The sequence below is a fragment of the Amycolatopsis sp. NPDC051903 genome, assembly GCF_044452505.1.
In the GTDB taxonomy this organism is placed as follows: domain Bacteria; phylum Actinomycetota; class Actinomycetes; order Mycobacteriales; family Pseudonocardiaceae; genus Amycolatopsis.
In genome coordinates this window covers 394,502-480,604 of record NZ_JBITBT010000005.1, presented here as the reverse complement: position 1 = coordinate 480,604, position 86,103 = coordinate 394,502, and the positions used below count along the sequence as shown (strand labels likewise).

Annotated in this window: 82 protein-coding genes, 1 tRNA gene, 1 pseudogene and 1 riboswitch (1 of these 85 running past the window's edge); of the genes and pseudogenes, 30 read left to right on the top strand and 54 right to left on the bottom strand. The window is 70.9% G+C overall.

The features are described 5' to 3' along the window. Window positions 1-432: 432 nt before the first annotated feature. From ACIA77_RS16260 to ACIA77_RS16225, 8 genes are all read right to left on the bottom strand, one after another. Window positions 433-2,124: a S8 family serine peptidase gene (locus ACIA77_RS16260; protein ID WP_395886652.1), complete on the bottom strand. Its 1,692-nt coding sequence runs from the start codon at window positions 2,122-2,124 to the stop codon at window positions 433-435. A gap of 87 nt (window positions 2,125-2,211) precedes the next feature. Then, a complete protein-coding gene (locus ACIA77_RS16255; protein ID WP_395886651.1) occupies window positions 2,212-3,210 on the bottom strand; it encodes an ABC transporter ATP-binding protein in 999 nt (332 codons plus the stop codon). Beyond that, complete coding sequence (locus ACIA77_RS16250) at window positions 3,203-4,204, bottom strand: ABC transporter ATP-binding protein (protein ID WP_395886650.1); 1,002 nt, start codon at window positions 4,202-4,204, stop codon at window positions 3,203-3,205. The genes ACIA77_RS16255 and ACIA77_RS16250 overlap by 8 nt, the downstream gene beginning before the upstream one ends. Window positions 4,205-4,210: 6 nt before the next feature. After that, a complete protein-coding gene (locus ACIA77_RS16245; RefSeq protein ID WP_395886649.1) occupies window positions 4,211-5,164 on the bottom strand; it encodes an ABC transporter permease in 954 nt (317 codons plus the stop codon). After that, window positions 5,157-6,083: an ABC transporter permease gene (locus tag ACIA77_RS16240; protein WP_395886648.1), complete on the bottom strand. Its 927-nt coding sequence runs from the start codon at window positions 6,081-6,083 to the stop codon at window positions 5,157-5,159. The genes ACIA77_RS16245 and ACIA77_RS16240 overlap by 8 nt, the downstream gene beginning before the upstream one ends. 95 nt (window positions 6,084-6,178) lie before the next feature. After that, window positions 6,179-7,801, bottom strand: coding sequence for an ABC transporter substrate-binding protein (locus ACIA77_RS16235; protein ID WP_395886647.1), 1,623 nt, complete (start codon window positions 7,799-7,801; stop codon window positions 6,179-6,181). Between the two features lie 163 nt (window positions 7,802-7,964). After that, window positions 7,965-8,918: an exopolyphosphatase gene (locus ACIA77_RS16230; RefSeq protein ID WP_395886646.1), complete on the bottom strand. Its 954-nt coding sequence runs from the start codon at window positions 8,916-8,918 to the stop codon at window positions 7,965-7,967. 485 nt (window positions 8,919-9,403) lie between these two features. Further along, window positions 9,404-10,585, bottom strand: a complete 1,182-nt coding sequence (locus tag ACIA77_RS16225; RefSeq protein WP_395886645.1) for a lytic transglycosylase domain-containing protein — start codon at window positions 10,583-10,585, stop codon at window positions 9,404-9,406. Between the two features lie 78 nt (window positions 10,586-10,663). On the opposite strand from ACIA77_RS16225, the gene ACIA77_RS16220 reads away from it, so the two are divergent. Further along, the gene (locus ACIA77_RS16220; RefSeq protein WP_395886644.1) at window positions 10,664-11,740 is read left to right on the top strand and encodes a hypothetical protein; all 1,077 of its coding nucleotides are present in this window, start codon (window positions 10,664-10,666) and stop codon (window positions 11,738-11,740) included. Between the two features lie 99 nt (window positions 11,741-11,839). Here ACIA77_RS16220 and ACIA77_RS16215 read toward each other — a convergent pair whose 3' ends face one another. From ACIA77_RS16215 to ACIA77_RS16200, 4 genes are all read right to left on the bottom strand, one after another. Next, window positions 11,840-12,364, bottom strand: coding sequence for a DUF501 domain-containing protein (locus ACIA77_RS16215; RefSeq protein WP_395886683.1), 525 nt, complete (start codon window positions 12,362-12,364; stop codon window positions 11,840-11,842). 559 nt (window positions 12,365-12,923) lie between these two features. Next, window positions 12,924-13,514 carry a septum formation initiator family protein gene (locus ACIA77_RS16210; RefSeq protein WP_395886643.1) on the bottom strand — a complete coding sequence of 197 codons (591 nt, stop codon included), beginning with the start codon at window positions 13,512-13,514 and terminating at the stop codon, window positions 12,924-12,926. A 7-nt stretch (window positions 13,515-13,521) separates the two neighbouring features. Further along, the gene (eno, locus tag ACIA77_RS16205) at window positions 13,522-14,808 is read right to left on the bottom strand and encodes a phosphopyruvate hydratase (protein ID WP_395886642.1); all 1,287 of its coding nucleotides are present in this window, start codon (window positions 14,806-14,808) and stop codon (window positions 13,522-13,524) included. Between the two features lie 89 nt (window positions 14,809-14,897). Then, window positions 14,898-15,368, bottom strand: coding sequence for a VOC family protein (locus ACIA77_RS16200; RefSeq protein ID WP_395886641.1), 471 nt, complete (start codon window positions 15,366-15,368; stop codon window positions 14,898-14,900). A gap of 72 nt (window positions 15,369-15,440) precedes the next feature. On the opposite strand from ACIA77_RS16200, the gene ACIA77_RS16195 reads away from it, so the two are divergent. From ACIA77_RS16195 to ACIA77_RS16185, 3 genes and pseudogenes are all read left to right on the top strand, one after another. Further along, entirely contained in the window at window positions 15,441-15,839 is a 399-nt protein-coding gene (locus ACIA77_RS16195) for a tetratricopeptide repeat protein (RefSeq protein WP_395886640.1), read from the top strand. A gap of 163 nt (window positions 15,840-16,002) precedes the next feature. Continuing rightward, window positions 16,003-16,185 carry a hypothetical protein gene (locus tag ACIA77_RS16190; protein WP_395886639.1) on the top strand — a complete coding sequence of 61 codons (183 nt, stop codon included), beginning with the start codon at window positions 16,003-16,005 and terminating at the stop codon, window positions 16,183-16,185. Between the two features lie 779 nt (window positions 16,186-16,964). Continuing rightward, window positions 16,965-18,120, top strand: a pseudogene (locus ACIA77_RS16185) (IS110 family transposase). Between the two features lie 107 nt (window positions 18,121-18,227). Here ACIA77_RS16185 and ACIA77_RS16180 read toward each other — a convergent pair. Next, a complete protein-coding gene (locus ACIA77_RS16180) occupies window positions 18,228-19,370 on the bottom strand; it encodes an ROK family transcriptional regulator (protein ID WP_395886638.1) in 1,143 nt (380 codons plus the stop codon). Window positions 19,371-19,428: 58 nt separating this feature from the next. On the opposite strand from ACIA77_RS16180, the gene ACIA77_RS16175 reads away from it, so the two are divergent. Together ACIA77_RS16175 and ACIA77_RS16170 are read left to right on the top strand one after the other, a co-directional pair. Beyond that, window positions 19,429-20,703, top strand: coding sequence for an MFS transporter (locus ACIA77_RS16175; RefSeq protein WP_395886637.1), 1,275 nt, complete (start codon window positions 19,429-19,431; stop codon window positions 20,701-20,703). Beyond that, window positions 20,700-21,968, top strand: a complete 1,269-nt coding sequence (locus ACIA77_RS16170) for a sulfatase-like hydrolase/transferase (protein ID WP_395886636.1) — start codon at window positions 20,700-20,702, stop codon at window positions 21,966-21,968. Before ACIA77_RS16175 ends, ACIA77_RS16170 begins: the two co-directional genes overlap by 4 nt. On the opposite strand, the gene ACIA77_RS16165 is transcribed toward ACIA77_RS16170, so the two are convergent. Continuing rightward, window positions 21,965-22,747 (bottom strand): murein transglycosylase, encoded by a 783-nt coding sequence (locus ACIA77_RS16165; RefSeq protein WP_395886635.1) that lies wholly within the window; start codon window positions 22,745-22,747, stop codon window positions 21,965-21,967. The genes ACIA77_RS16170 and ACIA77_RS16165 overlap by 4 nt on opposite strands. Before the next feature lie 333 nt (window positions 22,748-23,080). Here ACIA77_RS16165 and efeU point away from each other — a divergent pair, with 333 nt between their 5' ends. Genes efeU through ACIA77_RS16145 form a run of 4 tightly spaced genes read left to right on the top strand, consistent with a single transcriptional unit; the run spans window position 23,081 to window position 26,781 of the window. Next, the gene (efeU, locus tag ACIA77_RS16160; protein WP_395886634.1) at window positions 23,081-23,929 is read left to right on the top strand and encodes an iron uptake transporter permease EfeU; all 849 of its coding nucleotides are present in this window, start codon (window positions 23,081-23,083) and stop codon (window positions 23,927-23,929) included. Next, entirely contained in the window at window positions 23,926-25,077 is a 1,152-nt protein-coding gene (gene efeO / locus ACIA77_RS16155) for an iron uptake system protein EfeO (RefSeq protein WP_395886633.1), read from the top strand. The genes efeU and efeO overlap by 4 nt, the downstream gene beginning before the upstream one ends. Beyond that, a complete protein-coding gene (gene efeB / locus ACIA77_RS16150; protein WP_395886632.1) occupies window positions 25,074-26,330 on the top strand; it encodes an iron uptake transporter deferrochelatase/peroxidase subunit in 1,257 nt (418 codons plus the stop codon). The genes efeO and efeB overlap by 4 nt, the downstream gene beginning before the upstream one ends. A gap of 34 nt (window positions 26,331-26,364) precedes the next feature. Then, window positions 26,365-26,781 (top strand): PPOX class F420-dependent oxidoreductase, encoded by a 417-nt coding sequence (locus ACIA77_RS16145; RefSeq protein WP_395886631.1) that lies wholly within the window; start codon window positions 26,365-26,367, stop codon window positions 26,779-26,781. Here ACIA77_RS16145 and ACIA77_RS16140 read toward each other — a convergent pair. The 7 genes from ACIA77_RS16140 to ACIA77_RS16110 form a co-directional block, all read right to left on the bottom strand. Further along, window positions 26,778-27,074, bottom strand: coding sequence for a hypothetical protein (locus ACIA77_RS16140; RefSeq protein ID WP_395886630.1), 297 nt, complete (start codon window positions 27,072-27,074; stop codon window positions 26,778-26,780). The genes ACIA77_RS16145 and ACIA77_RS16140 overlap by 4 nt on opposite strands. A 222-nt stretch (window positions 27,075-27,296) precedes the next feature. Continuing rightward, complete coding sequence (locus ACIA77_RS16135; protein WP_395886629.1) at window positions 27,297-27,854, bottom strand: hypothetical protein; 558 nt, start codon at window positions 27,852-27,854, stop codon at window positions 27,297-27,299. Then, window positions 27,851-29,182, bottom strand: coding sequence for a hypothetical protein (locus tag ACIA77_RS16130; RefSeq protein WP_395886628.1), 1,332 nt, complete (start codon window positions 29,180-29,182; stop codon window positions 27,851-27,853). Before ACIA77_RS16130 ends, ACIA77_RS16135 begins: the two co-directional genes overlap by 4 nt. After that, window positions 29,176-29,979 (bottom strand): ABC transporter ATP-binding protein, encoded by an 804-nt coding sequence (locus tag ACIA77_RS16125; RefSeq protein ID WP_395886682.1) that lies wholly within the window; start codon window positions 29,977-29,979, stop codon window positions 29,176-29,178. The genes ACIA77_RS16130 and ACIA77_RS16125 overlap by 7 nt, the downstream gene beginning before the upstream one ends. Before the next feature lie 21 nt (window positions 29,980-30,000). Beyond that, window positions 30,001-30,783 (bottom strand): zf-HC2 domain-containing protein, encoded by a 783-nt coding sequence (locus tag ACIA77_RS16120; RefSeq protein ID WP_395886627.1) that lies wholly within the window; start codon window positions 30,781-30,783, stop codon window positions 30,001-30,003. After that, on the bottom strand, window positions 30,780-31,325 hold the full coding sequence (locus tag ACIA77_RS16115) for an RNA polymerase sigma factor (protein ID WP_395886681.1): 546 nt from the start codon (window positions 31,323-31,325) through the stop codon (window positions 30,780-30,782). The genes ACIA77_RS16120 and ACIA77_RS16115 overlap by 4 nt, the downstream gene beginning before the upstream one ends. 60 nt (window positions 31,326-31,385) lie before the next feature. Continuing rightward, complete coding sequence (locus ACIA77_RS16110; RefSeq protein WP_395886626.1) at window positions 31,386-32,018, bottom strand: TetR/AcrR family transcriptional regulator; 633 nt, start codon at window positions 32,016-32,018, stop codon at window positions 31,386-31,388. A 49-nt stretch (window positions 32,019-32,067) separates the two neighbouring features. Between ACIA77_RS16110 and ACIA77_RS16105 the strand changes: the two genes are divergently transcribed. Further along, entirely contained in the window at window positions 32,068-33,042 is a 975-nt protein-coding gene (locus ACIA77_RS16105) for a zinc-dependent alcohol dehydrogenase family protein (protein ID WP_395886625.1), read from the top strand. A gap of 7 nt (window positions 33,043-33,049) precedes the next feature. Here the strand turns inward: ACIA77_RS16105 and trpC are convergent, their stop codons facing one another. The 3 genes from trpC to ACIA77_RS16090 form a co-directional block, all read right to left on the bottom strand. Further along, window positions 33,050-33,835, bottom strand: coding sequence for an indole-3-glycerol phosphate synthase TrpC (gene trpC / locus ACIA77_RS16100; RefSeq protein ID WP_395886680.1), 786 nt, complete (start codon window positions 33,833-33,835; stop codon window positions 33,050-33,052). 141 nt (window positions 33,836-33,976) lie between these two features. Then, window positions 33,977-34,900 carry a MazG family protein gene (locus tag ACIA77_RS16095; RefSeq protein WP_395886624.1) on the bottom strand — a complete coding sequence of 308 codons (924 nt, stop codon included), beginning with the start codon at window positions 34,898-34,900 and terminating at the stop codon, window positions 33,977-33,979. Then, on the bottom strand, window positions 34,897-35,901 hold the full coding sequence (locus ACIA77_RS16090; RefSeq protein WP_395886623.1) for a hypothetical protein: 1,005 nt from the start codon (window positions 35,899-35,901) through the stop codon (window positions 34,897-34,899). The genes ACIA77_RS16095 and ACIA77_RS16090 overlap by 4 nt, the downstream gene beginning before the upstream one ends. A 100-nt stretch (window positions 35,902-36,001) precedes the next feature. On the opposite strand from ACIA77_RS16090, the gene ACIA77_RS16085 reads away from it, so the two are divergent. After that, window positions 36,002-36,415, top strand: a complete 414-nt coding sequence (locus ACIA77_RS16085) for a hypothetical protein (RefSeq protein WP_395886622.1) — start codon at window positions 36,002-36,004, stop codon at window positions 36,413-36,415. On the opposite strand, the gene ACIA77_RS16080 is transcribed toward ACIA77_RS16085, so the two are convergent. The 7 genes from ACIA77_RS16080 to ACIA77_RS16050 form a co-directional block, all read right to left on the bottom strand. Continuing rightward, window positions 36,399-36,614 carry a DUF397 domain-containing protein gene (locus ACIA77_RS16080; protein ID WP_395886621.1) on the bottom strand — a complete coding sequence of 72 codons (216 nt, stop codon included), beginning with the start codon at window positions 36,612-36,614 and terminating at the stop codon, window positions 36,399-36,401. The two genes, ACIA77_RS16085 and ACIA77_RS16080, sit on opposite strands and share 17 nt — an antisense overlap. Further along, window positions 36,595-37,482, bottom strand: coding sequence for a helix-turn-helix domain-containing protein (locus ACIA77_RS16075; protein ID WP_395886620.1), 888 nt, complete (start codon window positions 37,480-37,482; stop codon window positions 36,595-36,597). The genes ACIA77_RS16080 and ACIA77_RS16075 overlap by 20 nt, the downstream gene beginning before the upstream one ends. Before the next feature lie 98 nt (window positions 37,483-37,580). After that, a complete protein-coding gene (gene mfd / locus ACIA77_RS16070; protein WP_395886679.1) occupies window positions 37,581-41,144 on the bottom strand; it encodes a transcription-repair coupling factor in 3,564 nt (1,187 codons plus the stop codon). 24 nt (window positions 41,145-41,168) lie between these two features. After that, on the bottom strand, window positions 41,169-42,068 hold the full coding sequence (locus ACIA77_RS16065; protein ID WP_395886678.1) for an FAD-dependent monooxygenase: 900 nt from the start codon (window positions 42,066-42,068) through the stop codon (window positions 41,169-41,171). 97 nt (window positions 42,069-42,165) lie between these two features. After that, window positions 42,166-42,684, bottom strand: coding sequence for a hypothetical protein (locus ACIA77_RS16060; RefSeq protein WP_395886619.1), 519 nt, complete (start codon window positions 42,682-42,684; stop codon window positions 42,166-42,168). A gap of 180 nt (window positions 42,685-42,864) precedes the next feature. Next, window positions 42,865-43,713, bottom strand: a complete 849-nt coding sequence (locus ACIA77_RS16055) for a heme-binding protein (RefSeq protein WP_395886618.1) — start codon at window positions 43,711-43,713, stop codon at window positions 42,865-42,867. A gap of 255 nt (window positions 43,714-43,968) precedes the next feature. Further along, the gene (locus tag ACIA77_RS16050; protein WP_395886617.1) at window positions 43,969-44,868 is read right to left on the bottom strand and encodes an LLM class flavin-dependent oxidoreductase; all 900 of its coding nucleotides are present in this window, start codon (window positions 44,866-44,868) and stop codon (window positions 43,969-43,971) included. A 92-nt stretch (window positions 44,869-44,960) separates the two neighbouring features. Here ACIA77_RS16050 and ACIA77_RS16045 point away from each other — a divergent pair, with 92 nt between their 5' ends. Beyond that, window positions 44,961-45,713, top strand: a complete 753-nt coding sequence (locus ACIA77_RS16045) for a helix-turn-helix domain-containing protein (protein ID WP_395886677.1) — start codon at window positions 44,961-44,963, stop codon at window positions 45,711-45,713. On the opposite strand, the gene ACIA77_RS16040 is transcribed toward ACIA77_RS16045, so the two are convergent. From ACIA77_RS16040 to ACIA77_RS16030, 3 genes are read right to left on the bottom strand one after another with little or no spacing between them, the layout of a single operon-like run. Next, window positions 45,700-46,878 carry a PQQ-dependent sugar dehydrogenase gene (locus ACIA77_RS16040; protein ID WP_395886616.1) on the bottom strand — a complete coding sequence of 393 codons (1,179 nt, stop codon included), beginning with the start codon at window positions 46,876-46,878 and terminating at the stop codon, window positions 45,700-45,702. The genes ACIA77_RS16045 and ACIA77_RS16040 overlap by 14 nt on opposite strands. Window positions 46,879-46,915: 37 nt before the next feature. Continuing rightward, window positions 46,916-47,563, bottom strand: a complete 648-nt coding sequence (locus ACIA77_RS16035; protein ID WP_395886615.1) for a response regulator — start codon at window positions 47,561-47,563, stop codon at window positions 46,916-46,918. Further along, window positions 47,560-48,690, bottom strand: a complete 1,131-nt coding sequence (locus ACIA77_RS16030; protein WP_395886676.1) for a sensor histidine kinase — start codon at window positions 48,688-48,690, stop codon at window positions 47,560-47,562. Before ACIA77_RS16030 ends, ACIA77_RS16035 begins: the two co-directional genes overlap by 4 nt. A 146-nt stretch (window positions 48,691-48,836) precedes the next feature. Here ACIA77_RS16030 and ACIA77_RS16025 point away from each other — a divergent pair, with 146 nt between their 5' ends. Together ACIA77_RS16025 and ACIA77_RS16020 are read left to right on the top strand one after the other, a co-directional pair. Next, complete coding sequence (locus tag ACIA77_RS16025) at window positions 48,837-49,442, top strand: class I SAM-dependent methyltransferase (RefSeq protein ID WP_395886614.1); 606 nt, start codon at window positions 48,837-48,839, stop codon at window positions 49,440-49,442. Continuing rightward, the gene (locus tag ACIA77_RS16020; protein WP_395886613.1) at window positions 49,414-49,923 is read left to right on the top strand and encodes a DedA family protein; all 510 of its coding nucleotides are present in this window, start codon (window positions 49,414-49,416) and stop codon (window positions 49,921-49,923) included. The genes ACIA77_RS16025 and ACIA77_RS16020 overlap by 29 nt, the downstream gene beginning before the upstream one ends. A 1-nt stretch (window position 49,924) precedes the next feature. Here the strand turns inward: ACIA77_RS16020 and ACIA77_RS16015 are convergent, their stop codons facing one another. Next, entirely contained in the window at window positions 49,925-50,644 is a 720-nt protein-coding gene (locus ACIA77_RS16015) for an SDR family NAD(P)-dependent oxidoreductase (protein WP_395886612.1), read from the bottom strand. A gap of 79 nt (window positions 50,645-50,723) precedes the next feature. On the opposite strand from ACIA77_RS16015, the gene ACIA77_RS16010 reads away from it, so the two are divergent. Both ACIA77_RS16010 and ACIA77_RS16005 read left to right on the top strand, forming a co-directional pair. Then, complete coding sequence (locus tag ACIA77_RS16010; protein ID WP_395886611.1) at window positions 50,724-51,233, top strand: isochorismatase family protein; 510 nt, start codon at window positions 50,724-50,726, stop codon at window positions 51,231-51,233. Beyond that, on the top strand, window positions 51,230-51,622 hold the full coding sequence (locus tag ACIA77_RS16005; RefSeq protein ID WP_395886610.1) for an NUDIX domain-containing protein: 393 nt from the start codon (window positions 51,230-51,232) through the stop codon (window positions 51,620-51,622). The genes ACIA77_RS16010 and ACIA77_RS16005 overlap by 4 nt, the downstream gene beginning before the upstream one ends. Here the strand turns inward: ACIA77_RS16005 and ACIA77_RS16000 are convergent. The 3 genes from ACIA77_RS16000 to ACIA77_RS15990 form a co-directional block, all read right to left on the bottom strand. Next, entirely contained in the window at window positions 51,615-51,974 is a 360-nt protein-coding gene (locus ACIA77_RS16000; RefSeq protein WP_395886609.1) for a nuclear transport factor 2 family protein, read from the bottom strand. The genes ACIA77_RS16005 and ACIA77_RS16000 overlap by 8 nt on opposite strands. Before the next feature lie 77 nt (window positions 51,975-52,051). Further along, a complete protein-coding gene (locus ACIA77_RS15995; RefSeq protein ID WP_395886608.1) occupies window positions 52,052-52,714 on the bottom strand; it encodes a response regulator in 663 nt (220 codons plus the stop codon). Next, window positions 52,707-53,789: a sensor histidine kinase gene (locus ACIA77_RS15990; protein WP_395886607.1), complete on the bottom strand. Its 1,083-nt coding sequence runs from the start codon at window positions 53,787-53,789 to the stop codon at window positions 52,707-52,709. The genes ACIA77_RS15995 and ACIA77_RS15990 overlap by 8 nt, the downstream gene beginning before the upstream one ends. A gap of 132 nt (window positions 53,790-53,921) precedes the next feature. Here ACIA77_RS15990 and ACIA77_RS15985 point away from each other — a divergent pair, with 132 nt between their 5' ends. Continuing rightward, the gene (locus ACIA77_RS15985) at window positions 53,922-54,623 is read left to right on the top strand and encodes a hypothetical protein (protein ID WP_395886606.1); all 702 of its coding nucleotides are present in this window, start codon (window positions 53,922-53,924) and stop codon (window positions 54,621-54,623) included. 8 nt (window positions 54,624-54,631) lie between these two features. Here ACIA77_RS15985 and ACIA77_RS15980 read toward each other — a convergent pair whose 3' ends face one another. Both ACIA77_RS15980 and ACIA77_RS15975 read right to left on the bottom strand, forming a co-directional pair. Beyond that, a complete protein-coding gene (locus ACIA77_RS15980; protein ID WP_204096834.1) occupies window positions 54,632-55,222 on the bottom strand; it encodes a TetR/AcrR family transcriptional regulator in 591 nt (196 codons plus the stop codon). Window positions 55,223-55,321: 99 nt separating this feature from the next. Next, window positions 55,322-56,152 carry an oxidoreductase gene (locus tag ACIA77_RS15975; protein WP_395886605.1) on the bottom strand — a complete coding sequence of 277 codons (831 nt, stop codon included), beginning with the start codon at window positions 56,150-56,152 and terminating at the stop codon, window positions 55,322-55,324. A gap of 77 nt (window positions 56,153-56,229) precedes the next feature. On the opposite strand from ACIA77_RS15975, the gene ACIA77_RS15970 reads away from it, so the two are divergent. Further along, on the top strand, window positions 56,230-57,138 hold the full coding sequence (locus ACIA77_RS15970) for a LysR family transcriptional regulator (RefSeq protein WP_395886604.1): 909 nt from the start codon (window positions 56,230-56,232) through the stop codon (window positions 57,136-57,138). Here the strand turns inward: ACIA77_RS15970 and ACIA77_RS15965 are convergent. Continuing rightward, window positions 57,122-58,171 carry an alcohol dehydrogenase catalytic domain-containing protein gene (locus ACIA77_RS15965; RefSeq protein ID WP_395886603.1) on the bottom strand — a complete coding sequence of 350 codons (1,050 nt, stop codon included), beginning with the start codon at window positions 58,169-58,171 and terminating at the stop codon, window positions 57,122-57,124. The genes ACIA77_RS15970 and ACIA77_RS15965 overlap by 17 nt on opposite strands. A 325-nt stretch (window positions 58,172-58,496) precedes the next feature. Beyond that, window positions 58,497-59,456, bottom strand: a complete 960-nt coding sequence (locus ACIA77_RS15960; RefSeq protein WP_395886602.1) for an acyl-CoA desaturase — start codon at window positions 59,454-59,456, stop codon at window positions 58,497-58,499. 206 nt (window positions 59,457-59,662) lie between these two features. On the opposite strand from ACIA77_RS15960, the gene ACIA77_RS15955 reads away from it, so the two are divergent. The 5 genes from ACIA77_RS15955 (at window position 59,663) to ACIA77_RS15935 (ending at window position 65,309) form a co-directional block, all read left to right on the top strand. Then, window positions 59,663-59,734: transfer RNA gene (locus tag ACIA77_RS15955), tRNA-Gln, on the top strand. Between the two features lie 96 nt (window positions 59,735-59,830). Next, a complete protein-coding gene (locus ACIA77_RS15950; protein ID WP_395886601.1) occupies window positions 59,831-61,525 on the top strand; it encodes a diguanylate cyclase domain-containing protein in 1,695 nt (564 codons plus the stop codon). Window positions 61,526-61,571: 46 nt separating this feature from the next. Next, complete coding sequence (gene glmU / locus ACIA77_RS15945) at window positions 61,572-63,065, top strand: bifunctional UDP-N-acetylglucosamine diphosphorylase/glucosamine-1-phosphate N-acetyltransferase GlmU (protein WP_395886600.1); 1,494 nt, start codon at window positions 61,572-61,574, stop codon at window positions 63,063-63,065. Then, window positions 63,062-64,042: a ribose-phosphate diphosphokinase gene (locus ACIA77_RS15940; protein ID WP_204093314.1), complete on the top strand. Its 981-nt coding sequence runs from the start codon at window positions 63,062-63,064 to the stop codon at window positions 64,040-64,042. Before glmU ends, ACIA77_RS15940 begins: the two co-directional genes overlap by 4 nt. Before the next feature lie 415 nt (window positions 64,043-64,457). Next, a complete protein-coding gene (locus tag ACIA77_RS15935; RefSeq protein ID WP_395886599.1) occupies window positions 64,458-65,309 on the top strand; it encodes a TIGR03621 family F420-dependent LLM class oxidoreductase in 852 nt (283 codons plus the stop codon). Here ACIA77_RS15935 and ACIA77_RS15930 read toward each other — a convergent pair. After that, window positions 65,291-65,941 carry a TetR family transcriptional regulator gene (locus tag ACIA77_RS15930; RefSeq protein ID WP_395886598.1) on the bottom strand — a complete coding sequence of 217 codons (651 nt, stop codon included), beginning with the start codon at window positions 65,939-65,941 and terminating at the stop codon, window positions 65,291-65,293. The genes ACIA77_RS15935 and ACIA77_RS15930 overlap by 19 nt on opposite strands. A 217-nt stretch (window positions 65,942-66,158) precedes the next feature. On the opposite strand from ACIA77_RS15930, the gene ACIA77_RS15925 reads away from it, so the two are divergent. Next, window positions 66,159-67,025 (top strand): esterase/lipase family protein, encoded by an 867-nt coding sequence (locus ACIA77_RS15925; protein ID WP_395886597.1) that lies wholly within the window; start codon window positions 66,159-66,161, stop codon window positions 67,023-67,025. A gap of 42 nt (window positions 67,026-67,067) precedes the next feature. On the opposite strand, the gene ACIA77_RS15920 is transcribed toward ACIA77_RS15925, so the two are convergent. Beyond that, the gene (locus ACIA77_RS15920; protein WP_395886596.1) at window positions 67,068-67,712 is read right to left on the bottom strand and encodes an NAD(P)-dependent oxidoreductase; all 645 of its coding nucleotides are present in this window, start codon (window positions 67,710-67,712) and stop codon (window positions 67,068-67,070) included. Between the two features lie 101 nt (window positions 67,713-67,813). Then, the gene (locus ACIA77_RS15915) at window positions 67,814-68,941 is read right to left on the bottom strand and encodes a hypothetical protein (protein ID WP_395886595.1); all 1,128 of its coding nucleotides are present in this window, start codon (window positions 68,939-68,941) and stop codon (window positions 67,814-67,816) included. Between the two features lie 350 nt (window positions 68,942-69,291). Here ACIA77_RS15915 and ACIA77_RS15910 point away from each other — a divergent pair, with 350 nt between their 5' ends. The 3 genes from ACIA77_RS15910 (at window position 69,292) to ACIA77_RS15900 (ending at window position 71,101) form a co-directional block, all read left to right on the top strand. Beyond that, entirely contained in the window at window positions 69,292-69,897 is a 606-nt protein-coding gene (locus ACIA77_RS15910; RefSeq protein WP_395886594.1) for a 50S ribosomal protein L25/general stress protein Ctc, read from the top strand. Between the two features lie 9 nt (window positions 69,898-69,906). After that, window positions 69,907-70,500, top strand: a complete 594-nt coding sequence (gene pth / locus ACIA77_RS15905) for an aminoacyl-tRNA hydrolase (protein WP_395886593.1) — start codon at window positions 69,907-69,909, stop codon at window positions 70,498-70,500. Between the two features lie 181 nt (window positions 70,501-70,681). After that, a complete protein-coding gene (locus tag ACIA77_RS15900) occupies window positions 70,682-71,101 on the top strand; it encodes a DivIVA domain-containing protein (RefSeq protein ID WP_395886592.1) in 420 nt (139 codons plus the stop codon). A gap of 1,015 nt (window positions 71,102-72,116) precedes the next feature. Here ACIA77_RS15900 and ACIA77_RS15895 read toward each other — a convergent pair. After that, the gene (locus tag ACIA77_RS15895; RefSeq protein WP_395886591.1) at window positions 72,117-72,974 is read right to left on the bottom strand and encodes a LysR family transcriptional regulator; all 858 of its coding nucleotides are present in this window, start codon (window positions 72,972-72,974) and stop codon (window positions 72,117-72,119) included. A 71-nt stretch (window positions 72,975-73,045) separates the two neighbouring features. On the opposite strand from ACIA77_RS15895, the gene ACIA77_RS15890 reads away from it, so the two are divergent. Then, entirely contained in the window at window positions 73,046-73,939 is an 894-nt protein-coding gene (locus ACIA77_RS15890) for a dihydrodipicolinate synthase family protein (RefSeq protein WP_395886590.1), read from the top strand. Here ACIA77_RS15890 and ACIA77_RS15885 read toward each other — a convergent pair. The 4 genes from ACIA77_RS15885 to ACIA77_RS15870 form a co-directional block, all read right to left on the bottom strand. Next, window positions 73,878-75,566, bottom strand: a complete 1,689-nt coding sequence (locus ACIA77_RS15885; protein WP_395886589.1) for a fatty acyl-AMP ligase — start codon at window positions 75,564-75,566, stop codon at window positions 73,878-73,880. The two genes, ACIA77_RS15890 and ACIA77_RS15885, sit on opposite strands and share 62 nt — an antisense overlap. A gap of 69 nt (window positions 75,567-75,635) precedes the next feature. Next, window positions 75,636-77,408 carry an ATP-binding cassette domain-containing protein gene (locus ACIA77_RS15880; RefSeq protein ID WP_395886588.1) on the bottom strand — a complete coding sequence of 591 codons (1,773 nt, stop codon included), beginning with the start codon at window positions 77,406-77,408 and terminating at the stop codon, window positions 75,636-75,638. Window positions 77,409-77,445: 37 nt separating this feature from the next. Further along, window positions 77,446-78,414, bottom strand: a complete 969-nt coding sequence (locus ACIA77_RS15875; protein WP_395886587.1) for a 4-(cytidine 5'-diphospho)-2-C-methyl-D-erythritol kinase — start codon at window positions 78,412-78,414, stop codon at window positions 77,446-77,448. Between the two features lie 173 nt (window positions 78,415-78,587). Then, a complete protein-coding gene (locus ACIA77_RS15870; protein WP_395886586.1) occupies window positions 78,588-79,592 on the bottom strand; it encodes a methionine ABC transporter ATP-binding protein in 1,005 nt (334 codons plus the stop codon). A gap of 196 nt (window positions 79,593-79,788) precedes the next feature. Next, window positions 79,789-79,896: riboswitch (SAM riboswitch) on the bottom strand. A gap of 371 nt (window positions 79,897-80,267) precedes the next feature. Between ACIA77_RS15870 and ACIA77_RS15865 the strand changes: the two genes are divergently transcribed. Beyond that, complete coding sequence (locus tag ACIA77_RS15865; protein ID WP_395886585.1) at window positions 80,268-80,852, top strand: TetR/AcrR family transcriptional regulator; 585 nt, start codon at window positions 80,268-80,270, stop codon at window positions 80,850-80,852. Here the strand turns inward: ACIA77_RS15865 and rsmA are convergent. The 4 genes from rsmA to metG form a co-directional block, all read right to left on the bottom strand. Continuing rightward, window positions 80,843-81,685, bottom strand: coding sequence for a 16S rRNA (adenine(1518)-N(6)/adenine(1519)-N(6))-dimethyltransferase RsmA (gene rsmA / locus ACIA77_RS15860; RefSeq protein ID WP_395886584.1), 843 nt, complete (start codon window positions 81,683-81,685; stop codon window positions 80,843-80,845). The two genes, ACIA77_RS15865 and rsmA, sit on opposite strands and share 10 nt — an antisense overlap. Before the next feature lie 38 nt (window positions 81,686-81,723). After that, the gene (locus ACIA77_RS15855) at window positions 81,724-83,109 is read right to left on the bottom strand and encodes a transglycosylase family protein (RefSeq protein WP_395886675.1); all 1,386 of its coding nucleotides are present in this window, start codon (window positions 83,107-83,109) and stop codon (window positions 81,724-81,726) included. Between the two features lie 422 nt (window positions 83,110-83,531). After that, on the bottom strand, window positions 83,532-84,359 hold the full coding sequence (locus tag ACIA77_RS15850) for a TatD family hydrolase (RefSeq protein ID WP_395886583.1): 828 nt from the start codon (window positions 84,357-84,359) through the stop codon (window positions 83,532-83,534). Window positions 84,360-84,469: 110 nt separating this feature from the next. Further along, window positions 84,470-86,103: the 3' portion of a methionine--tRNA ligase gene (metG, locus tag ACIA77_RS15845; RefSeq protein WP_395886582.1), read on the bottom strand. 160 nt of this gene lie beyond the right edge of the window; the window shows 1,634 of its 1,794 coding nt (coding positions 161-1,794); its start codon lies beyond the right edge, outside the window — the gene reads right to left on this strand; it ends in the stop codon at window positions 84,470-84,472.

The window sequence follows — 86,103 nt, the reverse complement described above, 5'->3', positions numbered from 1 at the left end:
TCAAGGCGGGAAAGCGTGCCTTGACACGGGGTCGGCGGCCGTGTGGAAGCTTCGGATCGAGGTGCCGGGCAGGGACTGGGCGCATCCTCAGTGGGTCTGTTGGCGGCGGATTCGTACGCGTGATCCGTCGCCGATCGAGGTGGCTGGCAGAGGCTCGTTTCTTCAGACGCACGGTGCGAGCCCGGCGACCACCCCTCAAGGCGACGGACTCCGATCTACCCAACCGCCACCCGACAACGCAACAACACCCGCACCCAGCCCCCCGCCCGGCACCTCGATCCGAAGCCCCCACGCGGTCTGGATCACCTTGTCAAGGCACGCTTTCCAGCCTTGACAAGGTGATCCAGACCGTCGTTACCATCATCGGCTTCGGGGTGCACTCCCACGTGACACGCCCCTGCGAAGGACCGCGTCCCGTACGAGGACCAACCGTCACTTCAAATAAGACCGCCCCTGCGTCACAGCCGCATACGCATCAACAGCCCCGTGTCCGTAGAACCCGTTGAACGCCGCATCCCCCGCGCAAGTCGCGGTGAACGAGTCGTCGCGGCCTTCGTCGAGGTAGTCCACCGTGCGCGGCACGGGGCACGCGATGGGCGAGGCCGTGCCCTCGAGAACCCGCTGCACCGCATCCGGGTCCATCCCGAACGCCGCCCCGCCGCCCTTGCCGTACTGGGAAACGATCAGCGCCGCCACGCCGGTCGCGTGCGGGGTCGCCATCGAGGTTCCTTGCAGCCATTGGTAATACCCGACGCGGCCGTCAGCGGCGACTGCCTTCTGCACGCCCAGGGCGACTCCGGCCGGCGTCACGTTGCCGGCGGCGTCGATGTTCCCCTCGGCCACGCCGACGTTGTGCGGATAGGCCGAAAGGATCTCGTTCTCCACCGTCCGGTACCACGGTGTCCCGAACCCGTCCCGGAAATATCCGCCGGGCGCGGAAACGGAGATCTGCTCGGTGCCGTAGTTCGAGTAGTCCGCCTTCGCCTGCGACGGGCCGAAGGCGCCCACGCCGATCGTGTGCGGTCCCTCCGTCGGCATCGTCAGGCACGACGTGTTGTCGATCGGGCGCGGGTGCGCGGCGCTGCTCGGGTAGTCGGGGCTCGTCGCGTCGTCCTGCGGTGCGCCGAGGTCGGTGTGCTCGTTGCCCAGCGCGACGACCATCGTCACGCCCTTGCGGTGCGCGTAGTTCAGCGCGCGCGTCGCGGCCTCGATGATCGTCCGCTGCTCCGCCTGCTCGGCGGGCGAATCGGCTGGGTTGGCGCGGCAGTTGTACAGCCACGGGTCCACGTAGAACGACATGTTCACCACGTCGATCCCCGCGTCGCCGGCGTACGTCAGCGCGTCCACCATCGGCTGCAGGAAGAAGAAGCCCGCGTCCTGGCCGGCGCGCAGGTTGACCAGCGACACGCCGGGCGCGACACCCGACACGCCGAAGCCGTTCGCCGCCGCGCCGATCGTGCCGGCGACGTGCGTGCCGTGGCCGTTGTCGTCGTGGTCGACCGGGTCGACGCAGCCGCGGTACTCGCACGGGCCGTCCACCACGGTGCCGTTGACGTCCGCGACGATGTCGCGCGTGAAGTTGCGCGAGTCGGCGCGGTCGAAGTTCGGCGCGATGTCCGGGTGGCTGCCGTCGACGCCGGTGTCGATGATGCCGACCTTCACGCGCTTGCTGCCGGGCTGCACGGTCCGCGCGAGGTCGGACCGCGTCGACTTCAGGCCCCAGAGCTCGTCGTCCAGCGGATCCGTGCCCGAGCGAGCGCGCTTCGAAGAAACGGCCCCGCGGCCCTCCTTCTCCACCACGTTCGGTTTGACCTTCTTGCCGCCCCGCGGCGCCGACCCGATGGCCTGCGAGCGCGCCGCACCGAACACCGCCTGGTCAGCGGAAACCCGCGAAGCGAACCCCGAAGCCGGGGCCGTCGCGGTGATCAAGCCGACGGCCCGGTTGGTCTCCACCACGGTGCCGCCCGCGGCGCGCACCGCCCGTTCGGCGGCGCCGACGTCCGAGCGCGCCAGCACCGTGAACTCCGTGACGGGGCCCGCCGGCTGGGCCGACGCCACCGGGACGAGGGCGCCGGACACCAAGCCGATCAGGGGTACCGCGAGCAGCAGTCTGGGTCTTTTCACTGGTCCTCCTCAGGGAAAAACCGACACTGCAACGTACATACCGGACACGCGCCGCAGCAATCGGCAAAAGGAGGAACCCGACTAAAGTCAGGGCACCACCGACTGGGCCTCGGCGAAGTGGCAAGCCGAGAGGTGCCCGTCGGTGCGCGGTTCGAGCTCCGGCACCTCCGTGGCGCAGATGTCCTGCGCCTTCCAGCACCGCGTGCGGAACCGGCAGCCCGACGGCGGGTCGAGCGGGCTCGGCACGTCGCCCTCCAGCCGGATGACCTGCCGCTGCCCGCGCACCTGGGGGTCGGCCACGGGCACGGCCGAGAGCAGCGCCTGCGTGTACGGGTGCGAGGGCCGCTCGTAGATCTCGTCCTCGGTGCCGATCTCCACGATCTTGCCCAGGTACATCACCGCCACGCGCGTGGACAGGTGCCGGACCACGGACAGGTCGTGGGCGATGAACACGTACGACAGCCCGAACTCGGTCTGCAGCTCGCCCAGCAGGTTCATCACCTGCGCCTGGATCGAGACGTCCAAAGCGGACACCGGCTCGTCGCAGATGATCACCTTCGGCCGCAGCGCGAGCGCCCGCGCGATGCCGATGCGCTGGCGCTGCCCGCCGGAGAACTGGTGCGGGTAGCGGTTGACGTGCTCGGGGTTGAGGCCGACGACCTCCAGCAGCTCCTGCACCTTCTTCGCGCGCGAGCCCTTCGGCGCCACCTCGGTGTGGATCTCGAACGGCTCGCCGACGATGTCCCCGACCGTCATGCGCGGGTTCAGCGACGTGTACGGGTCCTGCAGCACGATCTGGATCTCACGCCGCAGCCGGCGCAGCTCGCTGCCGCCCAGCTTGAAGATGTCGCGGCCCTCGAACGTCGCCGTGCCCGAGGTCGGCTCCTCCAGGCGCATCAGCACCTGCGCGAGCGTCGACTTGCCGCAGCCGGATTCGCCGACGACGCCGAGCGTTTCGCCGGCGTGCAGGTCGAACGTGACGCCGTCGACGGCCTTGACCTGTCCGATGGTGCGCTTGAACAGCACGCCCTGGCGCACCGGGAAGTGCTTGACCAGGTTCTGCACGCTCAGGATCGGGTCACGCACGGGCTTCCACCACCTCTTCGGCGAAGTGACACGCACTCACCCGGCCGAAACCGAGGCTGTGCAAGGGCGGCCGTTCCTCCGAACAGCGTTGTTCCGCCCGCTTGCAGCGCGGGTGGAACGGGCAGCCGGACGGGATGTCGAGCAGGCTCGGCGGCAGCCCCTTGATGGTCTCGAGCGTCTGTCCTTTGAGGTCCAGGCGCGGCAGCGAGTCCATCAGCGCCGCCGTGTACGGGTGGCCCGGCGACCTGAACAGCTCGTGCACGTCGGCCTGCTCCACGATCCGGCCCGCGTACATCACGGCGATCCGGTCGGCGACCTCGGCCACGACGCCGAGGTCGTGGGTGATGAGGACGAGGCCCATACGCCGTTCGCGCTGGATTTCGCCCAGCAGGTCCATGATCTGAGCCTGCACCGTCACGTCGAGCGCCGTGGTGGGTTCGTCGGCGATCAGCAGGTCCGGGTCGAGCGCCAGTGACATCGCGATCATCGCGCGCTGGCGCATGCCGCCGGAGAACTGGTGCGGGTAGTCCTTGATCCGCCGCTCGGCGGCCGGGATACGCACCAGGTCCAGCAGTTCGATCGCCCGGCGGCGAGCGTCCTTCCTGGACAGTCCCTGGCGGACGCGCAGCTGCTCCTCGATCTGGAACCCCACGGTGAACACCGGGTTCAGGGCGGAGAGCGCGTCCTGGAAGATCATCGCGATCTCGTTGCCGCGCAGGTCGCGGCGCCGTTCGGGCGTGGCCGCGAGCAGGTCCTCGCCGCGGTAGCGGATCGACCCGCCGGTGATCACACCGGGCGGCACGTCGAGGATGCCCATCACGGTCTGCGCGGTCACGCTCTTGCCGGAGCCGGATTCGCCCAGCACCGCCAGCGTTTCGCCGGCGTGCACGGAGTAGCTCACGCCGTTGAGCACGTTCGCGACGCCGTCGGACGTGCGGAACTCCACGTGCAGGTCGTCGACCTCGAGCAGCAGCTCGTTCTCGGTGTCGGTCATCGGCTGCTACCTCGACTTCGGGTCGAGCGCGTCGCGGATCCCGTCACCGAGCATCACGAACGCGAGCACGGTGATGGTGACGAACGCGCCGGGGAACAGGAGCATGTGCGGGTCGGCCCGGAAGTAGTCACGCGAATCGCTGATCATCACACCCCACGAGATCACCGGCGGCCGCACGCCGATGCCGAGGTACGCGAGCGTCGCCTCGGCGCCGATCGCCGCGCCGAGCGCGATGGTGGCGTAGACCAGCACCGGCGCGAGCGTGTTGGGCAGCAGGTGCCGGAACACGATGCGCGGGGTGCTCGCGCCGAGCGCGCGGGCGGCCTTCACGTAGTCGAGCTGTTTCGCCACAAGCGTCGCCGAGCGCATGATGCGCATCGCGACCGGCCACGTCAGCACCGCGATGGAGCAGACCACCTGCACGACGATCGTCACCTGGCCCGGGTTCGAGCCCGGCGCGTTGAACGTGGTCAGGATGACGATCGCGCCGAGCACGAACGGCAGGCCGGCGAAGATGTCGCCCAGGCGCGAGAGCAGGCTGTCGATCAGGCGGCCGTAGTAGCCCGCGAGGATGCCGACCAGCGATCCGAAGAGGACGGTCAGGATCGTCGCGAACACGCCGACCAGCAGCGACGCGCGGGCGCCGTAGATCGTGCGGGCGTAGACGTCGTAACCCTGGTTGTCGTAGCCGAACCAGGCGTCGGCCGACGGGCGCTGGTTGGCCTTCGTCAGGTCGCCGACCCCGGGGTCGACGTGCGTGAACAGGCCCGGCGCGACCGCGATGAGCACGATGAACAGGATGATCACCGCGGAGATCACGAAGGCGGGCTTGCGCCGCAGCTGGCGCCAGGCGTCGCCCCACAGGCTCCGGGGCTTCTTCGTCGCGGTGGCGGAGTCGTCGATGCGCGACAGCTCCGCCGCGTCGACGCCGCCGCCCCCGACGAGGTTGGGGTCAGTCATAGCGGATCCTCGGGTCGAGAACGGCGTAGAGCAGGTCCACGATCAAGCTCATCAGCAGGTACACCACCACGAGCAGCACCACGACGCCCACGACGGTGGCGCTCTCGCGGTTCTGGATGCCGCGGAAGATGAGCCCGCCCAGGCCGTTGATGTTGAACACGCCCTCGGTCACGATCGCGCCACCCATCAGGGCGCCCAGGTCGGTGCCGAGGAACGTCAGCACCGGGATCACCGAGTTGCGCAGCAGGTGGATGCCGACCACGCGCTTGTGCGGCTGGCCCTTCGCGATGGCCGTGCGGATGTAGTCGGCGTGGCGGTTCTCCGCGATCGACGTTCTCGTGAGCCTCGCGACGTAGGCCATCGACAGGCTGCCCAGCGCGATGCCGGGCACGATCAGCTCCCCGAACGACGGGTCGTCCGACACGCTCGCGTCGATGATGCCGAGCTCGGTGCCGAGCACGAGCTGCAGCACGATCGCGGTGACGAACACCGGGAGCGAGATCAGGAACGTGGTGGAGACCAGCACCAGGTTGTCGAGGAAACCCTTGCCGCGCAAGCCGGTCAGGACGCCGGCGGTCAAGCCGATCACGGCCTCGATGATCACCGCGACGATCGCCAGGCGCAGTGTGATCGGGTAGGAGTTGGCGATGAGCTCGCCAACGGAGTTGCCGTTGAAGGTCTCGCCCCAGTCACCGGTGAACAGGCTGCCGAGGTACTTGAAGTACTGGACGATCAGGTTGTCGTTCAGGTGGAACTTCTCGGTCATGAGGTCGATGTAGGCCTGCGGGCAGGCCGTCTGACCGCACTTGCCGGAGAAGGGATCACCCGGGACGGCCCACACCAGCGCGTAGATCAGGAAGGTCGTTCCGAAGAACACCGGGATCAGCTGGAGCAGGCGTCGCAGGACGTAGCGAATCATGCGTCAGTTCCTAGGAGTGCGCGCCGGGCGAGCCGCGGACCGTCCGATCGCGACGGTCCGCGGCTGCCCTGGTGGTGGGACGTCGGTTCAGCGCGTCACTTGGTGACTTCGACGGACGAGTAGTCGGCACGGCGGCGGAAGTCGAGCGTCACGGTCTTGACGTGCTTGGACTTCGCGGCCACCCCCTTCTCGTCCCACACCGGGATCGACGGCAGGTCCTTGGCGATGGCGTCCTCGGCCTGCTGGTACAGCTTGATCGCGGCGTCCTTGTCCGGCGTCGAGTCGGCCTGCTCGAGGAGCTGGTCGACGGCCGGGTTGGAGTACACCGAGTCGTTGGACGAGGCGCCCGTGCGGTAGATCGGGTTCAGGAAGTCCTCGATCGACGGGTAGTCCGCGGACCAGTCGGAACGGCCCATGCCGGTGAGCTTGTGGCCGGTCACGATGCTGCGCCACTGGCCGAAGTCGGTGGCGGGCACGAAGTCGCACTCGACACCGAGCACGTTCTTGATGCTGTTGCACGCCGCCACCAGCGGCTCCTTGCGGCCACCGTCGGCGTTGGACGCGATGGTGAGCTTGCCCTTGAAACCGGACTTCGCGAACGCCGCCTTCGCCGCGGCCGGGTCGAACTTGCAGAACTGGCAGACGCCGGGGCGGTAGCCCGGGATGCCCTGCGAGAGGTAGCCGTCGGCGGGCACGTAGGTGTCGTTCATGACGGTCTTGGTGATCTGCGTGCGGTCGATCGCCATCGAGACGGCCTTGCGCAGGTCGAGGTTGTCGTAACCCGGCACGTAGTACGGGAGCGCGATGGTGCTGATGCCGAGCAGGTGGCCGGTGACCAGGTTGTCCTTCAGGTCGGTCTTGTACTTGCTGCCGGCCAGCGCCGAGGGCGGGAGCGCCTCGATGAAGTCGAGCTGGTTGCTCAGCAGGTCCTGGTAAGCGGTTTCCTGGGACGCGTAGATCTTGATGTCCAGGTCCTTGAACTTGACCTTGTCCTGGCCCTTGTAGTCGTCGAAGCGGGTCAGCTTGATGCTCACGTTGGGCGTGCGGCTGACGAACTTCATCGGGCCGTTGCCGATCGGGTGCGCGGCGAAAGCCTTGGGGTCCTTGAAGAACGAGTCGGGCAGGGGCGCGAAGGCCGTGTAGCCGATCTTGGTGGTGAACACCGAGAAGGGCGCTTTGAGCGTCACCTGGAACTCGTAGTCGCCCTTCACGGCCAGGCCGGACATCTTGTCGGTGGTCGGCTTGGCGTTCTCGTCGGCCGGGTGGACGTCGTCGTAGCCCTGGATGTTCTCGAAGAACGTGCTGTTGATCTGGCCGTTGGGCGCGTAGGCGCCGTAGTTCCAGGCGTCGACGAAGTTCTTGGCCTTGACCTCGGTGCCGTCGTGGAACTTCCAGCCCTGCTTGATCTTGATGTCGAAGACCTTGGAGTCGGTCGTGGTGATCGACTCGGCCATCTGGTTGTAGGGCTGGGCGCTGTCACCCTTGAAGGCGACGAGTTCGGCGAACATCGCGTCGACGGCCTTGCCACCGCCGAGCTCGTTGGTGTTCGTGGGGATCAGCGTGTTCTGCGGCTCGGTGCCGTAGACGGTGAAGGTCCCGTTGGGATCCACCTCACCGGACGACCCGCTGCTGCCGGAGCCACCGCCGCACGCGGTGAGCACCAGTGACAAGGTTGTCACCACCGCAGCGGCTCCCCAGAACCTGCGTGAACGCCGCATGTTCCCTCCATCTCGTGATCTTAAAAAGTGAGAGGGACGTTAGCGGCAGATGGTGCTCAGTAACCAGGTCACTCGATTGCAAAAGAGTGACAACCTTTGCGTTCACCCTGCCAGAGCACAACCAAAGTATTACTGATCACCGACGGTGCCCGGGTTGCTCCACTCAAGCGAGCGACAGGGCGATTCCGTCGAGGATGTCGTGCTCGCTGACGATCAGCTGGTCCGGACCACCGCGCCGGGCGAGCTGCTCCGCGAGCACCTGGACGATGACCGCGCCGCCGCCGATCACGTCGACGCGGCCCGGGTGGATCACCGGGTTGGCCGCGCGGGCGGCGCGATCTTCGGCCAGCAGCTTCGTGGCGAGGCGGTCGATTTCGGCGTGGGAGAGCTTCGACAGGTGCGTGCGCTCGGAGTCGTACTCGGGCAGCTCCTGCGACACGGCCGACAACGTGGTCACGGTGCCGGCGACGCCGATCCAGGTCTTGGCCTTGGCGACGTCGACGACGTCGAAGGCCTCCTTGAGGATGGTCTCGGCCAGCGCCTTGGCCTCGGTGATCTCGTCCGGGGTGGGCGGGTCCTGGGTCAAGGCGCGCTCGGTGATGCGCACGCAGCCGATGTCCACGGACTTCGCCGCGAGCACCTCGGCGCGGCGCCCGTCCCACGTGCCGAGCACGAGTTCGGTGGACCCGCCGCCGACGTCGACGACCACGAACGGCCCGTCGTCCGGGTCCTGCTCCCCGACGGCGCCGGTGAACGACAGCCGCGCTTCCTCGTCGCCGCTGATCACCTCGGCCTCGACGCCGAGCGTCTCGCGGGTCATGGCGAAGAACTCGTCGCGGTTGCTCGCGTCACGCGTGGCGGACGTCGCGACCATCCGCACCTTCTCCACGCCCTTCCGCCGCGCCGCGACCGTGTAATCCGCCAGGGCGACGCGCGTGCGCTCCAGCGCTTCGGGCGCGAGCCGGCCGGTGGCGTCCACCCCCTGCCCGAGCCGCACGATGCGCATCTCGCGGTGCAGGTCGCGCAAATCCACCGTCCCGTCGTGACGCGGCGTCAACTCGGCGACGAGCAGGCGGATTGAGTTGGTCCCACAGTCGATCGCGGCAACACGAGGCATGGCGTCGACCTTACTGGGTGGCGGCCGGGGCTCTGGTGTGCTGCCGATCGGTGCGGGTCACGGCGCCGGGGCTGTTCCCGATTGTGGCGCGCCAGGGCGCCGAGGAGTTGCCGGTTGGTGGTCAGGGCTCCAGTGCGATGCCGACCGGATCGCACGACACCCGGCACCCTGCCGGCCGGGGCAAGTCAGGTGCCGAGGAGTTGCCGATCCGCGACCCCACAGCGCGAGCACGCGGCCGACCGGAGCCCACGACACCGGGCACACTGCCGGCCGGGGCGAGTCAGGTGCCGAGGAGTTGCCGATCCGCCACGCCACAGCGCGAGCACGCGGCCGACCGGAGCGCGTCACGACGCCAGCGCGCTGCCGGCCGGCGAAAGTCACGGCGCCAGTGACCGGCCGGGTCGCGTCGATCAGGGACCGACGCTGCCGATCCGTGCGGGTCGAGGCGTGGGGAGTTGCCGGGCCGGTCGGCTAAGGGAGGCGGGTCACGGCTGCGGGGAGTTGCCGGTTGGGGCAGGACTCGAGCTGTCGCCCGGCGGTGGTGATGACGGGCTCGGCTGGCCGCACGGGGGCAGAGTCGGGGTTGTCGGGCTGGTGCTGCTGCTCGACGGCGGCGGCGTCGTTTCGGGGGTGCTCGTGTCGCTGACACAGGTCGGTGTGGTGGTGGTCGTCGAGGTGCCGGTCGTTTCGCTCGACGGCGGGATGGACGTGCCGCCGCTGCCGCCCGGCGGCAAGGTCGTCTGCGTCGGTGGGGTCGGCGTGATCGGCGTCGTGGTCGGCACCGGGGGCGGGGGCACGGCCGGCGGGGCCGGGACCGCCGCTGCGTTCGGCGCGCCCAGGGGGATCTGGCTGTCGGGCAGCGGGGCGACGCCGTTGCGGTACGCCTCGGCCCAGAGGATGACCGTGTTCACGTAGACGTCGGAGTTGTTGTAGCGGTAGATGGCCGTGCGGAGCTGGTCCGGGTTCGCCAGGTCCAGGCCACCGGAGCAGAGGTAACGGGCGGTCGCGAGCGAGGCGTCGAAGAGGTTCTCGGGGTCGGCTTTGCCGTCGCCGTTGCCGTCGGACGCGTAGCCGCGCCACGTCGCGGGGATGAACTGCGCCGGCCCCACCGCGCGGTCCCAGACGGTGTCGTGGTCGAGCGTGCCGCCGTCGGTGTCGGGGATGGCCGCGTAAGGCCCGGTGCCGTTCAGCTCCGGCCCGAGGATCGGTTCGAGCGCCGTGCCCGCCGCGTCCACGTACCCCCCGCGCGCGTGGTTCGACTCGATCCGCCCGATGCTCGCGACCAGTGCCCAGTCGATGTGGCAACCCGGCTGCTCGTGGGCGAGGATGTTCGCCGCGTTGTGGTACGCGGCCAGCGCCGTCGTCGGGATCCCCAACGGCCCGTTCGGCAACTCGTACGCCGGCAACGGCAACGGCAACGGCACCGGCGACTGCGGCAGGCTCCCGTCCACCGCGACCTTCTCGACCTGCGGATTCTGCGGGTCGTACCCCTGCTCGAGCGCGACGTCCCGGGTGTGGCTCGTGGGGAGCGCTCCCGCCCACGCCGCCACCGCCGTCGCCCCCGCCACCGCCGGCACCACGGCCAGAATCCCCGCCGCGACGGCCACGACGGTCCGGTGCCGCGACGTCAGTCTTCGTCCGCGGTAGCGCGCTTTCCTCGCGGCCACCTTGACCCGCCGGGGGTTGCGGCGCGGTGGCCGGGTCGGCCTGGGTCTTTGCTCTGGTTCGGGGCTTTCGGGTGCGGCTTGATCTTCGGGTTCGGCCGGCTCACCGGTGCTGTCCGGGGTGGCTTCACCCTCCGCACCTTCGACGGCTGCCGCTTCGGTCTCCTCGGCTTCGCCCTCCGAAGCGGTCTCCGCGGCTTCGCCCTCTGCAGCGTCGCCTTCTGCGGCTTCGCCCGACGCGGCAGTCTCTACGGCTTCAGTCTCCGCGGCTTCAGTCTCCGCGGCTTCGGTCTCCGCGGCTTCGCCCGGCGTAGCGGCTTCCCCGGCGTGGCACTCTGCAGCATCGTCCTCCGCTGCATCAGTCTCCCCGGCTTCAGCCGGCGCGGCGGACTCCCCGGCGTCACCCTCGATAGCTTCGCCCTCTGCGGCTTCAGCCCCTGCGGATTCGCCCAGCGCGACGGTCTCCGCGACTTCACCCCAAGCGACTTCGCCCTCTGCAGCGTTGCCCTCTGCGGCTTCAGCCCCTGCGGATTCGCCCAGCGCGACGGTCTCCGCGACTTCACCCCAAGCGACTTCGCCCTCTGCAGCGTTGCCCTCTGCGGCTTCAGCCCCTGCGGATTCGCCCAGCGCGACGGTCTCCGCGACTTCACCCCCGGCGACTTCGCCCTCTGCAGCGTCGTCCTCTGCGGCTTCAGCCTCCCCAGCGTCGCCCTCAGCCGCGTCGCCCTCTGTGGCTTCGGTCGGCGTGGCTTCGGTCGGCGTGGCGTCGGTCGGCGTGGCGTCGGTCGGCGTGGCTTCGTCCTCGACGGCGTCAGTTTCGACGCCGTGGGTCTCTACCACGCCACCGGCGCCTGCAACCTCGCCCGAGCCCCCAGACTCGGCGCCTTCAGCTGCGTCGCGGGGTTCGCTTGCGTCATCGACAATTTCGGCTTCGGGCAGGCCCAACCCTTCGGCGTCCGGAGCCTCGACCTCGCCGTCCGGACCGTCGGGTTTCGGTGCGTCGCCGTCGGCCGGGTTCTGCGGCGGCGTGGCGTCGCCTTCGGGGGTGGCGGCGCGGCGCTTGCGGGCGAAGTGCCCGAGTCCGCGTGGCGCCCGCATGCTCCGAACCCTCCTCGGGGTCGCCCGGTGGTGGCCCCGATCGTTGCCTACGTCGTGTGAAGATGCCGTACTCAGCTTGGCGGCGGGTCACCCGTACGGGAACCCACAGAAGTAGTAACTGCCCGCCTGTGCGGACTATCTGCGCACGGGACCGTCGCGTTACCCGGCCGCGCAGTCGCCCGACGGCCAGCCTTGGGTGCGGATCCATTCGAGGGTTTCGTCGCCGAAGGGGTTGACGCCCGGGCCGGCCGCGAGGGTGTGGGCGAGGTGGACGTGGAGGCACTTCACGCGCCCCGGCATGCCGCCCGCGGTGACCTGCGTGCCGAGGGACTCGATGGCGTCGCGCTCGGCCAGGTAGGTCTCGTGCGTGCGCTGGTACGCCGCGGCGAGCTCGGGGTCCGTCTCGAGCCGCGCGGTCATCTCCTTCATGATCCCGGACGCCTCGAGCGTGCCGACGAGCGACGTCAGCCGCGGGCACGTCAGGTAGTAGAGCGTGGGGAACGGGGTGCCGTTCTCGAGGCGCGGACTCGTCTGCACCACCGACGGGTGCCCGCTCGGACACCGCGCCGCCACGGCCCGCAATGCGCGCGGCGGCCGGCCGAGCTGCTCCGCGATGATCTCCCGGTCGGCCTCGCTGACCGGCTCGAAGCGGGTACTGCTGTTGCTGCTGTTCACGACGTCCAGGCTAATGCCGCCGACCGGCGGGCCTTGCTCACCCTCCGCCTGCACCCCCGACTTGTCCACAACTCGGCTCCCCTGTGGACAACTCCCGCGCCGAAGCCTCCGCGCGACCCCGCGCCGGTAGACTGGGACGGGGACGCCCCCCGTGGAGGGCGGGGGACTGTTTCGGGGCCGGAGGGGGCTGGCAGCTGGGGAAATGGGCTGTGGCGAGCGGAAAAGTGACAGGCCTGATTCGGGCCGATTCAGGCGGATCCCGGGCTGACGGTTTCCAGGCTGACACCGGGCGCGAGAGGCCTAAGGGTGCGCGGAGTTCGGGTGTGCGAAACGGCCGCGCGTCGGGGCGGCACAGCCGTCCGCGCCGCCGAGGAAGAGACCGACCGCTGCGATTCAGGGCACTCAACCCCGGCAGCCATGCCGAGCGCCCAATCCGGGTGAAACGCCAGACAGCTACCTGAAGGCGCGGCCCCGGCCGGCCCGCACGCCCAAACTCCGATGCAGCGGTCAACCCCGGCGAAACGGCGAAGCACTCACCCGAGCACCCCACCGTCCAGAACCAACGAACTCACCCGCCGGAAACCTGGTCCCACAGCTTGTCGTACCAAGACCCCTGCGGAACCGAAGCCGGTCCAGCGGCAGGCGGCGGCGAGGCGGGCTGGTCCTCCGGCAGCTGCACGATGTACGGCGACTCACCGGGCTTCACGTACCGCAGCCGGCGGCGGGCCTCCGCCTCGATCTCCGCCGGGTCGCTGAGCTTGGCCTTCTTGGCGCGCAGCTCGTCGACCTGGGCCTGGAGCTGGGCTTGCTGCGCTTCCTGTTCGCGGACCTCCGAGCGCTGGCTCAGGTAAGTCCGCAGCGGAACCGCGACGGTGAACGCCAGCGCGCACACGACGATCGCCACCACGGCAGCGCGCCGGGTGGTCGACATGCCGAGGACCTTGGCCGCGCCGGAGGCGCGCTTGGCCGCGAGCCCGCGGCGCAGGCGGGTCCGCGTCGTCTCCCCGCCGGCGGCCGCGGCGGCAGCTGAACGACGGCGCGCCGATGCCGGGCGGCGGGTGCGCGTGGCCCCGCCGCCCTCCGAGCCGGAGCGCCGGGTCCGCGCGGACCCCGCGCCGGTGCCGCCGCGGCGGCTGCGCGCCCTCCCCCGGTCGGCCATCAAACCCTCAGGCCTCCGCGGTGAACCGCGGGAACGCGAGGTCGCCGGCGTAGCGCGCGGCGTCCGCGAGGGTCTCTTCGATGCGCAGCAGCTGGTTGTACTTCGCGATGCGCTCGCCGCGCGCCGGGGCGCCCGTCTTGATCTGGCCGACGCCCGTGGCGACCGCCAGGTCGGCGATGAACGTGTCCTCCGTCTCACCGGAGCGGTGGCTCATCATCGACTTGTAGCCGTACGACGTGGCCAGCGACACCGCGTCCAGCGTCTCCGACAGCGTGCCGATCTGGTTGACCTTCACCAGCAGCGCGTTGGCGGCGCGGCGGGTGATGCCTTCCTCGAGCCGGTCGGGGTTGGTGACGAACAGGTCGTCGCCGACGAGCTGGACCTTGTCGCCGACCTCGGCGGTCAGCTGGACCCAGCCGTCCCAGTCGTCCTCGCTCAGCGGGTCTTCGATGGACACGAGCGGGTAGTCGCGCAGCAGTTCGCCGTAGTAGGCGGACATCTGCTCGGCGCTGCGCTTGCTGCCCTCGAACGTGTAGGCCCCGTCGGCGAAGAACTCGGTGGCGGCGACGTCCAGCGCGAGCGCGACGTCGCGGCCCGGCGCGTAGCCGGCCTTCTCGATGGCCTGCAGGATCAGGTCCAGCGCCTCGCGGTTGTTGCCCAGGCTCGGCGCGAACCCGCCCTCGTCGCCGAGGCCGGTGGCCAGGCCGCGGCCCTTCAGCACGCCCTTCAGCGCGTGGTACACCTCGGTGCCCCAGCGCAGCGCCTCGCGGAACGACTCCGCGCCGATCGGCGCGATCATGAACTCCTGGATGTCCACGTCGGTGTCGGCGTGCGCGCCACCGTTGAGGATGTTGAGCATCGGCACCGGCAGCACGTGCGCGTTCGGCCCGCCCAGGTAGCGGAAGAGCTCCAGCTCGGCCGACTCGGCGGCGGCCTTCGCGACGGCCAGCGAAACGCCGAGGATCGCGTTCGCACCCAGGCGCGACTTCGCCGGCGTGCCGTCGAGGTCCACGAGCTTCTGGTCGACGATCCGCTGGTCCACGGCGTCGACGCCCACCAGGTCGGGCCCGATCTCGTCGAGCACCGCGGCGACCGCGCGCTCCACGCCCTTGCCGTTGTACCGGCCGGTGTCCCCGTCACGCAGCTCGACCGCTTCGTGTTCGCCGGTGGACGCACCCGACGGGACGGCGGCCCGCGCCAGCGTGCCGTCGTCGAGAGCCACCTCCACCTCGACGGTCGGGTTGCCGCGCGAGTCCAGAATTTCGCGCGCGCCTACCTGCTCGATGAGAGCCACGCCATGCTCCTCAGTGGGTCGTGCCTGCGGTGACGCCGCCCAGAGTAGCTGTCCGCGTCTTTCACCCGTTGGAGGCTCGGCCGTTCAGCTCAGTGCTCCCGGACCTCACCCGAACGCACCTCACGCCACCCCGACGGCAGCTCGACGGTCTGCGACGTCTGCTCCCAGAACGTCCAGCTGTTGCCACCCGGATCCGCGACGGTGAACACGCGCGCGCCGTACGGCTGGTCCTGCGGCGGTTCCGGCACGGCGTCGTCGCCCAGCGCGGTGCGCACGCGCTCGTACTGCGCGTCGACGTCGGTCACGTAGATGATGTTGAGCTGCCCGACCGGTCCCTCCACGCCCTTGGCCGTCCAGTATTCGGGACCGACGCCCGCCAGCTGGACCCGTCCGGCGCCCGCGCAGAGCGTCGCCTGGAAGACCTCGCCGGACGCGTCTTCGAACCGCACTTCCTCCGTGAAGCCGAAAACCCTGGTCAACCACTCGACGGCCGCGGTGGCGTCGGAGTAGTAGAGGTAGGGCGCGAGGCCGAGGTAGCCGGGTTCCTGCTCGCTGCTCATGGCAGGACAGTCCACCACGACCCGTCCGCCGCCTCGTGCTACCCCCTCGACAGCGGTATCGTCAGAGTGACCATGACGGACGCCGCAGCAGCACCAGAGCCCACCGGCGAAGACCGTTTTCGTGCCTTCCGCCAGGGCGAGGATCTGGTCGAACGCCACCGCCCACTCGACGCGCTCAAGGCCCTCCAACCCCTGCTCGACGACGACAAACCCAGCGTGCAGCTCCTGCTCGGGCGCGCCTACTTCCACTCCGCGCAGCTCCGCCGCGCCGAACGCGCGTTCACCCGGGTCCTCGAGCTGGATCCGACGGACCACTACGCGCGTTTCGTCCTCGGACGGACCCTCCAGCGCCTCGGCCGGTTGGCCGAGGCGCTGGCGCAGCTGCGCATGGCGTCGGCCATGAACCCCGTGCCGGAATACCTGGAGGCGATCAGCGAGGTCAGGGCACGGATCACCTTGCGGGACAACTGAGTTCTCGGTTCCCGGCCTGGGGTTTCGGTGGGCTGGGGGGGGTGGCTCGGTGTGCTGTTGGGTGTGGCCATCCGGCGGCTGCGGCCGGCCGGTCGGCTGATCCTCGGGAGTCCCCGCGCGAGCGAAGCTTGAGTCATCGCAGAGATCGACTCGAGGAGCAGAGATGACCGTGCTGACCGTGATCGGAACCGTGGCCGGACTGCTGGTGCTGGTGCTCGGCGCGCTGGCTCCGGTGATCGTGGAGCTCAACGACCGCTTCCCCCGGAAACCCCAGACCGCCGCGCGACTGGAGCCGGCTCGCAAGCCTTCGCCGGCTTGGGGCCGGAGCGCACTGCCGACCCACTGACCGGGTATGGCGCTCTTCGTGAGCTGGTACTGGGCGCCGAGACTGCTCACTGACGGTCATCGGGATGGGCCGGAGCTCGTCGCCTGTCTGCTGAGTGCGCCACCGGCTTCTGGTGAGTTTGTGCCGTGCGCCGAGACCCCTCGCCGGCGCACATCCGATCAGGGCCCGGGCCCTCCGTCTGTGGACTGATCGCGCATCGACGTTCGCGAGTGGGCGCCGCGCACCCGCGACCGCTCGTGGGCGCTCATCGATTCGGCCCCACAGCTCGCTGCCGACCTGATGACCGCCTTAGCGCTTTTCGTCATCGCGTGCCGCCGCATCGCCCGTTCCATCCACAGCCGACCCACTTGCGGCGTGGTTGTCCACAGATTCCGCGAACCCCGTTTTCGGGGCCCTGACCTCGATGGCACGCGAACGAGCCGAAGCCGATCAAGATCTCTGCTCGGTTCCGGCTCGCTCTTGAGTTCGTGTTCCGCCGACGCCTGGCGATACCTGGGGCCTGGAGCCCTTGGCCAAGACCGTGCCGCGGCGGGACACGACAGGTGGCGATCCGGCCGGGACGCCTTGTCCTGACCACGGACCGTCGAGTCCTTGGTCGAGACCGGCGGACCACACCCGGCCGGGTCACCACCGCGCCTGCTGATCAAGGATGTCGCTCGTGGTTCGAGCCCGTCCGCACGACCTACACCCTTGCTTATCGGGAGCCCGCAGCTCTGGCATCAAGACCGGACTCGTGCGAATCGCTGGGATCGTGAACGGCTCAGAGCAAGTCGGCAAAGGTGTTCTGCGGGATCGACTGGGCCGAGCGGCATCACGACGTGGCCCTGGTCGACGCCGAGGGCAAGCTGGTGGCCAAACGCCGCATCGCCGAGTCCGCCGACGGTTTCGCGGAGCTGATGGCGCTGCTGGCCGACGCCGGCGACAGCCGCGAAGCCCCGATCCCGGTGGCGATCGAGACCCCGCGCGGACTGCTGGTCGCCGCGTTGCGGGAAACCGGCCGGGCGATCTACGCGATCAACCCGATGGCCATCGCCCGCTACCGGGAACGCCACACCGTCTCCCGCAAGAAATCCGACCGCGCCGACGCGATGGTCCTGGCCAACATCCTGCGGACCGACGCCCACGCCCACCGGCCGCCGCCCGCCGACACCGAACTCGCCCGCGGGGTCGCGGTCCTGGCCCGTTCCGCCCAGGACACAGTCACGCCGCACCAAAGCCTTGCAGGAACTGCGGTCTCTGCCGCGCGAGGACTACCCGGTCTTCCTGGCCGCGTTCTACCGCAACGGCGCCACCAACCTCGCCGGCCCCGAAGCCCGCCACCTACTCGCGCTCGCCCCGACACCGCCGGCCGCCGCCAAGCTCACACCTGCCCGGATCGCCACCACGGCGGCGCGCCGGCCGCCAGCGCGGCATCGACGCGCTGGCCGCAGAACTCCACGACACCTCGCGGATTCCGCAACGACGGCAGCTTCCCTTGGTCGATAAGTCTCAGGCCGCCATCGAGATGTTCCAGCAACACCCTGACCACGAGGTGATCACCAGCTTCCCCGGCATGGGAGAACTCAGCGGGGCCCGGCTCCTGGCCGAGATCGGCGACGACCGCACCCGATTCGCCGACGCCCGCGCTCAAGGCCTACGCCGGTTCAGCACCCGTGACCAGGGCCTCCGGACGCAGCATCGCGCCGCCTGGTCAAAAACGACCGCCTCAACGCAGTCGGTTTCCTCTGCGCCTTCGCCGCGATGCCTCGCCCAGGCCCGGCCAAAGACCACTACAACCGCCGCCGCGCCCGTGGCGACCGCCACGCCGCAGCGATGCGGCACCTGTTCAACCGCACGCTCGGCCAGCTCCACCACTGCCTCCACACCGGCCAGACCCACGACCCGATCAAGGCCTTCGGCGAACCTGGCCGCCAGGCAGAACCCGCCGCGGCTTGACAGTTAGCGAGATCGGAGGTCTCGATGGGCTGGAAGCGGGACGCCCCCTTGGGAGGGCGGGGGCCTGTCGTCGCGGGGGTGGGGGCGAGGCAGCCGAAGGTGATGGGTTACGCCGGTGCCGCCAGCAAGCCCTGCAGATAACGAGACTCAGCCCGCTCCAAAGCCAGCCGCACGGCGCCCGTGATCACGGCTTGCTCGCGTAGGGGCGAGGCGGCGACGCGGGGCGCGGCGACGCCCAGGGTGGCCAGGTGCGAGCGGATCGGGGTGGCCAGGGCCTCGCCGGCGGCCGCGACGGCGCCGGAGATGACCACGAGTTCCGGGTCGAGCAGGACGCCGATGGTGGCGATCGCGGAGGCGACCGGGGCGACGGCGGCGGAGACCGCGGCGGCCGCGGCCGCGTCGCCTGAGGTGGCCGCGTCGAAGACCGACTCGGCGGGGCGGCCGGTGTGGGCGCGCAGCAGCGAAGCGATCCCGTCCGCCGAGGACGAGTCGCCCATCAGTCGCAGGAAGTCCAGGCCGCCGGCGGAGGACTGGTGGCCGCGGACGAGCCGGCCGTCGACGATGATCCCGGCGCCGAGGCGTTCACCGGCGAGCAGGCAGACGACGTTCTGCGCCGACACCGCCAGGCCGCGCCAGCGTTCGCCCAGGGCGGCGAGGTTGCAGTCGTTCTCGACGAGGACGTCCCAGCCGTAGCCGCGCGTGAACTCCGCGCGCAGGTCCAGGTCCAGGAAGCCCGGGATGCCGGTGCGCAGCCGCACCACCCCGTCCGCGCTGACGGGACCGCTCGTGCCCACGCACACGCACAGCACCTGCCCCACCCGCACGGAAGCCGACGCGAGCGTCGCCTCTAGCAGCGCGCGCACCGAAGCCACCCGCGAAGCCGCGCCGATCGAGGGATCCGGGAACACCCGTTCCGACGACACGACGTCGGCACCGCGCAGGTCGGCGAGGCGCACGCGAACGGTGTGCGCGCCGATGTCCACGCCCAGCACGTAACCCGCGCCCGGCCGGAACGCGAAGACCCGCGACGGCCGCCCGCGCCCGGCGACGGGGCCCGCCTGCTCGTCGACCCACCCGAGCTGCTTGAGGTGCTCGGCGGCCGCGTGGACGGTCGGGCGGGACAAGCCCGTGCGGTCCACCAGCTCGTTCGTCGACATGGCTTCGCCGCGGCGCAGCTGCTCCAGCAGGCGGCCCGCGTTGAGCCGCCGCACCAGGGCGGACCCGGCGACCTCGCTTGACACCTCTCCCACGCGCTGCGACTATACCGCAAGGCCATTTAATATATGCCCTTTAAAAAAGGTGGTCACCGTGGACCGTCAACCGATGCGCCAGGTCGTCGCGGCCAGCCTGTCCGGCGCCGCACTCGAGTGGTACGACTTCAACCTCTACGGCATCTCCGCCGGCCTGATCTTCGGCAAGCTCTTCTTCCCCACCGTCGCCCCGATCTACGGCACGCTCGCCGCGCTCGCGACGTTCGGCGCCGGCTTCGTGCTGCGGCCGCTGGGCGCGCTGTTCTTCGGCCACTTCGGCGACCGGCTCGGCCGCAAGCGCACGCTCGTCGCGACGATGCTGATCACCGGCCTCGCGACGTTCCTCGTCGGCGTGCTGCCCGATTTCCGCACCGCCGGCGTCTGGGCGCCGATCCTGCTCGTCACGCTCCGGCTTGCGCAGGGCTTCGGCCTCGGCGGCGAATCCGCGGGTGCGACGCTGCTGACGGTCGAGCACGCGCCCGAAGCGCGCCGCGGGTTCTGGGGCAGCCTGCCGCAGACGGGCGCGTCGATCGGCTACCTCATCGCGCTCGGCATGACGAGCCTGTTCACCGCACTGCCGCAAGAGCAGTTCCTGACGTGGGGCTGGCGGATCCCGTTCCTGTTCAGCGTCATCCTGCTCGTCGCCGGCCTCGTCGTGCGGCTGAAGATCCAGGAGACGCGCGACTTCCGCCGCGTCGCCACCAAAGCGAAGCTCCCGCTCGTCACCGCCCTGCGCAAGCACCCGAAGGAGCTCCTCGTCGCGTTCGGCGCGCGCGTCGGCGAGGCCGGCAGTTCGCAGATCTACCAGCCCTTCGCGATCTCCTACCTCACCACGACGCTGGGCTACGGGCCGAGCGTCGCACTCGTGGGAGTGTTGCTGTACAACGTGATCGGCCTCGTGCTGATCCCCGTCGCCGGCGCGCTGTCCGACCGGCTCGGGCGCAAACCGATCTACCTCACGGGCGCGGCGATCGTCGCGCTGTCCGGGTTCCCGTACTTCTGGTTGCTGGACAGCGGTTCCGTGCCCCTGATCTGGCTCGCGACGAGCCTCGCCGCGGTCGGCGGCGCGGTGTGCATGTCGGGGCTGCAGGGCACGTTGTTCACGGAGATGTTCAGCGTCGAGGTGCGGTACTCCTCGCTCGGGATCGCGACGCAGATGTCCGCGCTCGTCGCCGGGTTCGTGCCCGCGGTGACCACGTCGTTCCTCGTCGGCACGGGTGGCGCGAGCTGGCCCGCCGCGCTCGTGCTCGTGGTGCTGGGCCTGGTTTCCCTCGGTTCGTCGTTCGCGCTGTCCGGCCGCAAGGCGCAGCAGAAAGCATTGGTGACACTGTGAAGAACGTGCTGGTGTTCTTCACCGACCAGCAGCGCTGGGACACGACGGGAGCGCACGGCAACCCGCTCGGGCTCACCCCGAACTTCGACGCGCTTGCCGCGCGCGGGCTGCTCCTCGAGCACTCGTTCACGTGCCAGCCCGTGTGCGCCCCGGCGCGCGCGACGCTGCAGACCGGCACGTACCCGACCACGAACGGCGTCTACCGCAACGGCATCCCGCTGGCGCGAGAGGTCCCGACGCTCGCGCAGCAGTTCGCGCGGCACGGTTACGAGACCGGCTACCTCGGCAAGTGGCACCTCTACCGCGACGAGTGCCCCGGTGCGGTGCCTGCCGAAGACCGGGCGGGTTACCAGCACTGGCTCGCCGCCAACCTGCTGGAGTTCACGTCGGACGCGTACGAAACCACCTTGTACGACGAGGAAAACCAGCCCCGCACGTTCGCCGGCTACCGCGCCGACGCGCTGGGCGACGCGGCCGTCGACTTCGTGCGACGGGACCGGTCGGACCCGTTCTTCCTGTTCGTGTCGTTCCTCGAACCGCACCACCAGAACAGCCGTGACGACTACCCCGCCCCCGACGGCTACCGCGAGCGCTACGACGGCCGGTGGGTTCCCTCCGACCTCGCGGCGCTGCCGGGCGGCAACTGGCCCGAGCACCTCGGCGGTTACCTCGGCATGGTCCGCCGCCTCGACGAAGTGCTCGGCCGGCTCGTAGAAGCGTTGGCGGACAAGGGAATCCTCGACGACACAGTCATCCTCTTCACCTCCGACCACGGCAACCACTTCAAGACCCGCAACGGTGAGTACAAGCGCAGCTGCCACGACGCGTCGATCCGCGTCCCGACCGCACTGGCCGGCGCCGGCGTCCACGGCCGCCACGAGCGGCTCGTCAGCCACGTCGACCTCCCGCCTACGCTGCTGGACGCCGCCGGCCTGCCCGTGCCGGAGTGGATGCAGGGCCGTTCCGTGCTCGCCGCGCCCGAAGGCCCCGACGACGTCCTCGTCCAGATCAGCGAGTCCGAAGTCGGGCGCGCCCTGCGGACGCGGCGCTGGAAGTACTGCGTCACCGCGCCGGACGCGGACGCCTGGGACGAGCCGCGCGCCGACCGCTACGAGGAGACCTACCTCTACGACCTGGAAGCCGACCCGGACGAGCTCACCAACCTCGTCCACGACCCGGCGCTCGCCCCCGTCCGCGACGAACTGCGCGAACGGCTCCTGCAGCGGATCGTCGGCTCCGGCGAGCCCGAACCCGTGATCGGCTAGAGCGCGACGCTCGCGGCCGCGTACGAATCCGCGGCGGAGAACACCGACTGCACGTAGTCGACGGACGCGTTGTAGAAGAGCATCGACCGCCACCAGCCCTCGGGCGTGCCGAGGTCGTCGCCGCCGGAGCACAGGTAGCGGGCGGCGGTGAAGGCGGCGTCGTCGATGTTCTGCGGGTCGGCGGGTTTGCCGTCGCCGTTGGCGCGCTCGGCGTACTTCTTCCACGCCGCCGGCTGGAAGCGCAGCGGGCCGAGCTCGTGGTCGGCCTTGCGGTCGCCGTCGAGCTTGCCCGCGTCGGTGTCCGGCCCGACGGGACCGCTCACGATCGCCGGCGTGACCACCCCGGTCGCGCCCACGGCGAGCGCCGGCGACGACTGGTGCCCGATCCCCGCGAGCGTCGCCCACGACAGGTGGCACGCCGGCTTCTGGCGCCGCATCCACATCTCCGCGCGCCCGTACGCGGCGAGCACCCGCGCGGACAGTTCCGTCTTGCCGGCGACGCGCGTGGCCCACGCGTCGAGCTCGGCCTGGTCCGACTCCGTCGGCCGGTCGGGCGGCGCGGCCAGCCCGGCGCGCGGCGCCTGCGCCCCGCTCTGCGGCCGCTGCGGCTGCACGGAGAACGATGAGGGAGCGGGCGCGGCGGGCGCCGCCGGAGCCGGATCGGGGTTGCGCACCCCGATCGTCACCACCAGCACGATCCCCGTGAGCACCAGCCCCAGCGACAACGCGATCCGGCTGACGTAACGACGAGGCGGAGACGCCTGAGTGGTATCGGCCACCCGGACAGGTTACTTCTCCCACTCCGGCGTGACGCCAGATCGGGTGATCACGCTTCGGGCGGCCTCGAGGCGGCGCGCGGGCACCGAACGTCACTCGCTCGACCAGGCGAAAAGCAAGCGGACAGTTAACTCAGCAGCCCCAGCAGCCGACATCACACAATTTGTTATCGAGCCGCCGTTCACGGCCCTGACCTGCGGTTACCCTAACCTAACTCCGGCGTCACGTCCGGTTTGCCCGGATCGTCGCCCACGCGCAGGCGTACGCTCCTCTGGACTTACAGGCAAGGCTTACCTAAAAACATCTGGTCCGGGTACGCGGAGGAGGTCTGAGCAGTGGTGTTTTCGAGCGCGCTCATCGGGTTGCGCGAAGGTCTCGAGGCGGCACTCGTCGTCAGCATCCTGGTCGCCTTCCTCGTGAAGACCGATCGCCGCGAAGCACTGAAGTTCGTGTGGCCCGGCGTGGGCGCGGCAGTGCTGTTGTCGGTGGCCGTCGGCGCCATCCTGACCTACAGCACGGCGCAGCTGAGCTTCGAGCACCAGGAGCTGCTCGGCGGCAGCCTCTCGATCGTCGCGGTCGGGTTCGTGACGGCGATGATCTTTTGGATGCGCAAGGCTTCGCGGCACATCGCGGCGGAGCTGCGCGGCAAGATGGAGGACGCGCTCAAGGTCGGCCCGGCCGCCGTGCTGCTGCTGTCGTTCCTCGCCGTCGGCCGCGAAGGCCTCGAGACGGCCGTGTTCTTCTACTCCGCCGTGCAGACCGCGCAGTCGGACACGATCCAGCCGCTCATCGGGTTCGTGGTGGGCATCGCGGCCGCGGTCGTGATCGCGTACCTGCTCTACCGCGGCGCCGTGCGGTTCAACCTCGCGAAGTTCTTCACCGTCACCGGGGTGCTGCTGGTGTTCGTCGCCGCCGGCGTGCTCGGCTACGGCCTGCACGACCTGCAGGAGGCGCAGTTCCTGCCGGGCCTGACCACGCTCGCGTTCGACGCGTCGAGCGCGCTGCCGGAGACCTCGTGGTACGGCGCGCTGCTCAAGGGCATCTTCAACTACTCGCAGCAGACCACCGTGCTGCAGGCGGTCGCCTGGGTCGCCTACGTGGTCATCGTGCTGCCGCTGTTCCTCAAGCCCACCAAGAAGAAGACCGTTCCGGCTGAAGCCGCTGCGGCCGGTGTCAAGGAGTGACCGTGCCCCTTTCCCCCCGAACCCCGCTGGCCCTCGTGGCCGGAGTCGGCGCCGTGCTGGCCCTGTCCGCGTGCGACAGCAAGGATTCCGCTTCGGGCGGCGCCGCCGCGGGTGGGCCGATCAAGGTCGACGCGTCGGACACGTCGTGCGCGGTCGCGACGAACACCGCCAACGCCGGCAACGTGACGTTCGAGATCACCAACAAGGGCACCAAGGTCACCGAGTTCTACCTCTACGCCGAGGGCGACCGGATCATGGGCGAGGTCGAGAACATCGCACCCGGCCTGAACCGGCGGCTCATCGTCGAGGTCCCCGACGCCGGCAAGTACCAGACGGCGTGCAAGCCGGGCATGGTCGGCGACGGCATCCGCGGTGACTTCACCGTCACCGGCGGCGCGCAGAAGCAGGGCGACACCAACGCGCAGAAGGCCGACGCCACCAAGAGCTACGCCACCTACGTCGCGAACAACAGCGCGGCGCTGGAGACGGAGACGGCGAAGTTCGTCGACCTCATCAAGGCCGGCAAGGTCGACGAGGCCAAAGCGGAGTACGCGCAGACGCGCGTGTTCTACGAGCGCATCGAGCCCGTCGCGGAGAAGTTCGGCGACCTCGACCCGCTGATCGACGTGCGCGAGGCCGACCTCGAGCCGGGCCAGCAGTTCACCGGCTTCCACCGGCTGGAGAAGGACCTGTGGGTCACCGGGCTCAAGCCCGACAGCCCGCAGGTCGCCGACAAGCTGCTCACCGACGTCAAGGACCTGGTCGCCAAGACCAAGACGCTGCAGCTGAGCGCGCTCGACCTCGCGAACGGCGCGAAGGGCCTGCTCGACGAGGTCGCCACCGGCAAGATCACCGGCGAGGAGGAGACCTTCTCGCACACCGACCTGTGGGACTTCCAGGCCAACGTCGACGGTTCGAAGGGCGCGATCGCCGCGCTGCGGCCGATCCTGCAGGAGCGCGACCCGGCACTGGTGTCCACTCTGGACAAGCAGTTCACAGGAGTGCAGACGCTGCTGGACAAGACGCGCAGCGGTGACGGGTTCAAGTACTACAACCAGCTGTCGCAGGACGAGATCAAGGCGTTCGCCTCGGCGGTCGACGCGCTGAGCGAGCCGCTGAGCAAGGTCGCGGAGGTTGTGGCCCAGTGAGCGAAGACGGCACGCGAGTCTCCCGTCGCAAGTTGTTCGGGCTGGCCGGGGCGGGCGTCGCACTGGCCGGCGCCGGCGCCGCGGCCGGGGTGGGTTTCGACCGGGTCGGGGACACCCCGGCGCAGGCCGCGGTGACCACTGTGGACTTCCACGGGGCGAACCAGGCCGGCATCGTCACGCCGACCCAGCAGAACCTGCACTTCGCGGCGTTCGACGTGACCACTTCAGACGTCGGCGAACTGCGGCAACTGCTGCGCACGTGGACCAACGCGGCGCGCCGGATGACGGCGGGCCAGGAGGTCGTGCCGAACGGCGCGGTCGGGGGCGCGGCCGAGGCCCCGCCCGGGGACACGGGTGAGGCGCTGGACCTGCCGGCCTCGGAGCTGACGCTGACGATCGGGTTCGGCCCGTCGCTGTTCGACGGCCGGTTCGGCCTGGCGGCGAAGCGCCCGCCGCAGCTGATCGACCTGCCGCTGTTCCCGAAGGACAAGCTCGACCCCACCCGCACCGGTGGCGATCTGTGCATCCAGGCGTGCGCCAACGACCCGCAGGTGGCCGTGCACGCCGTGCGCAACCTCGCGCGGCTCGGGTTCGGCGTGACGGAGGTGCGCTGGTCGCAGCTCGGGTTCGGGCGCAGCGCGTCGACGTCGCGTTCGCAGGCCACGCCGCGCAACCTGTTCGGTTTCAAGGACGGCACGAACAACATCAAGGCCGAGGACGCCGACATCCTGCGCAGCGAGGTGTGGGCCGAGGCGGGCGACGGGCAAGCCTGGATGGCGGGCGGCACGTACCTGGTGGCTCGGCGCATCCGCATGCACATCGAGACGTGGGACCGCGAACCACTGGAGGGCCAGGAGCAGATCATCGGCCGCACCAAGGGTTCCGGCGCGCCGCTGGGCCAGACCGCCGAGTTCGACGAGGTCGACCTGGGCGTCGGCGGCGCCGGCGGCGTCCCGCTGATCGCGGACGACGCCCACATCCGCCTGGCGTCGCACCAGACGCTCAACGGCACCCGCATCCTGCGCCGCGGCTACAACTTCGTCGACGGCTCCGACGGCGTCGGCCACCTCGAAGCGGGCCTGTTCTTCCTGGCCTTCAACCGCGACACGCGCAAGCAGTACGTGCCGATGCAGCAGGCGCTGTCTTCGAAGGACGCGATGATGGAGTACGTCCAGCACACCGGCTCGGCGCACTTCGCCGTCCCGCCGGGCGTCTCCCCCACGGGCAACTGGGGCGACGGCCTGTTCGCTTGACTTCAAGTGCACTTGAACCCCCATCGTGGGGGTCATGTTCACACCCGCCGAAATCGAGTACTTGACCACGCAGGACCTCGGCCGCCTGGCCACCCAGCAGCCGGACGGCACCCTGCAGGTCAACCCGGTTGCCTTCACCTACAACCCGTCGATCCCGTCGCTGGACATCACCGGCGCGGGGTTGGCGGCCAGCCGCAAGTACCGCAACGCCGCCGCCAACCACCGCGCCGCCTTCGTGGTCGACGACCGCCCGTCCCTCGACCCGATGCGCGTGCGGTTCCTGGAGGTCCGCGGCCGCGCGGAGGTCCTGCCCGCCGCTTTCGAACCCGACGGCCACCTGGACGGGGCCGTGATCCGCATCCACCCGGAGCGGATCCTCAGCTTCGGCATCGACGACCCGGACAAGCCGCCGATGGAAACGCGGTCGAACAACCGCGACGTGGTGCGCTAACCGCGCCGATCTACGTCGCGCGTCGGGAACCCGTTGGTCGGTGACCCGCCGCGCCGGTCGACAGCTTCGACGGTGCGGAGTCTCCAGGCTTGCCAGAACGCGCTGACGGTGACCCAGGCAAGGTGTGCGTTCACGGGGAAGAGCTGCCGCGCCGGGGTGAGCGTGTCGACCGACGTGTCGCCCTCGGTCCGGCGGCGGGTGAGGTTCGCTGCGGAGAACCCGGGACCGAAGACCTCGAGGATCATCCCCAGAAAGGAGAGGTGCCCGAGCGTCTCGAGCTGGAGCCGGTGCACGGTGGCAGCGTCAGCCGTCGCAGTCTGGGTGATCACCCGAGCCAGAGGGCGAAAATCGGCTGCTGCATGGGCGGCCTCTTCCCGCGCGTTCGCGCCGGCGCGAACGCGCGGGACGTCATGGATCTGCAGAGCCAGTCACACCGTGCTCAGCTGCACATTCTGGTTGTCGGTCGTCCTGAGCAGGCGTCCGCGTCGTCGGCAACGGACGCGCCACCGCCGGGACTAACGGCGGGCACCCCGCGCCGAATACGCCCCCACGCCCACCACGAACACCACCCCCGCCACCCACCAGGTCACCGCGGTGTCCGCGGGTTGCAACGGCCACGCCACCACGCGGCGCAGCGCCGGCGGGTCCGGCGGGGTGAACAGGGCGACGACGGTCCACAGTAGAGGGAGCGTCCAGCCGAACTGGCCGCCGAAGAGAGTGGCGGCGAGGCCGGCCAGTCCGGTGAGGCCGAGGGCGTCGCGCACGACCACGCTGGTGGGGACGGCGAGGGAGCCTTGCACGGCCAACAGCACGAGCGCCGCGAGGACGCCGACCAGCAGCACGTGCGCGAGCCGGCGCGGCAGCCAGCCGAAGGCGGCCGTGCGGTCGAGGTCGACGTCCTGGCCGGACAGTCCGACGGCGGCGACCGACACGGCCGCGGCGAGGGAAAGCGACGCGAACAGCACCGACCAATCACCCCCGGCGGCCACCCGGACCAGCGCCGTGCACAAGACCAGCGCGGCCAACGACGGGCCGAGCGCCCGGGAGCGGGTGTAGAGCGTCAGCCATCTCATCGCGACGCCCCCGTGAGCGCCGCGTACGGGTCGCCGGTGCACGACTGCTGCGCCTGGCGCGCGGCGGCGACGCGGGCGAGCTGCTCGTCCGCAGGCAGCGCCCGCAACTTCGTCCACGCGTCACGCACCAAGCGCGGGGTCACGTCGCCGAGCGTGTTCGCGTGCGGCAGCGGACGCAGGTCACCGAGGAGCCAGGACGCGACGACGTACCGCGCCGCCAGTTCACCGGCCAGGCCGGAGCAGGACGGGCCGGCCGCGAGGAGCTCGAACTCGAGGTCCGCACCGGAGAGCCCGGTCAGCGCGGAGCTGTCACGCCGGACCTGGAGCGTGGCGGGATCAGCGGCGCCCGGGTGGGTGGCGTACAGGGATTCCGTCGTCTCGACGATCCGCGAAGGAGCGGACGGCAGCTTGGCGAGCTTCGCCAGCGCGGCTGCACCCGGACCGGCCACAGTGGACAGCCACCCCGCGTGCAGGCGCGTGACGCACACCGGCCCGTCGCAGACGAGGGCGGCTGCCTCGGCGTCGGGAGTGGTGTTGCCTTCCGCCGAAGCGGGGAAGAGCGCGACCGCGACGGCCACCCCCACCACGGCCGGGAGCATCGCGAACCAGCGGCGCACGGCGAGAACCAGGAACCCCGTGGCCGCCAGGCCCAGGAACCAGCACAGCTGCCCCACCGAAACCGAAACGGCCGGGACCACGTACGCACTGCGCGGCTGCGCGGCCGCCGGTGAGAGCAACGCCAGCCAGTTCGGCAGCCGCTCCTGCACAGCGCTCCCGCCGACACCCGCCATCTGCAGCACCACGGTCACCACGAGCGCCGCCACGCCGGCGGCCGGCGCGGTCAGCGGGTGGGGCAGCAGGCGGCCGACGGCGAGGCCCACCGCCACCCCGGCGAGCACCGACACGATCCCGGCCAGCAGCGGCAGCACCCACGCAAAGCCGAACGGTCCATCGTGGACGATGACCTGGACCAGGCCGACCACGACGAGCACGAGGAAGCCGGCCACAGCGGCCACCCCGATCGCGAGCCCGGCCTGCGCCGTGCGGTGCGCGACGGGACGCGGGGTCGTCGACAGGAGCTCGTCCATCCCGGACCGGCGGTCGCGCATGCCCTGGATCGCCGCGGCGGCCACGATGATGGGCCACAGCAGGGAAAGGGCGTAGCGCGACCACAGGACCGACGGGGTCCACTGCAGATCCCACGCCTGGGCGTCCTTCCACCACGGCCCGGAGAACAGGAAGAAGTACCCGAGACCCACGGCCAGCAAGAGGAACACCAGCCACGGCGCGACCGTGCGCCGCAGTTCGGTGCGCAGCACGCTCACCACGCACCCCTCCCCGGCTCGTGGTTCAGCAGCGCGGAGTAGCCGCGCTCGATCGGGCTGTCGCCGATGTGCTCGGGGGTGCCCGCGGCGGCCAGTTCCCCCGGCGTGCCCTGGAACACGAGCTTGCCCTCGGCGAACAGCACCACGTCGCTGCACGCCGTCGCCACGTCCTCCACCAGGTGCGTCGACACGACGACGCACGAGTCCTGCCCCAGTTCCACCATCAGCTCGCGGAAGCGCACGCGCTGCGCCGGGTCGAGGCCCGCGGTGGGCTCGTCGAGCAGCAGGATCTGCGGGTCGTTCACGATGGCCTGCGCGATGCCCACGCGGCGGACCATGCCGCCGGAGAGCGTTTTCAGCCGATCGTCGGCGCGGTCGGCGAGTCCGACGCGTTCGATCGCGCGCTGCACGGCCGCGGGAACGTCCTGTTTGGACATCTCCTTCAGCCACGCCATGTACTCGACGAACTCACGCACCGTGAACCGCTTGTAGTAGCCGAAGTTCTGCGGCAGGTAGCCGATGCGCCGGCGCAGGCGGCGCTGATCGATGTGTCCCCCGACCGACTCACCGAGCAGCGCCAACCTGCCGTCCGCCGGCCGGAGCACCGTCGCCAGTGCCCGGATCAGCGTGGTCTTGCCGGCCCCGTTCGGGCCCAGCAGGCCGTGGACTCCCGTCCCCAGCGTGAGATCGAGCCCGTCGACGGCCATTTTCCGCCGCCCGACCCGGACTTTCACTCCTTCGGCCTGGATTTCCCAGGCATAGGCCGACGGAGCGACCTCCGCGGCTTCGACTGACCGCACGTCCATCATCCCCTTCTTCCCTCAGCGGTGCGCGTTGAGCCGGGTGAAAGCACTCCTGCGGAGCACCACGACCACGGCCGTCAGCGCGAAGATCCCACCCCACACCGGCAGCGCCCCCGGTTGCAGCGCGAACGAAGAACCCCTGGCGAGCGACGGCACCACCAGCACGCCCAGCCACGCGACGACCAGCACCCCGGCCGCCCGCGTGACCCCGATGAGCGCGCCCAGCGCGAGCGTCCCCGTGGTGAACGCGAGGCTCGGCAGCAACGCCAACCCCAGGTTCGCGCCGGTGAGCCAGCCCGCCACGAGCAGCACGGGCAACACCACCACGAGCACCGCCGTCGTCCGGCGCAGCACCAGGTCCAGACCGGCGCGCGGGCTCGCGGCGACCACCTCGTACGCCGGGTCGATGCCGCGCGCCCACGACGCCGCCACCCCCAGCACCGGCAGCACCGGCGAAATCACCTGCACGAACGACAAACGACCGGAGAAGCTGTGCTCGAACACCACCCCGACGACGCCGACGAGCAGCAGCATCAGCAGCCACGGCAACATCACCGGCGTCACCCAGCTGCGGGCGAACGCCTTGAGCCGGCCGGGTTCCGGCTGCGGCTGCGCAGCCAGGCCGGGCTGGAGCTCACTCCACACGGTCTCGAGGAGACCGTCCGATGTGGTCAACGCGGCCAGCCGGCTCCGGCACACGGCGCAGTTCTCCAGGTGGGCTTCGGTCGCCCACACCCGGTCACCCGGCAGGTCCTGTCCGGTGGCGTAGCCGGTGAGCAACCGGTCCGAGACGTGGTTCACGACAGTGCCTCCCGCATGGCGATCCGCGCCCGGCGCGCCCGCGTTTTCACAGTTCCTTCCGGCAGCCCGAGCAGCACGGCGGTTTCGCGGACGGACAGCCCGTCGAGCACCATCGCCTGCAGCACCTGCCGCAGCTCGGGAGCGAGCGTTCGCAACGCATCGCCCACGTCGTCGCCGACGCCGGCCGCCAACGCGATGTCCTCGGCAGCCGGTGCGACCACATCGGCTCGCGTGACGACCGGCGGCTGCGCGTGGTGCGCCCGCCGCCGGAACGCGTCGACCAGCCGCCTTGCCGCGATCGTCCACACCCAGCCGACGGCCGAGCCACCGGCCGCCGCCCCTGCGAACGACCCGGCCGCGCGCCACACGGCGAGGTACGTCTCCTGCATGACCTCCGCGACGACCTGCTCGTCGGTGCAGCGCCGCCTCAGCCGCACCACCAGCCACGGCGCCGTGCGGCGGTAGAACTGCTCGAACGCCGCCCGATCGCCCCGCGCGGTGCGGCGCAGGAGGTGCTCCTCGTCGGGTTCCGGGTGCTTCACGATGGGCAAGACGCCGCGAACGGTCCCACGGTTCTCACTCGACTGTGTGCTGCGTCACAGTCAGCGCCCGACGTGGAGGACCAGCCGGCCGCCGGGCGGCAGCGGATCGGGCGACGGCGTCGTGCTGAACGCCTGGATGGCCAGCGCGGCGAAGCGCCGGGACGCGGCCACGCGGGCGGCGGGCGAGGCGGCGTGGATGCCGCCGTTGGCCATGATGACGAGGAGCAGGTCGTCGACGACGAAATCGGCCCGCAGCCGGCCCGTCGCCTTCGCCCGGCGGGCCAGCTCGGCCAGGCCGGCGATCGCGGTGTCGCGTGCGGTGTCGAAGTCGACGGCGCGCGGGAACTTCGAAAGGAAGGCCGCGGTGAAGCCGCGGTCGCGCGCGTGCACGTCGAAGAGCTTTTCGATGACCAGGCGGAAACCCCGCCACGGATCGGCCGCGGCGAGCCCTTCGGCGACGATCTCGTGGCACACGTTCAGCTGGTCGGCGAAGGCCTCGCCGGCCAGGGCTTCCTTCGTCGGGAAGTGCCGGTAGAGCGTCGCGGGCCCGACGCCGGCGCGGCGGGCGACCTCGCGCAACGGCACGTCGAGGCCCTCCGCCGCGAACACCTCGCGCGCGGCGGTCAGGATGCGGTCGCGGTTGTCGCGCACGTCGGAGCGCAGCGGCGACGTCTGAGTCAACTGATCAGCCACGCTCTCACTTTAGGCGAAACGGACGCCCCCGTCCGTTAACTTCGGCCGCATGAAGGCAGTGCAGATCAAGGAATTCGGCCCGGCGAGCGGGCTGGTCGTCGTCGACGTCGAGCAGCCGGCCCCCGCCGCCGGCGAGGTGCTGATCCGGACGGAGGCGATCGGCGTCGGCGGCGTCGACGCCGTCATCCGCCGCGGCACACTCGGCAGCTACGGCTTCACGCCGGGCCACGTCCCCGGCAGCGAGGTCGCCGGCGTGGTCACCGCCCTCGGCGACGGCGTCGACCCCAGCCGGCTGGGCCGGCGCGTCTGGGCGTTCACCGGCGTCGGCGGCGGTTACGCGGAGCACGCGGTGGCCAAGGACTCCGACACGCTCCCGCTCCCCGACGGCTTGGCGGCCGAGGACGCCGTGACGCTCGGCAGCTCGGCCCCCGTCGCGCACTTCGGCCTCGAACACGCCCACTTCCAGCCCGGTGAGTCGCTCCTCGTCCGCGGCGCGGCGGGCAGCATCGGTCTCGCCGCGATCCAGCTCGCGAAGCAACGCGGCGCGAGCACGATCGCGGTGACCACGTCGAGCGAAGCCCGGGGCAAGCGCCTCAGCGAACTCGGCGCGACGCTGGTCCTCAACCGCGAGGCCACCCGCGAACTCGGCGCGAGCCACGACGCCGACCACCGCTTCGACGTCACCCTCGACCTCATCGCCGGCCCCGACCTCGGCGATTTCCTCGGCAAGCTCAAGCCCAACGGGCGCCACGTCGTGCTCGGCGTCGTCGGCGGCATGCCGCCCGCGGACTTCGGGTCGGTGCTGCTGCGCCACTTCCGGGAGTCACTGTCGTTCGCCAGCTTCAGCGCGGACACCGTGGCGCCCGAGCAGCTGCACCGCAACCGTCAGGAGACGTTGGAAGCCGCCGCGCGAGGCGAGCTCGTGTCCGTGGTCCACGAGGTCCTCAAGCTCGACCAGGCCGCCGAAGCCCACCGGAAGATGGACGACGGTGAGGTGTTCGGGCGGATCGTCCTCACCCCCTGAGCAGGGGTCAGGCGCCGGCCGCCGCGATGAAGTCGCGGACCGACGTCGCCGGGTCGCCTGCCCGCACGAGGGCCTCGCCGACCAGCACGACGTCGGCGCCCCAGCTGCGGTACTCCGCGACGTCACCCGGGCCCGCCACCCCGGACTCCGCCACGCGCACGCGGTCGGCCGGGATCTGCGGGGCCAGCTCCTTGAAGACGGTGCGGTCGACTTCCAGCGTCGTCAGGTCGCGGGCGTTGATGCCCAGCACCTGCGCGCCGGAAGCGACCGCCCGGTCCAGCTCCTCGGCGGTGTGCGATTCGACCAGCGGTGTCAGCCCCAGCTCGACGGCCAGGCCGTGCAGATCCGTCAGCAGCGAACCCTCCAGCGACACCACCATCAGCAGCGCCAGGTCGGCCCCGTGCGCCCGCGCCTCCCACAGCTGGTACGGGTCGACGATGAAGTCCTTGCGCAGCACGGAAACGTCGACTCGCGAACGCACCGCGTCCAGATCGGCGAGCGAGCCGCCGAAGCGGCGCTTCTCCGTCAGCACGCTGATCGCCGCCGCGCCGCCCTGCTCGTACTGGGCCGCCAGCGACGCGGGGTCCGCGATGTCGGCCAGCTCGCCCTTGCTCGGGCTCTTGCGCTTCACCTCGGCGATGATCGACACGCCGGGCGCGCGGAACGCGGGCAGCGGGTCCCGCGCCGGCGCCGCGTCACGCACGCGGGCCTGCAGTTCGGCCAGCGGGGTCGCGCTCTTGCGCTCCGCCAGATCCTCGACGACACCCTCGAGGATGCCCTTCAGCACACCCAGACCCACGACGCGCCTCCTTCCGACCGGGAACACCACCATCCTCGGCCGCGATCACCGCGAACGCACGCGGGAGTAAGCCCGATCACCGCGTGCCGCGCCACCGAGGGCACGCACAGTGTCCGTCGGGCTCCGCCGAACGGCTCAGCCGGCCGGCCAGAACTTGCGCCACCCGTCGGCCTCGAGCGTCGAAGGCTCCACGCCGGCGTCGCGCGCCGCCCGCTCCGCCTCGCGGATGTCGGCCGCGAACTTCTTCGCGACCGCCCGCAGCTCACCCTCCGGGTCGATCCCCGCGCGCCGCGCCGTGGCCGCCACGCGGAACAGCTGCGCCGCCGCGGCCGAACCGGCCGGGAACAGGTCCAGCGGAATGCCCGCGCGCCCGCTGCGCTGGCCGAGCTTGCCCGCCAGCGCGACCGCCGGCTGGCCGAGCGCCACACCGTCCACAATGGATCGGCGTTGCTTTTCGGCCTGTTTCAGCTCTTCCCAGTTGAGTTCCTGGCGCTCGGCCGTCGCCACGCGCTCGGCGTCCGCGAAGATGTACGGGTGCCGGCCGACGAGCTTGGCCACCAGCGCGCGAGCGACGTCGTCGATCGTGAACGGGTCCACCACGTCCTCAGCCGCGACGCGCGCGTGGAAGAGCACCTGCAGCAGCACGTCGCCGAGCTCTTCGCGCAGCGCTTCGCGGTCGTTCTCCTCGATGGCGTCGAGCAGCTCATAGGTCTCCTCGACGAGGTACTGGCGCAACGATTCGTGCGTCTGCACCGCGTCCCACGGGCAGCCGCCGGGCGAGCGCAGCGTGTCCATGACCTCGGCCGCTTCCAGCAACGGCGGCACCGGCGCCGCCACCACGGACGCCCCCGCGGCGATCAACGCCGCCGCCGTCGGTTCCCGCACGGAGCCGACGATGAGCACGAAGTCGCGCCCCACCGGCGCTTCCGTCACGGGCGGCACCCCAAACGCCGACGCGTCGAGGTCCGAAGCCGCGTACACCGCCGAGCTGCGCAACAGCCCGACCGCCGCGGCCGGGACGGTCGCCCCGCGGGCGACCACCACCACGGAACCGGTCACGGCTGGGCCGGCGACGGACCCCGGACCGGCAGCACGACACCCTGCAGGCTGTTCGCGTTGGCCGCGAGGTCCATGCCCACCGGGTCCCACACGCCGTAGCGCGGGTTGATCTTGTAGTCGACGTCGCCGACGTACGGCTGCAGCATCCGCACCCCGATGTCGCTGATCTGCTGGGGTGTCGGCTGCCGGGCCTGGTCCGTGGGCACCGGCTTGTCGTCGGAGCGCTGCCGCACGATGCCGACGATCCACGAGGCGGGGTCGGTCGTCGGGTTCAGCTGGAACGTGAACGCGGTGTTCGCCGGCACGCCGAACAGCGGCGTCGTGGCGGTGGCCGGAGCCGAGAGCGCCGTCAGGGGTTCGCCGATGTTGCCCTGGGCGCCCTTCGCCAGGTCTGCCTGGATGGCGCTCGGGTCCGCGGCGTAGGCGTGCACCTTCTGGAAGGCCTCGGCCCGAGCAGCCGCCGCGTCCGGAGCCGGGGTTTCGGCGTCGGTGGTCGCGGCACCGATTTCGGTGTAGTCGACGCTGACCGCGAGCTTCGGCAGGTACTTCGCCGTGAGCTGCTGCTCCAGGTACGCGTCGGTGAGCGCCTCGCGGTGGTCACGCGCGCGCTGCACGAGCTGCGTCACGGCCGCGGGCTGGTCCTGCGCGAGGTCCTCGGGCATCGGCCCGGCGAGCGGGTCGCCCTGGGCCAGCGCGGCGGAGATGGTGGCCGGGTCGGCGGTGAGGCCTTCCTTCTGCGCGGCCTTCTGCACGACGGCGTGCAGCACTTCCTGGCGCACGATCTCCCGGCCCACGAGGTCGAGCTTGTGCTGCGCGGCGAGCTGCTGCGCGTACGGCTGCTCGCGCACGGTCTTGTCGATCAGGTTCTGCACCTGGTCGATGGTGGTGACCTGACCGTCGATGACCGCCGCGGTGGTCACCTGGCTGGGCCCGGCGCCGCACCCGGCGAGCAGGAGTGCACCGGAAACGACGGTTACCAGCGCGCTAGTCCGCTTTCCCACGCTAGGGCGCCCCATGATCCGCATCACAGGCCATACCCTCTCACACGCCCGTCCCCGAAACGCAACACCATCGTGGTCCACGACGGCCTATTGTCGACAAATGGACTCTTGGTTGTCGATCGAGGTCCTCGACGGGGAGTTTTCCGCGCACAGCTGGCAACGCGCGCACGGCGACAACCTCACCGAGGCCGCCCTCACCCACGGCGCCGAACAGTGGACGTGGCACGTGCACCGCTGGGGCGTCACGCTCGAGATCGAGTTCGCCGACGAGCGGCAACGCGACCGCTTCAAGCACCTGCCCGCCGTGACGGCCGCGCTCGACGCCGTCCCCGACCCCGACCGCGGCCTGCTCGTCTACAACGGCCGCGGCGGCGGCACGGGCTCCCGCGAGCCCCGCCACCCGCGGCCCCTGCCCATGGCGGGCGCGGGGGCGCTGCCTACGCCGAAAGAGGAAGTCCGTTTGCAGCTGGCGACAGGCGAGCCGCCCATGTTCCAGCTCAGCTCACCCGGCTGAGCAGCTCACGCCAAGCGACCGCGGGGACGGTGAGGTGACCGGCCTCGCGGTCTTTCGTGTCCCGGACCAGCACCTCAGAACCAGTCGCAACCTCAACGCAGTCATCACCGTTCGGGCTGTAGCTGCTCTTGTGCCAGCCGACCTCGACGCAATCGCCGCCGTTCGAGCTGTAGCTGCTCTTACGCCATTCGAGGGACATCCCGCCGCGCTCCAGGTGAGTAGAGGTCTGTCGCCAATCTGGCGACAAGCTCCCTCGATTCTGCCTCACCGAGCGCAAGCGCACCAAGACGTTCGAGAACACCTTGGTAGACCTCGATCTCCTCTGCCTTCTCAAGAAATAGCGATGTGATCTCACTGTCGATGTATGCGACGGGCTGGAACTTGTCAGAGTTGATCAGCTGAAAGTGGCCTGACACTCCGGGATGGCCACCAGCCGCCATCGGCACGATCCGGATCGAGATGTTCGGTCGCACCGATAGCTGCAGCAGCTGGTGCAGCTGGCCGGACATCACCGCTTTGTCCCCTTGCCCGACTGGCAGCCGCACCACGAACTCATGGATAAAGAACTCGAAGGTCACCAGCGGGCGCTTCGACAGGATGACCTGCCGTGACATTCGAGCAAACACTCGCTCGTCAACATCATCTTGCAGTGGAACGTTTCCGGTTTCGTTGATCAGCGCTCGGGCATAGTCCGAGGTTTGCAGCAAGCCCGGCACGATCGTGCCCTGGTAGGCGGAGATCGCGGTGGCGCGTTCTTCGTGCCACACCAACGTTTTCACCTGTGCCGGCAGGTTCGGGTAGGTCTCCAGCAGGCCGGGCTCGTCGAGGTCTTCGCACAGGGCGTAGACCTCGGCGGCCTCGTCGCCGACTACGCCCATGACCGTGAGCATCTGGACGACGTCGAGGTACTTGCCGCCGCGGCGTCCGTTGAACATGTTGGAGATGCGGGTGGGCGGCCAGTCCAGGCGCCGCGCCATCTCCCGCACTCCCCAGCGGTGCTCGGCCATCAGCTCGCGGAGGCGGGCACCCAGCTGGCGACTGCGCACGGTCGTCGGGCGATCAAGCATGAGCGGAGAGTACGGCCGAAACCGCTTCCGCTCCACCGTTCGCGCTGGTGGTTCGCCCGAAGAGGCGCGGTGTCACCAGCCGGGTACGCCGCGCCGGATCACGCGGCGGCGGGCGTTTTCGTGAGCTGGGCGAGCAGGCGCGTGCACCAGTCGAGCAGTTCCTGGTCGCGCAGCGTCGGGGCGCCCATGCGGCCGCCGGCCGGGCCTTCCGTCGGCTTGGGCACGGACACGGTGTTGGTCACGGCCTTGTACAACGCCTTGGGGTACAAGCGCTTCAGCCGCACCAGCTGCGAATCGGCCAGCGGCAGCGGCGCGAACCGGATGGTGTTGCCCTGCACCGCGACCTCCGTGACGCCCGCCGCGCGGCAGGTGTGGCGGAACGCCGCGACGCTGAGCAGGCGGTTGACGGGTGAGGGCGGTTCGCCGTAGCGGTCGACGAGTTCTTCGCGCACGGCCTCCAGACCGGCGGTGTCGGGCGCCGCGGCGATCTTGCGGTAGGCCTCCAGGCGCAGGCGCTCGCCTTCGACGTAGTCGTGGGGGATGTGGGCGTCGACGGGGAGGTCCACGCGGACTTCGGCGAGTTCTTCCTCTTCGGCGGGCTCGGCGCCGGCGTGGCGGCGGAAGGCGTCGACGGCTTCGCCGACGAGCCGCACGTACAGGTCGAAGCCGACGCCCGCGATGTGGCCGGACTGCTCCGCGCCGAGGATGTTGCCCGCGCCGCGGATCTCCAGGTCCTTCATGGCGACGGCCATGCCCGCGCCCAGTTCGGTGTTCTGGGCGATCGTCGCGAGCCGGTCGTGGGCGGTTTCCGTCAGCGGTGCTTCCGGCGGGTAGAGGAAGTAGGCGTAGCCGCGTTCGCGGCCCCGGCCGACGCGGCCGCGCAGCTGGTGGAGCTGGGCCAGGCCGAGCAGATCGCCGCGTTCGACGATGAGGGTGTTGGCGTTGGAGATGTCGAGGCCGGTTTCGACGATCGTGGTGCACACGAGCACGTCGTACTCGTTCTCCCAGAAGCCCTGGATGATCTTCTCGAGCTTGTCCTCGTTCATCTGGCCGTGCGCGGTCACCACGCGCGCCTCCGGCACCAGCTCGCGGATGCGCTTCGCGGCCTTCTCGATCGAGGAGACGCGGTTGTGAACGTAGAAGACCTGGCCGTCGCGCAGGAGCTCGCGGCGGATGGCGGCGCCGACCTGCTTGTCGTCGTAGCCGCCGACGTAGGTCAGGATCGGGTGCCGGTCTTCCGGCGGCGTGAGGATCGTGGACATCTCGCGGATGCCGGCGAGCGACATCTCCAGCGTGCGCGGGATGGGCGTGGCCGACATGGTGAGCACGTCGACGTGGGTGCGCAGCGCCTTGATGTGTTCCTTGTGCTCCACGCCGAAGCGCTGTTCCTCGTCGACGATCACGAGGCCGAGGTCCTTGTAGCGAATCCCGGTCTGCAGCAGGCGGTGGGTGCCGATGACGATGTCGACCTCACCGTCGGCGAGCTGTTGCATGATCGCGTCGGAGTCGGTTTTGTGGGTGAACCGCGAGAGGCCCTTGATGGTGACCGGGAACGACTGCATGCGCTCGGTGAACGTGTTGAGGTGCTGCTGCGCGAGCAGCGTGGTGGGCACGAGCACGGCGACCTGCTTGCCGTCCTGCACCGCCTTGAACGCCGCGCGCACGGCGATCTCGGTCTTGCCGTAGCCGACGTCGCCGCAGATCACGCGGTCCATGGGGACGCCGCGTTCCATGTCGGACTTGACCTCGTCGATGGCGGCGAGCTGGTCGTTGGTCTCGGTGAACGGGAACGCGTCTTCGAGCTCGCCCTGCCACGGCGTGTCCGGGCCGAACGGGTGGCCGGGCGCGGCCTGGCGGGCGGCGTAGAGCTGCACGAGCTCGGCGGCGATCTCCTTGACCGCGCGCTTGGCCTTGGCCTTGGTGTTCTTCCAGTCGGAGCCGCCGAGCTTGTTGAGCGTGGGCAGCTCGCCGCCGACGTAGCGGGAGATCTCGTCGAGCTGGTCGGTGGGCACGAACAGGCGGTCGCCGGGCTGGCCGCGCTTGGAGGAGGCGTATTCGAGCAGCAGGTACTCGCGCGTGGCGCCCGCGACGGTGCGCTGCACCATCTCGACGAACCGGCCGATGCCGTGCTGGGTGTGCACCACGTAGTCGCCCGCCCTGAGGGCGAGCGGGTCGACGGCGTTGCGCCGCCGCGAGGGCATCTTGGTGTTGAGGTCCTTTGTGGACGTTCCGGCGGTGGCGCCGCGGCCCGTCAGGTCGGCTTCCGAGAGCACGACCAGGGCGCGCTCAGGGGAGACGAACCCGTCGACGACGGCGCCGCAGGCGACCGTGACGACGCCGGCGGGCGGGACGTCGGCGAGGCCGTCGCCGGCCAGCGTGGCGGGCACTTCGGCGCTGGTGAGCTGCTCGACGGCGCGGCTGGCCGTGCCGTGCCCGGCGACGACGAGCACGCCGGTGCCGCCGGAGGCGACGTGGGCGCGCAGGTCGGTCATCGCGCGGTCGAATTCGCCGCGGTAGGCGGGGGCGGCTTCGACGCCGATCACGTAGACGTCGGGGTCTTCGGTGGTGAGCTGCGTGAGCGTCCACCACGGGCGCTTGGTGTCCTGGGCGTGCTCGGCGACCTCGGCGAGGTCGCGGTAGGCCGACGCGCCGAGGTCGATGGGTGCCTGTCCCCCGGCCGCGGCCGTGGTCCAGGAGGCTTCGAGGAACTCCTGGCCGGTGCGCACGAGGTCGGCGGCGCGGGCGCGGATCTTCTCCGGGTCGGCCAGCAGCACGTGGCTGCCGCGCGGCATGGCGTCGGTGAGCAGGGTGAGCTCGCCTTCGCACAGCACCGGGATGAGGGCTTCCATGCCCTCGACGGGGATGCCGTCGGCGAGCTTGGTGAGCATCTCGGCCAGGTGGGCGTCGGCTTCGTAGGTGACCGCCAGCTCGGCGGCCTTGGCCTTCACGCTCTCGGTGAGCAGCAGCTCCCGGCACGGCGGCGCGGTGACGCGCTGGATCTCGCCGGGCAGCGACCGCTGGTCGGAGACCGCGAACGCGCGGATCTCGCTGACCTCGTCACCCCAGAACTCGACGCGCACGGGGTGCTCGGCCGTCGGGCCGAACAGGTCGAGGATGCCGCCGCGCACGGCGAACTCGCCGCGCTTCTCGACCATGTCCACGCGCGTGTAAGCCAGCTCGACCAGGCGTTCCAGCAGGCCTTCGAAGCTCTGCTCCTCCCCGACGACCAGGTCGACGGGAGCCAGCGAACCCAGGCCGGGGGCCATCGGCTGGATGAGGCTGCGGACCGTCGAGACGACGACCTTGAGCTCGTCGTCGCCCGTGTGCAGCCGGTGCAGCACCTCCAGCCGCCGCCCGACGGTGTCCGCCCGCGGCGACAGGCGCTCGTGCGGCAGCGTCTCCCACGAGGGGAAGTCGACCACTCTGCCCCGGCCGAGCAGCGCCTCCAGCGCGGCCGTGAGCTCGTCGGCTTCGCGCCCCGTCGCGGTCACCGCGAGAACGGGCTTACCCGCACCTTTGCGGCTCTCGTCCTCCGCCAGGGCGGCGGCGACCAGCTGGCGCGCGGTGACGGGGCCCTGCAGCTCGAGCAACGGCGCACCGGCGCGCTCGACGACCCCGCGCAGGGCGGGGTCGGGAAGGATGGCGTGGAGGAGTCCGGACAGTGGAGCGTCGGTCACCGGTCCAGCCTACGTCCCGGAGGTCGTGGTGCGGGGGTGCCCCAGCCAGGTGGTGAGGGCGGCTCGCAGGTCCGCGTCGTCGATCTCGCCGACACACGCCCAGGCGACGTACCCATCAGGGCGGATGAAGGCGGCAAGTTCCTGGTCGGCGAAAGCGGCGGGCGTCTTCCGGACGACGGTGAGGCGGTCGTGCCACGGGGCGGCGTCCGTCCGGGCGTGGGTGTCGAGGAGGACGGCTCTGCCTTCGCGGAAGTGGGTCGCGAGGATGGTGCCGTCGGTGAACGGCAGGTCGGGGACGCGGCGGCCGACGAGCGGATGATCGCCCTCGCGGCCGTAGTGCTGCCAAGTGCCGCTGATCTTGGTGACGACGTGGGTGGCGCCGTCGGGGGTGTCGAGCAGGTCTTCGAGGACTTCTCTGAGTGAATCGGCTCGGGGGCCCCGGGCTTGGTTGAGGGCGGTCTGGGCCATGCTCCAGCGCTGGGCCCACGCGCCGATGGGATGGCGCTCCCGCGTGTAGGTGTCGAGGAGCGTTTCGGGCGCATTGCCGGTCGCGACGAGGGCGAGCTTCCAGCCGAGGTTCACGGCGTCACCGAGGCCGACGTTCAGCCCCTGCCCGCCGGCGGGTGAGTGGACGTGGGCGGCGTCGCCGGCGAGGAGGACGTGGCCCTTGCGGTAGGTGGTGGCCTGGCGGGTGGTGTCGCTGTAGCGGGTGGCTTGGTGGACCTTCGTGACGGTGATGTCCGTGCCGGTGGTGCGTCGCAGGCTGGCTTGGAGTTCTTGCTGCGTAACGGGTCCGTCGTCGTGGGGTGGGGTGAACTCGACGGTGTGGATGCGGGTGTGCCGGCCGGGGCCCCAGCCGCCGGCGGTGTAGGAGCCGTGCGCGGTGTGGTGCCAGCCGTCGGGGCTCAGCGGGCGGTCGAGGCCGACGATGGCTTGGCGGCCGTCCCGGTTGTGGCCGGTTCAGCCGGCCCGCCAACGACGCTGCTACGGCCTGCGCAGCCGAGCGTCACGGTCTCCTCCGCTGAGCCCGGTATTCCTGTCCGCGCTTGTCCGACTGCTTGTAGACGACGTCGGGTGCTTCCGGTGCCGGCCACACGGAGATCAGGTAGTCCTCGACGGGCTCCGAGACGTTGAGATGTGGCGCGATGTCGCGGCCGCGCGCGTGCACCCGCACCCGGTAGGAGCCGGGTCCCGCGTGGGCCAGTTCGGGGAAATCCGGAAGATGTTCCCCGGTGCCGTAGACGATCAGTTCCCCGTACTCCGAATCCACCGACACCTCGGCGACTTCGTCCCAGCCGTCGAGCTCTACCGAGTCCGGCTCGGTGTCGAGCGCCCGCGCGGTCACGGTGACCGAACCCGTGTGGATGCCGGTGAGGACAACCGCCCCATTGATGAAATCCGTCCCCACGAGACCATTGGCATAGGCAAGGCTTGGGAATGGCAAGTCCGCGCTCAAGTCTCTGACGGCGAAGTTCCCGTGACTCAGGAACAGGTCAGCGGTCTCGGTCCACACCAGCTCGTTCACGCGTTCCTACCGTACCCACCCATCGCTACCCCGTCCACGTTCTTGGCCGCCACCGCCCCGGGAGCCAGCACGCCAACACCGGACCCGAAGGCCGGACGGGCCCGCCGCACACGTGCCGGCGGGCCAGACCCGCAGGCTCGTGTGCGACGCGAGACGAGCCGTCCGCTCAACCGGCCCCCGTCACTGCTTCACCAACGTCCCCACGTTGATGTGCGGCCAATCGATGTCCAGGAAGTTCAGGATGATCGTCTGCGTGTACTGAAGCTGCAGGAACTCACCCAGCACCGGATCCGAGACCTTCTCGATCCAGAACACCGCCGTCATGCTCGTCGCGTTGGCGTTGGTGGTCACGAAGGGGATGTTCTGGATGCCGCCGGCCGAGCCGCCGATCACGTCCGTTGTGGACAGTGGCAGGACGACGGTTTCGGTGATCTGCTGGTTCTTGATCGCCTCGGTGAGGACGACGTTCGGGTTGGCGATGGCGCCCGCGGGGATGCCCGGGGGCAGCGGGGTGGTCGTGAAGGGCGCCAGGTACTGCGCGTTGGTGACGGGCTGGCCCGTGCTGTGGGTGATGGGCGTCGAGTCGGCGGGGTCGATGCGGGGGCCGCCCTGGACGGTCAGGGGTTGGCCCTGCGCGAGGAGGGCGTCGCCGTGGGGGATGGTGGCGAGGCGGGCCACGGTTTCCGGCGCGGCGGGCGCGGTGGTGGCCGGCACGTCGAGCCACTGGCCCGTCTCGAAGTGCAGGGCACCGCCCGTGACGGCGTCGCTGATCTGCTGCGTGTAGTGCACGCCGCGGAAGAAGATGTCGTCCTGGGCGGAGCCGCGGTTGGGGACCGGGGCGCCGATGGGCGCGAACTCCAGCGTCTCCTGCGTGGCGCTCAACTGCAGGAAAAACGGCTGGTTGTCGTGTTTGTCGGGGCGGGCGATGAGGTTGAAACCACGCCCCATCCACCGGCCGGGCAGCTCGCGCAGGGAGCGCAGCGTCGCCAGGTCGGCGGGGGCTCCGGCGCGGAACACGTGAGCGGTCATGACGGAACTTCCTTTCCGTGGCAACGGATCCCGCGTTCGGGGATCCGTTGCGGACACGGAACGGCGGCTCAGCCGGGTTCACGGGTTCACTCGTTCGGGCAAGGTCCGCGTCTGCCAGGGCAACCGGAAATGGCCGAACGGGCCGGAATCCGCGTGGTGCTCACCGGTTCCAGTCGGGGTCGCCGATCATGACCGCACTTCCTTTCCGTGTCGTCGGACTGATGCCGGTGACACGGATGGGCAGTGTTGATCGGTTCAAGTCAGCTGGGACACAACTTCGGCGACCCGCGGGAGCTGCTCCGCCACCGCCGACGGATCGATCGCGCCGATGCGGATGAGCACGTGGTCCGCGTCGGCGTACGCGCGCAACCCGGCGGCGACCACCGGTGCGGGGCCCGTCAGCATCGTCTGGATGCCACCGATGACGGACAGCGGACGCTGGTACGTACCTTGCGCGTAGTCCTCCAGCACGGCCCGGCCGCGGTCCGCGTCGTCGTCCACGTACACCGTCGCGAACAGCGCCGGCGTGAACTCGCGTACCGGACGAATCGCGGCCAGGCCCCGCGCGTAGTCGGCCGGGTCGGGTGGGTACGGGAGCCAGCCGTCGTACAGCTCGCCCGCGCGCCGCAGCGCCGACGGCGTCGCGCCCGCGAGCCAGATCGGCGGCCCACCCTCGCGCGCCGGCCGCGGGACGTCCGGCAGCCAGTCGTAGTGCAGCACCTTCCCGTGGAACGAGCGGGGGCTGCCGGTCCACAGCTCGCGCCACAGGCGGACGACGTCGTCGAGGTGCGAGAACCGCGTCTTGAACCGCACGCCCACCAGGTTGAACTCCGGCTCGCTGAAGCCGGGGAACCCGGCGCCGACACCCACCACGAGCCGGCCGCCGGAGATCAGGTCGAGGGACGTGAGGGTCAGCGCGGCCTGCACCGGGTGCCGGAACGCGGGCAGCAGCACGGCGGTGCCGACCGTCACGCGTTCGGTGGCCTGCGCGACGGCCGTGAGCAGGGTCAGTGGTTCGACGCGGGCGCGCACGAGCGAGTCGCCCGCCCACACCGAGTCGAAGCCGAGGCGTTCGGCCTCGCGGGCCAGGTCCACGAGCGCGGAGACGTCACGCAGCTGAGCCAGCCCAGCCGGCACGAGAAGTCCGAATTTCATGCCGACGAGCATTCGGCGCGCCGGGGTCTCGCGGCAATTCCCCGGGGGGAATGGCGCGGCCGCGCGGCTTCTGCTTGCCTGGCGACATGGACATGGCGTTCCCCGACGCGCTGCGCGACGCGCGGACCCGCCGCCGCCTGAGCCAGCTCGACCTGGCGACGCGGGCGGGCACCACGCAGCGGCACGTGAGCTTCCTGGAACGCGGCCGTTCGGCGCCCGGCCGCGGGATGGTCGTGCGCGTGGCCGAAGCGCTGGGCCTGCCGCTGCGCGAACGCAACGCCCTGCTGCTCACGGCGGGTTTCGCGCCGGGCTACGCGGAGACGCCGCTGGACGACCCCGCGCTCGCGCCGGTGCTCGAGTCGCTGCGCGCGCTGCTGGACGGGCACCGGCCCTACCCCGCGCTGATCGTCGACCGCTACGGCGTGCTGGTCGCCGCGAACGACGCGTTCGCCCTGTTAACCGAGGGGGTGGCGGCGGAACTGCTGCGCCCGCCCGTGAACGTCCTGCGGATGGCCCTGCACCCCGGCGGCATGGCCCCGCGCATCGCCAACTTCGCCGACTGGGCCCAGCACGTGCTGGAACGCCCCCGCCAGGGCCTGCCCGACCCCCGCCACCGCGAGCTGCTGGAAGAACTCACGTCCTACCTGCCGGAACCGTCGCCGCCTCCCGCGGACCACCTCGGCTTCGCGGTGCCGCTGCACCTCAAGACCTCGCTCGGCGACCTGCGGCTGATCACCGCCATCACCCGCTTCACGACGGCCGTGGACGTGACGATCGCGGAGCTGAGCCTGGAAACCTTCCTGCCGGCGGACGCGGAAACGGCCGCCCGGCTCAGACCGGCGTGACGCGCAGCAGTTTGTCGTCCGAGCCGTTGGACGTGGTCACGTAGAGGCTGCCGTCCGGGCCGGAGCGGACGGCGCGCAGGCGGCCGAAGTGCTCGTTGAACTCCGGCGGCAGCGTCACGTGCGTGACGTGGGCGGCGGCGTCGAGGTGGAGCAGCAGGAGTTTCTGCCCCTTCAACGCGACCACGGCGAGCGCGCCTTCGTTCGGCCCCCACCGCGGGCCGGTGAGGAACGCGTCGCCGGACGTGGCTTCCGTGATGTTCCCCGAAGTCCACAGTGGACGAACTGCGTCCGGGAACCGCTTCGTGTCCGTCATCGGCACACTCTCGTCGTACGAGGAATCCGTGCCGCCCTTGGACGGGTCCCAGCCGTAGTTGCCGCCGGGGCGGATGAGGTTCACCTCGTCGTCGAAGGTGGGGCCGTGTTCGGATGTGAGGACCTGGCCGGTGCCGGGGCGGACGGCGACGCCCTGGATGTTGCGGTGGCCGTAGGTGTAGATCCGCCGCTCGTTCGGGTCCGCGGAGGAGAAGAACGGGTTGTCCGGCAACGGTTCCCCGGTCTTCGCGTTGATGCGCAGCACCTTGCCGCCGAGGCTGTGGCGGTCCTGCGCGATGGTCGGGCGCGCGGTGTCGCCCGTGCCGACGAGCAGTGCGCCGTCCGGGGCGAGCGTCGGGCGGCAGCCGGAGTGACGGCCGCTGGGGTTCACGGGCAGGCCGGTCAGCAGGTTGCGCACCTTGGTGGCGCTCGCGCCGTCGGGCGCCAGCCGCCACGTGACGAGCCGGACGTCGACGGCCCGGTCGCCCTCCTGGTGCGTCTGGCACGTGGTGAATTCGCGCGACTTCGCGAAGTCCGCCGCGAGCACCAGGCCCATGAGCCCGCCTTCGCCCTGCACGAGGACGTCGGAGAAATCGGCGCGGACGTCGGACGTGCGGCCGGCGCGGATCAGCGCGAGCTTGCCCGGCCGCTGCGGCACGAGCAGCGAGCCGTCGGGCAGGAACCCGATGTCCCAGCCGTGCTCGAGCCCGCCCGCGACCGTCTCGACGCGGAACCCGCCCGTCGACGCCGAAGACGGCGCGCTGGTCAGCGGAGGCGACGACGAAGCCGCCCCCGAACACCCCGCGGCGACCGCCGCGACCACTGCCAGCAGCACGACTCCGGGCTTGCGCATACCGTCCAGCATGCCCGACAAATCCGGCGATCGCGGATCATTCGCCGGGCCGGACCAACCCGGACTCGTAGGCGAACACCACCGCGTGCACGCGATCGCGCAGGCGCAGCTTGCCGAGCACGCGCCCGACGTGCGTCTTCACGGTCGTCTCGCCGATGAAGAGCTTGCCCGCGATCTCGGCGTTCGACAGGCCGCGCGCGATCAGCCCGAGCACGTCCTTCTCGCGTTCGGTGAGGGTGTCCAGCTGCGGCTGCGCGGCCGGGCGCGCGGTCAGGTAGCGGTCGAGCAGCCGCCGCGTGACCGAGGGCGACACCATCGCGTCGCCGCGCAGGACACCGCGGATGGCGACCAGCATCTCGTCCGACGGCGCGTCCTTGACCAGGAAGCCGCTCGCGCCCGCGCGCAGGGCCGAGTAGGCGTACTCGTCGAGGTCGAACGTGGTGATCACCAGCACGCGCACGGCCGGCAGCTCGGCGCAGATCCGCCCGGTGGCGGCGACGCCGTCGAGCACCGGCATGCGCACGTCCATCAGCACCAGGTCGGGCCGCCGCGCGCGGGCGATCTCCACCGCGGCCGCGCCATCGCCCGCCTCGGCGACGACCTCCAGGTCCGGCTGGCTGTCGACGATCATGCGCAGCCCGACGCGCACCAGCTCCTGGTCGTCGCAGATCAGCACCGACGTCATCCGGTCTCCCCCGTCCGCAGCGTCGCCCGCACGCGGAACCCGCCGTCCGGCAGCGGGCCCGTTTCGAGCTTGCCGCGGTAGAGCTCCACGCGCTGCGCCATCCCGGCGAGCCCGCGGCCCGACGACGGCAACCCGGCCGCGACCGGCTGCCGGCCGCCGCTGTTCGTCACTTCGACGCGCACTTCGGCGCGGGTGAACTCCACTCGCACGCGGGCCGTGGCGTCGCCGGGCGCGTGCTTGAGCACGTTCGTGAGCGCTTCCTGCACGATCCGGTAGGCCTGCAGCGCCGCACCGGCGGGCAGGTCGGTGACGTCACCGGTCACTTCGAGCTCGACATCGCGGCCGGCCTGGTCGACGAGTGCCCGCAGCTGGTCAAGGGTCGGCTGCGGCGTGCGCGCGGGGTCACCGGCGTGCATGACCTCCAGCAGGCGGCGCAGCTCGGCCAGCGCGCCGCGACCGGTGCGGCCGATGGTGTCGAGCGTGCGGTCCACAGCCTCGGGATCGTGGTGGCGCGCGAGCTTCGCGCCTTCGGCGTTGAGGACGATCACGCTCATGCTGTGGGCCAGCACGTCGTGCAGCTCGCGGGCGATGCGCGTGCGCTCCTCGGCGACGGCCGCGCGCGCCCGCGCCTGCCGCTCCGATTCGGCGAGGTCCGCGTGCCGCCGTTCCTCTTCGGTGAGCTGCTCCTTGGCGTGGAAGAACTCGCCGAGCGCCCACGCCGCGACGTGCAGCGGCAGCACGCCGATGATCGTCAGGGTGGGGTTCTGCGTGGTGACGCCCCACGTGAAGCCCCACTCGAACTCCAGTACCAGCACGGCCGCCGCGACGGCGGCGCCGAAGCGCCGGTCACCCTTCTTGACCAGCGTGAACAGCACGACGGCCAGGGCCAGCTCGCTGCGGCCGCGGTCGTAGGCCCACACCTCGTCGGTGTAGACCGCGACCACACCGGCGACGATCAGCGCGGCCGTGGTCCGCGGGAAGCGGCGGCGCACCAGCAGCGGCAGCAGGAACACGAGCGGCACCAGCTGCAGCGACCAGGACTGCTTCGCCGCGATGTTCGGGCCGAGCAGCACGAAGACGGCGTACAGCGGCAGGTCCAGCGTCCAGCGCTGCCTGCGCACCCACATCACCAGTCGTCGCACGCCTCGACGCTAACGCGCGCCGGGCGCCCGCCGCGTCGTTCCGCGGTATGCCGCCGGTCCTCCGATGGAACGATCTCGACGGGCCGTTCGGCTGATCCGCGGCTACGAGGTGCGTCCCTAGCTTTGGAGACATGTCGATCACCACGGAATTCTTCCGCCACCCCATGCTCACGGGCGCGATCGCCGCGAGCTCGGGCTCGCTCGCCACCGCCATGACCCGAGATCTCGGGCTGGCCTCCGCCTCCTCCGTCGCGGAGCTCGGACCCGGCACGGGGGTGTTCACGGCGTCGATCGTGGCGGCCCTGCCGCGGTCGGCGGCGTTCGCGGCCGTCGAGATCAACCCGCGGCTGGCGGCTTCGCTGCGCCGCGCGTTCCCGTCGGTTTCGGTGGTGGAGGGTTCCGCGGAGACGCTGGGCTCGCTGCTCGCCGAGCCGTGTGACGTCGTGGTCTCCGGTCTGCCGTGGACGGCGATGCCGGCTCAACGGCAGGCGCACGTGCTGGATTCCGTCTGCGGCGCGCTGTCTTCACACGGCCGGTTCACGACGTTCGCCTACGCGCACACCGCGTGGACCCCGCCCGCGCGCCGGTTCGCGCGGCTGCTGCGGAGCCGGTTCTCCGTGGTCGAGCGCACGCGGGTGGTCTGGCGCAACCTGCCGCCGGCCCACGTCTACCGGGCCGCGCTGCCGGTCTGCCACCTCGGGGCTTCGCGTGACCAGTCTGCTGCAGCCGCTTCTTGACGCGCCCGCCCTCGTCGTCTACGTCTTGTGCGGGCTGATCATCGCCGCGGAAACGGCACTGCTGCCGGGAATCGTGCTGCCGACACTGTCCACTTTGCTCATGATGGGCTTCCTGGTGCAGCGCGGGACGCTGACGTGGTGGGTGGCGCTGGTGGTGTGCGTGTGCGCCGCGGTGCTGGGTGATCAGCTGGCGTACTGGGAGGGCCGCGCGCTGGGGCCGCGAGTGCGGTCTTCGCGGCTGGGACGGCGGATCGGCCCGGCGCGCTGGGACCGCGCGGAGGCCGTGGTGGCGCGGTACGGCGTCCCCGCCGTGGTGGCGGGGCGGTGCCTGGCGGGGGTGCGGACGCTGGTGCCGCGAATCGCCGGTTCGGCGGGGTTGCCGTACCGGCGGTTCGCGGCGGGCAGCGTCTGCGCGGCCGTGGTGTGGGCCGGGGTGGAGCTGTTCGCCGGCCAGGCGGCGGGGTGGGTGGCGCCGGTCTGACTCAGCTGCTGGTGAAGGCGCCGCCGTTGACGTGCAGGACCTGGCCGGTGATGTGGCCGGCCGCCGCACCGGCGAGGAACGTCACGGCTTCCGCGATGTCCTCCGGGCGGCCCTCGCGTTTGTTCATCGTGGTGGCCACCAGGCGTTCGCGGCGTTCTTCGGTGAGCTTGCCGTGGAAGAACTCCGTGTCGACGACCAGGCCGGGCGCCACGACGTTCGCCGTGATGCCGCGCGGGCCGACGATCCGCGCGAGATCCGCGTTCCACGCTTCCACCGCGGCTTTGGCCCAGCCGTAGGAACCGGCGCCGGTGTGGGCGGCGATCGAGCCGAGCGTGACGATGCGGCCGCCGTCGGCGATGCGGCCGCGCAAGGCGGCCGTGACGAGGGCGGCGGTGAAGACGTTGGCGCGGAAGTTCGCGGTCCACGCGGCCGCGAGCGTGGCCAGCTCCGTGCTGTCGCCGCGCAGGAAATCGGTGTTGCCGCCGGCGTTGTTGACCAGCACGTCGACGCGGCCGGGCAATTCGGGCAAGGCGGCTTCGACGGCCTCGTGGTCGGCCGCGTCGAACGCGACGGCGCGGGCGCCCAGCAGCGCCGCGGCCTCGGTGAGCACGCCCTCGCGCCGGCCGGTGATCGTCACTTTGTCGCCACTGCGGGCGAACGCCGCCGCGATGGCGTAACCGATTCCCGTGCCACCGCCCGTGACGAGTACTTCACGTGTCATTGGTAAAGGTCCTTTCCCCAGTCGAGCACACAGACCGTACCGGGACCGCGGGGGCGGCGCGCGCTCGTAGGATCGGATCATGACCCAGTTCGACCCCGGTTCGACGGCCCTGGTGCTCGTCGACTTCCAGGACCGCATCGTCGCACTGCCGACGACGCCCTTCACCGGCCCCGAGGTGGCCGCCAACGCCGTGCGCCTGCGCGACGCGTTTTCCGATTCCGGCACGCCGATCGTGATCATCCAGGTGCAGCGGCCGGGTTCGGAGGAGTCGCCGGTGATCCCCGAGCTCAAGCCGCGCGCCGGCGAGAAGCTCGTGATCAAGACCGCGATCGGCGGCTTCTACAACACGGACCTCCACGCGCACCTGCGCGACGCCGGCGTGCGCACCGTCGTGTTCGGCGGCATCGCCACGGAGTTCGGCGTGGAGTCGACGCTGCGCGCGGCCGCGGACCACGGCTACGACGTCGTCGCCGTTTCGGACGCCATGACGGGCTTGTCCGACATCGCGCACGAATCGTCGACCACGAAGATCTTCCCGCGCCTCGGCACGGTCCTCACGACCGCCGAAACCCTTGCGGCGCTGGGATGATCGACAAGATCGCGTGGCTGCACGTGGTCGACGGCCGCGTCCTCGCGGCCGTCTCCCGCGGCAAATCCACGTGGTACCTCCCAGGCGGCAAGCGCGAACCGGGCGAGACGGACACCGAGGCGCTCGTGCGCGAAATCGCGGAGGAGCTGTCGGTGTCCTTGGACCCGGCTTCGCTCTCACCGGCCGGGGTGTGGGAGGCGCAGGCGGACGGCAAGGCTTCGGGCACGACGGTGCGGATGACGTGCTACACCGCGTCCTACACCGGTTCACTCGCGGCGGCTGCTGAAATCGCGTCGTTCGACTGGCTCGGTTACGCCGACCGCGGGCGGGTATCCGCGGTGGTGCAACTGATCTTCGACGACCTCCACGCGCGGGGCGTGCTCAGCTGAGCTTCACCGCCATCGCCTGCGCCAGCGCCGTGAGCCCGCTCAACGGCCGCACCATGACCACGAACTCGTCGATCTCCCCCGCGGCGTTGGTGCGCAGGAAGTCACACCCCTCCACGTCGCGATCACCGACGCGCGCGGTGAAGACCACGGCGTGGCCGCGCTCGTCGGTGAACTCGCGCTCGTAACGGAAATCCTCGAACGTCGCCATCGCGGCCCGCAGGATCGCCTCGACGTTGTCCCGCCCTTCGTACGGCCGGTGCACCGCGGGACTCCTGAACACGACGTCCTCGGCCAACAACCGCACGGCGGCGTCGAGGTCACGGGCTTCGATGGCTTCTCGGAAGCTGGACATGGTGGTGATCTTCAGGCACCGCGGGGCCGGATGACAAGGGGCCGGATGACAAGGGCCCGGAAACCGCGGGCGACGAGCTAGGCCACCGTGACCAGACCGGATTCGTAAGCCACGATCACCAGCTGTGCGCGGTCGCGTGCGTGCAATTTGGCCAGCAGCCGGCCGATGTACGTCTTGACTGTCGCCGGCGAGAGGTGCAGCCGGGTGGCGAGCTCGGGGTTCGAGAGCCCGCGCGCGATCAGGGTCAGGACTTCGCGTTCGCGTGCGGTGAGCACGTCGAGCTCCGGGGCGGGCGGCCGGCGTTGCTCGGTGGTGCGGGCGAATTCGGCGATGAGCCGGCGAAGGACGGATGGGGCGAGCAGCGCCTCGCCCGTGGCGACGGTGCGGATCGCGGCGCACAGCTCGGCCGGGCGGGTGTCTTTGAGGAGGAACCCGGTGGCGCCGGCGCGCAGGGCGTCGAAGACGGGCCCGTCGAGGTCGAACATCGTCAGGATCAGCACGCGCACCTCGGGCGCGCGTTCGGCGAGCAGCCGGGTCGCCTCGATGCCGTCCATTTCGGGCATTCGCACGTCCATGAGCACGACGTCGGGCCGGGTGGCGTCGGCGACGCGCACGGCTTCGGCGCCGGTGGCGGCTTCCCCGACCACGGTCAGGTCGGGTTCGGTGTCCACGAGCAGCCGGAAGCTGCCGCGCAGCAGCGCCTGGTCGTCGGCGATGACGACGCGCACCGGATCAGGCACCGGCCGCCTCCACCGTGTACCGCAACGTCGCTTCGACGCGGAAACCCTTGCCCGGCAACGGTGCCGCGGTGAGCTCGCCCCCGTGCAGCGCGGCTCGTTCGGCCATGCCGACGAGGCCGTGGCCGTCGCGGGTGGTGCCGCGGGCCCGGGTGCCGTCGTCGGCGACCTCGAGCCGGACGACGCCCTCGCCGGCGCGCACGGTCACCCGGCAGCGGGCGGGGGCGGCGTGTTTGACCACGTTGGTGATCGCTTCCTGCACGATGCGGTGGACGGCCAGCGCGACCGGCGGCGGGAGTTCGCCGGCGCTGACGGCGAGGTCGACGTCGACGCCGGCGGCGTGCGCCCGCCGGGCCAGCCGCGGCAAGCCGGTCAGGCCCGGCGGGGCGGGGTCGCAGGCTTCGTCGCGCAGCACGTCGAGCAGCCGGCGCACGTCGGTGAGCGCTTCGCGGCTGGTTTCCTCGATGATCCGCAGCGCGTCGCGCGCTTCTTCCGGCCGGGAGTCCGCGACGTGGTTGGCGACCCCGGCCTTCACGGCGATCAGGCCCATGCCGTGGGTGAACACGTCGTGGAGTTCGCGGGCGATGCGGAGGCGCTCGTCGATGAGGACCTGGTGCTGCCGCTGCCGTTCGACGCGCGCCTCCTGTGCCCGGTGACCACGCACAGCCCGGCCGAGCGCCCACCCCGCGACCACGACCGGCACGCCGAGCGCGTACCACCCGGCGGCGAACGCGGCCACCGCCGCGACGGCCACCGATCCGCCGAGGCAGGCCCACGCGTTGTCGCGCGTGAGCGTGACGGTGTAGAGCACGAGAGCCGCACCCGCGAACGGATCCCACAACACCCCCAGGAACACCGCGCCCACCGAGATCACCAGGACGAACCCGAGCGCCGCGACGGGCCACCGGCGGCGGACCAGCACGGCCGCCGCGATCGCGAACGCCACGCCGAGCGTCGCTCCCAGCCGCCAGCCGTCCGCGCCGCGCAGCAGATTGCCGCCGACGGTGAGGTCGACCGCGATCAGCACCGCGGCGAGCAGCGCATCGGTGCCGCGATCGCGCCAACGGTGCTCGGTCATCCCGGCACAGTATCCGTAACTCGGGCGCCGCACGTCAGACTCCGGTCGTCAGCCCCAGGGCTGACGCCGTGCCGGGGAATTGTCCTCCCCCGGCCGATCCGCCGTGGCCCGATCGCCGCCAGAGTTCGCGGCATGACTCATCGCTGCCTCGAACGCCGGATCGGCGGGCCCGCGCTGATCGCCGGCCCTCTCCTGGTGCTGACCGGGATGGTGTTGCGCGTGCCGTTCCCGTTCTTCTTCCCCGACCAGCTCACCGCCGCCGTCGAGCACCCGGGCCTGCTCACCGCCGCGTACACCTGCGTGCTCGCCGGCACCGTCCTGCTCTGGCCCGCCGTGCTCACGCTCGTCGCGCGGATCGCGGTTGGGCGACCGGGCTGGGCGGCCTGGGGCGGCGCGCTCGTCGTGACCGGACTCTTCGAACGCACCTTCCACGCGGGGTTCGACCAGGCCGCGCTGGACCTGGCGCGGCGCCGCGGAGCCGGGTTCGCGACGGCCTTCGTCGGCGAGGCCTACGGCGACCTGCACCTGTTCAGCTTCCTGTCCTTCACCGTCGTGTTCGGCTGGCTCGTGCTGGCGATCGGCGCGTGGCGCGCCGGCGCGTTGGGCAGGGTGCAGTGCGTGGCGCTGGCGCTCGCAGCCGGCATGCCGCTGGGCGTGCTCAAGGGGACGACCGTGGTGTCCCTGCTCGGTGCCGCCGGGTTGTGCGTCGCGCTCGTGCCGTTCGGCGTCAAGCTCGTGTTCTCCGGCCCGCGTCCGGCCGGCCGAACGCTCACGCTGGCAGCCGCGACCGTGCCCGCCCTGGGTCTACTGGCCTACGTGAGCACCCTCGGCTGACCCGGCCGTCAACCCAGCAGCCGCGGCTTGTGTTCCAAGTGGGAAAGCCCGTTCCAAGCCAGGTTCACCAAATGCGCAGCCACCTCGTCGCGCTTCGGTTTCCGCGCGTCCAGCCACCACTGGCCCGTCAAGGCGACCATCCCGACGAGCGCCTGGGCGTACAGGGCGGACAGCTTCTCCTCGTACCCGCGCGCCGCGAACTGCTGGGCGAGGATGTGTTCGACCTGGCCGGCGATGTCGTTGAGCACGGTGGAGAACGTGCCGGTCGAGCTGGCGACCGGGGAGTCACGCACGAGGATGCGGAAGCCGTCGTGGGAGTCCTCCACGTAGCTGAGCAGGGCGATCGCCGCTTGTTCCAGCATGACGCGGGGGTGGCCGCCGTGGAGGGTGTTGACCATGCGGTCCAGCAGGAGCTGCGTTTCGCGGTCCACGACGACCGCGTAGATGCCCTCTTTGCCCCCGAAGTGCTCGTACACGACCGGCTTCGACACGTTGGCGCGGGCGGCGATCTCTTCGACCGATGTGCCGTCGAAGCCCTTCTCCGCGAACAGCGCCCGCGCGACGGCGAGCAGCTGCTGCCGCCGCTCGCTGCCCGTCATGCGGACGCGGGGCACCGGCGTGGCCGGCCGCGCGCCGGTCACCGCTGCTTCGCGCTTCGCTCGCCGTCTCCCCGCCATGCGCAGCAGGGTAGCGGCAGGTCAGGCGTTGTCGAACGCGGTGTCCCGCGCGGGGGCCTCCCACGCGGCCAGGTCCGCCCGCACCTGGTCGAGGTGCGCGCCGATGGCGTCGACGGCATCCGCGCCCAGCGCGAGGCGCAGCGGGGTGTCCGGAGCGTCGAGCGCGGCGAGGATCGCGGCGGCGGCCTTCGCGGGGTCGCCCGCCTGCGTACCGTCGGCGTCGACCACCAGCCGGCGGGTGGGGCCGACCGAATCGGCGTAGTCCGCGATCTCGTCGCTGCGGCTCGTGCTGCCCCACAGCCCGGTGCGGAACGCGCCGGGCTCCACGATCAGCACCTTGATCCCGAGGCGGTTCACCTCGTCGGCGAGTCCTTCCGAAAGCCCTTCCAGCGCGAACTTCGTGCCGCTGTAGGCCGAGAAACCCGCGAACGAGAGCTGCCCGCCCATGCTGCTCATCTGCACGAGCGCGCCCGAACGCCGGGCCCGCATGTGCGGGAGCACGGCGCGCACGAGCGCCGCGGGACCGAAGACGTGCACGTCGAACAGCGACCGCAGTTCTTCGTCGGTGGTCTCTTCGAAGGCGCCGACGTGGCTGCGGCCCGCGTTGTTCACCAGCACGTCGATCCGGCCGTGCCGCGCGATCACCGAAGCGACGGTGGCCTCGACCGCCGCGAGGTCCGTGACGTCCAGTGCCACCGCCTCGACCTGGTCCGGGTGCGCGGCGACGACGTCGGCGAGCGTCTCGGGGCGCCGCGCCGCCGCGACCACGACGTCGCCGTCGGCCACCGCCGCGTCGGTGATCGCGCGGCCGAAGCCGCTGTTCGCCCCGGTGACCAGCCAAACCTTGTTCATGTCCGTTCCCTTCGTCGGAACCGACTCTGCTGGTAAAGCGCTCGCCCGTCCAAGACCTGCTGTGATAACCATTGGTTGTGGACGTGCACAGCCGCGACCTGCGGTACTTCGCCGCGGCCGCCGAGGAGCTCCACTTCACGCGCGCGGCCGAGCGGCTGTACGTCTCGCAGCCCGCGCTGAGCAAGCAGATCCGCATGCTCGAACGACAACTCGGCGCGGCCTTGTTCGAGCGCGACCGCCGTACGGTCCGGTTGACGCCCGTCGGCGAGGCGCTGCTGCCGCACGCGCGCCGGGTGCTGGCGGAGTGGGACGCGGCGCACGAAGCGGTCGTGCGCGCCAAGGCCGAACAGCGCGAGACGCTCGTCGTCGGGATGAGCACGAGTCCGGGCCGGGGCGGGCTGCTGCCCGGCGTCCGGTCGAGGTTCACCGGCGAGCACCCGCACGCCCGGATCACGCTGCGGCAGATCGGCTGGCACGACTCCACCGCCGGGCTCGCGGACGGCTCCACCGACGTCGCCTTCGTGTGGCTGCCCGTGCCCGGCGCCGAGCGTTACGACTGGGTCGTGGTCGCCGAAGAACCGCGGCTGGTCGCCCTGCCCGCCGGGCACCGGCTCGCGGGTCAGTCCACTGTGGACTTCGCCGAGCTGCTCGACGAGCCGTTCCTCGCGCTGCCCGAGAGCGCGGGCCCGCTGCGGGACTACTGGCTGGCGCCGGAAGCGCGCGCCGGCCGGGCGCCGGTGATCGGCGCCGAGATCACCAGTGCCGACGAAACCTACGAAGCCCTCGTCGACGGCCGCGGCGTCTGCCTCATCGCCGCCGGCAACGCACCCCTGCTGACCCGCGGCGACGTTGTCGCGCTGCCGGTGCGCGGCGTGTCACCCAGCCGGTTCGCCCTGGCCTGGCGCAAGGACGACGACCGGCCGCTCGTCCACGCCTACGCCCGCGCGGCCCGGCTCGCGGCGCAAGGCGTCACGCCACCGGAGTGAGCACGGTGCGGTCGAACGGCCCACCGTGCGCGGCGGCGTGGGCGACGGCCTCGTTCACCTGCGCCAGCCCGAACCGCGTGATCCGCTCCGGCGCCAGATCCAGCGCGCCCGAGGCGAGGAGCCGGATCAAGCCGACGTTCGCCTCGCGCGGGTACATCCACTGCCCGCGGACGGTGACCGAGTTGCGCATCAACCACGGGTACGGCAGCGCGAGGTCCGGATCACCCAGCATGCCGACACCACCCATCAGCACGACGCGGCCGCGTTCCCGCACGGTCAGCGCCGCCGCGCGCGCCGCCGAAGCAGGAGCCCGCGGCGGCAGCAGGTCGAGGACGAGGTCGACGGGGTCGAGATCAGCGAGGTCGTCGAGGCCGACCGGCCGCACGCGCGCGCCGAACCGATCCGCGAGCAGGTCGAGCGCCGCCCGGTTGCGGCCCGCCGCCACGACGCGCCCGGCGCCCATCGCGAGCGCCACCGCCACCGCGCAACTGCCCAGGTTGCCGGTCGCGCCGCTGACGAGCACGGTCTCCCCGGCGGCAAGGCCGCCCGCGAGCAGGCCGCCGTACGGGATCACGTGCACGCCCAGCGCTGCCCACCGCACGGGATCCGCCCCGGCGGGCAGCGGGTGCACGTTCTCCGTCGGCACGCGCATGAGCTCGGCGAACGGGCCGTCGTGGAAGTACCGGGACAGCCGCGCCCCGCCTTCGCCCCGGGAGCTCCAGCCCTGCAGCGTGATGTCGGGCGTGAGGGCGTCGTCGCGGGCGCGGACCGTCGAATCGCACCAGACGAGGTCGCCGGGGCGCAGCTTGGTCGCGTCCGCGCCCACCACCACGACCCGCCCGACACCGCCGACGCCCGGCACGACCGGGGGCTCGAGCGGGTACTTCCGCTCGCCGCTGAACACTTCGGCCGCGTACGGGGCCACCACCGTCGCGAGGACTTCGACCAGCACGTCGCCCCCGCCCGGCTCGGGATCGGGCACCTCGCCCACGGTGAGCGGGGATCCGAAAGCGGTGAGGGTGGCTGCGCGCACGGGAAAGCCTTTCTGCTTCGACTTTCCCCGACGCTAAGGCCGCGAAAACCGCGCGGGAAGCGAAGATCAGTCAACCCGGGCATGCGCGATCAGCATGGACAGCGCACTGGTGAACTGCTTCTTCCGCAGCTTGCTCGAAACGGGCTCCGCCGGACGCGACCGGCGTCAGCGTGCTCAACGCGAGCGGACCGGGCTCGGGTCAGCGCGTGGCGCACCGGCGCGGCCACCGGGGCCGAACACCGGCGGCCGGCCCGAGCGGTGAACAAACCCCTGAAACGGCAAGCGGACCACCGTGCACCACGGTGGTCCGCCAGAAACCGGAAAACTACTCGGCCGCGATGCGGGCCAGGCGCTGCGGCGTCGGCCAGCGGACGTCGTGCACCCAGCCGAACTTTTCGAACATCCAGATCAGCCGTGCGGACATGTCGATCTGGCCGCGCTTCACGCCGTGGCGGGCGGACGTCGGGTCGGCGTGGTGGAGGTTGTGCCAGGACTCGCCGAAGGAGAAGATCGCGAGCGGCCAGAAGTTGGCCGAGCGGTCACGCGCGGTGAACGGGCGCTCGCCGATCATGTGGCAGATCGAGTTGACCGACCAGGTCACGTGGTGCAGCACGCAGATGCGCACGAGACCGGCCCAGAAGAACGCGGTCAGCGCGCCCCAGAACGACCACGTGATGAGGCCGCCGAGCAGGGCCGGCAGGGCCAGCGACACGAGGGACCACAGCCAGAACAGGTCGTCGACCTTCCGGATCGCCTTGTCCTTCACCAGGTCGGGCGCGAAGCGGGCCTGGTTGCTCGTGTCGCGCTCGAACAGCCAGCCCATGTGGGCGTGCCAGAAGCCCTTGGCGATGGCCGCCGGCGAGGTGCCGAACAGCCACGGCGAGTGCGGGTCGCCGTCGCGGTCGGAGAACGCGTGGTGGCGCCGGTGGTCGGCGACCCACGTGATGACCGGGCCCTGCAGGGCGATGCTGCCCGCGATGGCCATCACGACGCGCAGCCAGCGCTTGGCCTTGAACGAACCGTGGGTGAAGTACCGGTGGTAGGCGACGGTGATGCCGAGCCCGCTGATGCCGTAGAAAACGACGAACAGCGCGACGTCGACCCAGGTCAGGCCCCAGCCCCACGCGAACGGCACGGCGACCAGCAGGGCCACCAGTGGCGCGAGCACTCCGAAGTACACCGAGACCTGCACTCCGATGCCCCGCTTGCCGTCGAGGATCGGCTTGGGGCCCTTCGGGGCCGGTGGCTCTCCAGCGGGCTGGGAACGGTCGAGGGTGGCCGTCATACAGTTCACTTCTTCCTACGAGCCCTTGCGAAGGGTGACCTAACCTACGATGCCGTAAGTTACGGTACAGGAGGTTTCGAGCCCTGGGGAGGCCCGAAATGCCCGGTTCCCGTCACACGTGGTCCGAACCGTGGGTACCCGGCGCGCGGGCGCCTCACCCTCCCGCCACCGCTGTCGCCGATCATCGCTATCCTGACCAGGATCGATCCGCCGTAGTGTAATCGGCAGCACTTCAGATTTTGGTTCTGACAGTTCAGGTTCGAATCCTGGCGGCGGAGCAGGCGTATGACCGGACCCGAGGCGATGGGGGTGTGGGGCGGCTGAGCGACGAAGCGATCGACTCCGGGGGCGTCAAGCGACCGACTCTCGTCGAGATGTCGGACGCCTGGCTGGTCGGCCGCGCGCGGGAACTCATCGCCGCCGTCCAGCGGCAGGAGTTCGACAAACAACTCGAGATCGTCGCGATCATGGACGAGCTGCTCGACGAAACCCTGCGCCGCGGCGAACCGACGCTGGTGGCGCAACTGCTGCGCGCGTCGGCGTTCGCGCGGCTGGTCACGCGCGGGCTGGCGGCCGAAGCGGAACCGCGGCTCGACGAGATGCTCGCCCACACCCGCCGCCACGGTCTGTCACTGCTGCGCGCCGACGCGCACGCGCTGCGCGGGCGCCGGCTCGTGCTGGCCGCGCAGGAGGACGCCGCGCTCACCGAGATCGCCCGCGCCCTCGCGATCCTCGACGACTCCACGATCCCCGACCGCCAGGTCGGCGTGCGCAATTGGAACCGCATGCAGTCGATGGCGCTCATCGACTGCTGGATCGTGCTCAACCAGCTCGGCGTGTACGAAGCCGCCGAAGAGGTCATCGGCCGCGCGCACCAGGCGATCCGCGAGAGCGCGAGCCCGCACGAGATCACGCTGCAGCTGATGAACCGCGTGAAAATGCTGCTGGGCTGGGGCCTGCGGCTCGAACGCATCGAGCAGTACGACGAGGCGGCCGAGAAGTTCCGCACCGCCGCGTCCATGGCAGTGGCGGCCGAAGGGCCGTTCGCCGAATCGCTGTTCCCGCGCAAGGCCGGCGTCGCCGCTGTCGACCAGGTCGGGGTGCTCGCCGCCGCGCTCGCGCTGCACAACCCGGCCGCCGAGCACGTGGACCGGCTGTGGCAGATGCGCCAGGGCCACCACTTCCCGCACGAGCAGGAGATCGTCGCCATCGCGCTCGCGCGCTGCCTGGACCGCGCCGGCCGCCGCGACGAGGCGCTCGAGGTGCTGCGCGACACGCGCGAAGCGATGTCGAAGGACCTGTCGCAGCCGTCGATGCGGCTCAACATCGCGCGGGAGCTCGCGCGCCTGGACACCACACCGGACTACGCGTCGGGCGCGAGCCAGTCGCTGATCGACTACGCGACCACGCTGGAAGCCGAGATGTGGACGCTGCGCGAATCGCAGATCGCCACGCTCAACGCGCGCCGCGAGCACGAACGGCTCTCGGCCGAACACGGCGCGATCACCCAGCAGGCGCTTCAGGACCCGCTCACCGGGCTGCCGAACCGCCGCGCGCTGGACGAACGCCTGCGCTCGCTCGCGTCGTCGGCCGACGCGCAGCCGCTCGCCGTCGGGCTCGTGGACCTCGACGGCTTCAAGGGCGTGAACGACAAGCAGTCGCACGCCGAAGGCGACAACGTGCTGCGCGTTGTCGCGAGCACGCTGCGTGACGCGTTGCGCGGCGACGACGTCGTGGCCCGCTACGGCGGTGACGAGTTCATCGTCCTGCTGCCGGGAGCGCCCGCGTCGGCCGCGAAGATGGCGCTCGGCCGCGCGGTGAAGTCGGTGGCCGAGCTGCCGCACCACCTGTCGCACGGCGTCACCCTGTCCATCGGATTGGTGTCGCTGCGGCCGCAGGAGCGGGCCGAGCAGGTGCTCGCGCGCGCGGATGCGGCGATGTACGAAGCGAAACGCGGGGGCGGCAACCAGGTCGCCTCGGCCAATTCGATGGCGGGCGACGCCGGTGCGAGCTGGCCTGCGGAAAGCGTCCACGCCGACCCCTCGTGGGGCGTCGAGGAGCCGACGTAGGATCGTTGCCCGACGGAAACGAGCCGGTGAATCGTTGGGAGTCTCGTTGAGCGGCCCGCTGAGCACGCTGATCCTCGCCGCGGGTGAGGGCACCCGCATGCGTTCCTCCACCCCGAAGGTGCTGCACCCGATCGCCGGGCGCCCCCTCGTGGAGCACGCCGTCCGCGCCGCGGCCGGCCTGAACCCCGAACACCTGGTCGTGGTCATCGGCCACGGCCGCGAAGCGGTCGGCACGGAGCTGGCGCGCGTCGGCGAAGCGCTGGGCCGCGAGGTGACCACCGCCGTGCAGGCGGAGCAGAAGGGCACCGGCCACGCGGTGTCGTGCGCGCTGCACGAACTGCCGGCGGGTCTCACCGGCACGGTGCTCGTGAGCTACGGCGACGTGCCGCTGCTCGACACCACCACCCTCGCCGCGCTGCTGGCCGAGCACACCGGTTCGGGCAACGCGGTCACCGTGCTCACCGCCGTGGTCGAGAACCCGGCGGGGTACGGCCGCATCGTGCGCGACGCCCGCGGCGCCGTGAGCTCGATCGTCGAGCACAAGGACGCGACGCCGGAGCAGCACGAGATCACCGAGATCAACTCGGGTGTCTACGCGTTCGACGCCGCGGTGCTCTCCGACGGCCTGTCGCGGCTGTCGACGGACAACGCGCAGGGCGAGCTGTACCTGACCGACGTGCTGGGCATCGCGCACCACGACGGCAAGGGGGTCGGCGCGCTCGTGGTCGACGACCCGTGGGTCACCGAGGGCGTGAACGACCGCGTGCAGCTGGCGACGCTGGGCGCGGAGTACAACCGCCGGATCGTGCGCCGCTGGCAGCGCGAGGGCGTGACCGTGACCGACCCGAACACCACGTGGATCGGGGCCGACGTGACGCTGTCGCGTGACGTCACGCTGGAGCCGAACACGCAGCTCAAGGGCACCACGTCCGTCGGTGAGGGCTCGCTGGTGGGCCCGGACACGACGCTGGTGAACGTGACGGTGGGCGCGGGCGCGTCCGTGGTGCGCGTGCACGCCGACGACTCCGAGCTGGGCGATGGCGTGAACGTCGGCCCGTACACCTACCTGCGGCCGGGCACGAAGCTCGGCGCCAAGGGCAAGCTGGGCGCGTTCGTGGAGACGAAGAACGCGCAGATCGGCACCGGGACCAAGGTGCCGCACCTCACGTACGTGGGCGACGCGACCGTCGGCGACCACAGCAACATCGGCTGCTCCAGCGTCTTCGTGAACTACGACGGCGTGAACAAGCACCGCACGGTGGTCGGGTCCCACGTCCGGCTTGGTGCGGACAACACGCTCGTCGCGCCGGTGCGGATCGGTGACGGCGCTTACAGTGGAGCGGGTGCGGTGATCCGGGACGACGTGCCGCCTGGTGCACTTGCGCTCTCGGCGGGGCCGCAGCGCAACGTCGAGGGCTGGGCGGTCCGGCGCAGGCCGGGCACGCCGGCGGCGGAAGCGGCGGAAGCCGCCCTCGCCGCGAGTGAGGACACCGCCGTGTCCGTGTCGGAAGCAGGAAACGACGGGGAGTCGCCAGCATGAGTCCGAAGTCAGGTACGCCGAAGAAGAATCTGATGCTCTTCTCCGGCCGGGCGCACCAGGAGCTCGCGGAAGAGGTCGCCAAGCACCTCAACGTGACGATCACCCCGCAGACCGCGCACACGTTCGCCAACGGCGAGCTGTTCGTGCGGTTCGAGGAGTCCGTCCGCGGCACCGACGCCTTCGTGATCCAGGCGCACACCACGCCGATCAACGAGTACGTGATGGAACAGCTGATCATGGTCGACGCGCTGAAGCGCGCTTCGGCGAAGCGGATCACCGTGGTCATGCCGTTCTACCCGTACGCGCGCCAGGACAAGAAGCACAAGGGCCGCGAGCCGATCTCGGCGCGGCTCATCGCGGACCTGTTCAAGACCGCGGGCGCGGACCGGATCATGACCGTGGACCTGCACACCGCGCAGATCCAGGGCTTCTTCGACGGCCCGGTCGACCACCTGATGGCGCAGTCCGTGCTGGCCGACCACATCAAGGCCACCTACGGCGACGCGGACATCACGGTCGTTTCGCCCGACTCGGGCCGCGTGCGGCTGGCGGAGAAGTGGGCGCAGCAGCTGGGTGACCGGCCGATCGCGTTCATCCACAAGACGCGCGACCCGGACAAGCCGAACCAGGCCGTGGCCAACCGCGTGGTCGGCAAGGTCGAGGGCAAGCTCTGCGTGCTGATCGACGACATGATCGACACCGGCGGCACGATCGTGAAGGCCACCGAGGCGCTGATCGACGAGGGCGCCGCCGACGTCGTCATCGCGACCACCCACGGCATCCTGTCCGACCCGGCGACCGAGCGACTCTCGCAGTGCAAGGCCCGCGAGGTCATCGTCACCAACTCCCTGCCGATCCCCGAAGAGAAGCGCTTCCCGGGACTGACGGTCCTCTCGATCGCGCCGATGCTCGCCGAGGCCATCCAGCAGGTCTTCGAAGACGGCTCGGTGACGTCCCTGTTCGACGGCGCCGCCTGAGTTTCTCCCCTTTCGCCGTCGGCGGACTCCGGTCCGCCGACGGCGAAAGTGTGTTCGCGGCCTGAGCTACTTCCCGCTCGGCACCGGCGCGAGGTGGTCGATCAGCCCGTACTCGACCGCCTCGGCCGGACGACTTCGCAGGTCCACTTGTCGACCAGCTCGCGCTGAGTCAGTGACGGCTTCGACGGTTCTTGGGGAAGCCGCAACGCGACGATCGCGTGCAGCAGGTGAACCGCTTGCCGCGTGCCCCGCTCGAGACGATCAGCTGCGCCACACCGGCGACCTGCCCGACTTCCCGGGCCGCCCGGGCGGCGACCGCGGAAGCCGGCTCTTCCGCGTCCTTCACCGGCGAGCCATCGGTTCACCCGCGGCGAACTCTGTCCCCAGATCGCGGCCGGGCCGCTAGCTTCGCTGCATGGGGAAGTTCAAGTTCGGAGTCAGCCTGCGGTCCGTGACGTCGTCGTTCGCCGATCAGTGCCGGCGGGCCGAGGAGCTCGGGTACGACGCGATCAGCGTGCCCGACCACCTGGGGGCCGGGCGGCCGGCGCCGTTCCCGGCGCTCGTGGCCGCGGCGGCGGTGACGTCGCGGCCGCTGGTGGGGACGCTCGTGTCGAACCTGCCGTTCTACAACGTCGCGTTGTTCGCGCGGGACGTCGAGAGCACGCACGTGCTGACGGACGGCCGGCTCGAGCTCGGGCTGGGGTCCGGGCACATGAAGGCCGAGTTCGACGAAGCGCGGCTGCCGTGGCTGAAGGCGGCGGACCGGATCGCGTTCCTGCGCGACGGACTGGCCGAGCTGCGCTCGCGGCTGGAGACCGTGCCGCGGCTGCTGATCGCGGGCAACAGCGACGGGGTGCTCGCGCTGGCGGCGGCCGAGGCCGACGTCGTGGGGTTCGCCGGGCTGCGGCAGGCGCCGGGCAAACCACCGGGCACGTTCGTGCTCGACCCGGCGCCGGCGATGGACGAGCGCGTCGCGTACTTCCGGTCGCTGGCCGGTGATCGGGACGTCGAGTACAACCTGCTCGTGCAGCGAGTGGTCGTGACCACCGACCGCCGGGCCGCGGCCGAGGAGTGGCAGTCGCTGACCGAGCCCGAGCCGGGTGTCGACGAGCTGCTCGAAACACCGCAGCTGCTGTTCGGCACCGTGGACGAGATCGCCGAGCAGCTCGTGAAGCGCCGGGAACGCTGGGGCTTCTCCTACATCACCGTGTTCGACTCGATGATGGAGGCTCTCGCACCCGTGGTCGCTCAGCTGCGCGGAGCCTGATCTCCTTGCCCCTCAAGGCTTTCCGCGGCTGAGCGCACCTTCGCCACGGCGTCGCCCGCGATCAGCGTCAGCACGCGCCCGAGCAGGCCTTCCGGGACGGCCTCGTCGTCGATGTCGGCTTCGACGGCGAGGCCGTTGCTCAGCGCCAGCAGGACCACGGCGAACTCCTCGGACGGCAGGGGCAGCGTCACGTCGAAACCGGCGGCGAGCCGGTCGAGCGCCGCGGCGATCGTCTGCCGGACGGCGCGGCGGCGCTCGCGCAGAGCGGCGCGGCGGTCGGCGTCGTGGTGGGCCATGGCGAAGAACTCGGCGAGCAGGCGGTGCCAGACGGCGTCCGCGCGCATCTCGTGCATCAGCACGGCGGCGACCTCGGCCAGCCCCGTCGCGCCGTCGCCCGCCGCCGCGAAGCCCGCCAGGCTGGCCTCCAGCCGGTGCACGGCGTGCTCCTCCATGAGCGCCAGCACCAATTCGTCCTTCGACGCGAAACTGGAGTAGACCGCGCCCTTCGTGAGGCCCGCGGCGGCCGCGACCTCCGTGAGCTTCGTGGCCGCGATGCCCTTGTCGCCGAACACCTCGAACGCCGCGTCGAGGACCCGACGGCGTGTTTCGGCGCGGGTCGGCCGCGTGCGCATCCTCGCGAATCCTCCCTGGTCAGGGGCTTGACTTTCGCCGCCGCAACTCAATACCTTCAGGTATCCAATACCCGGAGGTATTCGATGTCAAGACGGCCGCCGCGCTGAGTCCACTGTGGACCCAGCGCGGCGGGACGGCCGGCGCTACTCTTCGCGCGACCGATCTTCTCCCGCCCCCGTCGACCATCGGCAACGACGCCGAGGAAGGACCTCTCGCATGAGGACACGATTGCGGACGAAAGCGGCCGTGCTGGCCGTCGCGGCACTGGCAGTGGCCGCGTTCACGGCCGCGCCCGCCCAGGCGGCAGGCGGTGGGAACAACGACCCGTCGTGCCGGCCGAGCGCCGCGCACCCGCGGCCGGTGGTCTTCCTCCACGGCCTCGGCGCGACGTACTACGAAGACCTGAACTTCCTGCAGTCCGCGGTCGCGGCCAAGGGCTACTGCACGTTCAGCTCGACCTACGGCGCCTACCCCGAGTTCCCGGTCGTCGGCGGCCTGCGGCCGATCGCCGACTCCGCCGGTGAGATCAAGCAGTTCATCGGGCAGGTGCTCGCGGAGACCGGAGCGTCCCAAGTGGACGTCGTGGGCCACTCCGAGGGCGGCTTCCAGTCCCTGTACGTCACGAAGACGCAGGGGATCGCCGACAAGATCGGCTCGGTCGTCGCCATCGCGCCGCCGACGCACGGCACCACGTTCGCCGGTCTGACGAAGCTCGCGTACCTGCTCGGCCAGGGTGAGCGCGACGCCGTCGGCAAGGCGCTGCAGACGCTCGGCTGCCCGGCCTGCGACGACCTCATCACCGACGGCTCGGCCGTCAAGACGCTCACGAACGGTCCCATCGCGCAGCCGGGCGTGCACTACACCGTGATCACGTCGCGCTTCGACGAACTCGTGACGCCGACCGACACGGCGTTCGTGCGCGAGCCGGGGGTGGTGAACGAGTACGTCCAGGACACCTGCCCGTTCGACCCCGTCGGGCACATCGGGGAGGCCTACGACCTCAACGTCTGGAACCTCGTGACCAACGCCCTCGACCCGGCGCACGCCACGAAGTTCTTCTGCACGGCCGGTTCGCCGGGCTGAGCCGCGCCGGGGCCCCTCGGGTTCGAGGGGCCCCTCGCGCCGTCAGTACGCGACGGTGAACCGGCGCCGGCGGTGGCGCGGTTCGTCGATCTCGTCGAGGTAGGCGATCGCGAGGTCGGCGCCGCTGATGTGCGAGTGGCCGTCGTCGCCGGACAGCAGGACGTCGCCGCCCACGCGGAACTTCCCGGTGCGCTCACCCGCGTTCCACGCGCCGAATTCGGCGGCCGGGCTGACGTAGAACCAGTCGACGTCACCGGGCAGCTGCTCGAGCGCCGCCAGCACCTCGGCGTGGCTGCCGGCCTCCGGCTTGTACTCCGCGGGGAACTCCGGCGTGTCGATCAGCCGCGGCCCGCCTTCGGCCACGCGCAGCGAACCCGCGCCGCCGACGAACGAGAGCCGCGCACCGGCCGCCCGCGCCGCGTCGACCAGCGTCGGCAACGCGTCGAGCAGGCTCTTGCCCTCCTCGTTCGCCCGGCCCGGCGTCGCCACCACGATCACGTCGGCACCCTTGGTCGCGTCGGCCACGAACCCGGCGTCGTGCATCGACCCCGCCCGCGCCTCGATCTCGGCCGGCAGCCCGTCCGCCTTCCGCGCCACGCCCGTGACGGCGTGCCCGCGCCTCAGCGCCTCCTCCGTGATCCGGCCGCCCGCGTACCCCGTCGCGCCGAACACCACCAGCTTGCTCATGTTTCCCGCTCCCTCTGGTTGAACTCTCAACGAGGGCGAGGGTAGAGACCGAAGATCCGCTACTTCAACGAAACCAACGCACCGCCGGGTAGGCGTGCAGGTCAACCACCCAGCGCGGCGAACGACTGCGTGAGCTTCGCCTTCACCGCGTTCACGTCGACGGGGACGTGCACCTCGCCCACGGCCGTCGGCTTGGCCAGGACCTGGTAGCTCGCCGTGCGGTTGGGGAGGGTGAACTTCACGGAGCACGACATGGTGAGCGTCGCGTCGGCGGCGGCGTCGCCCTGCGTGGTGCAGGTCTTGGAGCCCAGCGCGTCGGCGCTGATCTCGATGGTCAGCGTGATGTGGACGGTCGGCGTGGCACCCGGGCCGTTGCCGACGACGCTGTTGGTGACGTCGACCGTGGCGGTGCAGGAGCCGACGAAGTCCTGGCAGTCGAGGCGGTCGTTGGTGACCACCACGCTCGACTGCGCGAGCCCGTCGAACGGCGTCCCGAGCCCGCCGACGGTGGCGACGAAGTCCGTGTGGAACTTCTTGAGCGCGTCGCCGGTCAGCGCCTTCACCTGGAAGCCGGTGCCGAGCTTCGCGCCGCCCAGCGGGTCGAGCAGCGCCGGCGCGAACGAGACCAGGCGGTAGGGCTTCGCGGTCGTCACCTGCAGGTCGCCGAGGCCGCCGCCGAGCTGGTAGACCTCCGTGCCGTCGTCGAGCTTGCGCTTCACCGGGTCGGCCGTCTGGTTGAGACTCGACAACGATTTGCGCAGCCCGGCCGCGAGCTGGTCCGGCGCGAGCCGCTTGGCGGGGTCCATCGGCAGCTCCGTGCCGACGGTGTGCACCCAGCCCGTGCCGAACTGCGCGCTGTCCTCTTCGAGACCGTGGGACTTCCAGTAGTCGGCGTCGGCGGAGAGGTAGAGCTCACCCGCGGGCTCGGTGACCTGCACGATGTGACCTTCGAACGGCAGCGCGCCGAACCCGTCGCCGTCGCGCGTGATGCGGTAACCGAGACCGATCGGCTTGCCCGACGCGTCCTTCACCGTGGTGTCGAACTCCAGCGCGGGCGCCCGGTCCAGCGCCTCCAACGCGCCGAGCACGGCGTCTCGCTGCTCACTCAGCCGATCGGCTTTCTGCTGGTCAGCGGCCGAAACACCCGCCGAACCCCGGACGGCGATCTGGCAGCCCGCGAGGACCCCACAAAGCAGCACGACCGCCACGGCGGTCCATCGAGCCCGCATTCTCGCCCCTCTTTTCCGCGGAATCATCCCATGCCCGCGGCACGCGCCTGCACCACCGGAATTGTGTCGTCACCCGGCGGCAGAACCAAGGTTTAGTCGTGCGGGGCCACCCGCCGCAAGCTCCTTGTGCGACGAGGGTTTACACTTCTCGAGTTGTCTCGGCGAGGCGGGTGCACCCTGGGGTGCCCAGCGTGATCGACGCGGCGGCTCGAGAAGCCCCGTGGAGCGTTCACGCCCGGAAACTCGCCGCCGTACGCAGCCGATTTTGAAGAACACCGCCATGAAGCAGAGATCGACGATCCCCGCCGCCACCTGCTGCACCGATTTGTGATTTGAAGGAGTGCTACACCGTGTCCGAGGTACGTCTTACCGTCGAGCCGCGCACCGAGTTCGGCAAGGGCGCCGCGCGACGCACCCGTCGCGCCGGCAAGATCCCCGCGGTCCTCTACGGGCACGGCTCGGACCCGCGGCACTTCGCGCTGCCGGCCCTCGAGTTCGCCCGCGTCGTGCGTGAGAACGGCTCCAACGCCGTCATCACCCTCGACCTGGAGGGCTCCAGCGAGCTCGCGTTGACGAAGACCATCGTCGTGCACCCGCTGAAGAACTACATCGAGCACGTCGACCTGCTGGTCGTGCGCCGTGGTGAGAAGGTCACCGTCGACGTGCCGGTCGTCGTCACCGGCACCGCCGCCCCGGGCACCCTGGTGAACCAGGACCTCGACGCCATCCAGGTCGAGGTCGAGGCGCTGCACATCCCGGACCAGGTCGAGGTTTCGGTCGAGGGCCTCGAGGTCGGCACCCAGATCACCGCCGCCGAGATCACGCTGCCGCGCGGCGCGGAGCTGGTCACCGACGGCGAGGCGCTGGTCGTGGCCATCAGCGAGCCGCAGCGTGAGGAGGTCTCCGAGGAGGAGACCGTCGAAGCCGGCGAGGCTCCGGCCGAGGAAGCCGAATAAACTCACCTCGTGAGTGAAGACCTGCCCGGGGCCGGCGAGCTGATCCTGCTCGCCGGCCTCGGCAATCCCGGGCCCCAGTACGCCGGCAACCGGCACAACGTCGGTTTCATGGTGCTGGACGAGCTCGCCGGCCGGATCGGCGGCAAGTTCAAGGCGCACAAGACCGGGGGCGAAGTGCTCGAGGGGCGGCTCGCCGGGCAGCGCGTGGTGCTGATGAAGCCGCGGTCGTTCATGAACCTCTCCGGCGGCCCCGTGGTGGGTGCCGCCCGGTTCTTCAAGATCCCGCCGTCGGGTGTCGTCGTGGTGCACGACGAGCTGGACGTGCCGTTCGGCGGCCTGAAGTTGAAGCTCGGCGGCGGCGACAACGGCCACAACGGCCTCCGGTCCATCACGAAGTCGCTGGGCACGCGTGACTACTACCGCGTGCGCGTCGGCATCGGCCGCCCGCCGGGCCGCCAGGACCCGGCCGATTTCGTGTTGAAGGACTTCTCGACGGTCGAGCGCAAGGAGCTCCCGTTCGAGGTGTCGACCGCCGCGGACGCGGTCGAGGCGCTCGTCGCGAAGGGACTCACCGCGGCGCAGAACGAGTTCCACGCGGGTTGAGCACCCGGTTGCTCTCTGTGAGTGATATTGGGTAGCGGTGCGTAGTTTTCCCTCACTCGATGGGCGGCTCATGGGGGCCTGATCGAGTCGTCCCGGCGCGCTCGGCCTTCCCGCCGCCCCGGTGACCGGTTAGGACGGAATGCGGGAGTTCGCAGACCGACCCTGAATCGGAGAATGTTTCATGTCGTTTACCGCCGAGGACCTCACCGAGGTCACCTTCGGTAACGCCCCGATCGGCCGCCGTGGTTACGCGAAACACGAGGTCGACGATTTCCTGCGGCGCATCGCGAAAACGATCGCCGCCGAGGACGACCTCACCGCAGCGGAAGTCCACCACGTGATGTTCTCCAAGCCGCTCATCGGCAAGCGCGGCTACGACGAACGCGAAGTCGACGATTTCCTCGACGTCGTGGAAGCCCAGCTCGCCGACCTGTCGGGCCGTCGGGCGCCTTCGGTGCCCGGCGCGCGCGGTGCCGGGGAGGCTACTTCTGCGCGGGCTCCGCGGCCTTCGGGTTTTGAGCCTTCGGGCTCGGGTTCGAGCTCGGGTGCTGAGCCTTCGCCGCAGTCCGATTCCGGGGAGGCTGCCGAACACCTCCAGTAGCCCGATGGGGCGCTAACGGTCCCTCCGCGCCGTTCCCCCGCGGCGCTTTCCCTTCTTCCGACCAACCCCGCCCTCCGGACTCCCGAACCCCGAACGCCGAACCGGCCCGCTCAGCTTCACGAGCGGGCCGGTTCTTTGTGTGGTGTCTCCTGGTTGCCTTCGCGGTGGCGTGCGGGTTCTTTGCGCGCTGCCGTCCCGCCACCGTCGCAGCAGGGCACGGGTTCTTCGCACGCCGCCTTCCCACCGTCTGCGCGGCAAGGCGCAGGCTCTTCGGACGCCGCCGCCTCACCGCCTTCACCCCAGGGCACGAGCTCTTCGCACGCCGCCGCCCCACCGCCTCCACCCCAGGGCACGAGCTCTTTCGCACACCGCCATCCCACCGCCTTCACGGCAACTCGCAGGCCATTTCTTTGCACTTGCGAGCACCCAGCCTCCCTCGCTTTGGCTTACTTTCTCCTCCCGACCAGCGGACTTCTCCTCGTTCCGCGCCTGTCCACAGTGCACCCGAGTTGTGGACAACCCACCCCTGACCTGCACCGATCCCCCGAACCTGTCGGGGGTCGCCGATAGACTGGAGCGGGGACGCCCCCCAAGGGAGGGCGGGGGCATGTCCGCCCGGGCCATGATCGAAACTCAGCGTTCGGCGGCGGCCGCGCGGACAAGCGGGGACGGCACCGCCATCGTGAGGCAGGCGGGGCCGGCGAAGCGCGTGAGAAGTGCGGGCGGCCGGTGGAGCGAGGACATCTGGGGCGCTGACCCGGGCGGCCACGGCTGGCCGGTGGTGAAGCGGCCGAGGTGGGTCGAAAGCCGAGCAGTGCGGTGGTTGCGCGCCCGGGATCGGCGAGCGAGCAGCAGCGACCGCGGAAGTCCCGGTAGCGGTACAGCGTCAGCACGGAAATCCAGGGCCGAGCCAAGCCTGCGGCGACCGCTGTGGTCCCGGCAGCGGTGGAGAGGCAATAACGAAATCCCAGGAATAGCCAAGCCGGCCGCGTAAGCCGAGGTGCCGGGCCGGGAGTCACCGCCCTGCTGCAGCCGCGCGGAAGGCGGTGGCGACGGCGCGCACGGCGGGGTGCTGGGAGGCACCGGGGCGGTGCGCGAGGCGGGTGCGGCGGGAGAGTGGCATCCGCGTCAGGACGACGCCGGCGGGAGGGTCGGCGACGCCCAGTTCCGGGACCAGTGCGACGCCCTGGCCGGCGGCGACGAGGGCCAGCACGGTCGCGAAGTCGTCCACCTGGTGGCGCACCGAGGGCTCGAAGCCGGCGGCGGCGCAGGCGCGTTCGGTCATGCGGCGGCACTCCGTGCCGGGCGTCGCGACGATCCACGCGGCGTCGCGGCAGGAGGCGAGGTCCGGGGTCGGCGAGGGGGCGGCGAGGTACATGGGCTCTGTCCACAGGAGAGGTTCGTCCAAAGCCGGGGTGAGGTCGTAGTCGTGGACGAGGGCGACGTCGAGGGTGCCCGCGCGGAGGGCGTCGGCGACGGCGGCGGGGTCGAGCTCCACGAGGTGGGGCGTCAGGGCCGGGTGGGCGGATGCCAAGCCGGCCAGGGCGGAAGCCAGCAGGGTGCGGCCGGCGCTCGGGAAGGTGCCGATGCGCACCGGGCCGGCGAGGCCGGCGCGGGCGTTGTCGAGATCAGCTCGGGCGCGTTCCAGCTGGGCCAGGACGAGCGAAGCGTGCTCGACCAGGCCGCGGCCCGCCGGCGTCAGGGTGACGGTGCGGCCGGTGCGTTCGAGCAGCGGCAGACCGGCCTCGCGTTCGAGGGCCGACAGCTGCTGCGAGACCGCCGAAGGCGTGAACGCAAGCGCTTGCGCAACCGCGACGATCGTCCCGCGGTGGGCGAGTTCGACGAGCAGGCGCAGGCGGCGCACGTCCAGCATCAGTTCAGCTTAAGCTCAAGGCCACGATCGCGAACTGGACCTGCACGATCAGCGCGAGCCACCCTTGTCCCATGGAACTGCACGGGATCCTCGTCCCGCTCATCACGCCGTTCGACGAAGGCGGCCGGGTCGCGGTGGACGCGCTGGAGAAGCTCGCCCACGAGGTGCTCGAAGACGGCGCGACGGGACTCGTCGCGCTGGGGACGACCGGTGAACCCGGGTCGCTGGACGCCGTCGAGAAAGAACTGGTCGTCGAGGTGTGCGCGGGGGTGTGCCGCGAGCACGACGCGGCACTGGTGGTCGGCGCGGCCGACCCGGCGGAGCTCGAACCGCGCCCCGAGATCACGGCGGCGCTGGTGCCCGTGCCGCCGTTCACGCGGCCCGGCGAGGCCGGCGTCCGGGCGCACTTCGAGCGGCTCGCGGCCACCACGCCGGTGCCGATCGTCGTCTACCACGTGCCCTACCGCACGGCGCAGCCGCTGAGCGCCCACACCCTGCGTGAGCTGGGCAAACTCCCCCGGATCGTCGGCGTCAAACTCGCCACGGGAGCCGTCGACCACGACGCCGTCGACCTGCTCGGCGACTGTCCGCCGGACTTCGCCGTGCTGGCCGGGGACGACGTGGTGGCGGGACCGCTCATGGCGCTCGGCGCGCGCGGTGGCATCCTCGCGTCGGCGCACCTCGACACGAAGGACTTCGTCGCGCTCGCCGACGCGTGGGCGCGCGGCGACGTCGCCCAGGCCCGCGAACGAGGTGCCGCGCTCGCGAAGCTGTCGGCCGCCGCGTTCGCCGAGCCGAACCCGACCGTCCTCAAAGGAGCGTTGCACGCCCTGGGCCGGATCCCGGCCCCGGACGTGCGGCTGCCCCTGCTGCCCGCGGCGCCGGCCGCGGTGGAAACGCTGCTCAGTCTTCGGCGTGGTGCGCGATCTTGTCCGCGTACTGAACCGCCGTCGCAGCTCGTTTGACCTTGCCCGACGGCGTTTTCGGCAGGCTGCCGGCCGGCAGCACGACCACGGCGAACGGCCGCATGTCCACGGCGTCGCGCACGCGCGCCGCGACCTGCTTGGCCAGCGCGCGTTCCGCGTCGGCGTCACCGGCCAGTTTGGACTCCACGACCACGGCGAAGCGCTCGCGGCGGCTGCCCGCGTCGAGGCGCACGGCGACGGCGTTGCCGGCCCGCACCCCCTCGACGGAAGTCGCCGCGCGTTCGATGTCGGTCGGGTAGAGGTTGCGGCCGCCCATGATGATGACGTCCTTGCGGCGCCCGCAGATCACGATCTGGCCGTCGACGAGGTACCCGAGGTCGCCGGTCAGCATCCAGCCGTCGGCGTCCTGCGTGTCCAGCGGGCCGTCGACGGTCAGGTACCCCGGCGTCACGGCCGGGCCGCGCAGCCGGATCTCGCCGACCTGCCGGTCGCCGAGCACGGTGCCCGCCGAGTCGACGATGCTCGCCTCCAGCCCGTCGAGCGGACGGCCCAGCAGCGCGAACGAGCGCACCTCGTCCGTGCCGCGCCGCGGGTCACCCCCGGGCACCGGGACGGCGCGGTCGTCGGCCTCCAGCGCGTCGGCCTCCACCACGTCCAGCGTCAGGCCCGTGAACAGCGGCGCGAACGACACGGCGAGCGTCGCCTCCGCCATGCCGTAGGCCGGGAACACGCACTCCGCCGGCATCTTGAAGCGGGCGCCCGCGTCGACGAAGGTCTGCACCGCCGTCTCGTCGATCGGCTCCGCGCCGTTCAGCGCGATGCGCAGCTTCGACAGGTCGTAGGCGTTGTCGTCCTCGACGCGCGCCATGCGCCGCCCGACGATCGCGTACGCGAAGTTCGGCGCGGCCGTGGTCGTGCCGTTGTACTTGGAGATCAGCTCGGGCCAGATCAGCGGACCGGTGAGGAACTCGACCGGCGTGATCTTGACCAGCTCCACGCCGAACGTCATCGGCACCGTCAGGAAGCCGACCATGCCCATGTCGTGGAACGTCGGCAGCCACGAGACCATCACGTCGACGTCGAAGTCGAACTCCGCGCGGTCGACCATCGCCTTGACGTTGGTGTAGAGGTTGCCGTAGGTGATCCGCACGGCCTTCGGCTCGGCCGTCGAACCGCTGGTGAGCTGCAGCAGCGCGGTGTCGTCCTCACCGGTCGGCACGACGTCCGCGAGCGGCTCCGACTCGGCCAGCTCCGTGATCAGCCGGTGGTTGATGCCCTTCTCCGCGAGCACGGGCGCGAGCTGGTCGAACGGCTCGCCCAGCAGCACCAGCCCGGCGTCGATCATCTCGAGCACCTTCACGGTGTCCTCGGCCCACTCGCCGAGGTCCGTGCGCGCCGTCGGCTGGTGCAGCATGGTCACGCTGCCGCCCGCGAGCCACACGGCCTGCACGGTCGGCGCGATGAGCACCGGCGCCGCGGCCAGCACGGCCACCGCGCTGCCGGGCTCCAGCCCGCCCGCGACCAACCCGCCCGCGATCCTCCTGGCCTGGCCGTGGACCTCCGCCCACGTCCGGCGCACCGGCTCCTTGGGCTCCCCCGTGACCATGCCGCGCTGCTGACCCCGCCCCGTCGCCGTTGCGACGAGCGTGTCCACGAACCGACTCATGGGCGTCAGATTACTGTCTGGTTGTCAACGCGCGCCCGCGGTGGCGTGAACAGCGTCGATCGGCCCCGGTCAGTCGAGCAGTTCGGATGTCTCCAGCCACCGGGCCTCCACGTCGTCCTTCTCCGCGTGCAGGGCTTTCAGCTCGGTGTTCAGTGCGATGAGCCGATCCGGATCGGTGGCGGCTTCCAGCAGCGCCGCGTGGAGCTTCTCCTCGCGGGTGGCCAGCTGGTCGAGCTTGCGCTCCAGCCGGCCGAGTTCCTTCTGCGCCGCACGGATCTCCGCGGCGCTGCGCTTGGCCTCGGCCTTCTCCGGAGCGACAGCGGCGTCGCGGCGCGGGACCACGGAGCGCAGCGTCTGGCGGCGGCTCAGGTACTCGTCGATGCCGCCGGGCAGGTGCGTGACGCGGCCGTCGCCGAAGAGGGCGTACGTGGCGTCGCAGACGCGTTCGACGAGGTAGCGGTCGTGGGAGACCACGACCATCGTGCCGGGCCAGCCGTCGAGGAGGTCTTCGAGCTGTTGCAGGGTGTCGATGTCCAGGTCGTTGGTGGGCTCGTCGAGCAGCAGCACGTTGGGCTCGGCCATGAGCAGCCGGCACAACTGCAGCCGGCGCCGCTCGCCGCCGGAGAGGTCGCCGACGGGGGTCCACTGGCGTTCGGCCGGGAAGCCGAGCTTTTCGCCGAGCTGCGACGCCGTCATCTCCTGCTTGCCGAACACCACGCGCCCGGCCACCTGCTCGATCGCCTGCAGCACGCGCAAGTCCGCGGGCAGGTCGTCGAGCTCTTGGCGCAGGTGCGCGAGCGCGACGGTCTTGCCCTCGATGCGCCGCCCCGTCTCGGGTTCGACGTCGCCGCCCAGCAGTTTGAGCAGTGAGGTCTTGCCGGAGCCGTTGACGCCGACGAGACCGATCCGGTCACCCGGCCCGACGCGCCACGTCACGTGGTCGAGCAGGGATCGCGAACCGACGTGCAGCGAAACGTCCTCCAGCTCCACCACCGTCTTGCCGAGGCGGCGCTTGGCGAACGCCATCAGCTCCACGGTGTCGCGCGGCGGCGGCACGTCCGCGATCAGCGCCTCGGCCGCTTCGACGCGGTAGCGCGGCTTCGACGAACGCGCCTGCGGGCCACGGCGCAGCCACGCCAGCTCCTTGCGCGCCAGGTTCTGCCGCTTCTCCTCGGCCGTCGCGGCCAGCCGCGCGCGCTCGGCGCGCGCGAAGATCCAGTCGGCGTAACCACCTTCGTACTGTTCGACGCGGCCGTTCGCGACCTCCCACGTGAGGCTCGCGACCGTGTCGAGGAACCACCGGTCGTGGGTCACGACCACGACCGCGATGCGGCGCGCGAGCAGGTGGTCGGCGAGCCAGCGCACCCCCTCGATGTCGAGGTGGTTGGTGGGCTCGTCGAGCACCACGAGGTCGAGCTCGCCGGTGAGCGCCGCGGCCAGCGCGACGCGCCGGCGTTCACCACCGGACAGGTTCGTGGTCGGGGTGTCCAAGCCGATGACGGTGATGCCGAGACCGTCCACAATAGACCGGACGCGCGCGTCGGCGGCCCACTCGTGCTCGGCGCCGTAGCGGGCCAGCACGACGTCGCCGACCGTGCTGCCCGGCGGCAGCTCCGTCCGCTGCGTGACGACCGCCATGCGCAGGTCCCGCACGTGGCTCACGCGGCCGGAATCCGGCTCGGCCAAGCCGGACAGCACTTCCAGGAGCGTGGTCTTGCCGCCGCCGTTGAGACCGACGACGCCGATGCGCTGGCCGGCCGCGACACCGAGCGAAACACCGTCCAGCAACGGTTTCACGCCGTACGACTTGCTCACCGACTCCAGGTTGACCAAGTTGGCCATCCGCTTCAGCCGATCCTTTCCACAGTGGACTCGATACTCACGCGTGCACGCGCGGGGGCGCGTTGCGCGGGGCGTCGTCGCCGCCGACCACGCGAGCGCCCGGCACGGGGCCGTGGGCGACGCGCACCGTGCGGCACACGCCGGCACCTGACAGCTCCGCGGCCACCTCGACCGCCGTCTGCGCGTCGGCGCAGAGGAACGCGCACGTCGGCCCGGAGCCCGACACGCAGCCGGCGAGCGCGCCGGCGTTCACGCCCGCGCGCAACGTGCGGCGCAGGCCCGGCCGCAGCGAAACGGCCGCCGCCTGCAGGTCGTTGCCCAGCAGCAGCGCGAGCTGGCGCGGGTCACCCGACGCGAGGGCTTCGACCACGGGGGTGTGGGAGCCGATGCGCGGCGGGTTGCCGTCGGCGCGCAGCCGGTCGAGCTCACCGAACACCTTCGGCGTCGACAAGCCTTCGGTGTCGAACGCGAGCACCCAGTGGAACGTGTGCCGCGACAGCACGGGCACGAGCTGCTCGCCGCGGCCGGTGCCGAGCGCGGTGCCGCCGTAGAGGGCGAAGGGGACGTCGCTGCCGAGCTTGCCGGCGATGGCCGCCAGCTCGTCGCGCGTCACGTCGAGCTTCCACAGCGAGGCCAGGCCCACGAGCGTCGCGGCCGCGTCGGCGCTGCCGCCCGCCATGCCGCCGGCGACCGGGATGCCCTTGCGCAGCACGATCCGCACCTTCGGGTCGGTGCCTTCCTGGCGGCCGGCGTAGGACGAGAGCTCCTGGGCCGCGCGCCACGCGAGGTTGGTGGCGTCGGTGGGCACCGAGCCCTCCCCCTCGCCGTACACCTCGAGCCCCGGTTCTTCGGTCGCGGCGACGGTCACCTCGTCCGTGAGCGAAAGCGCCTGGAAGACGGTGACCAAGTCGTGGTAACCGTCCTCGCGCAGGTCACCGATGGCCAGGTGCAGGTTGACCTTGGCCGGGACCCGGACGGTGACTGGTGGTGGTACGACGGCGAGCACCCGTCCAGCCTACGTGGCCTGGGGAGCGGGCTCCCCACCAGGAGAAAACAGTCGTTTTCAGGACAGCTGTCCCAAGGAATCGGACACGAGGCCCCGAAGTGCCGGACGCGGGTCCGGGGCCGACGAAGAGGGGCCCCTCGGCACGTGTCCGAGGGGCCCTCGCGGCGACTGCGTCAGGCGGCGACGGCCGCGCGCACCGGCTGGGCCACGTGCGCGCCGCGGTCGGCGATCCAGGACAGGGCGGCGTCGGCACGCTCGCCGCGCAGGCCGATGCGGAAGCGCGCGATCGGCGTGTCGCCGATGCGGGTGATCCCGCCGCCGATGGTGGCGACCTCGACGTCGAAGCGGCCGGCCGCCTCGGGCAGGAGAGCACCGACGGACGCGAAGCCGATCAGGATCACGTCGGCGGAGCGGTCGTACTTCGCTGCCTGCGCGCGCGACGTCTCGATCGCCGGCAGCACGGCCTCGCCGGTCCAGCTGCCGGGTTCGGCGATGAGGTCCAGCACGTGCCCGCGCTCGACGACGGAGCCGTGGTCGAGCACCGCGACGTCGTCGCAGACGCGGCGGACCACGCTGGCGTCGGGGGTGGTGACGAGGACCGTGGTGCCCAGCTCGGCGCGCGCCCGGTCGAGCACGGCGAGCACGGCGCCGGCCTCTTCGGGGGCGATGCCCGAGGTCGGGTCGTCGGCGAGCAGCACGGCCGGGCCGGCGGCGAGCGCCTTGGCGACGGCGACGCGCCGCAGCTGGCCGGCCGTCAGGTCACCCGGCTTCTGCGCGGCGCGCGCGGTGAGGCCGACGAGGTCGAGCAGGGAGCCGACGCGGCTCTTGCGCTGCGGGCCGTCGACGCCCAGCTGCTCCAGCGGCGTCGCGATGTTGCCGGCGACGGTGCGCTCGGCGAGCAGCTCCGGCTTGGTGCCGACGACACCCAGCTGGCGGCGGACTTCACGCAGCCGGCGGCCGTCGAGCGCGGCGGTGTTGAGGCCGTCGAGCCGCACGACACCGCGGTCGGGGCGCTCCTGCAACGCGATGCAGCGGGCGAGGGTCGACTTGCCGGAGCCGGCCGGGCCGACCACGCCGAAGAGGGAACCGGCCTGCACGTCGACGCTCACGTCACGCAGCGCGGGAACCGGATTTCCGTTGGAGGCGAAGGATTTGGACACGTTTTCGACAGTGATCACGAAGAATGCTCCTGGCAGTGGGCGCAGCACCGTTCCCGGGCGCGCCGGACGTCACCGATTAACCGTCCTTTTCGGACGGTGCGCAAAAGTGCGGAAGAAGATCAGACGTTGGCCGTGGAGCGTCGACACGCACATACCGTGCGGCGGCCTTCGTCGACAACGCGCCGCTTGGTCAACAGGAGCGGGCGGGCAACCCTCTTCATCGGTAACAGCCTCCATCGGTCCTGGCTGTAGCACCTGCCCTGTCGGAGGGTGGTTGCTGCGACTTCGTCGAGCCAGGTCTCTCAGTCGCTCGGGATGGACATTCCGAGTAAAGCCGATCCCATTGGGTGAACGCAAGCGCGTTGGTGCAGATCACACGAGTGGTGGTGCCCGGACACCGGGACACGCGCCGCCACATCGTGGGCGCGGATCGCTCCGTCCCCGAATTGCTTCCGAGCGAGAGCACCGGCGATCACATCCACTGTGGACGCTTGGCTTTCGTTGGCACAGAACAGTTTTGCTCGAATGGCTCGAAATGGCGGTCCAGACGGCGCCGACCGGCGGCTTGGTGAAGTAGTTCGTCGTCACGAGACACCTCGTCTCCCCAACCGGACAGCCGTCCTGCTGGCGGGGCGCCGGCGCGCGTCCGTCACACCGTTGTGATACACGCGTATCGGATACACTCGTACCACCATGCCGCGCCGGACCGACCACGAACAGCGCCGGCGCGAGATCGCGTCGGCGGTCTGGCGCATCGCCGCGGACCGCGGGCTCGAGGCGGTGAGCATGCGCGAGGTCGCGGCCGAGGCGGGGGTGTCGCTGCGGCTCGTGCAGTACTACTTCGAAACGAAGCACAACCTGCTCGTGCTCGCGCTGCAGTACCTCCACGAACGCGGCGAGCGCCGGGCCCAGGCCCGCATCGCGGCGCAGCTGGACCAGAGCGTGCGCGGAGTGGTGCGGACCTTGCTCACCGAACTGCTGCCGCTGGACGCCGACCGCGAACTGTCCCTGCGCGTCCACCGCGCGTACTTCAGCCGCACCCACAGCGACCCGCGGCTGGCGCAGGCCTTCATCCACGACGAGACGCCGATCGAAGACCTGCTCACCAGCCTGTTGCGCCGCGCCGTGCTCCCGCCGGGCGCGCAGCCGCGGCTCGAGGCGAACCTGCTGGTCGCCGGCGTCACGGGGCTCGGCCTCGACGTCCTCCACGGCCGCTTCACGCTGGACGAGGTCCTGGTCACCCTGGACTACCACCTCGACCGCCTGTTTCAGGCTTGAGCGGCGATCCTCGCGAAGTCCTGGACGGCCAGCTGCTCACCGCGGGTCTTCGGGTCGATCCCGGCCGCCGCGAGGAGTTCGCCGGCGCGGTCGGCGGAGCCCGCCCAGCCGGCCAGCGCGGCCCGCAGCGTTTTGCGGCGCTGCGAAAACGCCGCGTCGACGACGGCGAAAAGGCGTTGCCGGTCGATGTCCTCCGACACGGCCGGCCCCCGTTCGAAGGCCACCAGTGCCGAGTCGACGTTCGGCACCGGCCAGAACACCGACCGCGGCACGGCGCCGACCTTGCGCGCCGGGCCGTACCAAGCGAGTTTGACGCTCGGGACACCGTAGATGCGGCTGCCGGGGCCCGCGGCCATGCGGTCGGCGACCTCGGTCTGCACCATCACCAGCCCCCGCGCGAGCGACGGCAGTTCGGCGAGCAGGTGCAGCACCACGGGGACCGCGACGTTGTAGGGCAGGTTCGCCACGAGCGACACCGGCGAAGCGGGCAAATCGGCCGCGGTGATCCGCAGTGCGTCGGCGCCGACGACCGTCAGTCGATCAGCGGCTTCCGGCGCGCGTTCGGCGGCGGTCCGGGGCAGGCGGGTCGCGAGGACGGGGTCGATCTCGACCGCGACGACCGACGCGCCCGCGTCCAGCAAGCCCAGCGTCAGAGAGCCAAGGCCCGGGCCGACCTCGAGGACGACGTCCCCGGGCCGCACCCCGGCCAGCTCGACGATGCGGCGAACCGTGTTGGGGTCGTGCACGAAGTTCTGGCCGAGCTTCTTCGTCGGCCGGACGTCGAGCTCTTCGGCCAGCCCGCGGATCTCGGCAGGCCCCAGCAGTTCAACCACCGGAGAAGCCTACCGAGCTGCCGCGGAGGGGGAGGGACTCAGGCCCGCTTGCCGCACACCGGCCAAGCGCCGTAGCCGCCACGCGCGTCGCGGACCTTCTCGGCCACCGCGATCTGCTGGGCGCGCGTCGCCTCGCTCGGGAGGGACGCGTACTGGTCGCCGCCGTAGGCGTCCCAGGTGCGCTTGTCGAACTGGAGGCCGCCGTAGTAGCCGTTGCCGGTGTTGACGGCCCAGTTGCCACCCGACTCACACGCCGCGATGCGGTCCCACGCGGAACCGTCGCCGATCGCGGGGTCCGGCGGGACCTTCGTGCCGACCTTGATGATCTTCGCCTTGGCCTCGACGAGGATCTTCACCGAGACCTGCTCGCGCGAGACCTCTTCGCCGTTCTTCTTGGTGACCTTGTAGGTGACCATCTTCTGGCCCGGCGTGCCCGGGTCCTGAACGGTGGTCTGGCCCTGAAGCAGCGTCGGGTCGTCGACCTTCTGCACGTCCGGGTCGATGGTCTCCTGCTGGTTGACCATCGAGACGCCCATGCGGCTGATGTGGACCTCGGCGCCGTCCTTGAGCGAGACGTCGAGACCGCCCTGGACCGCGTCGTCCGGGCCGAGGGTCATCTTGAAGTCGGAGAGGAATTCCTTGGTGGTCACCGCGTTGGTGGTGACCTGGCGCGGCGCGTTGGTGCCGTCGAAGAGCGTGACGTGCTTGAGGGTCTTGACCTGCACGGTCGAACCCTGCAGCGGCAGCTCGCCGGTGCCCGGCATGGACGTCCACGCGCCCTGCGACATCAGGTCGCTCATGCCCAGCTGGGTCATGGCCTCGCCGAGGGTGGTCGCACGCACCCACGAGGGGCGGGCCACGCCGTCGACGACCAGGTTGAGCTGGCGGCCGCGCTCGAGCTTGATGACGCCGCCGTCGCCGACCGCGGCCTGCGGGGAGGGCGAGAGCGAGTCGTGCGCGCCGACGGACAGGCCGGCGTCCTCGAGGACCTCGCCGACGGTGTCGCCGTAGCTGTGGACCGTGCGCTGCTGGCCGTCGACGTCGACGGTCACGCTCTTGTTCATCGCCAGCGCCGCGGCACCGCCGCCGCCGACGGTGATCATGACCGCGAGCACCGCACCCTTGAGGAAGCGGCGCTTCCAGGTGCGGGTGGCTTCGCGCAGGCCTTCCTCGACGGCGACCTTCTGGGTCTCCGGAGCGGCGGTGCGGTCTTCGGCCAGCTCGTCCGGGAGGTTGAGCGGCGGGAGCATCGTGGTCTCGGCGTTGATCAGCCGGATCAGCTCGTCGACGTCGACGTCGATCTCGGCCATCAGCGCGTCGGCGTCGTCGCCGAGGGCGACGAGCACGTCCTGTTCGGTCACGTACAGCTCGTCGGAGAACTCGAGCTCCCCGTACGCGGTGTCCTCGAGCTCGCGGTCGAGCACGGCCACCGAACCAGCGGAAGTGAAGTAGGGGCTGTCCGCGCTATGGCGCGCGCCACCCTGCCAACTACCAGTCACCGGGTCGTTCCCTTTCCCAGGGCAGGAAGTGTCGCCACTACCCGTCCTTCGTCGCGACGCACCGCTCGGTGCGCCTCTCAAGTCCGACACCCCCAGCCAGCGCCATCGTCACGGTTCCGAGTCGTACCAACCCCGGTTCCGCTTCCCCGACGTGCACTGACGTGACTGTGGGCGTATCAGCCGGATCCGCCTTCGCGGTTCCGACCGGCACGATCACGGGACAGTAACGGAGGTCGCCGGGTTCCGCAAACACCCCCCGGAGTGTCGTGACTTGTGTCACTCGGCAGAGTGGGCGATCGCGTTCCCCGAACGTCGCAATCCGTTCAACCCGTTGTGACAGCGTGGAATCAGGCACCCGGCAAGTGGTACACCCGCTCGGCCGTGGTCCGGACCGCTTCGGCGACCTCGTGGACGGCTTCGCCCCTGAGCGCCGCGAGGTGCCGGACGGTGTAAGCGGTGCAGTAGGGCTCGTTCGGGCGCCCACGGAACGGGTGGGGCGTCAGGAACGGCGCGTCGGTCTCGGCGAGGTACTGGCCCGCCGGCGCGAGCCGGGCGGACTCGTGGAGGCCGCGGGCGTTCTTGAACGTCACCGTGCCCGCGAACGACAGCACGTAGCCCTTGTCGAGGCAGCGGCGCGCGATGTGCTCGTCGCCGGAAAAGCAGTGGAAGACGACGGTGTCCGGTGCGCCCTCTTCGTCGAGGATGCGCAGCACGTCCTCGTGCGCGTCGCGGTCGTGGATCATCAGCGTCTTGCCAAGCCGCTTGGCGAGGTCGATGTGCCAGCGGAACGCGGCCTGCTGGGCGTCGTGGGGCGAGTAGTCCCAGTAGTGGTCGAGGCCCGTTTCCCCGACCGCGACCACCCGCTCGGCGGCGGCGAGACGCTCCACTTCGGACTTCTCGGCGTCGCCGAACTCCTTGGTGCGCGTGGGATGTATGGCGACAGCCGCGAACACACGCGGGTCCCACGTGGACGCGTCGACGGCCCAGCGCGCCGCCGCGAGGTCGTCGGCGACGGTGACCACGCGGGCGACGCCGGCCCGTTCGGCGCGGTCGACCATCGCGGTCACGTCGGCGGCCGTCACGGCCCCGCACGCGTCGAGGTGGGTGTGCGCGTCGACCACGGCGGCCGGGAGGCGGTCGGGGATCGGCGGCAGTTCACGCTTGTCTTCACCCATGCCCTGAACTTACTGCGCGGCGAAGCCGCTCCGGTGCGGGTGGTGGCGCCCGAACGCGGCGAAGGGCGCCCCGGGGAGTCCTCGGGGCGCCCTTCGGCGGCACGACAGTGTTACTTGATGATCGGCGCCCACTCGGGCCCGTCTTCACCCAGCTTCGGGTCCAGCTTCGTGAACAGCGGCGTCGGCTTCTGCAGCGGACGGCCGACCTCGATCGGCTTCGACTCCCACTTGGCCTGCTCACCCGCGTAGTCGCCGGTGAGGATCGGGTTGATCCGGCCGGGGATGTCGAGGTCCTCGACCTCTTGCAGCTCCGGCTGCGCGGCCCACACGCCCGTGCCGCCGAGGGCCTCGTGGACCTTCTGCGCCGAGTGCGGCAGGAACGGCGTGAGCAGCGTGTTGGCGTCGCTGACGACCTGCAGCGCGGTGTGGAGCACGCTGTCGCGGCGAGCCGGGTCGTCCTTGAGCTTCCACGGCTCCTGGTCCGACAGGTAGCGGTTCGCGGCCGTGACGACGCGCATGGCCTCCGAGGCCGCCGCCTTGAAGCGCGAGCGGGCGAGGTGGGCCCCGGCGGTGTCGAACGCCTTGCGCGAGAGCTGTTTCAGCTCCTCGTCGGCCGGCGCGGGGGCGTCCGGGCGCGGGATGGCGCCGACGTTCTTGTGCGCCATCGAGATCGACCGGTTCACGAGGTTGCCCCACTCGTTGGCCAGCTCGAAGTTGGTGCGGCGGACGAACTCGTCCCACGTGAAGTCGGTGTCCTGCGTCTCCGGGCCGGCCACGGAGATGAAGTAGCGCAGCGCGTCGGGGCCGAACTCGCGCAGGAAGTCGTGCACGTAGATCACGGTGCCGCGCGAGGTCGAGAACTTCGAGCCGCTCATGGTGAGGAACTCGCTGGACACGATCTCGTCGGGCAGGTGCAGCTTGCCGTACTTGCCGGGTTCGCCGCCGTGGTCGCCGTCGCCGTTGTGGCCGAGGAGAAGCGCGGGCCAGATCTGGGCGTGGAAGGTGATGTTGTCCTTGCCCATGAAGTAGTAGGCGCGCGCGTCGGCGTTGTTCCACCACTCCTGCCACGCGTCGGGCTGCCCAGTGCGGCGCGCCCATTCGACGCTGGCGGAGAAGTAGCCGATCACGGCGTCGAACCACACGTAAAAGCGCTTGAGCGGCTGGTCGCGCCAGCCGTCGAGCGGGATCTTCACCCCCCAGTCGAGGTCGCGCGTGATCGGGCGCGGCCGCATGTCGTCGATGAGGTTCTTGGTGAAGTTGAGGACGTTCGGGCGCCAGTCGGTCTTCGTGGCGAGCCAGTCGCCGAGGGTTTTGGTGAACGCCGGCAGGTCGAGGAAGTAGTGCTCGGTCTCGACGAACTTCGGCGTCTCGCCGTTGATGCGCGAGTGCGGGTTGATGAGCTCGGCGGCGTCGAGCTGGTTGCCGCAGTTGTCGCACTGGTCGCCGCGCGCGGCCTCGTACCCGCAGATCGGGCAGGTGCCCTCGACGTAGCGGTCGGGCAGCGTGCGCCCGGTCGACGGGCTGATCGCGCCGCGCGTGGTCTTCGGCACGACGTAGCCGTTGCGGTTGAGCGCGAGGAAGATCTGCTGCGTCACCTCGGCGTGGTTGCCGGTGGTGGTGCGCGTGAACAGGTCGTAGGACAGCCCGAGACCGCGCAGGTCCTCGTCGATCTGGCGCGTGTACTTGTCGGCGGTCTGCTGCGGGGTCAGGCCCTCCTTGTCGGCCTGGACGGTGATCGGGGTGC

Coding starts and splice junctions, on each gene's coding strand:
- ACIA77_RS16250 (WP_395886650.1), bottom strand. CDS start 4,204: ATGACCGACACCGAGAACGAGCTGCTGCTCGAGGTCGACGACCTGCAC.
- ACIA77_RS16245 (WP_395886649.1), bottom strand. CDS start 5,164: ATGACTGACCCCAACCTCGTCGGGGGCGGCGGCGTCGACGCGGCGGAG.
- ACIA77_RS16240 (WP_395886648.1), bottom strand. CDS start 6,083: ATGATTCGCTACGTCCTGCGACGCCTGCTCCAGCTGATCCCGGTGTTC.
- ACIA77_RS16235 (WP_395886647.1), bottom strand. CDS start 7,801: ATGCGGCGTTCACGCAGGTTCTGGGGAGCCGCTGCGGTGGTGACAACC.
- ACIA77_RS16230 (WP_395886646.1), bottom strand. CDS start 8,918: ATGCCTCGTGTTGCCGCGATCGACTGTGGGACCAACTCAATCCGCCTG.
- ACIA77_RS16210 (WP_395886643.1), bottom strand. CDS start 13,514: ATGGCCGACCGGGGGAGGGCGCGCAGCCGCCGCGGCGGCACCGGCGCG.
- ACIA77_RS16200 (WP_395886641.1), bottom strand. CDS start 15,368: ATGAGCAGCGAGCAGGAACCCGGCTACCTCGGCCTCGCGCCCTACCTC.
- ACIA77_RS16195 (WP_395886640.1), top strand. CDS start 15,441: ATGACGGACGCCGCAGCAGCACCAGAGCCCACCGGCGAAGACCGTTTT.
- ACIA77_RS16190 (WP_395886639.1), top strand. CDS start 16,003: ATGACCGTGCTGACCGTGATCGGAACCGTGGCCGGACTGCTGGTGCTG.
- ACIA77_RS16145 (WP_395886631.1), top strand. CDS start 26,365: ATGTTCACACCCGCCGAAATCGAGTACTTGACCACGCAGGACCTCGGC.
- ACIA77_RS16135 (WP_395886629.1), bottom strand. CDS start 27,854: ATGAGATGGCTGACGCTCTACACCCGCTCCCGGGCGCTCGGCCCGTCG.
- ACIA77_RS16105 (WP_395886625.1), top strand. CDS start 32,068: ATGAAGGCAGTGCAGATCAAGGAATTCGGCCCGGCGAGCGGGCTGGTC.
- ACIA77_RS16085 (WP_395886622.1), top strand. CDS start 36,002: ATGGACTCTTGGTTGTCGATCGAGGTCCTCGACGGGGAGTTTTCCGCG.
- ACIA77_RS16080 (WP_395886621.1), bottom strand. CDS start 36,614: ATGTCCCTCGAATGGCGTAAGAGCAGCTACAGCTCGAACGGCGGCGAT.
- ACIA77_RS16075 (WP_395886620.1), bottom strand. CDS start 37,482: ATGCTTGATCGCCCGACGACCGTGCGCAGTCGCCAGCTGGGTGCCCGC.
- ACIA77_RS16055 (WP_395886618.1), bottom strand. CDS start 43,713: ATGACCGCTCACGTGTTCCGCGCCGGAGCCCCCGCCGACCTGGCGACG.
- ACIA77_RS16050 (WP_395886617.1), bottom strand. CDS start 44,868: ATGAAATTCGGACTTCTCGTGCCGGCTGGGCTGGCTCAGCTGCGTGAC.
- ACIA77_RS16045 (WP_395886677.1), top strand. CDS start 44,961: ATGGCGTTCCCCGACGCGCTGCGCGACGCGCGGACCCGCCGCCGCCTG.
- ACIA77_RS16040 (WP_395886616.1), bottom strand. CDS start 46,878: ATGCGCAAGCCCGGAGTCGTGCTGCTGGCAGTGGTCGCGGCGGTCGCC.
- ACIA77_RS16035 (WP_395886615.1), bottom strand. CDS start 47,563: ATGACGTCGGTGCTGATCTGCGACGACCAGGAGCTGGTGCGCGTCGGG.
- ACIA77_RS16030 (WP_395886676.1), bottom strand. CDS start 48,690: ATGTGGGTGCGCAGGCAGCGCTGGACGCTGGACCTGCCGCTGTACGCC.
- ACIA77_RS16025 (WP_395886614.1), top strand. CDS start 48,837: ATGTCGATCACCACGGAATTCTTCCGCCACCCCATGCTCACGGGCGCG.
- ACIA77_RS16015 (WP_395886612.1), bottom strand. CDS start 50,644: ATGACACGTGAAGTACTCGTCACGGGCGGTGGCACGGGAATCGGTTAC.
- ACIA77_RS16010 (WP_395886611.1), top strand. CDS start 50,724: ATGACCCAGTTCGACCCCGGTTCGACGGCCCTGGTGCTCGTCGACTTC.
- ACIA77_RS16005 (WP_395886610.1), top strand. CDS start 51,230: ATGATCGACAAGATCGCGTGGCTGCACGTGGTCGACGGCCGCGTCCTC.
- ACIA77_RS16000 (WP_395886609.1), bottom strand. CDS start 51,974: ATGTCCAGCTTCCGAGAAGCCATCGAAGCCCGTGACCTCGACGCCGCC.
- ACIA77_RS15990 (WP_395886607.1), bottom strand. CDS start 53,789: ATGACCGAGCACCGTTGGCGCGATCGCGGCACCGATGCGCTGCTCGCC.
- ACIA77_RS15985 (WP_395886606.1), top strand. CDS start 53,922: ATGACTCATCGCTGCCTCGAACGCCGGATCGGCGGGCCCGCGCTGATC.
- ACIA77_RS15980 (WP_204096834.1), bottom strand. CDS start 55,222: ATGACGGGCAGCGAGCGGCGGCAGCAGCTGCTCGCCGTCGCGCGGGCG.
- ACIA77_RS15975 (WP_395886605.1), bottom strand. CDS start 56,152: ATGAACAAGGTTTGGCTGGTCACCGGGGCGAACAGCGGCTTCGGCCGC.
- ACIA77_RS15960 (WP_395886602.1), bottom strand. CDS start 59,456: ATGACGGCCACCCTCGACCGTTCCCAGCCCGCTGGAGAGCCACCGGCC.
- ACIA77_RS15950 (WP_395886601.1), top strand. CDS start 59,831: ATGTCGGACGCCTGGCTGGTCGGCCGCGCGCGGGAACTCATCGCCGCC.
- ACIA77_RS15940 (WP_204093314.1), top strand. CDS start 63,062: ATGAGTCCGAAGTCAGGTACGCCGAAGAAGAATCTGATGCTCTTCTCC.
- ACIA77_RS15935 (WP_395886599.1), top strand. CDS start 64,458: ATGGGGAAGTTCAAGTTCGGAGTCAGCCTGCGGTCCGTGACGTCGTCG.
- ACIA77_RS15930 (WP_395886598.1), bottom strand. CDS start 65,941: ATGCGCACGCGGCCGACCCGCGCCGAAACACGCCGTCGGGTCCTCGAC.
- ACIA77_RS15925 (WP_395886597.1), top strand. CDS start 66,159: ATGAGGACACGATTGCGGACGAAAGCGGCCGTGCTGGCCGTCGCGGCA.
- ACIA77_RS15920 (WP_395886596.1), bottom strand. CDS start 67,712: ATGAGCAAGCTGGTGGTGTTCGGCGCGACGGGGTACGCGGGCGGCCGG.
- ACIA77_RS15915 (WP_395886595.1), bottom strand. CDS start 68,941: ATGCGGGCTCGATGGACCGCCGTGGCGGTCGTGCTGCTTTGTGGGGTC.
- ACIA77_RS15900 (WP_395886592.1), top strand. CDS start 70,682: ATGTCGTTTACCGCCGAGGACCTCACCGAGGTCACCTTCGGTAACGCC.
- ACIA77_RS15895 (WP_395886591.1), bottom strand. CDS start 72,974: ATGCTGGACGTGCGCCGCCTGCGCCTGCTCGTCGAACTCGCCCACCGC.
- ACIA77_RS15890 (WP_395886590.1), top strand. CDS start 73,046: ATGGAACTGCACGGGATCCTCGTCCCGCTCATCACGCCGTTCGACGAA.
- ACIA77_RS15885 (WP_395886589.1), bottom strand. CDS start 75,566: ATGAGTCGGTTCGTGGACACGCTCGTCGCAACGGCGACGGGGCGGGGT.
- ACIA77_RS15880 (WP_395886588.1), bottom strand. CDS start 77,408: ATGGCCAACTTGGTCAACCTGGAGTCGGTGAGCAAGTCGTACGGCGTG.
- ACIA77_RS15865 (WP_395886585.1), top strand. CDS start 80,268: ATGCCGCGCCGGACCGACCACGAACAGCGCCGGCGCGAGATCGCGTCG.
- ACIA77_RS15850 (WP_395886583.1), bottom strand. CDS start 84,359: ATGGGTGAAGACAAGCGTGAACTGCCGCCGATCCCCGACCGCCTCCCG.